The organism is Pelomonas sp. BJYL3, assembly GCF_027257975.1.
Lineage (GTDB): Bacteria > Pseudomonadota > Gammaproteobacteria > Burkholderiales > Burkholderiaceae_C > Roseateles_B > Roseateles_B flavus.
The window spans coordinates 55,608-161,994 of record NZ_JANZKX010000008.1 but is presented as its reverse complement, the minus strand read 5'-3'; the positions used below and the strand labels follow the sequence as shown (position 1 = coordinate 161,994).

The 106,387-nt window shown below is 68.7% G+C and carries 87 protein-coding genes and 1 tRNA gene (1 of these 88 running past the window's edge); 45 read left to right on the top strand and 43 right to left on the bottom strand.

Going from position 1 to position 106,387, the window contains the following annotated elements; genetic code table 11:
• Position 1: 1 nt before the first annotated feature.
• The 3 genes from O9Y01_RS21730 to O9Y01_RS21720 all read left to right on the top strand — a co-directional run bounded on the left by O9Y01_RS21730 (position 2) and on the right by O9Y01_RS21720 (position 2,715).
• A complete protein-coding gene (locus O9Y01_RS21730) occupies positions 2–1,069 on the top strand; it encodes an ABC transporter permease subunit (protein WP_269633748.1) in 1,068 nt (355 codons plus the stop codon).
• Positions 1,070–1,094: 25 nt separating this feature from the next.
• Positions 1,095–1,865, top strand: coding sequence for an ABC transporter ATP-binding protein (locus O9Y01_RS21725; protein WP_269633747.1), 771 nt, complete (start codon positions 1,095–1,097; stop codon positions 1,863–1,865).
• Positions 1,866–1,995: 130 nt separating this feature from the next.
• Complete coding sequence (locus O9Y01_RS21720; protein ID WP_269633746.1) at positions 1,996–2,715, top strand: ABC transporter ATP-binding protein; 720 nt, start codon at positions 1,996–1,998, stop codon at positions 2,713–2,715.
• A 284-nt stretch (positions 2,716–2,999) separates the two neighbouring features.
• Here the strand turns inward: O9Y01_RS21720 and O9Y01_RS21715 are convergent, their stop codons facing one another.
• The 3 genes from O9Y01_RS21715 to O9Y01_RS21705 form a co-directional block, all read right to left on the bottom strand.
• The gene (locus O9Y01_RS21715; protein ID WP_269633745.1) at positions 3,000–4,094 is read right to left on the bottom strand and encodes a Leu/Phe/Val dehydrogenase; all 1,095 of its coding nucleotides are present in this window, start codon (positions 4,092–4,094) and stop codon (positions 3,000–3,002) included.
• A 215-nt stretch (positions 4,095–4,309) separates the two neighbouring features.
• Positions 4,310–5,044: a 2OG-Fe dioxygenase family protein gene (locus tag O9Y01_RS21710; protein ID WP_269633744.1), complete on the bottom strand. Its 735-nt coding sequence runs from the start codon at positions 5,042–5,044 to the stop codon at positions 4,310–4,312.
• A 66-nt stretch (positions 5,045–5,110) separates the two neighbouring features.
• Complete coding sequence (locus O9Y01_RS21705; protein WP_269633743.1) at positions 5,111–6,148, bottom strand: CDP-6-deoxy-delta-3,4-glucoseen reductase; 1,038 nt, start codon at positions 6,146–6,148, stop codon at positions 5,111–5,113.
• A 144-nt stretch (positions 6,149–6,292) separates the two neighbouring features.
• Between O9Y01_RS21705 and O9Y01_RS21700 the strand changes: the two genes are divergently transcribed.
• Complete coding sequence (locus tag O9Y01_RS21700) at positions 6,293–7,237, top strand: SDR family oxidoreductase (RefSeq protein ID WP_269633742.1); 945 nt, start codon at positions 6,293–6,295, stop codon at positions 7,235–7,237.
• On the opposite strand, the gene O9Y01_RS21695 is transcribed toward O9Y01_RS21700, so the two are convergent.
• Positions 7,206–7,784: a rhomboid family intramembrane serine protease gene (locus O9Y01_RS21695; RefSeq protein ID WP_269633740.1), complete on the bottom strand. Its 579-nt coding sequence runs from the start codon at positions 7,782–7,784 to the stop codon at positions 7,206–7,208. The two genes, O9Y01_RS21700 and O9Y01_RS21695, sit on opposite strands and share 32 nt — an antisense overlap.
• A gap of 160 nt (positions 7,785–7,944) precedes the next feature.
• A tRNA-Leu gene (locus O9Y01_RS21690) sits at positions 7,945–8,029 on the bottom strand.
• A 161-nt stretch (positions 8,030–8,190) separates the two neighbouring features.
• Between O9Y01_RS21690 and cysM the strand changes: the two genes are divergently transcribed.
• Both cysM and O9Y01_RS21680 read left to right on the top strand, forming a co-directional pair.
• The gene (cysM, locus tag O9Y01_RS21685; protein ID WP_269633739.1) at positions 8,191–9,102 is read left to right on the top strand and encodes a cysteine synthase CysM; all 912 of its coding nucleotides are present in this window, start codon (positions 8,191–8,193) and stop codon (positions 9,100–9,102) included.
• A 77-nt stretch (positions 9,103–9,179) separates the two neighbouring features.
• Entirely contained in the window at positions 9,180–9,407 is a 228-nt protein-coding gene (locus tag O9Y01_RS21680) for a sulfurtransferase TusA family protein (RefSeq protein WP_183106294.1), read from the top strand.
• Between the two features lie 77 nt (positions 9,408–9,484).
• Here O9Y01_RS21680 and galU read toward each other — a convergent pair whose 3' ends face one another.
• Positions 9,485–10,360 carry a UTP--glucose-1-phosphate uridylyltransferase GalU gene (galU, locus tag O9Y01_RS21675; protein ID WP_269633738.1) on the bottom strand — a complete coding sequence of 292 codons (876 nt, stop codon included), beginning with the start codon at positions 10,358–10,360 and terminating at the stop codon, positions 9,485–9,487.
• Between the two features lie 83 nt (positions 10,361–10,443).
• Here galU and O9Y01_RS21670 point away from each other — a divergent pair, with 83 nt between their 5' ends.
• Positions 10,444–11,361: an NAD(P)-dependent oxidoreductase gene (locus O9Y01_RS21670; protein ID WP_269633737.1), complete on the top strand. Its 918-nt coding sequence runs from the start codon at positions 10,444–10,446 to the stop codon at positions 11,359–11,361.
• A 15-nt stretch (positions 11,362–11,376) separates the two neighbouring features.
• On the opposite strand, the gene O9Y01_RS21665 is transcribed toward O9Y01_RS21670, so the two are convergent.
• From O9Y01_RS21665 to O9Y01_RS21640, 6 genes are all read right to left on the bottom strand, one after another.
• Positions 11,377–12,912, bottom strand: coding sequence for a flavin monoamine oxidase family protein (locus tag O9Y01_RS21665; RefSeq protein ID WP_269633736.1), 1,536 nt, complete (start codon positions 12,910–12,912; stop codon positions 11,377–11,379).
• Between the two features lie 79 nt (positions 12,913–12,991).
• Positions 12,992–15,613 (bottom strand): aminotransferase class III-fold pyridoxal phosphate-dependent enzyme, encoded by a 2,622-nt coding sequence (locus O9Y01_RS21660; RefSeq protein WP_269633735.1) that lies wholly within the window; start codon positions 15,611–15,613, stop codon positions 12,992–12,994.
• 87 nt (positions 15,614–15,700) lie between these two features.
• On the bottom strand, positions 15,701–16,765 hold the full coding sequence (locus O9Y01_RS21655; protein WP_269633734.1) for a 3-oxoacyl-[acyl-carrier-protein] synthase III C-terminal domain-containing protein: 1,065 nt from the start codon (positions 16,763–16,765) through the stop codon (positions 15,701–15,703).
• A 21-nt stretch (positions 16,766–16,786) separates the two neighbouring features.
• Positions 16,787–18,841 carry a fatty acyl-AMP ligase gene (locus tag O9Y01_RS21650; protein ID WP_269633733.1) on the bottom strand — a complete coding sequence of 685 codons (2,055 nt, stop codon included), beginning with the start codon at positions 18,839–18,841 and terminating at the stop codon, positions 16,787–16,789.
• A gap of 49 nt (positions 18,842–18,890) precedes the next feature.
• Entirely contained in the window at positions 18,891–20,006 is a 1,116-nt protein-coding gene (locus O9Y01_RS21645) for an acyl-CoA dehydrogenase family protein (protein WP_269633732.1), read from the bottom strand.
• A gap of 29 nt (positions 20,007–20,035) precedes the next feature.
• On the bottom strand, positions 20,036–21,145 hold the full coding sequence (locus O9Y01_RS21640; protein ID WP_269633731.1) for a DUF3419 family protein: 1,110 nt from the start codon (positions 21,143–21,145) through the stop codon (positions 20,036–20,038).
• 255 nt (positions 21,146–21,400) lie between these two features.
• Between O9Y01_RS21640 and O9Y01_RS21635 the strand changes: the two genes are divergently transcribed.
• The gene (locus tag O9Y01_RS21635; protein WP_269633730.1) at positions 21,401–21,760 is read left to right on the top strand and encodes a DUF2834 domain-containing protein; all 360 of its coding nucleotides are present in this window, start codon (positions 21,401–21,403) and stop codon (positions 21,758–21,760) included.
• A 395-nt stretch (positions 21,761–22,155) separates the two neighbouring features.
• Entirely contained in the window at positions 22,156–22,998 is an 843-nt protein-coding gene (locus O9Y01_RS21630; protein ID WP_332108766.1) for a helix-turn-helix domain-containing protein, read from the top strand.
• Between the two features lie 69 nt (positions 22,999–23,067).
• Here O9Y01_RS21630 and O9Y01_RS21625 read toward each other — a convergent pair whose 3' ends face one another.
• The 4 genes from O9Y01_RS21625 to O9Y01_RS21610 all read right to left on the bottom strand — a co-directional run bounded on the left by O9Y01_RS21625 (position 23,068) and on the right by O9Y01_RS21610 (position 31,359).
• Complete coding sequence (locus tag O9Y01_RS21625; protein ID WP_269633728.1) at positions 23,068–25,878, bottom strand: valine--tRNA ligase; 2,811 nt, start codon at positions 25,876–25,878, stop codon at positions 23,068–23,070.
• Between the two features lie 141 nt (positions 25,879–26,019).
• Positions 26,020–27,792 carry a CocE/NonD family hydrolase gene (locus tag O9Y01_RS21620; protein ID WP_269633727.1) on the bottom strand — a complete coding sequence of 591 codons (1,773 nt, stop codon included), beginning with the start codon at positions 27,790–27,792 and terminating at the stop codon, positions 26,020–26,022.
• Positions 27,793–27,976: 184 nt separating this feature from the next.
• A complete protein-coding gene (locus tag O9Y01_RS21615; RefSeq protein WP_269633726.1) occupies positions 27,977–30,139 on the bottom strand; it encodes an acyltransferase family protein in 2,163 nt (720 codons plus the stop codon).
• Between the two features lie 242 nt (positions 30,140–30,381).
• On the bottom strand, positions 30,382–31,359 hold the full coding sequence (locus tag O9Y01_RS21610) for a GMP reductase (RefSeq protein ID WP_269633725.1): 978 nt from the start codon (positions 31,357–31,359) through the stop codon (positions 30,382–30,384).
• A 293-nt stretch (positions 31,360–31,652) separates the two neighbouring features.
• Between O9Y01_RS21610 and O9Y01_RS21605 the strand changes: the two genes are divergently transcribed.
• Entirely contained in the window at positions 31,653–32,774 is a 1,122-nt protein-coding gene (locus tag O9Y01_RS21605; RefSeq protein ID WP_269633723.1) for a beta-ketoacyl-ACP synthase III, read from the top strand.
• 209 nt (positions 32,775–32,983) lie between these two features.
• Positions 32,984–34,195: a S41 family peptidase gene (locus tag O9Y01_RS21600; RefSeq protein ID WP_269633722.1), complete on the top strand. Its 1,212-nt coding sequence runs from the start codon at positions 32,984–32,986 to the stop codon at positions 34,193–34,195.
• Between the two features lie 117 nt (positions 34,196–34,312).
• Here the strand turns inward: O9Y01_RS21600 and O9Y01_RS21595 are convergent, their stop codons facing one another.
• Positions 34,313–36,640 (bottom strand): penicillin-binding protein 1A, encoded by a 2,328-nt coding sequence (locus O9Y01_RS21595; protein ID WP_269633721.1) that lies wholly within the window; start codon positions 36,638–36,640, stop codon positions 34,313–34,315.
• Between the two features lie 188 nt (positions 36,641–36,828).
• Between O9Y01_RS21595 and O9Y01_RS21590 the strand changes: the two genes are divergently transcribed.
• The 5 genes from O9Y01_RS21590 to O9Y01_RS21570 all read left to right on the top strand — a co-directional run bounded on the left by O9Y01_RS21590 (position 36,829) and on the right by O9Y01_RS21570 (position 44,004).
• Entirely contained in the window at positions 36,829–37,977 is a 1,149-nt protein-coding gene (locus tag O9Y01_RS21590) for a hypothetical protein (RefSeq protein WP_269633720.1), read from the top strand.
• A 12-nt stretch (positions 37,978–37,989) separates the two neighbouring features.
• Positions 37,990–38,862: an alpha/beta hydrolase family protein gene (locus O9Y01_RS21585; RefSeq protein ID WP_269633719.1), complete on the top strand. Its 873-nt coding sequence runs from the start codon at positions 37,990–37,992 to the stop codon at positions 38,860–38,862.
• A gap of 79 nt (positions 38,863–38,941) precedes the next feature.
• Complete coding sequence (sbcB, locus tag O9Y01_RS21580) at positions 38,942–40,393, top strand: exodeoxyribonuclease I (protein ID WP_269633718.1); 1,452 nt, start codon at positions 38,942–38,944, stop codon at positions 40,391–40,393.
• A gap of 124 nt (positions 40,394–40,517) precedes the next feature.
• Positions 40,518–43,298 (top strand): XrtA/PEP-CTERM system TPR-repeat protein PrsT, encoded by a 2,781-nt coding sequence (gene prsT, locus O9Y01_RS21575; RefSeq protein WP_269633717.1) that lies wholly within the window; start codon positions 40,518–40,520, stop codon positions 43,296–43,298.
• A gap of 286 nt (positions 43,299–43,584) precedes the next feature.
• Complete coding sequence (locus O9Y01_RS21570) at positions 43,585–44,004, top strand: hypothetical protein (protein ID WP_269633715.1); 420 nt, start codon at positions 43,585–43,587, stop codon at positions 44,002–44,004.
• A gap of 318 nt (positions 44,005–44,322) precedes the next feature.
• Here the strand turns inward: O9Y01_RS21570 and feoB are convergent, their stop codons facing one another.
• Entirely contained in the window at positions 44,323–46,194 is a 1,872-nt protein-coding gene (gene feoB / locus O9Y01_RS21565; protein ID WP_269633714.1) for a ferrous iron transporter B, read from the bottom strand.
• A 70-nt stretch (positions 46,195–46,264) separates the two neighbouring features.
• On the bottom strand, positions 46,265–46,573 hold the full coding sequence (locus tag O9Y01_RS21560; protein WP_269633713.1) for a FeoA family protein: 309 nt from the start codon (positions 46,571–46,573) through the stop codon (positions 46,265–46,267).
• 513 nt (positions 46,574–47,086) lie between these two features.
• On the opposite strand from O9Y01_RS21560, the gene O9Y01_RS21555 reads away from it, so the two are divergent.
• The 18 genes from O9Y01_RS21555 to O9Y01_RS21470 all read left to right on the top strand — a co-directional run bounded on the left by O9Y01_RS21555 (position 47,087) and on the right by O9Y01_RS21470 (position 65,408).
• A complete protein-coding gene (locus O9Y01_RS21555) occupies positions 47,087–48,070 on the top strand; it encodes a BMP family lipoprotein (protein ID WP_269633712.1) in 984 nt (327 codons plus the stop codon).
• Positions 48,071–48,182: 112 nt separating this feature from the next.
• Positions 48,183–49,733, top strand: a complete 1,551-nt coding sequence (locus O9Y01_RS21550) for an ABC transporter ATP-binding protein (protein ID WP_269633711.1) — start codon at positions 48,183–48,185, stop codon at positions 49,731–49,733.
• Complete coding sequence (locus O9Y01_RS21545; RefSeq protein ID WP_269633710.1) at positions 49,730–50,848, top strand: ABC transporter permease; 1,119 nt, start codon at positions 49,730–49,732, stop codon at positions 50,846–50,848. The genes O9Y01_RS21550 and O9Y01_RS21545 overlap by 4 nt, the downstream gene beginning before the upstream one ends.
• Complete coding sequence (locus tag O9Y01_RS21540; RefSeq protein WP_269633709.1) at positions 50,841–51,806, top strand: ABC transporter permease; 966 nt, start codon at positions 50,841–50,843, stop codon at positions 51,804–51,806. Before O9Y01_RS21545 ends, O9Y01_RS21540 begins: the two co-directional genes overlap by 8 nt.
• A gap of 10 nt (positions 51,807–51,816) precedes the next feature.
• Positions 51,817–52,233 (top strand): cytidine deaminase, encoded by a 417-nt coding sequence (locus O9Y01_RS21535; protein WP_269633707.1) that lies wholly within the window; start codon positions 51,817–51,819, stop codon positions 52,231–52,233.
• Positions 52,234–52,265: 32 nt separating this feature from the next.
• Entirely contained in the window at positions 52,266–53,111 is an 846-nt protein-coding gene (locus O9Y01_RS21530) for a purine-nucleoside phosphorylase (RefSeq protein ID WP_269633706.1), read from the top strand.
• A 41-nt stretch (positions 53,112–53,152) separates the two neighbouring features.
• Positions 53,153–53,932, top strand: a complete 780-nt coding sequence (gene deoC / locus O9Y01_RS21525; RefSeq protein WP_269633705.1) for a deoxyribose-phosphate aldolase — start codon at positions 53,153–53,155, stop codon at positions 53,930–53,932.
• A gap of 4 nt (positions 53,933–53,936) precedes the next feature.
• The gene (gene deoA, locus O9Y01_RS21520; RefSeq protein ID WP_269633704.1) at positions 53,937–55,253 is read left to right on the top strand and encodes a thymidine phosphorylase; all 1,317 of its coding nucleotides are present in this window, start codon (positions 53,937–53,939) and stop codon (positions 55,251–55,253) included.
• 61 nt (positions 55,254–55,314) lie between these two features.
• Positions 55,315–56,049, top strand: coding sequence for a tRNA (guanosine(46)-N7)-methyltransferase TrmB (gene trmB, locus O9Y01_RS21515; RefSeq protein ID WP_269633703.1), 735 nt, complete (start codon positions 55,315–55,317; stop codon positions 56,047–56,049).
• Between the two features lie 36 nt (positions 56,050–56,085).
• The gene (gene coaBC, locus O9Y01_RS21510) at positions 56,086–57,294 is read left to right on the top strand and encodes a bifunctional phosphopantothenoylcysteine decarboxylase/phosphopantothenate--cysteine ligase CoaBC (RefSeq protein WP_269633702.1); all 1,209 of its coding nucleotides are present in this window, start codon (positions 56,086–56,088) and stop codon (positions 57,292–57,294) included.
• A 60-nt stretch (positions 57,295–57,354) separates the two neighbouring features.
• Entirely contained in the window at positions 57,355–57,804 is a 450-nt protein-coding gene (gene dut, locus O9Y01_RS21505) for a dUTP diphosphatase (protein ID WP_269633701.1), read from the top strand.
• 181 nt (positions 57,805–57,985) lie between these two features.
• The gene (locus O9Y01_RS21500; protein WP_269633700.1) at positions 57,986–58,408 is read left to right on the top strand and encodes a hypothetical protein; all 423 of its coding nucleotides are present in this window, start codon (positions 57,986–57,988) and stop codon (positions 58,406–58,408) included.
• Between the two features lie 112 nt (positions 58,409–58,520).
• On the top strand, positions 58,521–59,483 hold the full coding sequence (locus O9Y01_RS21495) for a hypothetical protein (protein ID WP_269633699.1): 963 nt from the start codon (positions 58,521–58,523) through the stop codon (positions 59,481–59,483).
• Positions 59,484–59,561: 78 nt separating this feature from the next.
• Positions 59,562–60,167, top strand: a complete 606-nt coding sequence (locus O9Y01_RS21490; RefSeq protein ID WP_269633753.1) for a TetR/AcrR family transcriptional regulator — start codon at positions 59,562–59,564, stop codon at positions 60,165–60,167.
• 120 nt (positions 60,168–60,287) lie between these two features.
• Positions 60,288–61,121 (top strand): oxidoreductase, encoded by an 834-nt coding sequence (locus O9Y01_RS21485; RefSeq protein ID WP_269633698.1) that lies wholly within the window; start codon positions 60,288–60,290, stop codon positions 61,119–61,121.
• Positions 61,122–61,123: 2 nt separating this feature from the next.
• Entirely contained in the window at positions 61,124–62,125 is a 1,002-nt protein-coding gene (locus O9Y01_RS21480; protein WP_269633697.1) for an NADP-dependent oxidoreductase, read from the top strand.
• Between the two features lie 530 nt (positions 62,126–62,655).
• Positions 62,656–63,738, top strand: coding sequence for an IS110 family transposase (locus O9Y01_RS21475; RefSeq protein ID WP_269633692.1), 1,083 nt, complete (start codon positions 62,656–62,658; stop codon positions 63,736–63,738).
• Between the two features lie 404 nt (positions 63,739–64,142).
• On the top strand, positions 64,143–65,408 hold the full coding sequence (locus O9Y01_RS21470) for an IS256 family transposase (RefSeq protein WP_269633696.1): 1,266 nt from the start codon (positions 64,143–64,145) through the stop codon (positions 65,406–65,408).
• 59 nt (positions 65,409–65,467) lie between these two features.
• On the opposite strand, the gene O9Y01_RS21465 is transcribed toward O9Y01_RS21470, so the two are convergent.
• Together O9Y01_RS21465 and O9Y01_RS21460 are read right to left on the bottom strand one after the other, a co-directional pair.
• On the bottom strand, positions 65,468–65,737 hold the full coding sequence (locus O9Y01_RS21465; protein ID WP_269633694.1) for a hypothetical protein: 270 nt from the start codon (positions 65,735–65,737) through the stop codon (positions 65,468–65,470).
• Positions 65,738–65,828: 91 nt separating this feature from the next.
• Complete coding sequence (locus O9Y01_RS21460; RefSeq protein WP_269633693.1) at positions 65,829–66,206, bottom strand: DUF7674 family protein; 378 nt, start codon at positions 66,204–66,206, stop codon at positions 65,829–65,831.
• 543 nt (positions 66,207–66,749) lie between these two features.
• On the opposite strand from O9Y01_RS21460, the gene O9Y01_RS21455 reads away from it, so the two are divergent.
• Entirely contained in the window at positions 66,750–67,832 is a 1,083-nt protein-coding gene (locus O9Y01_RS21455) for an IS110 family transposase (protein WP_269633692.1), read from the top strand.
• Positions 67,833–68,159: 327 nt separating this feature from the next.
• Here O9Y01_RS21455 and O9Y01_RS21450 read toward each other — a convergent pair whose 3' ends face one another.
• Together O9Y01_RS21450 and O9Y01_RS21445 are read right to left on the bottom strand one after the other, a co-directional pair.
• Positions 68,160–68,573 (bottom strand): hypothetical protein, encoded by a 414-nt coding sequence (locus O9Y01_RS21450; protein WP_269633691.1) that lies wholly within the window; start codon positions 68,571–68,573, stop codon positions 68,160–68,162.
• Positions 68,574–68,642: 69 nt separating this feature from the next.
• On the bottom strand, positions 68,643–68,990 hold the full coding sequence (locus O9Y01_RS21445; RefSeq protein ID WP_269633690.1) for a hypothetical protein: 348 nt from the start codon (positions 68,988–68,990) through the stop codon (positions 68,643–68,645).
• A 250-nt stretch (positions 68,991–69,240) separates the two neighbouring features.
• Between O9Y01_RS21445 and O9Y01_RS21440 the strand changes: the two genes are divergently transcribed.
• Positions 69,241–70,311 (top strand): integron integrase, encoded by a 1,071-nt coding sequence (locus tag O9Y01_RS21440; protein WP_269633689.1) that lies wholly within the window; start codon positions 69,241–69,243, stop codon positions 70,309–70,311.
• A 117-nt stretch (positions 70,312–70,428) separates the two neighbouring features.
• Here the strand turns inward: O9Y01_RS21440 and O9Y01_RS21435 are convergent, their stop codons facing one another.
• The 14 genes from O9Y01_RS21435 to O9Y01_RS21370 all read right to left on the bottom strand — a co-directional run bounded on the left by O9Y01_RS21435 (position 70,429) and on the right by O9Y01_RS21370 (position 88,730).
• A complete protein-coding gene (locus O9Y01_RS21435) occupies positions 70,429–71,895 on the bottom strand; it encodes a hypothetical protein (protein WP_269633688.1) in 1,467 nt (488 codons plus the stop codon).
• Positions 71,896–71,897: 2 nt separating this feature from the next.
• Positions 71,898–72,839 carry a hypothetical protein gene (locus O9Y01_RS21430; protein ID WP_269633687.1) on the bottom strand — a complete coding sequence of 314 codons (942 nt, stop codon included), beginning with the start codon at positions 72,837–72,839 and terminating at the stop codon, positions 71,898–71,900.
• A gap of 21 nt (positions 72,840–72,860) precedes the next feature.
• A complete protein-coding gene (locus O9Y01_RS21425) occupies positions 72,861–74,195 on the bottom strand; it encodes a hypothetical protein (RefSeq protein WP_269633686.1) in 1,335 nt (444 codons plus the stop codon).
• A gap of 10 nt (positions 74,196–74,205) precedes the next feature.
• Positions 74,206–75,594: a hypothetical protein gene (locus tag O9Y01_RS21420; protein WP_269633685.1), complete on the bottom strand. Its 1,389-nt coding sequence runs from the start codon at positions 75,592–75,594 to the stop codon at positions 74,206–74,208.
• A gap of 1 nt (position 75,595) precedes the next feature.
• Entirely contained in the window at positions 75,596–76,651 is a 1,056-nt protein-coding gene (locus O9Y01_RS21415; RefSeq protein WP_269633684.1) for a hypothetical protein, read from the bottom strand.
• Between the two features lie 16 nt (positions 76,652–76,667).
• Positions 76,668–78,407, bottom strand: a complete 1,740-nt coding sequence (locus tag O9Y01_RS21410; protein ID WP_269633683.1) for a hypothetical protein — start codon at positions 78,405–78,407, stop codon at positions 76,668–76,670.
• Between the two features lie 260 nt (positions 78,408–78,667).
• Complete coding sequence (locus O9Y01_RS21405; protein WP_269633682.1) at positions 78,668–80,101, bottom strand: S8 family peptidase; 1,434 nt, start codon at positions 80,099–80,101, stop codon at positions 78,668–78,670.
• Positions 80,098–80,928, bottom strand: coding sequence for a hypothetical protein (locus O9Y01_RS21400; protein WP_269633681.1), 831 nt, complete (start codon positions 80,926–80,928; stop codon positions 80,098–80,100). Before O9Y01_RS21400 ends, O9Y01_RS21405 begins: the two co-directional genes overlap by 4 nt.
• Positions 80,925–81,197: a hypothetical protein gene (locus tag O9Y01_RS21395; RefSeq protein ID WP_269633680.1), complete on the bottom strand. Its 273-nt coding sequence runs from the start codon at positions 81,195–81,197 to the stop codon at positions 80,925–80,927. The genes O9Y01_RS21400 and O9Y01_RS21395 overlap by 4 nt, the downstream gene beginning before the upstream one ends.
• Positions 81,197–82,255 carry a hypothetical protein gene (locus O9Y01_RS21390; RefSeq protein WP_269633679.1) on the bottom strand — a complete coding sequence of 353 codons (1,059 nt, stop codon included), beginning with the start codon at positions 82,253–82,255 and terminating at the stop codon, positions 81,197–81,199. The genes O9Y01_RS21395 and O9Y01_RS21390 overlap by 1 nt, the downstream gene beginning before the upstream one ends.
• 28 nt (positions 82,256–82,283) lie before the next feature.
• Positions 82,284–86,543, bottom strand: coding sequence for a trypsin-like peptidase domain-containing protein (locus O9Y01_RS21385; RefSeq protein ID WP_269633678.1), 4,260 nt, complete (start codon positions 86,541–86,543; stop codon positions 82,284–82,286).
• A gap of 3 nt (positions 86,544–86,546) precedes the next feature.
• Positions 86,547–86,852: a hypothetical protein gene (locus O9Y01_RS21380; protein ID WP_269633677.1), complete on the bottom strand. Its 306-nt coding sequence runs from the start codon at positions 86,850–86,852 to the stop codon at positions 86,547–86,549.
• A gap of 206 nt (positions 86,853–87,058) precedes the next feature.
• Complete coding sequence (locus O9Y01_RS21375; RefSeq protein ID WP_269633676.1) at positions 87,059–88,009, bottom strand: AfsR/SARP family transcriptional regulator; 951 nt, start codon at positions 88,007–88,009, stop codon at positions 87,059–87,061.
• A 199-nt stretch (positions 88,010–88,208) separates the two neighbouring features.
• Positions 88,209–88,730 (bottom strand): FKBP-type peptidyl-prolyl cis-trans isomerase, encoded by a 522-nt coding sequence (locus O9Y01_RS21370; RefSeq protein ID WP_269633675.1) that lies wholly within the window; start codon positions 88,728–88,730, stop codon positions 88,209–88,211.
• A gap of 55 nt (positions 88,731–88,785) precedes the next feature.
• Between O9Y01_RS21370 and O9Y01_RS21365 the strand changes: the two genes are divergently transcribed.
• Entirely contained in the window at positions 88,786–89,919 is a 1,134-nt protein-coding gene (locus tag O9Y01_RS21365) for a JmjC domain-containing protein (RefSeq protein ID WP_269633674.1), read from the top strand.
• Between the two features lie 42 nt (positions 89,920–89,961).
• Entirely contained in the window at positions 89,962–90,492 is a 531-nt protein-coding gene (locus O9Y01_RS21360) for a hypothetical protein (RefSeq protein WP_269633672.1), read from the top strand.
• Positions 90,493–91,357: 865 nt separating this feature from the next.
• Here O9Y01_RS21360 and bamC read toward each other — a convergent pair.
• From bamC to O9Y01_RS21330, 6 genes are all read right to left on the bottom strand, one after another.
• Complete coding sequence (gene bamC / locus O9Y01_RS21355; protein ID WP_442952785.1) at positions 91,358–92,512, bottom strand: outer membrane protein assembly factor BamC; 1,155 nt, start codon at positions 92,510–92,512, stop codon at positions 91,358–91,360.
• A 74-nt stretch (positions 92,513–92,586) separates the two neighbouring features.
• Positions 92,587–93,468: a 4-hydroxy-tetrahydrodipicolinate synthase gene (gene dapA / locus O9Y01_RS21350; RefSeq protein ID WP_269633670.1), complete on the bottom strand. Its 882-nt coding sequence runs from the start codon at positions 93,466–93,468 to the stop codon at positions 92,587–92,589.
• A gap of 61 nt (positions 93,469–93,529) precedes the next feature.
• Positions 93,530–94,090 (bottom strand): class I SAM-dependent methyltransferase, encoded by a 561-nt coding sequence (locus tag O9Y01_RS21345; RefSeq protein ID WP_442952786.1) that lies wholly within the window; start codon positions 94,088–94,090, stop codon positions 93,530–93,532.
• A 22-nt stretch (positions 94,091–94,112) separates the two neighbouring features.
• Positions 94,113–94,907: an SDR family oxidoreductase gene (locus O9Y01_RS21340; RefSeq protein WP_269633668.1), complete on the bottom strand. Its 795-nt coding sequence runs from the start codon at positions 94,905–94,907 to the stop codon at positions 94,113–94,115.
• A gap of 230 nt (positions 94,908–95,137) precedes the next feature.
• Positions 95,138–96,367 (bottom strand): MFS transporter, encoded by a 1,230-nt coding sequence (locus O9Y01_RS21335; protein WP_269633667.1) that lies wholly within the window; start codon positions 96,365–96,367, stop codon positions 95,138–95,140.
• Positions 96,368–96,386: 19 nt separating this feature from the next.
• On the bottom strand, positions 96,387–97,910 hold the full coding sequence (locus tag O9Y01_RS21330) for an amidohydrolase family protein (RefSeq protein ID WP_269633666.1): 1,524 nt from the start codon (positions 97,908–97,910) through the stop codon (positions 96,387–96,389).
• 133 nt (positions 97,911–98,043) lie between these two features.
• On the opposite strand from O9Y01_RS21330, the gene O9Y01_RS21325 reads away from it, so the two are divergent.
• The 7 genes in view from O9Y01_RS21325 to O9Y01_RS21295 are tightly spaced (at most 54 nt apart) and all read left to right on the top strand, a layout consistent with a single transcriptional unit that may run on beyond the window.
• Positions 98,044–100,038 carry a DNA topoisomerase IV subunit B gene (locus tag O9Y01_RS21325; protein ID WP_269633665.1) on the top strand — a complete coding sequence of 665 codons (1,995 nt, stop codon included), beginning with the start codon at positions 98,044–98,046 and terminating at the stop codon, positions 100,036–100,038.
• A 54-nt stretch (positions 100,039–100,092) separates the two neighbouring features.
• Positions 100,093–101,145, top strand: coding sequence for a histone deacetylase family protein (locus O9Y01_RS21320; RefSeq protein WP_269633664.1), 1,053 nt, complete (start codon positions 100,093–100,095; stop codon positions 101,143–101,145).
• A gap of 5 nt (positions 101,146–101,150) precedes the next feature.
• On the top strand, positions 101,151–101,699 hold the full coding sequence (locus O9Y01_RS21315; protein WP_269633663.1) for a GNAT family N-acetyltransferase: 549 nt from the start codon (positions 101,151–101,153) through the stop codon (positions 101,697–101,699).
• Positions 101,696–102,400, top strand: a complete 705-nt coding sequence (locus tag O9Y01_RS21310; protein ID WP_269633662.1) for a lytic transglycosylase domain-containing protein — start codon at positions 101,696–101,698, stop codon at positions 102,398–102,400. The genes O9Y01_RS21315 and O9Y01_RS21310 overlap by 4 nt, the downstream gene beginning before the upstream one ends.
• Positions 102,401–102,436: 36 nt before the next feature.
• Positions 102,437–104,803, top strand: coding sequence for a DNA topoisomerase IV subunit A (gene parC, locus O9Y01_RS21305; RefSeq protein WP_269633661.1), 2,367 nt, complete (start codon positions 102,437–102,439; stop codon positions 104,801–104,803).
• A gap of 31 nt (positions 104,804–104,834) precedes the next feature.
• Positions 104,835–106,262, top strand: a complete 1,428-nt coding sequence (locus O9Y01_RS21300) for a hypothetical protein (RefSeq protein ID WP_269633660.1) — start codon at positions 104,835–104,837, stop codon at positions 106,260–106,262.
• Positions 106,259–106,387, top strand: partial view of a hypothetical protein gene (locus O9Y01_RS21295; protein ID WP_269633659.1) — the 5' end (the start) only. Its footprint extends 645 nt past the window's final position; 129 of the gene's 774 nt are visible here — the first part of the coding sequence; it begins with the start codon at positions 106,259–106,261; the stop codon falls past the right edge of the window. The genes O9Y01_RS21300 and O9Y01_RS21295 overlap by 4 nt, the downstream gene beginning before the upstream one ends.

Here is a 106,387-nt window from a genome sequence, read left to right as displayed (position 1 = left end):
ACTGGTGGTGTTCGTGCTGGCGGCCCTGGGCCTGCTGGTGGTGCCGCTGATTGCGCAGCAGTTCGGCAACGGGCCGGTGCGGATCATTGACCTGGCGCTGCTGTACGTGATGCTGGCGCTGGGCCTGAACATCGTGGTGGGCTATGCGGGCCTGCTGGACCTGGGCTATGTGGCCTTCTATGCGGTGGGTTCCTACATGTTCGCGCTGCTGGCCAGCCCGCACCTGCTGGAGAACTTCGAGAACATCGCGGCGATGCTGCCCAATGGCATGCACTCGCCGCTGTGGGTGATCATTCCGCTGGGGGCAGGTCTTGCCGCGCTGGCGGGGGTGCTGCTGGGCTCGCCCACGCTGAAGCTGCGCGGTGACTACCTGGCCATCGTGACGCTGGGCTTCGGGGAGATCATCCGGGTGTTCCTGAACAACATGGAGTACCCGCTGAACATCACCAACGGCCCCCGCGGGATTGGCCAGATCGACGCCATCCACTTCTTCGGGCTGGACCTGGGCAAGAGCACGGAGCTGTTCGGCATCGCGCTGCCGTCGGTGACGCTGTACTACTACTTCTTCCTGGCGCTGGTGGTGGCCACGGTGATCCTGTGCTTCCGCCTGGAGCAGTCGCGCATCGGGCGTGCGTGGATGGCGATCCGCGAGGACGAGATCGCGGCCAAGGCCATGGGTCTGAACACGCGCAACCTGAAGCTGCTGGCCTTCGGCATGGGGGCGACCTTCGGTGGCGTGGCGGGCAGCATGTTCGCGGCCTTCCAGGGCTTTGTGAGCCCGGAGTCGTTCAGCCTGCAGGAGTCCGTGATGATCGTGGCGATGGTGGTGCTGGGCGGCATCGGGCACATCCCGGGCGTGATCCTCGGTGCACTGCTGCTGTCGGCGCTGCCGGAGGTGCTGCGCTATGTGGCCGGTCCGCTGCAGGACATGACGGGGGGGCGGCTGGATGCGGCCATCCTGCGTCAGCTGCTGGTGGCGCTGGCGATGATCAGCATCATGCTGCTGCGCCCGCGCGGTCTGTGGCCGAGCCCGGAGCACGGCAAGGCGGCGCCGCAGGCGGTGAAGTGAGCCAGGACAGCAGGAGCAAAGAACAATGAGCGAAGTCGTACTCAAGGTCGCCGGCGTGTCCAAGCGCTTTGGCGGTCTGCAGGCCCTCTCGGAAGTGGGCATCCAGATCAACAAGGGCCAGGTCTATGGCCTGATCGGTCCCAACGGGGCGGGCAAGACCACCTTCTTCAACGTGATCACGGGCTTGTACACGCCGGATGCGGGGACGTTCGAGCTGGGGGGCGCGCCCTACCAGCCCACGGCCGTGCACCTGGTGGCCAAGACGGGGATCGCCCGCACGTTCCAGAACATCCGCCTCTTCTCGGAGATGACGGCGCTGGAGAACGTGATGGTGGGGCGCCACGTGCGCACGCACTCGGGGCTGATCGGAGCGGTGTTCCGCACGCCGGCGTTCAAGGCCGAGGAGGCCGCGATCGCCAAGCGGGCGCAGGAGCTGCTGGACTATGTGGGCATCGGCAAGTACGCCGAATTCAAGGCACGCACGCTGTCCTACGGTGACCAGCGCCGGCTGGAGATCGCGCGCGCGCTGGCCACGGACCCCAAGCTGATCGCGCTGGACGAGCCGGCCGCGGGCATGAATGCCACCGAGAAGGTGGTGCTGCGCGAGCTGATCGACCGCATCCGCAAGGACGGCCGCACCATCCTCTTGATCGAGCACGACGTGAAGCTGGTGATGGGCCTGTGCGACCGCGTGACGGTGCTGGACTACGGCAAGCAGATCGCCGAGGGCACGCCCGCGGACGTCCAGAAGAACGAGAAGGTCATTGAAGCGTATCTGGGGACCGGCGGCCACTGACGGCCCCCAACCCCTACGCGCTACGCGCCCCCCAGGGGGCGAGCCCGGAGGCCCGGCAGAGCCCGACCCTGGAGCTCCACGCGGCAGGACCGCGTAGCGAAGCAGGCATGCAAAGAATCTGGAGTCAAAGATGACGAATGAAGTGCTGTTGAAGGTCAGCGGGCTGAAGGTGGCCTACGGCGGGATCCAGGCGGTGAAGGGTGCGGACTTTGAAGTGCGCCGCGGCGAGCTGGTGAGCCTGATCGGGGCCAATGGCGCCGGCAAGACCACCACGCTCAAGGCCATCACGGGTCTTCAGCCGGTGGCCGCGGGTGACATCGAATTCATGGGCAAGTCCATCAAGGGCCAGGGCGCCTGGGACCTGGTCAAGCAGGGCCTGGTGATGGTGCCGGAAGGCCGCGGGACCTTCACACGCATGACCATCGTGGAGAACCTCCAGATGGGCGCCTACATCCGCAACGACAAGGCACAGATCGAGGCCGACATCGACCGGATCTTCGGCATCTTCCCGCGCCTGAAGGAACGTGCCACGCAGCTGGCCGGCACCATGTCCGGCGGCGAGCAGCAGATGCTGGCCATGGGCCGCGCGCTGATGACGCAGCCCAAGGTCCTGCTGCTGGACGAGCCCAGCATGGGTCTGAGCCCCATCATGGTCGACAAGATCTTCGAGGTCGTGAACGACATCCACGGCCAGGGCGTGACCATCCTGCTCGTGGAGCAGAACGCCAGCCGCGCACTGGCCGCCGCCAACCGCGGCTACGTGATGGAGAGCGGCCTGATCACCATGACCGGCGCGGGCAAGGACCTGCTCAATGACCCGAAGGTGCGGGCGGCGTATCTCGGCGAATAAGGGCCCACCCCCTACCGCCTGCGGTGGCCCCCTCGAGGGGGCAAGCCCGTAGGCCCGGCAGAGCCGGATCCTCGGGCTTCGTGCGGGGGCCGAGTGGCTACGCCACCGGCCTTCTCGGCACGGCGGAGAGCTCTTCTTGCATGTACTAGTCGGCCAGTGGCGCAGCCATCAGGCCGCGTCGGGTCTTGCGCCCCGACTCTTCGCCAGGCTACGGAGGTTCACTGAACCTCCGCAGTCCGGGCTCAGCCCCTTGAGGGGCCCGCGATGCGGGTAGGGGTGGTCAATCAGACCGGCTTCACGAGCTTGGAGCGAGCCCAGGCATCGGCTTCGCGGCCGGGGGTGTTGCCCGAGACCTTGATGCGTTCCAGCAGCTCGGCCACGCGACCGCGGATCTCGCTGACCTCGGCCATGACCTTGGACTCTTCGCCCTCATTGCGGAACTCGCGGGCCACGCTGACGATGCCGCCGGCGTTGACCAGGTAGTCCGGCAGGTAGGTGATGCCGCGGGCCTGCAGGGCGTCGCCGTCGGCCACGGTGGCCAGCTGGTTGTTGGCGGCGCCGGCGATCAGCTTGGCCTGGATGGCGGGGATGCTCTGGGCATTCAGCACGGCACCCAGGGCGCAGGGCGCCAGCACGTCGGCCTGGACCGACAGGATCTCGTTGACGCTCACGGCGCGGGCCTTCAGCTCGGCCTGGGCGCGGGCGACCTTGTCGGCGTTGACGTCAGCCACGACCAGCTGCGCGCCGGCCTTGTGCAGGAACTCGGCCAGGTGCCAGCCCACGGCGCCCAGGCCCTGCAGGGCCACGGTCACGCCTTCCAGCGAGCTGCGGCCCAGCACGCGCTTGACGCCTTCATCGATGGAGACGAACACGCCCCAGGCGGTCTTGGGGCTGGGGTCGCCGCCGAAGGCACCTTCACGCGGGATGCCGCTCACGAACTGGGTGTGCTGCTGCACCACGCGCATGTCGGCCGTGGTGGTGCCCACGTCTTCTGCAGTGATGTAGGCGCCATTGAGCGAGGCCACGGCGCGGCCGAAGGCGGCGAAGAGGGCGGGGCGGTCGAAGTCACCGGCCGGCTTGATGATCACGGCCTTGCCGCCGCCGAAGGGCAGGTTGGCCAGGGCGTTCTTGAGGCTCATGCCTTGGGACAGGCGCAGCGCGTCGTTCAGGGCGGCCAGCTCGTTGTCGTAGGTCCAGAAGCGGCAGCCACCGAAGGCGGGGCCGCGGGCGGTGCTGTGCACGGCCAGGATGGTCTTCAGACCGGTCTGCTCGTCGGTGGCGAAGAGCACGCGCTCATGGGCGGGCTGCTCGGGCAGGCCGAAGAGGGACGAGGGGATGGAGGCCGGCGATTCGGTCAGGGCGCGGACGAGGTCAGACATGGCGTGCTTGCACTTGTGATGCGAGAGGAATGGAGCGCCACACCCGTCTGGATCAGCCCAGGCCAGGCCCTGTGGCGGCGAAGCAGCGCGGCTCGTGACCGCGCTGGGCCGAGAGTGTAGGGGGGATGGCGGCCTCGCGCCTTCGTCAAGGCACAAGCATTCGGCATGCCGTGATGCATGGCACGCATCCCTGGCAGGGCGCCAGGGCAGGGCGCTCAGACAGGGTCCTGGAAGCTGCCGCGGCGCAGGGTCACGACCAGGGTGTCGCGGTGGCCGTGCTCGGCAGCGGGCTGGATGGGCGTGGTCTCATGGATCACGCGCTCGTCGTCCAGCAGCAGCAGGGTCCAGGGCTCCTGCAGCGTGAAGCGCTCGCCGCGCGGGCCATTGGCCTCGAAGACGCGCGATTCGCCGCCCTTGATGCCCACGCGGCTCACCAGGAACACGGCCACCAGGTCCACGCCATCACGGTGCGCGCCCTCGGGCGTGGGGCGGCCGATGCCGTCGGTGGTGTCGATGCGGAACTGGTGGGTCTCGATGAACCAGGGCTGAGGGCCCTTGAGTGCATCGGCCGCGCGGGCCAGGCGCAGCAGCAGGGCCTGCCAGGCAGGCAGCGCTGCCAGGGCCGGCTGCACGGGCTCGAACCAGCGCTCCAGGCCGCCGTGCAGGGCGTTGTAGTCCAGCGGCTGCCAGTGAGCGCGGTGGGCCTGCTGGCGCAGCTGCCCGCCCTCGGCCACAAAGCTGCCATGGCGGCGGAAGCGGTAGCGGCCGCCATCGCGCAGATGGGTGTCGGGCGGGAGCTCGTCCCAGAAGGGCGTCAGGGACTGGAGGTCCTCGGCGCGCAGGCCCGCCCACAGGCAGAGGCTCTCGGGCGCAATGACGGCCGAGCCCAGCTCGCGCAGCCGGTCTTCGAACTGGGTGGCGCTGGCGTAGGGCGGCTGGAAGTGCTTCATGAGGGCAAGTATGAGGCTGCCATGCCGCCCGCCGCGGGCCGGGCGGGCGCACAGCGTGCGTGGCGCTCAGCCGCCGTGCTTGTCGGCTTCGGAGGTGAAGGCGTCGGCGTAGAACTCGTCCTTGGGCAGGCCGCCCTGGGCCGAGAAGTCGCGCTGGGCACTCTCCACCATGATGGGCGCGCCGCAGGCATAGACCTGGAAGCCGCTGAGGTCCGGCAGGTCGGCCAGCACGGCCTGGTGGACGAAGCCGGTGCGGCCGCTCCAGGCGTCCTCGGGCTTGGGCTCGGAGAGCACGGGGATATAGCGCAGCGTCGGCATGGCTGCCGCGGCCTGCTCGGCCCAGTCGTGCAGATAGAGGTCCGACTTGCTGCGGCAGCCCCAGTACAGGTGCACCGGCCGCGTCAGGCCCAGATGCTGGATGCGCTCCAGGATGGCCTTGATGGGCGCAAAGCCGGTGCCGCTGGCCAGCAGCACGATGGGCTTGTCACTGTCTTCCCGCAGGAAGAAGCTGCCGAAGGGGCCTTCCATGCGAAGGATGTCCTTCTCCTTCAGCGCGCCGAAGACGTGGTCGGTGAACTTGCCGCCGGGCATGTGGCGGATGTGCAGCTCGATGGCGGCCGGCGTACCCAGGTTGTGGGGCGCATTGGCCATGGAGTAGCTGCGGCGGGCGCCGTCGCGCAGGATGAACTCGACGTACTGGCCGGCATGGAACTGGAAGTTCTGGTTGGCGGCGAGCTGCATGCGGAGCACGGCCACGTCAGGCGCGGGCTTGTCGATGCTGATCACGCGGCTGGGCAGCTTGAGCACGGGGAACTCACCGGCGCCAGGCACCGTGCGGGCTTCCAGCACGCAGTCGGTCTGGGGCGTGGCGCAGCAGGTCAGGACCATGCCCTGCGCCTCTTCCTCGGCACTCAGGGCCTTGCTCTGGTGGGCGCCATGGATGACCCGGCCTTCCAGCAGCTTGCTCTTGCAGGACCCGCAGGCGCCGTCCTTGCAGCCATAGGGCAGGCCGACGCCCTGGCGGATGGCGGCGCCAAGCAGGGTTTCATCGCGTTCGACGGCAAATTCGCGGCCGCTGGGCTGGACGGTGATCTGGAAGTTCATGGTGGTGAGGTCCGGACGATAAAGCGGCCCGTGTCCTGCCGAGGAGTCGGCGGGGCGGGCCGTACACTGGGTCGACATTTTGCCTGAGCAGGGCCGGGCGCCGTCAGCCTGTCCTTTCGGGCCTGGCCATCCTGCACTTCGTCCATGTCCATGTCCTCCCGTTCCCAAGCTTCCGAGGCCCCGGTGCGCCTGCTGATCGTCGGCTGCGGCGACGTCGGGATGCGTGTGCTGCGCCGCCTGCCTGCCGGCTGGAAGGTCTGTGCGCTGACCTCCTCGCCGTCACGCCAGGAGGCCTTGCGGGCCGCCGGGGCGCATCCCTTGCTGGGCAATCTGGACGACGCCCGGACCCTGCGCCGCCTCGCCGGCCTGGCCACCCACGTGCTGCACCTGGCGCCGCCACAGGCCAGCGGCGCGCAGGACCTGCGGACCCGCCGCCTGCTGCAGGCGCTGCGCCGTGCGGAGCCGCCGCAGGTGCTGGTCTATGCCAGCACCACGGGCGTCTACGGCGATGCCCAGGGCGCGTGGCTCGACGAGACCGCCCCGCTGCAGCCGCGCTCCGATCGCGCACACCGCCGTGTCGATGCCGAGCAGGCCCTGCGCCGCTTCGGGCGCGAGACCGGGGCGCATGTGAGCGTGCTGCGCGTGCCGGGCATCTATGCCTGGGACCGCGAGGGCGGGCATCCGCGCGAGCGCCTGGCGCGCGGCACGCCGGTGCTGGAGGCGGCGGACGACGTCTACACCAACCACATCCACGCCGACGACCTGGCGCGGGTCTGCGTGCGCGCGCTGCTGCGGGCGCCGGCGGGGCGCTGCTTCAATGTCTGCGACGACACCCAGCTGCGCATGGGCGAGTACTTCGACCTGGCGGCCGATCTCTGCGGGCTGCCCAGGCCGCCACGCATCAGCCGGGCGCAGGCCCGGGAGCAGCTCTCGCCGATGCAGCTGAGCTTCATGGCCGAGTCGCGCCGCCTGCGCAACGACCGCCTGAAGCGCGAGCTGGGCCTGCGCCTGCGTTATGCGGAGGTACGCGAGGGCCTGCTCGCCGGCTCAGGGGAGCTCAGCGACGGCGGCCGCTGCGCCAGTTGTTGATCAGCAGCCAGGCGCCGATCATGCCGCCCAGGTGGGCGAAGTGGGCGACGCCGCTGGCGCCGCTGAGCCCCATCAGCAGTTCCAGCGCCCCGAAGAGGGCCACGAAGACTTTGGCCTTCATGGGGATGGGAGGGAACAGGGGCATGATGACCCGGTCCGGGAAGAGCATGCCAAAGCCCAGCAGCAGGCCGAACAGTGCGCCGGAGGCGCCGACGGTCGGCGCGAAAGAGCCGATGGCGAAGGTGAACAGCAGCTGCATGGCCGCCGCACTGAGCGTGGAGGCCACCAGCAGTTGCAGGTAGCGGCGTGGGCCGAAGACCAGCTCCAGCTCCGATCCGAACATCCACAGGCCCAGCATGTTGAAGAACAGGTGCATGGCGTCGCCATGCAGGAAGGCGTAGGTGACCATCTGCCAGGGCATGAAGTTGCCGCTGGAGATGGGCCACAACGCCAGCCAGGGCTTCCATTCCGGCACCAGGATGAACAGGCAGAAGAAGCCCACGCAAGCCAGCATGAAGGCCTTGGTGATGGGGGGCAGTTGGGGCATGGCGGTGTGTCAGGTCTTGCGCTGGGAGACAGAACGGCGGGCATCGGCCGTGAACGCAGCGAGTGTATGCGTCCGCGCGGCTTCCGGCCGGGGCGGCGCGGAAATGAAAAAACCACCGTGCGGTGGTTTTCTTCGCGTTCAGCAGCCATTGCGTATTTCGTGGTGCCCGGAGTCGGACTCGAACCGACACGCCTTGCGGCGGGGGATTTTGAGTCCCCTGCGTCTACCGATTTCGCCATCCGGGCCATCGGCGCTGTGCGCGAGGGGCGGATTATGACATGGCTTTGGCGGCGCCTCGGGCTTGCGCTGCCGGCGCCGGCGCGGGCAAGACCCGACCCCATCTGCCAGAGACGCCGCAATGCCCCGTGACCGCGCAGGGCGGGCGCCCTGGTGGACAATCGCCGCCATGAGCACAAAACAGTACCCGAGTCTGGAGGACGTGATCGGCAATACGCCGCTGGTGCGTCTGCAACGCATCCTGGGGCCGGAGCTGGCCGCCCGCGGCAACGTGCTGCTGGGCAAGCTGGAGGGCAACAACCCCGCCGGCTCGGTCAAGGACCGCCCGGCCATCAGCATGATCCGCCGGGCCGAGGAGCGCGGCGAGATCAAGCCAGGAGACACCCTCATCGAGGCCACCTCGGGCAACACCGGCATCGCCCTGGCCATGGCCGCCGCCATGCGCGGCTACCGCATGGTGCTGATCATGCCGGAGGACCTCTCCATCGAGCGGGCCCAGACCATGAAGGCCTTCGGCGCCGAGCTCATCCTCACGCCGCGCTCCGGCGGCATGGAATACGCCCGGGACCTGGCCGAGCAGATGCAGCGTGACGGCCGCGGCCGCGTGCTGGACCAGTTCGCCAACGAGGACAACTCGCGCATCCACTACGAGACCACCGGCCCCGAGATCTGGCGAGACACCGGCGGCGAGATCACCCACTTCGTCAGCGCCATGGGCACGACCGGCACCATCACCGGCACCTCGCGCTTCCTGAAGGAGAAGAACCCGGCGGTACGCATCGTGGGCGCCCAGCCGGCCGAAGGCTCGCGCATTCCCGGCATCCGCAAGTGGCCGGAGGCCTACATGCCCCGGATCTATCACCCCGAGCAGGTCGACGAGCTGGTGCAGGTCAGCCAGAGCGACGCCGAGGACATGGCCCGCCGCCTGGCCCGCGAGGAGGGGCTCTTCGCCGGCATCTCCGCGGCCGGTGCCTGCTGGGTGGCTCTGCAGCTGGCGCGCACGCTCAGCAACGCGACCCTGGTCTTCGTGGTCTGCGATCGGGGCGACCGCTACCTGTCCACCGGCGTCTTCCCTGCCTAGGGGCTGTGCACACAGTGAAGGCCCGGGTCTGCGCTGGGTGAACCGGCCCTAGAATCCAGTCCAGGAAAGAGACGCACATGGACATCCATAAGGAACTCGACACCCGCGGCCTTCACTGCCCCCTGCCCATCCTCAAGGCCAAGAAGGCCCTGGCGGAGATGCAGAGCGGCCAGCTGCTGAAGGTCGTGGCCACGGACCCGGGCTCCACCCGAGACTTCCAGGCCTTCGCCCGCCAGACCGGCAACGAGCTGGTGGCGCAGAGCCAGTCTGGCGAGGAGTTCGTTCACGTGCTGAAGCGGCGCTGAACCGCCCGCCTCTGCAAGAAGGCCTGCCGACTCTCGCCGAGTCCGCAGGCCTTTTGCTTGTGTCCGGCCGGGCTGGCTCAGACGTTGAGCGACTTCAGGTACTCGCGGAACCCGGGGCCCAGCTCGGGATGCGCCAGGGCCAGTTCCACATTGGCCTGCAGAAAGCCTTCCTTGGAGCCGCAGTCATAGCGCTTGCCCTCGTAACGGTAGGCAAAGACCTTCTCGCGACGCAGCAGACCGGCGATGCCGTCCGTCAGCTGGATCTCGCCACCCACGCCGCGCGGCTGGCTGGCGATCTCGAGAAAGACGCCCGGCGTGAGGATGTAGCGCCCCGCCACGCCCAGGCGCGAAGGCGCGGCCTCGGGCGCGGGCTTCTCGACGATGCGCTGGACGTCCACCAGCTTGTCGCTCACCGGGGCGCCGGCCACGATGCCGTAGCGCCGGGTGTGCTCGGCGGGGACTTCCTGCACGGCAAGGATGGAGGCGCGCCATTCGCTGAACTGCTCGACCATCTGCTTGAGCACGGGACGGCCTTCGTCGGGGCCGACCATCAGGTCGTCCGCCAGCAGCACGGCGAAGGGCTCGTTGCCCACCAGACGCTGCCCGCACAGCACCGCATGGCCGAGGCCCAGGGCCTGCGCCTGGCGGACATAGATGCACTCCATGTCATCGGGCTTGACGCTGCGCACGACGTCGAGCAGCTCCTGCTTGCCGGCCTGCTCCAGGCCGACCTCCAGCTCGAAGCTCATGTCAAAGTGATCCTCGATGGGGCGCTTGTGACGGCCGGTCACAAAGATCATCTCGCGGATGCCCGCGGCATAGGCTTCTTCGACCGCATACTGGATCAAAGGCTTGTCCACGACCGGCAGCATTTCCTTTGGCTGCGCTTTTGTTGCCGGGAGAAAACGCGTGCCGAGGCCCGCAACAGGGAAAATGGCTTTGTTGATTTGCATCTGGCGAGCTGCCTGGGACGAATGCGTGGGATTGTGGCACGGGGGGTCTGGCCCCGGCGCAATGCCATCTGGAACATGAAAAGATGAATCTGCTGGTGCTGGAACCTCTGGATGTCGAGGTGGTCGAATGGCTGGGCAAGCGGCATGCCGTGCGCGTGGCGCCGGAGCTGGCCCGGGACCCCGCCGCGCTGCGTGAAGGCCTGCAGCAGGTGCACGGTCTGATCCTGCCGCCCACCGTGGCGGTCGACCATTCCCTGCTGAAGGCCGCGCCGCGCCTGCGGGTGATCGGCCGCGTGAGCGCCGGCATCGAGACGGTGGACATCGAGGCCTGCCGCATGCACGAGGTCGAACTCGTGCGTTCCGGCGCGGCCACGGCGCAGGCCGAGGCCGAGTACATGCTGGGCGCGGCGCTGAACATGCTGCGCCGGGTGCCGGTCTACGGCGCCGATGGCCTGCTGGTAGGGCGCGAGCTGGGGCAGTCCACCGTGGGCCTGCTGGGCCTGACTCCGGCCTCGCGCGTGCTGGCCCAGATCCTGCCGGCCTTCGGCGCCAAGGTCCTGGGCTACGACCCCTCTCTGCACGAGAGCGAGGACCTCTGGAAGCAATGGAACATCCCGCCCGTGGCCCTGCGCGCCCTGATGGAGCAGAGCGACGTGCTCTGCGTGCAGCTGCCCTTCTACCCGCGCTACAAGGGCCTGCTGGGCCACCGCGTGCTGGGCCATGCCAAGGCCAACCAGGTGGTGGTGGCGCTCACCCACTGCGCCATGTTCGACGACGTGGCCCTGGCCGGCGCCATGCGCAGCGGCCGCATCCTCGCGGCCTGGATGGACAGCGTGGAGCCGGGCTGGCTGGAGCCCGACCGGCCCCTGCATGGCATGCCCAATCTGCAGATCACGCCGCGGGTGGCCAGCACCACGCGGGAGTCGCGCGTGCGGGCCGCCTGGGCGGTGGCGCGGCGCATGGACGAGTTGCTGACGGCGGAGTCCCGCGTGCAGGCCTGATGCCGGCCCCGGCGCTCAAAGCTGCGACAGCGCGCCATGCGCGGAGGCGATCGCGCCCTCCATCCAGCCCGACATATGCGACAGATAGTCCCCCGCGAAGAGGAAGGGGCCGTCCGGTTGCTGCAGCAGGCTCGAGGGCTCCGACATCGACCAGCCCCCCTCGAAGTAGGCCGCCCGGCTCCACGAGCGGCTGATGCCGGCGCTCACCATGCGGCGGTAGCCGGGGTGGATCTTCTCCCCCTGCTCCTGGGCCAGCCGGATGCGCTCCGCGGCGGGCAGGTCGCCGAAGCGGTCGCCGGGAAAGGCGCCGACATGGTAGGCCCCCACCAGGATGCCCTGGGCGCTGCCCACGGCATGCGAGGGGTACCACAGCATGGTGATGTCCTCGTCGGTGTAGGAGACGCCGCCGTAGATGCCGTCCCGTGTCTCCCAGAAGCGCTCCGACTGGAAGGCGACCTTGGCCGGGCGTGACATCTGGTGTGACAGCAGGGCGGTCCGCACGCCCGGGGAGAAGTCCCGGCCCCAGCGCGAGGCCAGCAGGGGCGAGGTGGCGACGATGACCCGGTCGAAGGGCATCGCCGCGGCCTGCCCGTTGCGCGTGAAGCGGACCAGCGCGCCCGTGCCTCGGCGTTCCAGGGCGGTGACGGGGCAGTTCAGAAGCACGCGGTCGGCGACCTGCTGGTACAGCGCCTGGCTGATGTGGTCCATGCCATGGCGCGGCTGCATCATGCTGGCCTGCTGGTCCAGGTATTCGCCCAGGTGCAGCTTGTACTGCGAGAAGAAGTCCATGCGGGCCAGCTCCCGCAGCTCCAGCGGCGACAGGGGCGTGGCCGGGTGCATGGGGTCGCTGCCCTCGCTCACGCCGCCGCGCGAGCTGCCCGTGAAGCGCAGGTCGCTGCCGAGGTCGCCGAACTGGGCCAGCAGGGCCAGCACGCCCGGGATTTCGGCCGGCGGAATCACGCCCTGGCTGCTGCCTGCGGCCAGGTTCTTGGCCAGCAGCTCGGCAATGCCGCCGCGCAGGCTGGCCTGGAACTGCCGCAGGCGCAGAGGGCCGCGCTGCGCCAGCGCCGCGACCCGGAAGTAGCCCGCCTTGTTCTCGTTGATGATCAGCTCGAGCTCCACCGACAGCTCGCGGCAGTAGTGCAGCACGCGCGAGTGCCCCTGCGAGATGCGCGCCGGGCCGCTGTTGAAGTAGAGGTCGCGGTCCCGCTGGAAGCGGCAGTACTGGCTCTCGCCCTGCTCCTGGATCCAGCTGTCGGCACGCAGGGTTTCGATGCGGCCGCCGGGGCGGCCCGTCGCTTCGAAGACGATGGGTTGCAGGCCCTGGCGGCGCAGCTCGTAGGCCGCCACGAGCCCCGCGATGCCCGCGCCGATGATGGCCACGGAGGGGGCGGCGGGGGCGCGGCGCAGGCGCGAGCGCCAGTGGCTCCGCAACTCGGTCAGCGAGTGGCGGCGGCTCTCGGCCTGCGCGAGGCTCTGGGCGGACAGCAGGGATCCGAAGGCCGCGGTGGCGCCTGCGGCCATCAGGAGACGGCGTCTTGTGTGGTTCATGGCTCGTGATGAAAGGGAAGGGAAGCCGGCGCAGCCCGAACGCCGCGGCGGGCGCTGACCGCGAGCGGCGGGGGCAGGCTCAGTGGACGAAGAATCCGTCGGCGCACATCTCCTGAAGGCTGCGCCGGAACGCCTTCACGACCTCCTCCAGGTCGGCCATGGTGTGTGCCGTGCTGATCATGAAGGAGTGCAGTTCGGGGATGTAGACGCCGTACTTGCGCATGTAATAGGCCAGCGCGATATTGGCCTTGAAGTTGCTGCCGGCCTGCTTCTTGCGGTAGAGCTTGGAGGTGCGGTGGCTGAAGGTCAGCGAGAAGATGCTGTGCCGGCCCTCGATGAAGAAGTCGATGTCGAGCTCCTTCGCGATGGCACGCATCTGGGCGGCCAGCCAGTCGGTGTGCGCGTTGAGGCGTTCGTAGAGGCTGCGGTTGCCGTTGAGCTGGTCCAGCGCCGCGATGCCGGCCTGGCAGGTGAGGGAGTTGCCGCTCATCGTCCCGCCGACGAAGGCCTTGTTGTCGTAGTCGAAGAAGGGGTCCTGCGAGCTGCGCGCCACGTCCACGATGTCCGCCCGTCCGACTACGGCGCCGCAGGGCAGCCCGCCGCCGATGATCTTGCCCAGCGTGGTGAGGTCCGGCCGGACGCCCGCCAGCGTCTGGGCGCCGCCGTAGGTCACGCGGAAGCCGGTGACGACCTCGTCAAAGATCAGCACGATGCCGAGCTCGGTGCACAGGCTGCGCAGGCGCCTGAGGAACTCGACGTCGCACTTGGCGATCGAGGAGGGCATGGGCTCGCAGATGCAGCAGGCCAGCTCATCGGCATGCTCGCGCAGGCGTTCCAGGCCGTCCGGGTCCCCGTACTGCAGGACCAGGGTCTGGTCGACGGTGCCGGCATCGGTGCCCTGCGAACCGCTGACCGGGTGGGGCTGGGTGGCGTCCCCGCGGAAGCGGAACCAGGAACTGACCATGCCCTGGTCGGACCAGCCGTGGTAGTGGCCTTCGAACTTGGCGACCCGCGTCTTGCGGCTGTAGGCGCGGGAGAGGCGGATCGCCTTCAGGCAGGCTTCGGTGCCGGAGTTGCACAGCACGGCCTTGCCGTCCGGATGGAAGGCCTCCACCAGGCGGCGGGCGAGGTCCAGCTCGGCGCGATTGCCGATGGCGTTCACCAAGCCGTCCTGCACGCCCTGCATCAGGGCCGCCTGCACGGCCGGATGCTTGTAGCCGAGGATGTGGGGCCCATAGCCTCCCGAGAGGTCCACGAAGCGGTTGCCGTCCACGTCAAAGAGGTGCCCGCCCTCGGCCTTGTCCACGAAGATCGGATAGGCGCTGGGGAAGAAGTAGCGATGGATATGGGTGGGCGCCACGAGGTACTGGTTGGCCTGGTCGCGCAGGGACAGCGAGCCGGGCAGCAGCTGCGAGAAGTGCTGGTCGAAGCAGGACTTCACGGCCTCGCTCATGTAGGGCGAGTAGCGGTCGGTGAAGACACGGGCATTGGCCCAGATGTCGATGGCGGGGTCGATCATCGACGCGAAGCCCTCCACGCTCAGGAACACCAGCTCGACCTTGGTGAAGGTGGTCGTGTACTTGGCGCCGAAGCGCTTCAGGACTTCATTGACGTCCTTGAAGTAGCTCACCGTTGACCACTGGTTGTGGCATTCGTCGAAGTGGTGTTGCAGCACGCGCGTGATCTGAGCCTCGTAGTCGGCCCAGCGTGCCTGGACCTCCTGCTTGTCCTCGACGAAGTGATGGGTGAAGCGCTGCGCGGCCAGCGCCCACTCCTTGCGGGTGCAGGCGTAGTAGAAGGAGGACAGGCCCCACTTCTCGTCCTCGCTGAGGGCCACGGTGATGCCGTAGTCCAGCAGGATCAGACGCCCCTCCTCGTCGAAGAAGACATTGCCGGGGTGCGGGTCGCCATGGCAGAAGCCGTGCATGTAGAGCATGGTGTAGATGCTGTCCTGCAGCCGGCGCGCGAGCTGTTTGCGGTCGATGGGCGCGCGCTCGACGGCACGGCCGGGGATGCCCCGCATGAACTGCATCACGAGCACCTCCGGACCGCTGAACTCCGGATAGACCTCCGGCACGACCACGAAGCGGTGCCCCTGGAAATTGCTGCGCACCAGCTCCTGGGCCTGCGCCTCCTGGCGCAGGTCGGCCTGCCGGAGCAGCAGCACCGACAGCTCGGTCATGCGGCGCTTCAGGCTCAGCTGCCGCGCGGCGGGACTGCAGCGCTGCAGCAGGGTGGCCAGGATCGTCATCAGGCGCAGGCTGCTCTCCAGCTGCCCCCGCACGCCGGCCCGGACCAGTTTCACCGCCACCTCGCGTCCGTCCTTCAGGCGCGCCTGGTGGACCTGCGCGATCGAGGCGCTGGCGACGGGCACGGGATCGAAGGCGGCGAAGACCTCCTCGACAGGCCTGTCCAGGGCCGCACGCAGCCGGTCCATGGAGGCCGCGGCGGGCATGGGGGGTACATCGTCCTGCAGCCTGCTGAGCTGCTCGACCCAGGCCGCGGGAATGAGGTCGGCCCGCGTGGCGAGCAGCTGGCCGAACTTGATGTAGATCGGGCCCATGCGGACCAGGAAGGCATGCAGGAGGCGGGCCTGGAGGAGCCGCCTGTCCTGCCCGGGGCGGGTGAGGCGCTGGAATCCATAGGCCACGAGGTACAGGCTGCCGACGAACAGCAGGTGCAGGGCATGAAGCAGAGGCATGGGTGAAGGCGTTGGACGTGTCAGGGGGCGATCGGCGGGGCCGATCGCGACATCGGGGACGTGCCGGCCCACGGCCGGCTCGGCGCGCTACATCACGAAGCTGAAGGCGCCATAGGACATGCCGGCGCTTCCCACCCAGCCGATGAGCCGATCGCCCGGCTCGATGCGGCCTTCCGCGGCAGCCAGGGCGATGGCCCCGGGCACCGAGGCCGAGACGATGTTCCCGGTGCGCGGGAAGATGGAATACAGCAGCGGGCCCAGCCCGGCCGCATCGGCGAAGTTCTGCCAGTCGCGGTGGGAGGAGGCGTGCGTGAACAGGGCCTTGGCGCTGTCCAGCGGGACGCTGCGACCCAGGCGCTGCATGACGTTCAGGATGTGCGGTCGTCCGTGCTCGACCAGCTGGGCGCCGTAGGACGTGAAGCGGCCGCAGCCGTTCTTCGCGATGCGCTCCGAGGGCAGGGCGTACTGATCGTAGGCGTGGAGGGGGATGTTGCAGAGGTCCGCCAGGTCCGGGCGCGATTCGAACTCGAACTGCCAGGGCGATTCGCTGCGGCCGTGCAGGCCGTCCTCGCAGACGATGGTGGCGCTGGCCGCCTCGCCCAGCGTGAAGGCGGGGAAGGTCCACTCGACGGACTCCGGCGAGCGCAGGTCGAAGAGCGCCGGATGGATGGCCCCGCCCTTGACCATGTTGAACTCGGCGTTCACCACCATGATGCGGCGGTAGCTGCCGGCGCGCAGCAGGGTCTGGCTGAGGTGCATGGCCCGCGTCCAGCTCATGCAGGCGTCGATCAGGTCGAAGCACTCGACGCCGTCCATGCCCAGCGCATTGGCCGCGTGGTAGGCGCCGCCGGGCTCGATGAAGCCGCGGCCGATGCCGACGTAGATCAGCAGGTCGATGTCCTGCGGGCGCAGCCCGGCTGAGTCCAGCGCCTGCTGGCCGGCCTGGCGCAGCAGGGCGATCGGGGTCTCGCCTTCGGCCAGCCAGCGGCGTTCCTTCGAGCCGGCGAAGCTCAGGAAGAACTCGACGGCCTTGAGCGCCTGCTCGAGCCGGCCCTCGTTGTCGCGGGCGCTGTAGTCGCGGATGAGGGAGAGGATGTCGCTGTTGCTCACCACCTGGCCGGGCAGGGCGAGCGCGATGGATTCAAGTTTCATGGGGTGTCTCGGGTGAGGGGGTCAGGCGGCCGGGGCGCCGCAGAGGCTGTGCTGGGCCAGCTGAGAGGCCAGCGCATCCAGGCTCGGGGCCTCCCAGGTCCATTCGGAGGGCACCGGCTTCTGCACGAAGGTCTCCAGGTCGCCATGCAGGCGGAACATGTCCATCGAGCTCAGGCCCAGGCTGGACAGCGGGCTTTCTCCGGCCGCCGCGTCCGGCGTGCGCTTCAGCTCGCGCGCAACCCAGTCCTTGATGAAATTGACGATGGAGCACTGGATGACGTGCTGCATGGTCGGCGCCGCCAGTGCCCCGGCGGCAGGGGCCGGCGCGGGTGCTGTGGGCGCGGTGGGCGGCTCGGCAGGCGCCAGGCGCTGGCGGGCCACGGTGCGCAGGCTGCCCTCGAGGTACTCGGCGCGGCAGCGGCTGCGCTGGATCTTGCCGCTGGTCGTCTTGGCGATGACCCCCGGCTTCAGGAGCAGGATCTCCGTGGCGGGAATGCCGTGGCGCGACACCACGGCCGCCTGGATCGCGCGCATCACCTCGTCATAGTCGATGTCATCGGCGAAATAGCGCTTTCGTTCAGCGGCAATGATGAGCTGATCGAAGCCGTTCTCCTGCACGCTGAAGCAGGCGGTATAGCCCTCGCGGACCAGGGGATGGGCCCGCTCCACGGTCAGCTCGATGTCCTGCGGATAGTGGTTGGATCCCCGCACGATGATCACGTCCTTTGAGCGACCCGCGATGAAGAGCTCGCCCTCGTGCAGGAAGCCGAGGTCGCCCGTGCGCAGGTAGCGGCGTTGCGCCTCGCCGTCGATGGCGGCCTGGAACACCTCGCTGCTGTCCTGCGGCCGGGCCCAGTAGCCCAGGCCCACCGCCGGTCCGCTGACCCAGATCTCGCCCAGCGTGTTCTCGCCCTGACGGGCCCGGGTGACTGGGTCGACGATGGCCACCTCCACGCCGTCGGCGCAGCGGCCATTGCTGACGAGCGCCAGCGCCTTGGGGTCGGTGTCCAGACAGGGCAGGATCTCGTTGCGGCTGAAGGCCTCGCTGTTGAACCACATGATGCGCGGCCCCCAGGGGCTCTTGTGGGCCGTGACCACCAGCGTCGCTTCGGCCAGGCCGTAGGAGGGCCGGTGCATCTCCAGCGTTGCGCCACGGACGGCGAAGCGGTCGTCAAAGGCCAGGATGGAGTCGGCGCGCACGGGCTCCGCACCATTGACCGCCACGCGCCAGGAGGACAGGTCCAGCGAGGCCAGGTCAGCCTCGGTGACATGCCGGGCGCAGTGCATGTAGGCGAAGTCCGGCGCTGCGCTGTGGCTGGCCTTGAAGTCGCTGATGGCCTGCAGCCAGCGCTGGGGCCGCTGCATGAATACCGCCGGCGCCATCAGCACGCTGCGCATGCCCAGGTAGACGGGATGGAGGATGGAGAACACCTGGCCCAGGTCATGGAAGTGCGGCAGCCAGGACACGAGCACGCTGTCCGGCGTGGTGTCCCACAGCTGCTGCAGTTCCCGCGAATGGGCCAGCGTGAGGCGGTGGCTGAGCATCACGCCCTTGGGGGTGGAGGTGGAGCCGGAGGTGTATTGCAGATAGGCCAGGTCGTCGGGGCCGACGGCGGGCGGGCTCCAGGGGGCCGCGGGCGGCTCGCGCAGGCAGTCCGTGGCCAGCCAGGGCAGCTGCTTCACGCCGGCGGGCCGCGTGGCGGCGCGCTCGGCCATGCGTTCGCAGTAGAGCTGGGTACTCAGGGCCAGGGCGGCCTGGCAGTCGGCGGCGATGGCATCGATCAGCTCCAGCTTGCGTTCGTTCTGCGGCGAGTAGAGCGGCACGGCCACGACGCCCGCCAACATGCAGGCGTAGAAGGCCTCCACGTAGTCGAGGCCGGGTGCATACAGCAGCAGCACGCGGTCCTGCGGCCGGGTGTGCTGCTGCAGATGGCGGGCCAGCAGCTCGGCCCGCTCCAGCAGGGCCGCGAAGGTGAGCTGCTGATCGACCTCGCCGGCCTCGTCGAGATTGGCGAAGGCCAGCTTGTCCGGGAAGTTCCGGGCCTTGTCCAGTAGTGCATCGATCCAGGTGTTCATGGGAGTTCCTCGGGGCAGGAAATGGGGAAATGCGAAAGGCGTCCGGGACTCAGGGAATGTGGAGTTCCTGGCCCTTGAAGTAGCTGTCCAGCGGCTCGTCCATGACCCAGCGCCCGGGCGGATGGAAGGCCAGGGCACGGCAGACCCGCAGCAGGTACTGGACGTCGGGGCTGACCAGGTACTGCATGCCGCCGAGCTGCTCGGCCGCGTCCGCCGCGACCTGCGCAATCACCCGCTGGGCCTCGTAGCGGGCGGCCAGGGCGCTGACGACGGCATGGGCGTCGCGCTCGCCGGTGTCGATGCGCCAGGCGACGGCCTCCAGCGACAGCATGGTGGCCTGGAGCTGTCCGGCCAGCTGGGCGCGCACCGCGGCAGAGCCGCGCTGGTGCAGGTACAGCCGCTCGACCAGCGCCGAGGCCGCGCCCAGGTAGGAGGCCGAGACGAAGATCTCGAACCACAGGAAGGCGGCGGACAGCTCCTGGGTGAGGGTCAGCTCCTCGCCGAAGTAGGACACGTACTCATGCGGGACGCTCACCTCGCGCAGCCGCACCTCCTGGTTCTCTGCCGCATCCAGGAAGCCGGGCTCTGCGAAGGGCAGGCGTTCGATGCCGTCCAGATGCGCCGGCACGGTGACGAGGGCGAAGCGCCGCCGGCCGTCCTCCTGCGGCACCAGCACGCTCGCGGTGAAGAGGTCCATGGAGCGGGCCAGGCTGCAGGGCTTCTTGCTGCCGTTGAGGACCAGCCCGTCCGCCTTCACCCGCACCTCGATGCCGGGCGACTGGATGCTGGTGGCCGGCCGCCCTTCAGCGAAGCCCGAGGCGACCAGCAGGCGGTCCCGGGCGATCATCTGGAGCAGGTCCTGCGTGGCTTCGCAGGGCGGAATCGCGGCCACGGTGCAGGTGTGCATATTGGTGGCCAGCGCCAGGGACGGCGAGCGGCTGCCCAGGGCGCGCTGGACGCGCAGCACCTCCAGGGCCCGCAGCTCGTGGCCACCCAGCGCACGGGGGATCAGCATGCCGGCGCCCCCGGCGGCCTTGAACCAGGCCAGCACCGGCGACTCGGCCCCTTCCAGCTGCTGCAGCGGGCAGGCCGCCAGCCGGGCATCCAGCCCCGGCATGACCCGCTCCAGGACCTCGCGTTCCTTGCTCAGAATATGTGTGTGCATCTGTCCCTCTCCTGTACGGACGGTTTTTTTCAATCCAGACCTTGTACGGTGGCAATTTCAAATTGATACGAAAAAGCCCGGTCATCCCGATTGAGCTTGTTGCAAAGTTCGTTGTCACGGGCCAGCAGGCCCTGCAGGGGCTGGGGTATCTTGTGGCGTGCGATGAAATTCCGGTAGCACAGCCGGCCCTGGCTTCGCCCGATGCGCGGAATATGCGAGAGCAGTTCCATGAAGCGGGTTTTCGAGATGCAGCTGCTGATATCTGACAGCGAGAACTTGCTGAAGGCGGATTCCGGTGCCTGTTTGACGAATTCGACAATATCCTGGTGGATGATCTGGATTTTCGTGTCCGCAGCCTTGATTTGCCGGACCACGTCTTCCTGCAGAAAGTGGGGCAGCGCGCGCCGGCTCAGGTAGCGGCCGTTCAGCATGAGGCTCAGCCAGTCGCTGTCCCTGGCCAGATGCGTGCTGAAGGTATGGTCCAGGGTTTCGAGCATGTAGTCGCCCAGATTCCCGATTTCCACCTCGACCTCGTAGTCCGGGTTGTTGAGCACGGTGGTCAGCAGGGCCTTGTTGAATCCCTTTCTGACCAGGAAGGTGAAGAAGGGGCCGCGGATCTTCTCGAAGTAGATGCGTCGCTGATGCTCCAGGGACTCCGTGGCGAAGATCTCCCGCAGCGCACGTCCGTAGAGCAGGTGCAGGAAGGGCGACAGGATGCGGATGTAGAACTTCTCATGCCGGCCGCGAAAGAGCACGCCGGCTTCCACGTCCCGCGCATAATGCGAAAAATAGCGGCGCGCGGCCGGGCTGAGGTGTTTCTCCAGGCTCCGGTAGTCCGCCATGCGGGCATTGAGCGCTGGCTCAACGCCCAGGAATCCCAGCAGCCGCTCATAGTCAAGATGGCGGATGGCGGCGAGTTTCAGTTCAAGCAGATAGTTCTGCCCCGCGGCATAGTCGATGGACGTGATGCTGCGGGGATTCCTGGAAATGAGGCTCAAGGTCCGGCAGGCACTGCCTGTGACACAAAGAACATCGTCCCCTGAATGGACGGCCAATGCCGAGAGTTCGGATTCCGCGTCTTCGTCGCAGGTGCTGTAGAGGATCCAGTCCTCGACGTCTTGCTGTTTTTCAATACTCATGAGATCCCTTTGTCCTGGATTTCCTGGAGCCGGTTGAATATCTGGCGCGGGTAGGCTGGAAATTTGCAAATTCCGTCTGCGGCAGATTGGCTTGAATACTAGTGAGCGATGTGCGGGCGCAGCAATTCCCTCCCAGGGAATTGGCGGTCCCTCACTTTTCCTGGATAAACGGGAGCCATCCGGCCGGGCCTTCCCGGACCTGCGAATCACGCAGCCGGACATGTGAATATTTCTTGAACAAACCTTGATGGGAATATGAAAAAGAGCAGCCTCTATCTCCTCCTTCTGGTCTTGGGAGCCGCCCTCCCGCTGGCCTTCTTCATTCCGTTCGTCGCCGAGCAGGGCCTCGATGTGCCGCTGTTCCTGGCGCAGCTGTTCGCCAACCGGATCAGCGGCTTCTTCGCCATGGACGTGCTGGTGTCCGGCGTGGTGACCATCGTCTTCATCCTGATGGAGTCGCGGCGCCTGGCGCTGGCGTCGGGGCCCTGGTGCCTGCTGGGGCTGGTCGTCGGTGTCTCGCTCGCCCTGCCGCTGTTCCTGTGGGTCAGGCAGCGGCATCTGGAGGCGGCGCCGGGCCGGGAGGGCCCCGCCCGGGCCCTGCGCGTGGGCGCCTGAAGTCCTGCTGGCCAGCTGTCCCTTGAGGCAGGCCGTCCGGCCCATGTCTGCCGGGCCCAAAGCCCGCCTGCTGCCCGTCAGAAAGGCGCCAAGATGATGTGTTATGTTCGCGGCCTTATGAGGGATTCCTGGAATCTGACGTCGATTCCCGGGCGCGCTGCATAAGCGGGGCTCTTCAGCCTCCGACCGGCCCGACAGAGGCTGTGCGGCACAGCGCGTCCATCGGGTGGCTGCGGGCTGTGCCGCGAACGCTGCCAGACGTCTTCAGCCACGCCCGGCACCGCCGCGGCGGGCTCGGGGCGCTGCTGGCGTGGCGTCGGGCGCGTCAGCCTGTGGTGCGCGCTACCGGGTGCCCGGTGGCGCAAGACAGCAGCGTTCCTTCACACGAAGTACGCATGGATAGGGAGGGCAGGATGGACAACTTCGGAGATCAGCTGCGGTTCTGGCGGACCTTGCGGGGCTACAGCCAGATGAGACTGGCCCATGAGCTGGGGATGTCGTCCCGCAACCTGTCATTCCTGGAGACGGGCCGCTCGAGGCCCACGCGCCCGACGGTCATGCAGCTGGTGCGCTTTCTCAACATCCCTTGCCGGGCCCGCGACCAGCTGATGGCCCTGGCAGGCCTGAAGCCCGAGGTGGCCCGCAGCGCGGACAGCAGCAATCTGGAGCCCTTCTACAGCGCGGTCAAGGTCATGCTGTCCAAGCACAACCCCTATCCGGCGCTGGTGTTGAACCGCTGGTGGGACCTGGTGGACGCGAATGCCGTGGCCCGGCGCCTGCTGGGCAGCGTCTCACCGGGAGACAACCTCGTGCAGCAATGCCTGCTCAACGCGGACTGGATGCGTGCCGTGCTGAATCCGGAGGAGGTCCAGTGGAGCGTCTACCGCGAGCTGCATCACGACCTCATGAGCTTCCATGACGAGCGCTTCATGCAGATCTACGCCGACGTGGAGCGGCTGGTGGCCGGCAAGCAGGAGCAGGGGCCCGACAGCAATCCCGCCGTTCGCTTCTGCCTGATGCTGGAGGGGCAGCCGCGCAGCTTCACCAGCATGGTGACCCGTTTCCGGGCCCCCAGTGACACGCGCATCGCCGAGCTGAAGGTCGAGCTGTTCTTCCCGACCGATGCCGCGACGGAGGACTATCTCCAGCGGCTCTATGCGGAGCTGGTGGCCTCGGACCCGGCGCCCGGCCTGGAGCTCTCGCAGGGCAGCGCTGCCTGGGCGCTGGCGGCGGCCTGAGGGCCTGACGGGCCGGTGAGCCCGCCGAGGAGGGCTGCCCGGGTCCCATCCCGGGCGCAGCCCGCTCGCTCAGCCGAGGCGGGCCGCCTGTGCCTTCAGCCGCTCCAGCGTGGCGCTGAACTCGGCCACGCGCTGGCGCTCCTGCGCCACCACGGCCTCAGGGGCGCGGGCGACGAAGCTCTCGTTGGACAGCTTGGCGTTGGCCTTGGTGATCTCGCCGTCCAGGCGGGCGATCTCCTTGCCCAGGCGGGCGCGTTCGGCCTCGACGTCGATCTCCACCTTCAGCGCCAGGCGGGCCTCGCCATGCACCAGCACGGGCAGCGCGGCGGCGGCCTGCTCGAAGGTGGCGTCATCCACCAGCTGCACCTCGGCCAGCTTGGCCAGGGTCCTGATCAGCGGGGCGGCTTCGGCGATGAAGCCCTGGCCGCCAGCTACCAGCAGGGGCACGCGCTCGGCGGGCGAGAGGCCCATCTCGCTGCGCAGGCTGCGGCAGGTGCCCACCACGGCCTTGAGCTGATCCACCCAGGCGATGGCCGCCGGGTCGATCTTCTCGGGCTGGGCCACGGGGTAGGCGGCGTTGACGATGTACTCGGTGCTCTTGCGGCCGGCCACCGGCGCGACCGTCTGCCACAGGGCCTCGGTGATGAAGGGGGCCACCGGGTGCAACAGGCGCAGCGTGGTCTCCAGCGTGCGGATCAGGGTGCGGCGCGTGGCGCGCGCTTCAGCCTCGTTGCCAACCTGGATCTGCACCTTGGCGATCTCCAGGTACCAGTCGCAGTACTCGTTCCAGACGAAGTCGTAGATGGCGTTGGCGACGTTGTCCAGGCGGTAGTCTGCAAAGCCCTGGGCCACGGCGGCCTCGACCTTCTGCAGCTCGCTCGTGATCCAGCGGTCCGAGGGGCTGAAGCTCAGGTAGCCGCCCTCGCAGTCCGCCGCAGTGTGCTCCTTCAGGCCGCAGTCCTGGCCTTCGGTGTTCATCAGCACGAAGCGCGTGGCGTTCCAGAGCTTGTTGCAGAAGTTGCGATAGCCCTCGCAGCGCTTGGAGTCGAAGTTGACCGAGCGGCCCAGCGTGGCCATGGCTGCGAAGGTGAAGCGCAGGGCGTCGGCGCCGTAACCAGGGATGCCCTCGGGGAACTCCTTCTCGGTGGCCTTGCGGACCTTGGGCGCCGTCTCGGGCTTGCGCAGGCCTTGCGTGCGCTTGTCCAGCAGGGGCGCGAGCTCGATGCCGTCGATCAGGTCCACCGGGTCCAGCACATTGCCCTCGGACTTGGACATCTTCTTGCCCTGCGCATCCAGCACCAGGCCGTGGATGTACACGTGCTTGAAAGGCACCTTGCCCGTGAAGTGCTTGGTCATCATGATCATCCGGGCGACCCAGAAGAAGATGATGTCGTAGCCCGTCACCAGCACGGAGGAAGGCAGGAAGAGGTCCTGCTCCACGGTGGACTCGGGCCAGCCCAGGGTGGAGAAGGGCACCAGGGCGGAGGAGTACCAGGTGTCCAGCACGTCCTCGTCGCGCTTCAGCGTCTTGCCGGGCGCCTTGGCCTGCGCCTCGGCCTCGCTGCGGGCGACATAAACGTTGCCGTCCTCGTCATACCAGGCCGGGATCTGGTGGCCCCACCACAGCTGGCGGGAGATGCACCAGTCCTGGATGTTCTTCATCCACTGGTTGTAGGTGTTGACCCAGTTCTCGGGCACGAACTTCACGTCGCCCGAGCTGACGGCCTCGATGGCCTCCTCGGCGATGGACTTGCCGTTGGCGCCGGCCTTGCTCATGGCCACGAACCACTGGTCCGTCAGCATGGGCTCGATGACCTGGCCCGTGCGGGCGCAGCGCGGCACCATCAGCTTGTGCTTCTTGACCTCGACCAGCAGGCCTTGCGCCTCCAGCTCGGCCACGATCTTCTTGCGCGCGACGAAGCGGTCCAGACCGATGTACTCGGCCGGGATCTCGCTGGCCTCATGGGCGCTGACCTTGGCCTCGAGATCGAAGATGGTCAGCATGGGCAGCTTGTGGCGCAGGCCCACCTGGTAGTCGTTGGTGTCATGCGCCGGGGTCACCTTGACCACGCCGGTGCCGAACTCCTTGTCCACGTAGTCGTCGGCGATCACCGGGACCAGGCGGCCGGTGATGGGCAGCTTCACTTGCTGGCCGATCAGGTGCTTGTAGCGCTCGTCCTCGGGGTGGACCATCACGGCGGTGTCCCCCAGCATGGTCTCGGGGCGGGTGGTGGCGACGACCAGGGACTCACTGCCTTCGGCCATCGGATAGCGGATGTGCCACAGCGAGCCGTCTTCCTCCTCGCTCTCCACCTCCAGGTCGGAGACGGCGGACTTCAGGATGGGGTCCCAGGACACCAGGCGCTTGCCGCGGTAGATCAGGCCTTCCTCGAAGAGGCGCACGAAGGTGTCGGTGACCACCCTGGAGAGCTTGTCGTCCATGGTGAAGTACTCGTGCTCCCAGCTCACCGAGTCACCCATGCGGCGCATCTGGCGGGTGATGGTGCTGCCGGACTGCTCCTTCCACTCCCAGACCTGGGCGACGAAGTTCTTGCGGCCCAGGTCATGGCGGCTCTGGCCCTTCTCCTGCAGCTGGCGCTCCACCACGATCTGGGTCGCGATGCCGGCGTGGTCGGTGCCAGGCACCCACAGGGTGTTGTGGCCGCGCATGCGGTGGTAGCGCGTCAACGAGTCCATGATGGTCTGGTTGAAGGCGTGACCCATGTGCAGGGTGCCGGTCACATTCGGCGGCGGCAGCTGGATGCAGAAGGAGTCGCGGCTCTTGTCCAAGGTGGGACGGTAGAGGCCTTGGGACTCCCACAGAGGGCCCCAATGGGCTTCCAGGGCGGCGGGCTCGAAGGACTTGGCAAGTTCGGTCATGACGCGCTTTGCTGCTTGAAATGGCCGCGGGGCGTCTCCTCGCGGAGGCGCCCCGTCGGCGGGAATCAGGGGTTGCCCGATTGTAGGGGCCACCTTGGCGCCCCCAGGCGCTGAATCCTGGGGGCGGTGCTCCATGGCCTGTCAGCGCGACTGCAGGGTCAGGCCTTGCGTCTGCCCCGGGGCGAACTCCAGGCTGTACTCGAAGGACTCGCCGGCGCGCACCGGGTTGCCGTACAGCGGGTCCCGAGTGTCCAGCACCAGGGCCAGGTAGTGGCCGGCGGGCGCGTCATAGGCCGTGGCCACCAGGTCCAGGCCGAGGTTCATGGCCTGCCCGGGCTGGGCCTGGTGCCAGGCGCGGGCGCCATGGGTGATCAGCGTGCCGAAGCCGGCGGCGTCCACGTCATAGAGATAGGCCACGACCATGCCGCGCGCCTGTGAGGGCTTGATGCGCAGCTGCAGGCGGGGGATGCCGCGCAGCTTCAGCGGGCTGCGCAGCCAGTCGCCCTCGTAGCGGATGCCATTGCCCCACAGGATGGTGGCCTGGTGGTTGATCACGGGCAGGCCCACGCTCTCCATCAGGGGCGAGAGCACGGGCAGGGGGCCGCTGCTGGCCGTCGTGTCCGAGCTGTTGCCGATGCGGTCGCTGACCGTGTCGCCGCTGGGCGCGCCGCCCAGGCCGCCAGTCCAGCCGCGGGTGCACACGCAGCGCCAGTCCCAGCGTATGGCGCCGCGGGGCTGCAGGTACAGGGTCTGCGTCTTCAGCTCGGGCGCCGGCCAGTTGGACAGCAGCTCGCGGTAGCCCTGGAACTTGGGCTGCAGGTCGACCTTGGGCTCGGTGTCGATGCCGTTGGCCTCGTTCTTCAGCCAGCGCGCCAGCCAGCGCTGGGCCTGGGTCCAGATGTGCTGGTCCACGCCCAGCACGGCGCCGGGCAGCTCGGCCGAGGCGTGGATGCCGCTTTGCAGCAGCAGCTTCTTGGGCCCGCTCAAGGCGGTGAACAGGGTCATGCTGGAGTTGGGCGAGAACATGTCGTCCTGCCAGTTCTTGACCAGCATGACGGGCACCTGGCGGCTGTTGAGCTGCGGGACCGCACTGCTGGGCGAACGGGCCCAGGCCCAGCTGGCGATCTCGCCGATCTTGGCGGCGGGGGTGTCAGGGTTCTGCAGCAGGCTGTTGTAGCTGGCGACCAGCGGGTCCAGCCGGCCGGTCAGCTGGCCGGAGAGCTGCAGGATGTCCAGCCAGATGGGGTTGGGCACCTCGTTGCGGTACATCTGCTCGATCAGCGAGGCCCAGCCGGACATGGCCACCACGGCCTTGATGCGGCTGTCCCGGGCGGCGGCCAGCAGCGAGAGCCCGGCGCCGTAGGAGATGCCGGCCGAGGCCAGGCGTTGCGGGTCGGCCGGGGTGTTGGCGCTGAGCCAGTCCAGCATGCTGGAGGCGTCCGCCACATCGGCCGGACCGGCCACGCCCACCGTGCCCTCGGAACCCCAGAAGCCCCGCGCGGTGTAGGCAAAGGCCACATAGCCCTGCTGGGCCAGGCGCTGTTGCTGGCCGACGTACTCGAAGAAGTCGGCCGCCGCCCAGCTGCTGATGAACATCACGCCGGGCGCCTTGGCGCCCGAGGGATCCGCCTTGGGCAGGAAGACATTGGCGCTGAGCAGGGTGCCGTCGCTGCCCGGGATCTTGAGTCCGCCGATGAAGCAGGTGCCGTCCCGGGGCGAGGTGACGCCCGGCATCAGCTGGGGCAGGGTGTAGACCGCTGCCTCGGCCGGGGTGGCGCTGCGGCAGCCCAGGGCCTGGGCGCCCAGGGCCAGCAGGCCGAGGCTCACCCCCAGCAGGGCGCCGGCGAGGCGCCGGACCCCCGGCTGGGGGCGTGAAGGAGGTTGGCCGCTCTCGCGGGCGGTGTCGTTTCGCATGGCTTGTCTCCTGTTTGTCGTGACGGCCTTGATGCTGAAATAGCACGACCGTTCGTTTTATTGTTGAAGTGCGCCCAGAAACTGGATAGCAGTGAAATCCCAGCAGAAGCTGCAAAAAGACGACGCCGGCCTGCATCAAGATGACGCAAGCCGGCGTGATTGAAAGAACTGACAGGAGACAGGATCAGGGTGATGTGCTGGGCTGCACGGTCGCCGGCCCCTGCGGCGCGGCTGGGCGGGGTGCCGCGAGGCCGGCCGCCGGTGGGGGCAGCCCCGTGGGCCAGGCATGAGGCAGGGCGTCGGACAGACCGGCGGGCAGCTCGCCCGGCAATACGGCCGAGGCGGCATTGGCAGCTTCCAGCATGGGCTGCCCGGCCTGCAGGGCCTGGCGGAACACCGGCACGAGCCGGGCACTGCCGTACGCGCTGAGGTGGTTGTCATCCATGTACAAGGGCTGTCCTTGATGGCTGGTGGCGCAGCGGCGGGTGTCGCACAGCAGGCTCGTGGGGTCCACGATGCGCACGCCGCATTGCCGGCGAGCGGCATCCTGCGCCTTCCAGATCCAGCCGTTGCGCTCCTGGTAGTCAGCCCAGGCCAGGCCCAGCTCGGGGTCCTGGCCCATGGCCAGTCGGCGGGAGATCAGATGCGGGACGTGGCGCCCGATCTCGGGGATGGGGCGCACCAGCCAGACTGGGCGCTGCGCCGCCAGCTCGCAGCTGTCCCGGATGATCTGGGCCGCGAAATGCCCCAGGCGGTCGGGATCGATGGGACCGCTGGCGGGGAAGTCGATCGCCGGCCTGCGCTCCTCCGGAGGGTCCTCGTTGGCCCCAAGGGCCCGCGAGGCGTAGCGCGACACGAGGATCACGCCCACGTCTGGCGGCAGGGCTCTGATGGTGTCGCGGGCCCACTGGTTGAAGCCGGCGCAGTCGTAGTGGGCGGAGGTCCAGGGCGTGTCGAAGCGGGCGTCGAGCACATAAGGGCAGCCCGAATAGCTCAGCTGCAGCATGGACCTCCCGGCCGGCAGCGCATCCTTGACGGCGCTGACCAGCACCGAGGCATGGCTGTCCCCGAGCAGGACGAAGGCCGGCGGGCCATCCCCGTACTTGCACATGGGCGAGTGCCGGCCCTCGCTGACATGGCAGGCCTTGTTGGCCGAGGAGGGCCGGGCGGCCGCGGCGGCGATGGCCTCCGCAGCGGCCGGCAGGCGCCCAGGCCAGCCCTGGGCCACCCACAAGCCCAGGGCCAGCAGGGCCGGCAGTGCGGTCCAGCTGCCCAGCTGGATCCAGGCCTGCCGTGCCGGCTGGCGGTTGAGGCTGCGCCCGGCGCCTTGCTCCGCCAGTCGCCAGGACAGCTCGGCGAGCCCCAGCATGGCAAGCAGCGCCAGCATCTGGGGCAAGGCCTGCTGGTTGAGACCCAGATAGCTCAGCAGCACGCAGGCCGGCCAGTGCCAGAGGTAGAGGGAGTAGGAGCGGCTGCCCAGGTACTGCAGAGGGGCTGACGCCGTGAGCGGCGAATCCTGCCGGGCTGCCAGCATCATGGCGGCAGTCCCCAGGGTGGGCAGCAGGGCCGGCAGGCCCGGCCAGGGCCAGCGGCCGTCGATGAAGAAGACGCTGCCCACCAGAAGGGCAAAGCCCGCGGCCTCCAGCAGCCTGCGCTGCCGCTCCTGACCCGGGCGCCAGGCCGGCGCCAGGTGCAGCAGGCCGCCCAGCAACATCTCCCAGGCGCGGCTTTGAAGGCCATAGTAGGCGGCCGTCGGGTCCGAGAAGCTCTGCCAGATCGACAGCGCCAGGCTCAGCAGGCCCAGGCCCGCCAGCATCGACCACAGGGCTTTGCGCCCCCATTGCAGGCGCCAGAGGGCCCAGAAGAGGCAGGGCAGGAGCAGGTAGAACTGCCACTCGACCGACAGCGACCACGTGTGCAGCAGCCACTTCTCATGGGAGCTGGCGTCGAAGTAGCCGGCCTCGCCCCAGTACTTGAAGTTGGAGAGGAAGGTCAGGCTTGCCAGGCTGTGCGAGGCCAGCTGCTTGTAGTCCAGCGGCAGGAGCACGCGGGCCCCCAGCAGGAGCAGGCCCAGGCACAGCAGCAGCAGGGCCGGCAGGATGCGCCGGGCCCGGGCCAGCAGGAAGTCGCCGATGGAGACCTTGCCGGCATCGAGGCCCTTCAGCAGGATGCCCGTCATCAGGAAGCCCGAGATCACGAAGAAGGCATCCACCCCCACAAAGCCTCCCCGGAGGCCGGGCACCCCCAGGTGAAACAGTACGACCGACATGACGGCCCACGCGCGCAGGCCGTTGATGTCCCGGCGAAAGCTGGTGGGGGTCGGTGCAGGGGGCGTGCGACGCGTCATGCAGGGAGCGGGTGGCGGATTGGAGACCCCCTGCATTGTGGCGAGCATGCAGCGCCTGTCAGCCCCCTACATGCATTGAAAGGGCGATTTTGACGGCGGTAGGAAACGTCTTGATGCAAGAAGACGGGTTATCAACACATACTGTTTCATCATGACGCGCTTTGCGCGAGGTCGAAACGGTGAGGGGCCCGACTCTGCAGCCGGGCCGATGATCGAGCGGGCGAGCACAGGCCGCCCGCGCCTCACATGAACAGGTGCTCGCCGGCGTTCTCGCCGCCGAGGATCACGTAGTTCACCTTGCGCAGGTCCGCCAGCTGGCGGCCGCCGGCGTAGGAGATGGAGCTCTGGAGGTCTTCGCGCATCTCGCGCACGGTATCGGCGAAGCGGCCCTTGACGGGTTCGAGGATGCGCTTGCCTTCGACGTGCTTGTACTCGCCCTTGTTGAAGTCCGAGGCCGAGCCGTAGTACTCCTTGTAGAGCTTGCCGTCCACCTCCACCGTATTGCCGGGCGATTCCTCATGGCCGGCGAACAGCGAGCCCACCATCACCATCGAGGCGCCGAAACGCACACTCTTGGCGATGTCGCCATGGTGGCGGATGCCGCCGTCCGCAATGATGGGCTTGGTGGCCACGCGCGCACACCACTTCAGCGCCGAGAGCTGCCAGCCGCCCGTGCCGAAGCCGGTCTTGAGCCGGGTGATGCAGACCTTGCCCGGGCCGATGCCCACCTTGGTGGCGTCAGCCCCCCAGTTCTCGAGGTCGATCACGCCCTCGGGCGTGCCCACGTTGCCGGCAATGACGAAGGTGTCCGGCAGCTTCTGCTTGATGTGGGCGATCATGCGCTGAACGCTGTCGGCATGGCCATGGGCGATGTCGATGGTGATGTAGTCGGCGCCCACGCCTTCGGCGGCCAGGCAGTCGATCAGGGCGTAGTCCGCCTCCTTGACGCCGGAGCTGATCGAGACGAAGAGGCCCTTGTCGCGCATGCTGCGGGCATAGGCCACGGCGTCCAGGTCGAAGCGGTGCATCACGTAGAAGTAGCCGTTGGTGGCCAGCCATTCGGTGATGCGCTCATCCACCACCGTCTTCATATTGGCCGGCACCACCGGCAGCTTGAAGCGGCGCGGGCCGAACTCGATCGAGGTGTCGCATTCGGCGCGGCTCTCCACGCGGCACTTGCGCGGCAGGAGGAGGATGTTGTCGTAGTCGAAGATTTCCATGGTTCAAGGGAGTCGCATTGCGGCGTGCGTTGGTGCAGTGCACGGCCTCGGCTGCGAGCGCTTGACTTGGAGTCCCGGTCAGATGCTTGTGGATCCGCGAGGCCTTGCAGCGGGGCAAGGTGCGGGCACAAAAAACCGGGCGCCAAAATTTGGGCCCGGTGATTGATTCTACGCGGAATGCCTGTCCGCAGTGCAAGCGGATTTGGGGGAAGCCGCCAATGGAGCGTGCAGGGCTGCTCGCTACACTTGCCCGCTTCAGCAGGCGCCTCAGGCGCCGCCCACAGGATTTGTCCATGCACGCAGTCGTCATCAGCGGTACCGGCCTCTACCAGCCGCCTCACACCATCAGCAACGCCGAGCTGGTCCAGGCCTTCAACGCCTATGTGGACCGCCACAATGCCGAGCAGGCCGAGGCCATCGCGGCCGGCACGGTGCAGCCGCTGTGCCACTCGAGCGTCGAGTTCATCGAGAAGGCCTCGGGCATCAAGCAGCGCTATGTGCTGGAGAAGGAGGGCGTGCTGGACCCGGCGCGCATGTACCCCCGCTTCGCCGAGCGGCCGGACGAGGCGCTCTCCCTGATGGCCGAGATCGCCGTCGACGCCGCGCGCCAGGCCCTGGCCGCCGCCGGCCGCGAGGGCAAGGACGTGGACATGGTCATCTGCGCCGCCGCCAACATGCAGCGCGCCTACCCGGCCATGGCCATCGAGATCCAGCAGGCCCTGGGCGCCGGCGGCTATGGCTTCGACATGAACGTGGCCTGCTCCTCGGCCACCTTCGCGCTGGAGCAGGCCTGGAACGCCGTGCGCAGCGGCGCCTCGCGCTGCGTGCTGGTGGTGAACCCCGAGATCACCTCGGCCCACCTGGAGTGGAAGGACCGCGACTGCCATTTCATCTTCGGCGACGTCTGCACGGCGTTGCTCGTGGAGCGTGCCGACGAGGCCGTGGCGGCCGAGCAGTGGGAGGTGCTGGGCAGCAAGCTGGCCACGCAGTTCTCCAACAACATCCGCAACAACTTCGGCTTCATGAACCGCAGCGAGGACAGCGACCCCCTGGCCCGCGACAAGACCTTCCGCCAGGAGGGGCGCAAGGTCTTCAAGGAGGTGGTGCCGGTGGCGGCCGCCCATATCGAGGCGCATGTCGCCGCACTGGGCCTGGAGACCACGGCCGTGCGCCGCTACTGGCTGCACCAGGCGAACCTGGGCATGAACCAGCTGATCGTCAAGAAGCTGGTGGGTGGCGAGGCCGGCTCGGACGTCGCGCCGCTGATCCTTGACGAGTTCGCCAACACCGCCTCGGCGGGCTCCATCATCGCCTTCCACCGCCACCGCGCCGATCTGAAGCCGGGTGACACGGGGGTGATCTGCTCCTTCGGTGCCGGCTACTCGGTGGGCAGCCTGGTGGTCCGCCGGCGCTGAGACCCTGGCCCGCCACGGCCGGGAGCGAGGAGGCAGCCCGGACCCGGACGCAGGCATGAAGCGTGCCTGTGCAGCACAAGAATGCAGGAGGAGGCACGACCATGAAGCAGTCGTCAGCATCGCAAGCAGCAGGGCGCAGCGCCCAGTCCGGCGGGGCGCCGGTCCCGGCAGGGCCCGCGACCCGGAGGCAGGCCCGCGGGCATGCCTGGGTGCAAGCCCGGACGACGGGCTGGCTGATGGCCGCGTGCCTGGCTGCCGCGAGCCCGGCCTGGGCCCAGGGCGTGCAGGCGACCGAGCATGCGCTGGGCGCCGGCGATGCCTGTGCCAAGGACCTCGAGGCCATGCCTGCCTTCCTGATGGAGAACGATGCCGGCGCACGCGAGCTGCTGCCTCAGCGCGGCGAGCAGTCCATGGCGGCGGCCTTGCTCAAGGCCCGCAGCGAGGCCGCCCAGATCGCCGATGACAAGGCCTGCCTGGCCCTGCTCAACAACTACCTGAAGCTCTGGCGCAAGGGCCATCTGTGGGTGAGCAGCAGCCCCGGTGCGGAGGCGCTGGCGGCCGCCACGCCGGGTGCCGCGCCTGCCAGCGCCGCGACCACGACCGCGCCCCCCGCTCCCGAGCCGGCGTCCGGCGCTCGCCAGCCCACGCTGCGCCTGCTGACGCCTCGCACGCTGGTCATCCACCTGCCCAGCTTCTCCCCGCAGCACCGTGCGGCCCTGGAGACCCTGCTGCGCAAGCAGCGGGCCGCCTTGCTGAGCCGGCCCAACTGGATCATCGACGTGCGCGACAACGACGGCGGCGCCGACAGCAGCTATGCGCCCCTGCTGCCCTGGCTGCTCGCCGAGCAGCCGGTGAGCGTGGGCGTGGAGTGGCTGTCCACGCCGGCCAACCAGCGTGCCCACGAGCAGATCTGCGCACGCTATGCCCCGGGCGACGCCGCCTGCGTGCTGTTCGCGCAATCGGTGCTGGCCGCGCTGCGGGCGGTGCCCTCGGGCGCCTGGGCGCGCGTGCAGGCCGACCGCTTCGTCTACGAGCGCGGCGTGGTGCCCGAGAAGCGCCGGCCGCAGAAGGTCGCCGTGCTGATGGACCGGGACTGCGGCAGCTCCTGCGAGCAGTTCCTGCTGACGGTGCGCCAGGGCCTGGGCGTCAAGCTCCTGGGGCGGCCCAGCTTCGGCGCGCTGGACTACAGCAATATGCGGCCCTTCACCCTGCCGTCCGGCCGCCGCGACCTCTGGTACGCCACCTCGCGCAGCCTGCGCCTGCCGCAGCTGCCCGTCGATGCCTTCGGCGTCCTGCCCGACATCCTGCTGCCCGAGCTGCAGGGGCCGGGCGATGCCGCCGCGGAGCTGCAGGCCGTGCAGCGCTGGCTGGAAGGCGGCTCGCTGCAGCGCCTGCCTGGCACGGGCGGTGGCAAGCCCTGAGGTCACTGCGGTTCCACTGGCGACCGGATTGGTGGAGCGGTGCTGCGCGGATGGGCCAGGTCACCCGGGCCTGCTCACCCGGGCCTGATCGCCCCAGCCTTGGTCCATCCCGCCGTGTCAGGGTGCCGAGCTGGCCGCGCTGGAGGCCGCTGAAGCTGCGCCGGGCGGCGCGGCCGTGAGGCCGATCTGCTGCAGGCCCGCCGGGCCGGCGAACTCCTCGAAGACCCATTCCTGACCTTCGCGCACCAGGCCTTCGCTGGGCGGCTGGAGCTCGGAGGGCGGCACGCCGCGCAGGGCCACTTCCATGAAGCTGATCCAGGCGGGCAGGGCCAGGCCGCCGCCGCTTTCGCGGTCACCCAGGCTGCGCGGGTTGTCATAGCCGATCCACACCACGGCGGCCATGCGCGGGTGGAAGCCGGCGAACCAGGCGTCCACGGAATCATTGGTGGTGCCGGTCTTGCCGTAGATGTCGGTCCGCTTGAGCTGGCCCGCGGCACGCGCCGCCGTGCCCCGTGTCGTCACTTCCTGCAGCAGGCTGCTGATGGTGAACGCGTTGCGCGCCGAGATGGCAGGCTCGCCCTCGGCCAGCGCCGGGGCCTGGAACAAGACCTGACCCTTGGCGTCGAGCATGCGCTGGATGATCACCGGCTTGCGCAGCTGGCCGCCATTGGCGAACACGGCATAGGCGCCCGCCATCTGCATGGGCGTCACCGAGCCCGAGCCCAGGGCCAGGGTGAGGTTGTCGGGCTGCCGGTCCACGTCCAGGCCGAAGCGCCCCGCCCATTGCCGTGCCCGCGGCGGGCTGACCTGTTCCAGCAGACGGATCGTCACCATGTTCTTGGACTTGGCCAGGGCCGTGCGCATGGGCATGGGGCCGTCGTAGCTGCCGTCGTAGTTGCGCGGCTCCCAGTTGTCATAGACCAGGGGCGCATCGTTGATCTGGGTGTTGGGCGTGACGCCCAGCTCCAGCGCGGCCGAGTAGACGATGGGCTTGAAGCTGGACCCCGGCTGGCGGAAGGCCTGGGTGGCGTGGTTGAACTTGTTGCGGTTGAAATCGAAGCCGCCCACCAGGGCGCGCACCTCGCCGCTGTCAGGCGCCATGGCCACCAGCGCGCCCTCGGCCTCGGGCGATTGCGTCACCGCCCAGGCGCCTTGCGGGTACTCCCTGGTGGGCGAGCCCTTCAGCACCCGCAGGATGGAGCCACGGCGGACCTGCAGCTCGTGCCGTGCCTTGTCCGACAGCGCATTGCCCAGGGCGCGCAGCCCGTCGCCGCTGATCTGGAGCTCGTCCCCGCTCTGCAGCGAGGCATAGAGCTTGCCGCCCGCGACCTTGGTCACGACGGCGGCGCGCAGCTCGTCGTTGTCCGGGTGCTCGGCGAGGGCCTGCGTGATGGCGGCGTCCTCCTCGGCGGGCTCGTCGGGCAGCTCCACAAAGCCTTCCGGGCCGCGCCACGGACGGCGGCGCTCGTACTCCAGCAGGGTCTTGCGCAGGCCGCGGTAGGCCGCCTGCTGCTGGTCGGCGACGAGGGTGGTGTAGACCTTGAGGCCCAGCGTGTAGGCCTCCTCGCCGTACTGGGCGAAGACCTGCTGGCGCACGAGCTCGGCCACGTACTCGCCGTGCAGGCGTTCGTCCTGGCTGCTGCGGATGTGCAGCTTTTCCTCACGGGCGCGGTCGTGCTCCTCGGGGGTGATCACGCCGGTGTCCTTGAGGCGCTCCAGCACCAGCAGCTGGCGGCGCTTGGCGCGCTGGAAGTTGGCGACCGGGTTGGCGTAGGCCGGGTTCTGCGGCAGGCCGGCCAGCATGGCGGTCTCGGCCACATCCAGGTCCTTGAGCGACTTGCCGAAGTAGGTCTGCGCCGCGGCCTCGAAGCCATAGGCCTTCTGCCCCAGGTAGATCTGGTTCATGTAGACCTCGAGGATCTTCTCCTTGGGGAGCTGGCTCTCGATCTTCAGGGCCAGCAGCATCTCGATGAACTTGCGGCTGTAGAGCTGGCGCTTGGTCAGGTAGAGGTCGCGCGCCAGCTGCTGGGTGATGGTGGACGCGCCCTGTTTGCGGCTGCTGACGGTGTTGCTGAGCATCGCCCGCAGGATGCCCGTGTAGCTGATGCCGCCATGATCGTAGAAGGCCGAATCCTCGACGGCCAGCAGCGCATCCTGCATGCGCTTGGGGATGTCCTTCAGCGGCAGGTAGCTGCGGCGCTCGGCGCCGAACTCGCCGATCAGCACATCGTCGGAGGTGTAGATGCGCAGGGGCTGCTTCGGTTGGTAGTCCGTCAGCTTGTCCAGCGAGGGCAGGGAGGGGTAGATGAAGGCGGCAGCCACGCCCAGCAGCAGCAGGAGGGCCAGTGGCAGGCCGAGTCCGATCCAGAGCAGCAGCTTGCGGGACGCCCATCCCCCTTGTCGTGAAGAGAACTTGGAGGCAGGCCGTGTGATGAAGCGATGCATGGGGTACGGAAGGCTCAAGATTGCGCATGATTATGGGCTTTGGAAAAGCCATCCCCCCCAGCGGGGGTGGCTCTGTTCGTTGCATGTGGGGAGAAAACTCTCAAAGTCCGCGGCCTGGATTGCCCCCTCGACATGCAAAATGCCCGGTACTCAAAAATCAAGCTGGAGGTTGAGGCATGGACTCGGCCATGAGGAGAAGGGCGCTGCTCAAGCGCACTGCACAATGGGCGGCATTGGCGCTGCCGTCGATGCACCTGGCCATTGCTCAGGGGACGCATGAGGGCGATGAGGAGCCTGGTGAAACGGAGATGCGGGGGCCGGCGCGCGCGCCCCTGCCGCTGAAGAGCTTCAGCCGCCGCCCGCTGATGGAGCGGCTGGCCCTTGCTCCGGACGGCAAGCGTTTCGCAGCACTGGTCAACGCTGAAGCGGGGACGATGCTCATCGTCCGCAGCACCACCGGTGGCACGCCACAGGCACTGATGTCCACGGATAACCTGGAGTTCATGTTCAGCTGGATCCGCTGGGTCAACAACGATCGGCTGGTCCTGGGGCTGCGCTATCCGTCCCGGCGCGAAGAGCGTTTTCTCGGATCCTGGGCCACCATGGAGACCCGCCTGGTGGCCATCAATGCGGATGGCAGCAACCCCATCAACCTGGTCAAGCCCCGTGGGGCCGCCGCCAAGGACCTGCGATGGGCGCAGGTGCAGGACGAGGTGCTGGACTTTCTGCCGGATGGCAAACATGTGCTCCTGCAGCTGCCGTCCAATGATCGCAATGTCGACACGGCTGTCTTCAAGGTCCATGTGGACACCGCCGAGCGGTCCACCTATTTCACGGCGCGGGATCGCATCTATGACTGGGTGACCGACGCTTCCCACCAGATCCGCGTCGGCCTGGGACGCACCGAGCAAGGCAGCACCACCATCTGGGTATGCGATGCCGACGGCTCGAACTGGCGCAAGATCAGCGAGTACGGGGCATTCGACCGCGCACGCCTGTCGCCCATGGGTTTCGGCCTGGATCCCAACCAGCTGTACGTCCAGGCCCTGCATGAAGGCTTGACGGCAGTCTTCACGCTGGACATCAGCAAGGCCGACAGTCAGCCGGTGCTGAAGCTGGCCCATCCGCGCTATTCGCTGGACGGCGCCCTGATCCACGACGAACGGGGCGAGGCTGTAGGGGTTCGCAACGCCGTGCTGGGTGAGACCGCCAGCTTCTATTGGGATGCTAGGTACAAGGCCTGGCAGAAGGAGATCGATGAAGCCCTGCCCAAGCGCTTCAATCAGCTCTACGCCGGTGCACGCAATGGGCAGGATTTCGTTGTCACCTCTGAGTAGGTGAGCCGGCCCGTGGCCTTCTACCTGGCGAACCTGGGCCCTTCGCCCAGTCTCACGCTGCTCTCGGAGACCTATCCCGAACTGCAGGACAAGGCCTTGGGCAGGAAGCGGCATTTCATGTTCAAGGCACGGGACGGCATGGAGCTGCATGCCATCGGCACGGCGCCCCCCGGGGTAAGGAAGCCGGCGATGCTGCCCACGGTGGTGTTTCCCCATGGCGGGCCTCAGTCCTCCGATGGTCTGGAATTCGACAGCTGGGCCATGTTCATGGCGGATCGCGGCTACTTCGTGATTCAACCCAACTTCAGGGGCTCGACCGGCTATGGGCAAGCCTATTTGGAAGCAGGCCTGCGCCGCTGGGGACTGGCCATGCAGGAGGACTTGGAGGATGTCCTGCAGCACTGTGTCGGCAAAGGCTGGTGCGACCCTCAGCGCGTGGCGATCGCCGGGGCCAGCTACGGCGGCTATGCCGCCTTGATGGGGGTCGTGAAGACACCGGATCTCTACCGCGGGGCCTTCGCCTTTGCTCCGGTCACGGATCTGGTCGACATGGCCAGCGAGGCGGGGCAGGGCAGCCGTCGAGAGGCTGTCCGGCGCCAGGTGGGCGATGCGCGCGACGACGCCGAGCGCCTGCGTGCCACCTCACCCTGCCTGCATGCCGATCGCATCCAGGTGCCCGTCGTTCTCTGCCATGGCACCCATGACCGGCAGGCGGCTTACCAGCACTCGGTCAAGATGGCCGAGGCCCTGAAGAAGGCCGGCAAGCCGCACAGCTTCCATACCTTCGAGAAGGGGGATCATCAGCTGAGCCACCAGGCCTACCGCGACCAGCTCTTCGGCCACCTGGAGAAGTTCCTGGCCCAGGTCCTGGCGCCCAGGGGCTGAGCCCTGGGGCCGGCCTCGTCCGCCTTGCTGCGGATGGGGCCGGCGTCGCGCCCTCCCGGATGGGGTATCGTGCGGGCCCATGCAGACCCTCAGCTTTCTCTGGCACGACTACGAGACCTTCGGCCGCGTGCCTCGCCATGACCGCCCCGCCCAGTTCGCCGGCATCCGCACCGACGCCGAGCTCAACGAGATCGGCGAGCCCCTGGCCCTCTACTGCCAGCCCTCGCCGGACTACCTGCCCGACCCCGAGTCCTGCCTGCTGACCGGCATCCTGCCCCAGCAATGCCAGCTCGAGGGCGTGCCGGAGCGCGAGTTCGCCGCTCGCATCGAGGCTGCACTGGCCCAGCCCGGCACGGTCGGCGTGGGCTACAACACCCTGCGCTTCGACGATGAGGTCACCCGCTTCCTCTTCTGGCGCAACCTCATCGACCCCTACGCCCGCGAGTGGCAGAACGACTGCGGCCGCTGGGACCTGCTGGACGTGCTGCGCTGCACTTTCGCCCTGCGCCCCGAGGGCATCGAGTGGCCGCGCCATGAGGACGGCCGCGTGTCCTTCAAGCTGGAGGACCTCAGCCGCGCCAACGGCCTGGCCCACGAGCAGGCCCATGACGCGGTGTCCGACGTCCGGGCCACCATCGCCCTGGCCCGCCTGGTACGCCAGAAGCAGCCCCGTCTTTTCGACTTCTGCCTCAAGCTGCGCAAGAAGGAGGCGGTCTGGGCGGAGATCGGGGTGAACCGCCCCTTCTGGCACATCTCCGGCATGTATGGCGTGGAGCGGGGCTGCCTGGCCCTGGTCTGGCCCCTGGCGCCCCACCCGAGCAACAAGAACGAGCTGATCGTCTGGGACCTGTCCCATGACCCGTCCGAGCTCTTCACCCTGGACGCCGAGGCCGTGCGCGCACGGCTCTTCACCCGTCAGTCCGAGCTGCCCGAGGGGCAGGTGCGCCTGCCCATCAAGTCCATCCACGTCAACAAGTCACCTGTGGTGATCGGCAACCTGGCCACCGTCAACGACGCCCTGGCCCAGCACTGGGGCCTGGACAAGGCGCAGGCCCTGGCCCATGCCCAGCTGCTGGCCGAGAAGGGCGGGGCGCTGGCGGGGCTGTGGTCGCGGGTCTACCAGCGCGAAGCCCTGCCGCCCCTGGACGTGGACGAAGACCTCTACGGCGGCTTCGTCGGCAATGAGGACCGCCGCCAGCTGCAGCGCCTGCGCACCCTGGACGGCGCCGCCCTGGCCGAGCGCGTGGCCGCCGGCCGCATTGCCTTCGAGGACGGCCGCCTGGAGGAGCTGCTGTTCCGCTACCGCGCCCGCAACTTCCCCGGCTCCCTCACGGAAGCCGAACAGGCGCGCTGGCAGCAGCACTGCGTGGCACGCCTGCACGGCGGCGAGGGCGGCGCCCTGAGCCTCAGCGCCTTCTTCGAGCGCATCGACGCCCTGGGCGAGCAAGCCGACCACGCCGAGGACGAGCGCAGCCAGGAGATCCTCGGCGCCCTGTATGACTACGCCGAGTCCATCGCACCCCCGCTGTGAGCTCGGCCGTCACCCGGCATGACATCGCTCACGAGGCCCCGCCCCTGCGAGTGTGGGGGTGTCCCTGCTGCAATCTTCGGCGCTTGAGGGCATGATCCCGCCGCAAACCTTCGGAGACATTGACTTGAAACTGCGCGCCCGACGTCTGAGCCTTCCCCTGGTCCTGAGTGTGAGCCTGCTGGCTGCCTGCGGTGGCAAGAGTGAAGAGGAGTTGATGGCCTCCGCCAAGACGGCCCTGCAGCAGCAGGATGCCAAGACGGCCACCATCGAGCTCAAGAACCTCCTGCAGAAGAATCCGTCCAGCCCGGAAGGCCGCTTCCTGCTGGGCAAGGCCCTGCTGGACGGCGGTGACCTCGCCAGCGCCGAGATCGAGCTGCGGCGCGCCCTGGAATACAAGCACCCCCAGGAGCAGGTGCTGCCGCTGCTGGTGCAGGTGATGCTGAGCCAGGGCCAGCTGAAGAAGGTGCTCAGCGACTACGGCAGCACGCGCCTGGCCGACAAGTCCGCCCAGGCCGCCCTGGACGCCCAGCTCAGCGCCGCCGCCCTGGGCACCGGCGACAAGGACCGCGCCCGCCAGCTGGCCGATGCCGCCGTGGCCGGCGACCCGGGCTCCGAGCAGGCCAGCCTGGCCCAGGCGCGCATCCTGTCCAGCCAGCAGGCCTTCGACGAGGCCGTGCAGCGCCTGGACGAACTGCTCAAGACCCACCCCAAGTCCGTCAATGCCCTGCTGTTCAAGGCCCAGCTGCAGCTGCGCGCCCTGAACCAGCCCGCGGAGGCCACCAAGACCTTCCAGCAGCTGCTGGCGGTGCGGCCGGACCAGTTCGATGCCCATGACGCCCTGCTGAGCCTGGCCCTGGCCCGCAATGACGTGGACGCCGCCCGCCAGCAGCTGGCCGCCATGAAGAAGGCCGGCGTGCCGGGTGGCCGTTCGGCCCTGCTGGAGGCCAAGGTCGAGATGGCCGCCGGCAACTACAGCCGCGCCAAGGAGCTGGTGCAGGCCCTGCGCCGTGGTGCGCCCGAGCACCTGGGCCTGCTGAGCATGGCCGCCATGGCCGAGGCGCGGCTGGGCAATTACAGCGAGGCCGAGGCCCTGTCGGCCAAGGCCGTCCAGCTGGCACCGCAGTCATCCCAGCTGCGCTACCAGCACGCCCAGGCCCTGATCAAGCTGCGCCAGCCGGCCAAGGCCCTGGCGGCCCTGAAGCCGCTGCTGGACAGCAGCAGCAAGGACAGCGAGGCCCTGGCCCTGGCCGGCCAGGCCAGCATGCTGCTGGGCGAGCAGAAGCAGGCCGAGGACTTCTTCAAGAGGGCCTCGGCCCTGCGCCCCGAGGACCAGCGCTACCGCGCGGCCCTGGCCATCGGCCAGCTGGGCCGGGGCGGCTCCGGAGAGGCGGCGCTGAGCGAGCTCAGCAGCATCGCCGCCACCGAGAAGGGCACGGGCGTGGACCTGGCCCTGATCAGCGCCCTGGCCGGCCGCCGCGACTACGCCGGCGCGCTCAAGGCCATCGAGGGCCTGGAACGCAAGCAGCCCGACTCAGTGGACGTGCCGCTGCTGCGCGGCCGCGTGCAACTGGCCCAGGGCAATCTGACCGAGGCCCGCAAGTCCTTCGACACCGTGCTCAAGAAGGACCCCAAGATGCTGCTGGCGGTGGGCGGCCTGGTGACCATTGACGTCAACGAGAAGAAGCCCGACCAGGCCCGCACGCGCCTGGAGGCCTACATCAAGGACAACCCCAAGAACTCGCAGGCCCTGCGCGCCCTGGCCGAACTGGATGCGCAGCTGGGCAAGCCGCACGAGCAGATCCTCAAGACGCTCAATGAGGCCGTGCGCGTCGACCCCAACGACGCCATGGCCCGCGAGATGCTTCTCGACGTGCTGCTCGCCGGCCGCGACGCCAAGCTCACGCTCAGCACCGCGCAGGCGGCTGTGGCGGCCATCCCGAACAATGTCGAGCTGCTGGAACGCCTGGCGCGCGCCCAGCTGGCGGCGGGCGAGAACGGCCAGGCCCTGAGTACCTTCGGCAAGATCACCTCGCTGATGCCGGAATCCGGCGTGGGCCAGCTGGGCACGGCCGGCGTGCAGATCATCAACAAGGACTACCAGGCGGCGCAGCGCGAGCTGAAGAAGCTGCTGGACGTGAAGCCGGACGACCTCCAGGGCCGCGCCATGGCCATCCAAGTGGAGCTGCAGCTGAAGCGCCCGCAGGAGGCCCTGGCCCTGGCCAAGGATCTCCAGACCCGCCACCCCAAGGCCGCGGCCGGCTACCTGGCCGAGGGCGTCGTCCAGCAGGAGCTCGGCGCGACCGAGCCGGCGCTGGCCGCCATGCGCAAAGCCCTGTCTCTGGAGCAACCGGGTGAGGCGCCGTTGCGCCTGCATGCCCTGCTGCGCAAGGCCCGCCGCGCCGCCGAGGCCGACAGCTTTGCCGAGGGCTGGCTCAAGTCCCACCCCGAGGACACCACCTTCGGCCTCTACCTCGCAGACCTTGCCCTGGCCAGCGGCGACTATCCCGGTGCCGAGAAGCACTACCGCGCCCTGCTGGCCAAGCGCCAGGACCTGGTCGGTGCCCTGAACAACATGGCCTGGCTGCTGAGCGTGCAGAAGAAGCCCGGCGCCCTGGACTACGCCCAGAAGGCCCTGGCCCTGGCGCCCGAGCAGCCCGCGATCATGGACACCTATGCCAGCGCCCTGGCCGCCGAAGGGCAGTCCAAGAAGGCCCTGGAGGTGCAGCGCCAGGTGGTCCAGCTCTCGCCCGAGGTGCCCACCTACCGCCTGGCCCTGGCCCGTTACCTGCTCGCCGCCGGCGAGAAGGCACCGGCGCGCCAGGAACTGCAGCAGCTGAGCAAGCTGGGCAAGGGCTTCCCGCAGCAGGACGAGGTCAACAAGCTGCTGGCGGAGGCCAATCGCTGAAGGGCTGAAGGCGCCCCTTGCAGGCCGGGCTCCAAGCGTCCCGGCTTTGCTCTCTTGTCACTGCGGCCCCGTGTCGCCTGACATCGATGCGGGCGCGCCGGTGCGAGCCTGCCCGTTCAAGGTCTCGCTGGCGGCCGCATGGGGATGGGCCACCCGGGCGTCCTGAGGGGCAGGTCTTGACGGCGCCCTCGCGATCGATCCCCCAAAGGTCGGCGTTGAGGCCTGGGCTCCGAGACGCCAACATCCGCCTCTTTCCCTGAACCCAAGCACACCCTGAAGAGCACCCATGAAAGTCGCCAGCCTTGCCTTGAGCCTCAGCCTGCTGTCCCTGCCGGCCCTTGCCGGTGAAGTCCCGGATGCCACGGTGGCCAAGATACTCGGCCTGCCGGCCGTGAAGCACACCGTGCGGCCCATCTCCGCCTATGGGATCAAGGCGACGGACGTGATCTACCAGGACACCCAGGGGACGACCGTACTGACCTTGCGCCTGGCGTCCGCCGATCAGTTCGCCATGTGGAAGTCCGTGACCGGCATCAAGATCCGCCCGTTTCCCGCCCTCGGCGGCGATGCCTTCCAGTACGAGGACATCCGGACCGTCTGCGCCAAGTCCGGCGGCAGCGCCGTGTGCGTGACCCCCGACATCCTGAACAAGGCCAAGCCCGCCAGTGATGCGCAGCTGGCCGAGCTCGTCAAGGCGGCCTTCTAAGCCCCGTACCGCTGCCGCGGGCCGGCAGTGGGCGCGCCGCACGCCTGAACGCAGGCGGACTCGGGCACCAGGCTGCCAGACCGGCCAAAGGCTGCGGAGACGCGGCAGCCCATGACCGCTTGGCTCACGCAAGACCTGACCCCCTTGCGCGCCTTGCCCCCGCGGACGGCCACTCACCTCCCGCAAGCCCGATCCAGTGGACGTTGACGCGTGCACTCGGCGCAGCCGGAGACCGCCCCGCACGACGCCCGATGACCGGGCTCCGCGAGTCCTACGGGCGCGCCCTCCTGAGGGGGCGGCCGCAGGCCGTAGGGGGGGTCAACCCAGAATCCAGCGGCTGACGTGGAAGGTGATGTAGGACGCCAGATACGCCAGCCCGAACAGATAGCCCACCATGATCAGCGGGATCTTCATGCCGCCGGTCTCCCGCCGCACGGCGGCCAGCGTGGCCACGCACTGCGGGGCGAAGACGAACCAGGCCAGCAGTGAGAAGGCGGTGGGCAGCCCCCAGCTCTGGGCGATCAACGGGGCCAGGGCCTGCGCGGTGTCCTCGCCGGTGGCGGCCAGGGCGTAGACGGTGCCCAGGGCGCTGATGGCGATCTCGCGGGCGGCCAGGCCAGGCACCAGGGCCAGGCTGATCTGCCAGTTGAAGCCGATGGGCTCGAAGATCACCGCCAGGCCACGGCCCAGCATGCCGGCAAAGCTGTACTGGATGGCCGGACCCGTGGCGCCTTCCGGCGGGCCGGGGAAGCTGGCCAGCAGCCACAGCAGCAGGGTCAGGACCAGGATGATGCCGCCCACGCGGCGCAGGAAGATCACCGCCCGCTGCCACAGGCCGATGGCAATGTTGCGCGGATGCGGCCAGTGGTAGCTGGGCAGCTCCATCATCAGCGGCCGGGTCTGCTGGCCGCTGGTGAAGCGCTTGAGCACCCAGGCCACGGCCATGGCGCCCGCGATGCCGGCCAGATACAGCGCGAAGAGCACCAGGCCCTGCAGCTGGATGCCACCCCACAGCTGGCGCTGCGGCACGAAGGCGCCGATCAGCAGGGCGTAGACCGGCAGGCGCGCCGAGCAGGTCATCATCGGGGCGATCAGGATGGTCACCAGGCGGTCGCGCGGATTGGCGATGGAGCGCGTGGCCATGATGCCCGGGATCGCGCAGGCGAAGCTGGACAGCAGCGGGATGAAGCTGCGCCCCGACAGGCCCACGCTGCCCATGATGCGGTCCAGCAGGAAGGCGGCCCGCGGCAGGTAGCCGGACTCCTCCAGCACCAGGATGAAGAAGAACAGGATCAGGATCTGGGGCAGGAAGACCAGCACGCCGCCCACGCCGGCGATCAGGCCGTCGACCACGAGGCTGCGCAGCCAGCCCTCGGGCATCAGCGAACCCACCTCGGTGCCCAGCCAGGCGATGGCGGCCTCGATCAGGTCCTTGGGCGGTTCGGCCCAGCTGAACACGGCCTGGAAGAGGAAGAACAGCAGCACCGCCAGCAGCGCCGGGCCCAGGACCGGGTGCAGCACGAAGCGGTCCAGCTGGTCGCTGGGCAGTTCGGGCGTCTGCTGGTCCAGCCCCAGCTCATGCAGCAGGGCGTTGACGCGCGCCTGGTCCTGCGGGTCGGTGCTCGGCTCGCCCTGGGCCGGCACGGCCGGCCAGTCCTCGCGCTGGCCCAGCAGGGCGCGCAGCGCGTCCAGGCCTTCGCCCTTGGTGGCCACTGTCCGGACCACGGGCACGCCCAGGGCGCGGGACATCTTCTCGGTGTCGATGTGCAGGCCACGCTTGGCCGCCAGGTCCGCCATGTTGAGGGCGACGACGCAAGGCAGGCCCATGCGCTGCACGGCCAGCACCAGGCGCAGGTTGCGGCGCAGATTGGTGGCGTCCAGCACGCAGACGACGAGGTCCGGCCGTTTCTCGCCGATGGCGCGGCCGGCCAGCACGTCGCAGGTGACGCGTTCGTCCGGCGAGCGCGGATAGAGGCTGTAGGTGCCGGGCAGGTCCAGCAGGCGCAGGCTCTTGCCCTGGGGCGTCTGCACGCGGCCTTCCTTGCGCTCGACGGTCACGCCCGCGTAGTTGGCCACCTTCTGGCGGCTGCCGGTCAGGCGGTTGAAGAGGGCGGTCTTGCCACAGTTCGGATTGCCGACCAGGGCCAGCAGCGGGCCGGCCGGATGCAGATGGATGACGGCTTCGTTCATGGGAGCAACTGTTGCACTGCGTGCGATCCCGCAGCGCGGGAAGGAGCCCCTCGGGGCGGCCAGGCCTGGCTCATGCCAGCGCTTGCTGGCTCAGGACTGGCGCGTTCGTCAGTTCGGGGGCCTCGTGGGGCAGGGCGAGCTCGATGCAGTCGGCCTCGGCGCGGCGCAGGGCGAAGGTCGACTGGCCGATGCGCACGACGAGCGGGTCGGCACCCGGCAGGCCCTTCGCGATCACCGAGACATGCTCGCCGCTGACGAAGCCGATCTCCTCCAGCCATTGCGGCCATTCCGGCGCATGGGCCGGGGCGTGCAGGGACTTGACCCGGTGGGCCTGGCCGATGCCGGCCTGGGCCAGCGTGAAGGACGGGGCTGCAATCATGGTGTCTGCCGGGAGCGAGGCTCTGGAAGAGGATGATGGCATTCTAAATGAGAAAGAATCGCATTTAGTGATCAAGGCTTGAGCCAGCGCAAGACTGGCGCGTGAATTTTTGTAGAGGGCTGGCTCCAGACCGGGGGAGGGCGCCCCGGGAAGCGCTCCGGCGCTCCCGTGCCCCGGCGGTTCGACACCCGCCGCCGCAGGGCCCGTGGTCGTGACGGCAGCGGTAGCCAGGGCGGTGCGCAGGGCGGTTCCGCCGCGGCCGCGGGGGTGCCCCGGCGTGTGGCTCAAGCCCCAGAGGAAACGGGCGCGCAAACGTTTAGCGTTTTCCTCATTCGCCGATACACTCCCGCTTTCTAGAATGCGCTGGCGTTGCCGCAGTGGTGGCGCCGGGCGGGTTCGTCAGGCGATCTTCCGGGAGAGTCCCGTCGGATCTGCGGGTGGATCTGCCGGCGGGTCGTCCGCCACATCCCTTGTTCGTCCGTTGTCTGTTCTGTCGAGATGGAATTGCCCACCATGAAGACCTTGCACACTCTTGCCGCGACGGCCCTTGCCGCGCTGACCCTGGCCGCCACCACCGCGCAGGCCCAGCAGCCGGCCGTCATCTTTGACATGGGGGGCAAGTTCGACAAGAGCTTCAACGAGGCTGCCTACCGCGGCGTCGAGCGCTGGAAGGCCGAGACCGGCAAGAACTACCTCGAGTTCGAGATCAGCAACGACACCCAGCGCGCCCAGGCCATCCGCCGCATGGCCGAGCGCGGTGCCAGCCCCATCATCTCGGTGGGCTTTGCCCAGGCCTCGGCCCTGCAGCAGGTGGCCAAGGACTTCCCCAAGACCAAGTTCGTCATCATCGACGAGAAGGTCAACATGCCCAATGTGCAGGCCGTCGTCTTCAAGGAGCACGAGGGCAGCTTCCTGATCGGCGCGCTGGCCGCGCTGACCAGCAAGTCCGGCAAGGTGGGCTTCGTGGGCGGCATGGACATCCCCCTGATCCGCAAGTTCCAGTGCGGCTACGAGCAGGGCGCCAAGGCGGCCAATCCCAAGATCGACGTGCAGGCCAACATGACGGGCACCACGGCCACCGCCTGGAACGACCCGACCCGCGGCGGTGAGCTGGCCAAGGCGCAGTTCGCCAAGGGCGTGGACGTGGTCTTCGCGGCCGCCGGCGGTACCGGCGTGGGCGTCTATCAGGCCGCCAAGGACGCCGGCAAGCTGGCCATCGGCGTGGACAGCAACCAGAACCACCTGCAGCCCGGTACCATGCTCAGCTCCATGGTCAAGCGCGTGGACGTGGCCGTCTACAACGTGCTGAAGGAATGGCAGCCCGGCATCAAGATCCTGGGTCTGGCCGAGAACGGTGTCGAGTACGCCGTCGACCAGCACAATGCCAAGCTGATCAGCCCGCAAGTCAAGGCCAAGGTCGAGGCCTACAAGGCCGACATCATCGCCGGCAAGATCAAGGTCGCCGACTACATGGCGGACAACGCCTGCAAATACTGACGAGCCCCCGCGGCAAGACCTGACCCCGGTCGGGCCTGCCGTCCGGAAATCGCGGGGCGTCCGGTGTGGCGCCCTCCCAGCGCCCCATCCCCATCCACCCATGACAGCTCCGATGAGCACCGCCCAGCCGGCGGTCCGCCTCTGCGAGATCTCCAAGCGCTTCGGCGCCGTGCAGGCCAACCGCGGCGTGAGCATCAGCGTTGCCGCGGGCACGGTCCACGGCATCGTCGGCGAGAACGGCGCCGGCAAGTCCACGCTGATGGCCATCCTCTACGGCTACTACCAGGCTGATGAGGGGCACATCGAGATCCAGGGCCAGCGCGTCCAGATCCCCGATTCGCAGGTCGCCATCGCCCAGGGCATCGGCATGGTCCACCAGCACTTCATGCTGGTCGAGACCCTCAGCTGCCTGGACAACGTCATGCTGGGCGCCGAGGGCGGCTTCTTCCTCGGTGGCGCCAAGAAGGCGGCCCGCGCGAAGCTGGAAGCGCTGATGCGCGAGACCGGCCTGCAGGTGCGCCTGGACGCCCTCGTGGGCGACCTGCCCGTGGGCGAGTTGCAGCGCCTGGAGATCCTCAAGGCCCTGTACCGCGGCGCCCGCCTCCTGATCCTGGACGAGCCCACCGCGGTGCTGACGCCCCAGGAGACCGAGCAGCTTTTCGTGACCCTGCGCCAGCTCCGCGCCATGGGCACGACCATCCTGCTGATCACCCACAAGCTCAAGGAGGTGATGGCCCTGTGCGATGCCGTCACCGTGATGCGCGCCGGCCAGGTGGTCAAGACCGTGGCCATCGCCGAGACGAATCCCGAGGACCTGGCCGAGTCCATGGTGGGCCGCAAGGTCAGCCTAGGCCGCAAGGAAGGCGAGGGCGCCAGGGCCGGCGAGCTGCGCCTGCAGGCCCGCGGTCTCGCGCTGCGCAACGAGCAGGGCGTGCAGACGCTCAAGGGCGTGGACCTGGACCTGAAGGCGGGCGAGATCGTCGGCGTGGCCGGCGTGTCGGGCAATGGCCAGAGCGAGCTGCTGGCCCTGCTGTCGGGCATGCAGGCGCCCTCGGCCGGGCAGCTGACGGTGGCCGGCCAGACCTTCGAGCCTGGCGCCTGGATGACGCCCTCGCAGGCCCGCACGCTGCGCCTCGCGCACGTGCCCGAGGACCGGCACCTGTGCGGCATGGTGATGAGCTTCCCGGCCTGGGAAACCGCGGCCCTGGGCTACCACGAGCAGGCCCAGTACCGCGCCGGGCCCCTGGGCCTCTCGATGGACCAGGCCCACATGAAGACGCAGGCCGCGGAGTTCATGGAGCGTTTTGACGTGCGCCCCCGCGACCCGCTGCTGGGGTCGAGCAAGTTCTCCGGTGGCAATCAGCAGAAGCTGATCCTGGCCCGCGAGATCGCCCAGAAGCCCGCAGTGCTGCTGGTGGGGCAGCCCACGCGTGGCGTGGACATCGGCGCCATCGAGTTCATCCATGGCCAGCTGCGCCGGCTGCGTGACGAGGGTTGCGCGGTGCTGCTGGTCTCCAGCGAGCTGGACGAGATCCTGGCCCTGGCCGACCGCGTGGTGGTGATGAACGCCGGCCGCGTGACCGGCGAGCTGGCCATCGCCGACTGCAATGAAAAGACCCTGGGCCTGCTGATGACGGCCCAGCCCGAGGAGGCGCAGGCATGAGCGCGCAATCGTTGACCCTGCCGCGCTGGATGGACCTGGTGCTGCTGCCCCTGTGGAACCTCGTGGTCGCGCTGGGCGTGGCCGCCCTCGTGGTGCTGGCCATCCACCAGAGCCCGGTGCAGACCTTCTCCGTGCTGGTCGAGGGTGCCCTGGGCAGCGGCCGCGGCCTGGGCTACACGCTGTACTACACCACCACCTTCATCTTCACCGGCCTGGCCGTGGCCGTGGCCTTCCACGGCGGGCTCTTCAACATCGGCGGGGAAGGGCAGGCCACCTTCGGCGGCCTGGGCGTCGCGCTGCTGGCGCTGTGGCTCTCGCCCAAGCTGCCGGCCGTGGTGATGCTGCCCCTGCTGGTGCTGGCGGCGGCGCTGTTCGGTGCGGCCTGGGCGGCGGTGCCGGCCTATTTGCAGGCCTGGCGCGGCAGCCACATCGTGATCACGACCATCATGTTCAACTTCCTGGCGGCCAGCCTGAACGTGTACCTGCTGGTCAACTGGCTGCGCCCGGCGGGCTCCATGTCGCCCGAGAGCCAGGAGTTCGCCGAGAGCGCCCGCATGCCCGCCCTGCATGCCCTGGCCGAGAAGCTGGGCCTGGAGTGGCCGTCCTCGCCGCTGAACCTGAGCCTGCTGCTGGCCCTGCTGGCCTGCGTCTTCGTCTGGTGGTTCCTGTGGAAGAGCCGCGCCGGCTACCGCCTGCGCGCCGTGGGTTCGGCGCCCGAGGCCGCGCACTACGCCGGCATCCGCCCGCGCCTGCAGGTGCTGGTGGCCATGGGTGTCTCCGGCGCGCTGGCCGGGCTGATGGCGGTCAACGAGATCTCCGGCGTGCAGGGCAAGCTGACCCTGGACTTCGTGGCCGGTGCCGGCTTCACCGGCATCGCCGTGTCTCTGATGGGGCGCAACCACCCGGTGGGCATCGTGATGGCCTCGCTGCTGTTCGGCGTGCTGTACCAGGGCGGCGTCGAGGTGTCCTTCGAGGTGCCCGGCTTCTCCCGCGAGATGGTGGTGACGGTGCAGGGCCTGATCGTGCTCTTCGCTGGGGCGATGGCCATGGTGTCGGCGCCGATGTTCGCGAAGCTGTACGCCGCCTTCAAGCGCAAGGAGGTCAAGAATGGATGAGGTGCTGATCGGATCGGTGATCGCCTCCACCCTGCGTGTCACCACGCCGCTGCTGCTGGGCGCGCTGGCGGGCCTGCTGTCCGAGCGCTCCGGCGTGGTGGACCTGGGCCTGGAGGGCAAGATGCTGTCGGCTGCCTTTGCCGCGGCCGCGGTGGGCGCCCTGAGCGGTTCCACGACGCTGGCCATCGCCGCGGCGTTGCTGGTGGCCTGCGTCTGGTCCCTGGTGCACGGCTTCGCCTGTGTCAGCCACCGGGGTGACCAGGTGGTGTCGGGCGTGGCCATCAACATGGTCTCGGCCGGCCTGACCGTGGTGCTGGGCATCGCCTGGTTCGCGCAGGGCGGGCAGACACCGCCGGTCTCGCCCGAGGTGCGCCTGCACGGCCTGGTGCCAGGTCTTGCCGAGCCGGTGGAAGGGCAGTGGTTCGCCTCGGTCCTGGGCCATGGCCTGCTGAGCCACAACGGCCTGGTCTACACGGCCTTCGCGCTGGTCTTCGCCGTCTGGTATTTCCTCGAGCGCACCCGCCCGGGCCTGCGCCTGCGCGCGGTGGGCGAGAACCCTGCCATGGTGGAGGCCGCTGGCGTCTCGGTGAAGAGCCTGCGCTACGGCGCCCTGGTGCTCAACGGTCTGCTGTGCGGCCTGGCGGGCGCCTACCTGACCCTGGCCCAGAACGCCTCCTTCGCCCCCAACATGACCGCCGGCCGCGGCTACATCGCCCTGGCCGCGATGATCTTCGGCAAGTGGAAGCCCCTGCCCACCGCGGCAGCTTGCCTGCTGTTCGGTTTCCTCGATGCTGTCGCCATCCGCCTGCAGGGCGTGAAGCTGCCGGGCATCGGCGAGGTGCCGGTGCAGGCCATCCAGGCCTTGCCCTATCTGCTGACCGTCATCCTGCTGGCCGGCTTCATCGGCCAGGCCCTGGCGCCCAAGGCCCTGGGCCGGCCCTATGTCAAAGAACGCTGAGGGACCTGCCATGCCGCCCCTGAATGACGCGTTGCTGCAGCAGCTGCTGGCCGCCGCGGCCAGCGCCCGCAGCCATTCGCACGCGCCCTACTCGAGGTACGCGGTAGGCGCCGCGGTGCTCGACGAGCAGGGCCGCGTGCACGCCGGCTGCAACATCGAGAACGCTGCCTACCCGCAAGGCTGGTGCGCCGAGACCACCGCCCTGGGCGCCATGGTCATGGCCGGTGGCCGCCAGGCCCGCGCGGTGCTGGTGATGGGCCCCGGCCCCGAGGTCATCACGCCCTGCGGCGGCTGCCGACAGAAGCTGCGCGAATTCAACAGCGGCGATCTGCTCGTGATCGCCGCGGACCCGGCGGGCATTCAAGCCCACTGGACGCTGGAGCAGCTGCTGCCGGCGAGTTTCGGACCAGGCCACCTGCGCTTCTGAACGTCCGACCCAAGAGAACACGGAGAACGAACATGATCGACCGCAACACCCTCAATCCCAAGATCGACGCCAGCGTGGCCAGGCTGCAGGCGCAATTCGGTGCCGCGCCCGCCGTGGCCGTGGTGCTGGGCTCCGGCTGGGCCGGCGCCGTGGACCAGGTGCAGGGCGCCCAGCACCTGTCCTATGCCGAGCTGCCGGCCTTCCCGCAGCCCAAGGTCGAGGGGCATGTGAACGAGGTCGTCGTCGGCACCATGGGCGAGCAGCGCGTGGTCATGCTGCGCGGCCGCGCCCACACCTATGAGAGCGACGACTGCACCGGCATGGCCGGCGCGCTGCGCAGCCTCAAGGCCTGGGGCGTCAAGGTGCTGGTGCAGACCAATGCCTCGGGCTCGCTGCGCCCTCACATGCAGCCGGGCAGCCTGATGCTGATCTCGGACCACATCAACGCCCCGCAGCGCTCGCCCATCGTCGGCGAGCCCGGCAGCGAGCGCTTCGTGGACATGAGTGCTGCCTATGACGCCGAGCTGCGCCAGCACGCCAAGGCCGTGGCCAAGGCCGAGAACCTCATCGTGGGCGAAGGCGTCTACTGCTGGGCCCTGGGCCCGCAGTTCGAGACCCCGGCCGAGATCCGCATGTTCGCCGCCTGGGGCGCCGACGCCGTGGGCATGAGCACCGTGCCCGAGACCATCCTGGCCCGCCACGCCGGCCTGCGCGTCATGGGCCTGGCCCTGATGACCAATATGGCCGCCGGCCTGTCCGACGAGGCCCTGACCCACGCCCTGACCCTGCAGCAGGCCCAGGCCTCCGGCGCGCGCGCCGCAGCCTACCTGGCCCAGGTCATCGCCGGCATGGCCGACCTTGACTCGCTCAAGGGCTGAGCCACACAAAGGGCGGCCTGGCGTCGCCCAGGGAGAACCGCATGACAACAAACACTGACCGCCTGGACCTGCTCCAGGCCGCACGCCTGGCCCTGCAGTGCCTGGATCTGACCAGCCTCAACGACGCCGACACCGCCGCTGACGTCACCGCGCTGTGCGAGCGCGCGCAGACCGCCTTCGGCCCCGTGGCCGCGGTGTGCGTGTGGCCGCGCTTCGTGTCGCAGGCGCGCTCGATGCTGCCGCCCGAGATCAAGGTCGCCGCCGTGGCCGACTTCCCCGAAGGCGCGCTGGATGTGGCCCGCGCCATTGCCGACATCGAGACCATCGCGCAAGCCGGTGGCGACGAGGTCGACGTGGTGCTGCCCTGGCGGGCCCTGCAGGCCGGCCAGCGCAGCGAGGTCGAGGAGTTCCTGGCCGAAGTGCGCCATGCCAGCCGGCCGCTGACACTCAAGGTCATCATCGAGTCCGGCGAGCTGGCCGAGCCCGAGCTGATTGCCGAGGCCACGCGCCTCTCGCTCGCCGCGGGGGCCGACTTCGTCAAGACCAGCACGGGCAAGACGCCCGTCTCCGCCACGCCCGAAGCCGCCCGCGTGATGCTGCGCGAGATCGCCGCCTCGGGCATGGCCTCGGCCGGGTTCAAGGCCTCGGGCGGCATCCGCTCCGTGGCCGATGCCCAGGGCTATCTGCAACTGGCCGCCGACGTGCTGGGTGCTGAGTCCCTGCAGGCGCGCCGCTTCCGCTTCGGCGCCAGCGGTCTGCTGAAGGACATCGAGTCCGTGCTGTCCGGCCAGGCCTCGCAGGCCGTCACCTCCGTCTACTGAAGCCATGCTCGCCCAAGAAATCATCCGCGCCAAGCGCGACGGCCAGGCCCTCTCCGAGGCCCAGATCCAGTCCTTCGTGAAGGGCCTCACCGATGGCAGCTGGAGCGAGGGCCAGGTGGCCGCGCTGGGCATGGCCGTGTTCCTGCGCGGCATGGGCCGCGAGGAGGCCGTGCACCTGACCCGCGCCATGATGCATTCCGGCCGCGTGATGCAGTGGCCCGACATGCCGGGCCCCGTGCTGGACAAGCACTCCAGCGGCGGTGTGGGTGACAAGGTCAGCCTCATGCTCGCCCCCATGGTCGCGGCCTGCGGCGGCTATGTGCCCATGATCGCCGGCCGCGGCCTGGGCCACACCGGCGGCACGGTGGACAAGCTGGAGGCCATCCCCGGCTACACGACCACGCCGGACCCGGCCCGCTTCGACCGCATCGTGCGCGAGCTGGGCTGTGCCATCATCGGCCAGACGGGCGACCTGGCCCCCGCCGACAAGCGCTTCTACGCCACGCGGGACGTCACCGCGACCGTGGAGAGCGTGCCCCTGATCACCGCCTCCATCCTGTCCAAGAAGCTGGCGGCGGGCCTGCAGGGCCTGTCCATGGACATCAAGTGCGGCAACGGCGCCTTCGCCAGCACGCCCGAATTTGCCCGTGAGCTGGCCGAGAGCATCGTGGCCGTGGCCGGCGGCGCCGGCCTCAAGACCCGCGCCCTGATCACCGACATGAACGAGGTCCTGGGTGACGAGGTGGGCAATGCGCTGGAGATCGCCGAGACCATCGCCTACCTGAAGGGCGATCGCCGTGAGTCGCGCCTGCATGAGGTGACCCTGGCGCTGGCGGCCGAGATGCTGGTGCTGGGCGGCATCGCCGCTGACACCGCGGATGGCCGCCGCCGCCTGCAGCAGGCCCTGGACAGCGGCGCCGCCGCCGAGAAGTTCGCGCAGATGGTCGTGGCCCTGGGCGGCCCGGCCGACCTGATGGAGCGCCCGCAGGCCTACCTGCCGGCCGCTCCCGTGATCCAGGCCATTGCGGCACCGCGGGCCGGCGTCATCTCGGCGATGAAGACCCGTGACATCGGCCTGCTGATCGTCGAGATGGGCGGCGGCCGCCGCGTGGCCAGCGATGCCATCGACTTCCGCGTGGGCCTCTCCGCGGTCCGCCACGTGGGCGATGCGGTGGCCGCGGGCGAGCCCCTGGCCCTCGTGCATGCGGCCGACCAGGCCCAGGCCGATCGCGTGATCGCGGCCTACCAGGCGGCGGTGAGCCTGGCCGATCCGGGCACCGCGATCACGGCCGCTCCCATCGTGATGGACGTCATCGGCTGAGCAGGCTGCGGCGAACGGGCAGGGCGCCGGTAAAATCCCGGCCCTTCGCCCGGAATTTCCCATGACCACGCCGCCTGACCTCACGCCTCCCGACACCCAAGACGCCACGCCCGCCGACGGCGAGGCGCCGCGCCGCGCCATCAAGAGCTTCGTCGTGCGCGCCGGCCGCATGGGCACGGGCCAGATCAAGGCCCTGGCCGAGCTGGGCCCGCGCTATGTGCTGCCCTTCCAGGCCGCCACGCCGCTGAACTACGAGGCCGTCTTTGGCCGCAAGGCGCCGGTGGTGCTGGAGATCGGCTTCGGCATGGGCGGCGCCACCGCACAGATCGCCCAGACTCTGGCCGACCACGACTTCATCGGCTGCGAGGTGCACGAGCCCGGCGTGGGCGCGCTGCTGAAGCTGATCGGCGAGCAGGACATCCCCAACATCCGCATCTTCCAGCACGACGCCGTCGAGGTGCTGGAGCAGATGGTGCCCAAGTCCAGCCTGGCCGGCATCCACATCTTCTTCCCCGACCCCTGGCACAAGAAGCGCCACAACAAGCGCCGCCTGATCCAGACGCCTTTCGTGGCCAAGCTCATCGAGCATCTCGCCCCTGGTGGCTACCTGCACTGCGCCACCGACTGGCAGCCCTATGCCGAGCAGATGCTGGAGGTGCTCAGCGCCGAGCCGCAGCTGCAGAACACGGCCCAGGGCTATGCCGAGAAGCCGGCCTACCGCCCCCTCACCAAGTTCGAGAACCGCGGCCTGAAGCTGGGCCACGGGGTCTGGGACCTGGTCTTCAGGAAACGCTGAAGCGCGCACGCGCCCCGGCTGATAGAGTCCCCGCTCATGTCTGACGCACTCCAACTGGCCGGCAAGCAGGTGCTGCTGGCGCTATCCGGCGGCGTAGCCTGCTACAAGGTCGCCGAGCTGACCCGCCTGCTCGTGAAGGCCGGCGCCACCGTGCAGGTGATGATGAGCGAGGCCGCCGAGGCCTTCATCACGCCCGTCACGATGCAGGCGCTCTCGAACCGGCCGGTTTACACCAGCCAGTGGGACGCCCGCGAGCCCAACAACATGGCGCACATCAACCTCAGCCGCGAGGCCGATGTGATGCTCATCGCCCCCGCCAGCGCCGACATGATCGCCCGCCTGGTCCAGGGCCGCGCCGACGAGCTGGTCTCCCTGACCGCCCTGGCGCGCCCGCGCGAGCGCTGCGGCCTGCTCGTCGCCCCGGCCATGAACCGCGAGATGTGGACCCATCCGGCCACCCAGCGCAACATCGCCCAGCTGCAGGCGGACGGCGCCCAGGTACTGGGCCCCGGCCATGGCGACCAGGCCTGCGGCGAGGTCGGTGACGGCCGCATGCTGGAGCCCCAGCAGCTGCTGGACGCCGTGATCGCGCACTTCCAGCCCAAGCTGTTGCAGGGCCGCCGCCTGCTGATCACCGCGGGCCCGACCTTCGAGGCCATCGACCCGGTGCGCGGCATCACCAATCTCTCCAGCGGCAAGATGGGCTTTGCCATCGCGCGCGCCGCCGCCGAGGCCGGCGCCGAGGTCACGCTGATCGCCGGCCCCGTGCACCTGCCCACGCCGGTGGGCGTGCGCCGCATCGACGTCACCAGCGCCCGGCAGATGCTGGAAGCCGTGCTGCCGCGCGCCCCGCAGCACGAGGTTTTCGTGGCCACGGCCGCCGTGGCCGACTGGCGTCCCGCCCAGCTCAACGAGCACAAGATCAAGAAGGACGGCAAGAAGAGCGCCCCGACCTTCGAGCTCACCGAGAACGCCGACATCCTGGCCACCGTGGCCGCGCTGCCCGATGCGCCCTACTGCGTGGGCTTCGCCGCCGAGAGCCAGGACCTCGTCAAGCATGCCCGCGAGAAGCTGCTGCGCAAGAAGCTGCCCCTGGTGGTGGGCAACCTCGGCCCGGCCACCTTCGGCAAGGACGACAACAGCCTCGTGCTGGTCGAGGCCGATCGCGAGACCGAACTGCCCCGCGCCGACAAGCTCACGCTCGCCCGCCAGCTGGTGGCCGAGATCGCCCGGCGCGTCGGTTGAATGCCGACTTCATCCGGTCAGGTAGCAAGACCTGACCCCACAGTTTCCCGAGCCCCTCCCATGAGCACCATCGACCTCAAGATCCTCGACGCCCGCATGGCCGAGCAGCTGCCCGCCTACGCCACGCCCGGCTCCGCCGGCCTGGACCTGCGCGCCTGCCTGGACGCCGCCGTGACCCTGGAGCCCGGCCAGACCCATCTGGTGCCCACCGGCCTGGCCATCCACATCGCCGACCCCGGCCTGGCCGCGGTGATCCTGCCGCGCTCGGGCCTGGGCCACAAGCATGGCGTGGTGCTGGGCAACCTCGTGGGCCTGATCGACTCCGACTACCAGGGCCAGCTGATGGTCAGCGTCTGGAACCGCAGCCAGACGGCTTTCGTGATCCAGCCCATGGAGCGCATCGCCCAGCTGGTGATCGTGCCGGTGGTGCAGGCGCAGTTCCGGGTGGTGGACGAATTCGGCGCGAGTGATCGCGGCGAGGGTGGGTTTGGGTCGACGGGGAAGCATTGAGGTGGCTGGCTTGACTGTGGCCGGTGGCGGCAGAGTTGATCCTCAGTGATCCCCGGCGGCGACTGCTTGCGGCCAGGAGCGGAAGGCCGCGAGTGACCGCTTTCGGATGGGATCCAAGCCCCACTGTCCGAAGCCACGCTATGGCGTTCGTCCACGACCCTCAGCCATATGAAGAGTGACCATGTTTGTCATCGAAGCGAGCAACAGTCGAGGCTGGCAGTGGATTTCGGCGATATGCCGAGATCAGCAGCGCGCGATTGAATTCCTGGCGGCTGTCCCGCCAGAGCTTCAACCAGCGCAACACATGATTGAGGTCCCGGCTTCGGACTACCCCCTCTTCATCGTGGAAGACGACGGCTTCGAGTACGGGAGCGCGGAGCTGGTTCGGAGACGGTTGTCTCAGTTGAGGCCTTGTGGCGATGAAGATGCCGTTCTGCTGAATGTCTACATCGTGCGCGAAGATTTCTTGCCTGATCACCCTGGAAGGGACTGCATGGGACATCTTTACCACTGGCACATTACGGACGATGCGCTACGCCCTCCGCGGATCGGCCGGCTGCTGGAAGAGCTTGATGGTGCTAGTCGGCAGCAGCCGAGCGCTTGACTCCGGGTGGTGGCCAAGCCTCGGTCTTCCTGAGGCTGTTGTCGGCCAGTAGCGGTCGGCCGCGGACGGCTGCTTTCGGGCAGGCTCGGCACGCATGCCCCTGCAGGATGAGATGAAAAAACTCCTTTGGATACCGAGCGCCGGTGTCGACCAGGCTGCGCTTGAGCGCCTATGTGGGCACTTCCACAAGCCGTCAGAGCCAATGGGCGAAGCTTGGTTCATGGGCGATGAGCGCCAGATGTTTCCCGAACTTCTGGGCGATCTTGATGCGGTTTCGGCCTACGACCTTCAGAAGCCGCTCATCGAAATTGCGAGCGGAACCAGTTCGTTCGGGCCCATGAGGGAATGGCACATCTGGTACCACTACCTGCTCGGGCGGCTTGTCCCGCGCAGCCATGAAGCACACGTTTCCTACCTGCTGGAATCCCTGCTCACCGGGTTCATGGCGATCTATCCCAACGGCGTGTACCACGAGCCGTACAGCGGCTTTCGGGAGGATGTGCTGCTGACACTGGGTCGATCCATCATGGACAGTGAATGCTGGAATGGCTCTGACATCGCCATTGGCAACGTGTTACGCCGGTCGAACAACAATCCGAGACAGGTTTGGATCTGGTGGGATGCCAGCGGCGACCTCTCGGCCTCGCTGTTCTTCTGCCTGAAGTACTTGCCGGAGTCCGCGATCGAGGCGTGGCTGCGGTCAGTCCTTGACATCCAGTCGCCGCATTGGCGAGCCCAAGTTCTGGTCTGGCTTCTCGGAGCGCACGAAATCTTGAATGGCACCGTGCGATGGCCCTCAGAGTTCTCGATGGAAGCTCGCCCCTACATTGGCTGGGAGTGGTCGCATTGCCTGAGGCCCGAACTTGCAGGCACTGACGACAGTGGCTCGCCGCCCACTGAGGCCTTCATTGCTGCAGAGAATCGAGCGGCGGCACTTGGGATGCTGCGAGCCTACTTCACCGAGGATCGATTCCTGGAATGGATGGACGGCATCTCATCTGTTTACTACCTTGAGGCAGAGCTACAGGAACTCCCGTCGGCGTTCGAGTCGATCTACGTGCGTGGAATGACCTGACCGGCCCTATCGGCCTGACGTACTCCTGCACGCTTCCGCCAAAGCCGCATTGACTTGCGGATGTTGCTGGATATTCGTATGATGTGCATAATGCGAAAGTCAAATTTGAATGCCAGAGCCGCGGCCAAGGACGCCACTCACGAGCGCATCGTGTCCGTGGCCGCCCGAGCTATCCGGCGCAGTGGCTACGACGGCACCGGCGTCGCCGACATCATGAAGGAGGCCGGCCTGACGCATGGTGCCTTCTATTCGCACTTCGCCTCACGCGAGGCCATGTTGGCCGAGGCGGCAAGCAAGGCCTGCGCTGAGTCCGCATCAGCCGTGGCTGACGTCGTCGCCAACGAAGCTCCCGGCGCCGCCCTGGCCGCCATGTTGAGCGCTTACCTCTCTAAAGCTCATGTCGAGAATGTCGAGCAGGGGTGCCCTCTGGCAGCGCTGGGTTCCGAGACCACGCGACAGGCGCCCGAAGTGCGTCGCGTGGCGACCCGCCACATCAAGGAAATGATTGATCTTGTCGCCCGTCAGTCGCCCGACTGGGGGCAGTCCAGCGCCCACGAACGGGCGCTCGTGACGCTGTCCACGATGGTCGGCACCCTGCTCTTGGCGCGTGCCGTTGACGACCCTGCGTTGTCAGACAGCCTGCGCGACGCGGCGCTCAAGCATCTGCTGCCCCCCGCTCGCTGAAGCCATTGACGAACAGGGGCGTTTCGTTCGTGAAAATACATGATGATCATCATGCGAGATAGATTTGAAGCCCTTGCCTGACACCTGGCTTCCGAACCTGCAGCCCAGACGGAGATATTCATGAACATGAAGCATTGCAAGATTGCCCTCGTGACCGGCGCCTCGTCGGGCATCGGCCAAGCCACCGCGGAGCGGCTTGCCAAGGCGGGCTACAAGGTCTACGGCACCAGCCGGCGAGGCGCCGAGGCAAGCGGAGGGGCTTTCGAGATGCTGCCGCTTGATGTGACCAGTGATGCGTCGGTTGATGCGGCTGTCGGACGGCTGATGCAGTCGGAAGGCCGAATCGACCTGCTGGTCAACAACGCAGGCTTCGGGGTCGCCCCTGCCGGCGCCGAGGAAAGCTCGATGGAGCAGGCTCGGGCCATCTTCGACACCAACTTCTTCGGGCTCATCCGGATGACGCGCGCGGTGTTGCCGCACATGCGCCAGCAGGGCTCGGGCCGCATCATCAACATCGGTTCGGTGCTGGGCTTCCTTCCCATGCCCTACGGGGCCCTGTATGCCGCGACCAAGCATGCTGTCGAAGGCTATTCCGAATCGCTGGACCATGAGCTGCGCACACGAGGTATCCGGGTCTCGGTCATCGAGCCCGCATACACGAAGACGCCGTTCGATGCGAACCTCCTGGAGCCCGACGCCAAGCTGGAGGAGTACCGTGAGATTCGCACCGCAGTGAACCAGCGCGTGAAGGAGGTGATGGCCACGGCAGACTTGCCCGACGTCGTGGCCGAGGTGGTGCTGAAAGCTGCCAACGCCGCGCAGCCCAAGCTTCGCTACACCGCCGGCGGGCTTGCCGGCCGCCTGCGTCTGCTGCGTAGATATGCGCCGGCCGGTCTGGTGGATGCCGGCATTCGCAAGGACCTGCGGCTCGACGCGGCACAAGGGGTGAAGTGATCATGAAGGCATTTGTTGCTGATCGCTATGAAAAGAAGAGCGCCTTGCGCCTGGCGGACATGCCGGTGCCTGCGCTGCGCGACGACGAGGTCCTGATCGAGGTCCACGCCGCCGGTGTGAACCAGCTGGACTTCAAGCTCAGGGACGGCGAGTTCAAGCTCATCCTGCCGTACCGCCTGCCCCTCATCCTGGGCCACGATGTGGCGGGTGTCGTCGTCAAGGCGGGCCCGCAGGCACGCAAGTTCAAGTTGGGCGACGAGGTCTACGCGCGGCTCGATGACTTCCGGATCGGCAGCTTCGCCGAGTTTGTTCCCGTCAGAGAATCATCGCTGGCGCTCAAGCCCCGAGGCCTCACGATGGAAGAGGCTGCCTCCATTCCGCTGGTCGGTTTGACAGCCTGGCAGGCGCTCATCGAACGGGCCCAGCTCAAGAGCGGGCAGAAGGTCTTCATCCAGGCCGGCTCCGGCGGCGTGGGCACTTTCGCCATCCAGCTGGCAAAGCACCTGGGCGCGAGTGTCGCCACGACGACGAGCACGGCCAATGTGGCGCTCGTGAAGCGCCTTGGCGCCGATGTGGTCGTCGACTACAAGACCCAGGACTTTGGAGAGGTCCTGCGCGACTACGACGTAGTGCTCAATAGCCAAGATGGCAAGACGCTGGACAAGTCACTTCGGGTGCTCAAGCGCGGCGGCAAGCTGATTTCAATCTCCGGGCCGCCTGACCCCGCGTTCGGAGAGCGGATCGGCGCACCGGGGCTCGTGCGCCTGGTCATGCGCTTGCTGAGCGCTGGCGTCAGGCGAAAGGCACGCCGTCGCGGTCTGGGCTATGCCTTCCTTTTCATGCAGGCGAACGGTGCCCAGCTGCACGAGATTTCCCGTCTCATCGAGGACGGCGCGATCCGCCCCGTCATCGACCAGGTGTTCCCGTTCGCATCCACCAATGAGGCACTGAACTATGTCGAGTCCGGGCGCGCGAAGGGCAAAGTCGTCATCAAGGTCAAGTGAGGGCGAGCCCTGTCGGCCGGCCATGGAGGGCGGGCAGTGGAGAACGCAGGCTTCCTTGATGGCCGCAATGGCCCGGCAGCGCTAGCTGGTGCGACTGACCTGGCCGGTTCCGTTCACGACAGTCGTGTCGGCCTGACAGCGGCCGCCCAACTACTGATGATTCGCCCTTGGGGCATTCAAGAAGCTAGATTCCAACTGAGTACCGCTGGAAGTCGGGCGAGGTGAACAGGGGGCGGGCAGCCCCTTATGCATTGATCAGTGTTCAGGCGCCGCAAGGCCGGCGTTGGCGAGCTTCCGTTTACAGCCGGAAGCAGAGGGCGGCACTGCAGCGGGGGCGGTCCCTCGATTGGCTGAACGCGAGACCCGGAAGCAGTCGTTCAACGTTGAAGCTAACCGGCCAGCCGTGGCATGCCGTTGCGGGTCCGGTTGAGCGAATACGAAGGGACGTCCCACCTTCTGGCCCACGGCGTCGAGACGCCAAGATTGATGGTGCGAATCGTCAATCTGCAAGCCTGTGAAAGGGGAAGCCCATGAACGAGATTACCCGAGTTGGGGTCGATCTGGCCAAGCGCGTGATCCAGGTCCACGCCGTCAATGCCACCGGCCGCGTCGTCGCCGCCAAGGCCCTGCCTGCCGACAAGTTCGCCGCCTGGTGCGTGCAACTGCCCGCCGGCTGCCTGGTCGCCATGGAGGCCTGCGGCGGCGCCCACCACTGGGCGCGCAAGCTGCGCGGCTTCGGGCTGGACGCGCGCCTCGTCGCCGGCCACTTCGTCACCCCCTACCGCATGTCCGGCAAGGGCAGCAAGAACGACGCCAACGATGCCGCCGCGATCTGCGAGGCCGCTGGCCGACCGCACATGCGCTTCGTGCCCGTGAAGACGCCCGCGCAGCAAGCGCTGCTCGCCATCCACCGCCTGCGCGAGGGCTACAAGGAAGACCGCACCGCCTGCATCAACCGCATCCGCGGCCTGCTGACCGAGTTCGGCATCGTCTTCGCGCAAAGCCCCGAAGCGCTGCGCCTCGGGCTCGCCGACGTGCTTGAAGATGCCAGCAATGAGTTGCCCGGCATCGCGCGGCTGGCGCTGCAGGAGGCGCGGCTGCACTGGATCGAGCTGGAATGCCACATCGCCAGCTGCGACGAGCGCATCACTGCGCATGTGCGCTCGGACCAGCAAGCTAAGGCGGCGGCACAGCTCAGCGGAATCGGCCCGGTGACCGCCTCGGCGCTGGTCACCACCGTAGGCGACTTCAGGCAGTTCAAGAACGGCGCGCAGTTCGGCTCGTGGCTGGGCCTGGTGCCCCGGCAGAACTCCAGCGGCGGCAAGGTGGTGCTGGGGCGCATCACCAAACGCGGCGACGACTACCTGCGCACGCTGCTGATCCAGGGCGCCAAATCGGCCGTGATGACCGCGCACAAACGCACCGACAAGATCTCGCAGTGGCTGGTGCAGTTGCTCGCTCGCGTGGGCTGGCAAAAGGCCGTGGTGGCGCTGGCCAACAAGAATGCGCGCATCGTCTGGGCGCTGCTGGCCAAGGGGCGCGAGTTCGATCCGAACTACGTGTCGGTCAAGCCAGGTGCAGCGCTCGCAACACCTGGCACCGCCACGGTTTGAAACGCCCACCCTCAACTCACAAGTTCTTCCCGTAGACATGCGTTCGAAGATGCATCACACAGGTCAGACCGGCAGCAGGCAAGCTCGACTAACCCTGTGCCGCGCCCATGGTGGCGACGGCGGCGAGTGAATGGAGCCCTGCTGAGCGGTTGGTATCTGGGCCCGCACCGAAACCCGAGTGCAACAAGGCCGCCTGTAGATGTGCAGTCTGTTCTCTGTGACGCTGCATCGAACCCGAACTCAGGTCTTGAGGAAAACGGCAAAGGCGCCTACCGAAAGCAGCCAATACCGAACCGGTTGATTCAGCGGGAAGTCCCTGTAGACTGGTTAGGCCTCATTTTCTGTGCCGCCGGGCCTGTCAGGATTTTTGTGTGCGAGGCATAGCATGACGGCCAGGAGCATCTATGCCAAGCAAGAAGAAGCCGGCGGGAGCCGGCATGACGGCGCTGCCGTCGATCCCCAAGGAACTCATTGAGCAACTGAGCGGCGGCACCACGCCGATGACAGCCGAGCAGATCAATGCCGCGACCATGGCGCTGAAGAAGGCGTTGATCGAGCGCGCGCTGGGCGCGGAGCTGTCGCACCACCTGGGCTATCCGGCCGGCGCTGCCCGGCCCGAGGAAGCCGGCAACCAGCGCAATGGCAAGTCCGCCAAGACCGTGCTGACCGAGGACGGCCCGCTGCGCATCGAGGTGCCGCGCGACCGCGCCGGCTCCTTCGAACCGATCTTGATCCCCAAGCATGAGCGGCGCTTCACCGGCTTCGACGACAAGATCGTGGCCATGTACGCGCGTGGCATGACGGTGCGCGAGATCCAGGGTTTTCTGGCCGAGCAGTACGGCACCGAGGTGAGTCCGGAGTTCATCAGCTCCGTCACCGACGCCGTGATGGCCGAGGTCACGGCCTGGCAGAGCCGGCCGCTGGAGCCGATGTACCCGGTGGTGTTCTTCGACGCGCTGCGCGTGAAGATCCGCGAGGATGCGGTGGTGCGCAACAAGGCCATCTACCTGGCGCTGGGCGTGCTGCCCGACGGCACGCGCGACATCCTGGGCCTGTGGATCGAGAACACCGAGGGGGCCAAGTTCTGGATGAAGGTCTTCAACGATCTCAAGACCCGCGGCGTGGCGGACATCCTGATCGCCGTCACTGACGGGCTCAAGGGCATCCCCGAGGCGCTTGCGGCGGTGTTCCCGGCTACGACGCTGCAGACCTGCATCGTGCACCTGATCCGCAACAGCCTGGACTTCGCGAGCTGGAAGGATCGCAAGGCGCTGGCAGCGGCCTTGAAGCCCGTCTACACGGCCGCCAGCGCCGAAGTGGCACAGGCCGAACTCGATGCCTTCGAGACCGGGCCCTGGGGCCAGAAGTTCCCGACCGTGACAGCCACTTGGCGCCGGGCCTGGGACCGGGTCATTCCGTTCTTCGCCTTCAGCCCGGCGGTGCGGCGCGTGATCTACACGACCAACGCCATCGAAAGCATCCACAGCCGGCTGCGCAAGATCATCAAGACGCGAGGGCACTTCCCCAGCGATGACGCAGCGACCAAGCTGCTGTGGCTGGCGCTGCGCAACATCACAGCCGATTGGGGCCGCGCGGCCAAGGAATGGAAGGAGGCCATGAACCAGTTCGCCATTGCCTACGGCGAGCGCTTCACACGGCCTGCCGCGTAATATGCGGCGCGGGTCCGTCTGAATTGATGGGCCCTAGATGGAGCCTCGAACACAGAAATTCAGACAGGCCCGTGCCGCCGCAAGAGCAGGTTGAGAACACTGCCGCAATAGATCACAAGAACCGCAACCATGCTGGCGAGTTGCCAGGGTCGATTTGCAAGAGCGCAGGCCCAACCCAGCGGAACAACAGCACCAAGCCAGAGGCTGAAGTTGAAAGGGCTGATCGAACCTCTGGACTTGTAGTCCTGGCGCGCCGAAAGGAACATGACGGCGCAAATCGGGGCGACAAAGAGGACGGGGTAGTTCTCCAGGAATGACTCGATCGGCATGGCGGTCTTCTTGAGGCCTAACGTTCTAGCGCAGCAGACCAAGCCAGCGTAGCTGGCGCGGGTCGGCTGCAGCGAAGGGTTTGGCAGTACTTCATGCCAAGGGGCTTCTACCGTGAAATGCCACGTGAAATTCTCTAAGCCGCTTTGGCGTGATCTCCCAGTATGGTCGCGCCTTAACGCTGGCAATTTGCCAAAAAAGATTCTCCATAAACCCAGCATCCAAACAGTCGCGAAGCTCAGTGGATCCGCCAGCGAGCGCCCCATCCAAGTAATTCAGAAGAGATTTATAGGTGGCCGGATCGACTTCAGCTGCCATTTCGAGATTAATGGCGATCGCAAGACTCTCGAACCAAACGTATGCGAAATCAGGTTCTGGAGGACCCCACAACCTAGTGTGCAATCCATCGGCCTTTTGGCTGATGCCTGGATACCGTTCTCGCAAGGAGTTGTACAACTCAATCAGAGTCATCTTGTGCTGCCGAACGTTGTAATTCAGCCGACCAGCCAGCGAAGCTGGCGCAGGTCAGCTGCAATGACGGGTTGGGCAGCGAGCTCTCGCTCATACGTGCCATCCAGAAATCCTGCCAACTGAATTTGCTCCGATGAGGCGCTTTCAAATTCTGAAATACGTTTCGCCGAACACCTTGGGCACCTGCAATTCGGATCATCGAGCGCGCCGTAAACCGCAGCCTCTAGGTCGGTCGGGTCTAGATATGCGGTACCGACTTCATCGCATACCAGCACCACAGCCTTGCAATTGGGACACGCCAAAAAGCAAAGTGCGCCCTGCCCGGCGCAGCACTGGCATCGGATTCCACGAACTGCCCAAGAAGGTCGATCATGCTGCATCTAGTGCTGCCCAACGTTGAAGATGAGCCGCGAGCGGCGGTCTGCCGACGCGATTCGGCTCGAGCGAATACGAAGGGACGTCCCACCTTCTGGCCCACGGCGTCGAGACGCCAAGATTGATGGTGCGAATCGTCAATCTGCAAGCCTGTGAAAGGGGAAGCCCATGAACGAGATTACCCGAGTTGGGGTCGATCTGGCCAAGCGCGTGATCCAGGTCCACGCCGTCAATGCCACCGGCCGCGTCGTCGCCGCCAAGGCCCTGCCTGCCGACAAGTTCGCCGCCTGGTGCGTGCAACTGCCCGCCGGCTGCCTGGTCGCCATGGAGGCCTGCGGCGGCGCCCACCACTGGGCGCGCAAGCTGCGCGGCTTCGGGCTGGACGCGCGCCTCGTCGCCGGCCACTTCGTCACCCCCTACCGCATGTCCGGCAAGGGCAGCAAGAACGACGCCAACGATGCCGCCGCGATCTGCGAGGCCGCTGGCCGACCGCACATGCGCTTCGTGCCCGTGAAGACGCCCGCGCAGCAAGCGCTGCTCGCCATCCACCGCCTGCGCGAGGGCTACAAGGAAGACCGCACCGCCTGCATCAACCGCATCCGCGGCCTGCTGACCGAGTTCGGCATCGTCTTCGCGCAAAGCCCCGAAGCGCTGCGCCTCGGGCTCGCCGACGTGCTTGAAGATGCCAGCAATGAGTTGCCCGGCATCGCGCGGCTGGCGCTGCAGGAGGCGCGGCTGCACTGGATCGAGCTGGAATGCCACATCGCCAGCTGCGACGAGCGCATCACTGCGCATGTGCGCTCGGACCAGCAAGCTAAGGCGGCGGCACAGCTCAGCGGAATCGGCCCGGTGACCGCCTCGGCGCTGGTCACCACCGTAGGCGACTTCAGGCAGTTCAAGAACGGCGCGCAGTTCGGCTCGTGGCTGGGCCTGGTGCCCCGGCAGAACTCCAGCGGCGGCAAGGTGGTGCTGGGGCGCATCACCAAACGCGGCGACGACTACCTGCGCACGCTGCTGATCCAGGGCGCCAAATCGGCCGTGATGACCGCGCACAAACGCACCGACAAGATCTCGCAGTGGCTGGTGCAGTTGCTCGCTCGCGTGGGCTGGCAAAAGGCCGTGGTGGCGCTGGCCAACAAGAATGCGCGCATCGTCTGGGCGCTGCTGGCCAAGGGGCGCGAGTTCGATCCGAACTACGTGTCGGTCAAGCCAGGTGCAGCGCTCGCAACACCTGGCACCGCCACGGTTTGAAACGCCCACCCTCAACTCACAAGTTCTTCCCGTAGACATGCGTTCGAAGATGCATCACACAGGTCAGACCGGCAGCAGGCAAGCTCGACTAACCCTGTGCCGCGCCCATGGTGGCGACGGCGGCGAGTGAATGGAGCCCTGCTGAGCGGTTGGTATCTGGGCCCGCACCGAAACCCGAGTGCAACAAGGCCGCCTGTAGATGTGCAGTCTGTTCTCTGTGACGCTGCATCGAACCCGAACTCAGGTCTTGAGGAAAACGGCAAAGGCGCCTACCGAAAGCAGCCAATACCGAACCGGTTGATTCAGCGGGAAGTCCCTGTAGAGGGGTTAGGCACCGGACGATTGCGCCTTGAGGGACTTGTATTGTTCATTCCACCACGTGACGAGTTCCGCATGCTGCTCATGCGTGACCCACGCCAGATTGGAATTGTCTTGGGCGCTACCGCCGAAGACAAGCGGCTTCAGGTACCACTTGATCTTGCCGGCGAGGCGAGCGTCGGGTTCCAGCGCCAGCGACTCGGGAAGGCTGAACGGCTCAGCGTATGAGGCTTCAAGTGGAACGGCTGGCAGAGTGAATGCATTGCCTGCTTGGTTTCGAACGATGAAGTCGTCCCAGCCCCGCAGGCCAACCAGGCTGTACCCGGGAAGGAACTGCTCGAACTTGTATCGTCTAGCAGCCTCGGCACTCTCGCCCTGGGAGAGGATCACCAAGTATTGGCCGTTGTGCCAACCTTCGATCATGACTTGATGCCTAACGTGAAAACTCAGCGGGCGGCGAAGCCGTCCGCTGCAGTGAAAGGTTGAACCGCTTCATCGAACGTTGAGCCGGGAAATGCTGAATTCAACAGCGCCGTCGCATGGGACTTCGCCGACTTCGATGCGAAATCCGAGCACTTCGATGAGTCCAAGGGATTGGTCGACGACGCGAGCCACACCCTTGTATGACCACTCGCCAACCTTCTCCAGCCGCTCGACTGAGCGCTGCGCTCGAACGTCGTCCGGCCAGTCGGCCAAGTACGCAGCTTGAACCTCCGCGTTATCCCCAGACAAAGCGTCACAGACATAGGTACCGCAGGCCAAATCGCATGGCCAGCAGAACGCGTCGATAACGCCCTGCGCGCTCCGCAACGTCACCGTCGCGCTCTCGTCACCAGGCACAAATGGCTCGACTCGTTCAACTAGCAGCCTATACATAGCGGTTCAACGTGTTGTAGACCGCAGGGCGGCGCGGCCTATCACGGCAGGCCGCGCAGTAACGGGTCGCCCCGCGCGCGATCCAAGTGCTTGTCGAGACTGGACTTTCATCCCATTTGACTGTTTATTCATACAGTACTAAATTTCAGACAAAAAGCCGCATCCGTTACAAACTTGCTTGGCCGGTTCGCGGCACCGCCAAGTGGAGGCTGCCATGCTGCCTGCCGTCGTGCGTCCAGCCATCCCTCGCGCGGCTTTGCGCCCGACCGCCCCTGTCAATCTACCACCGCTGCGTGCCGTTAGGCTGCTCGACCAGTTGCGTGAGCGCATTCGGATGTTGCACTACAGCCGGCGGACCGAGCAGGCGTACTTGTACTGGTCTCGAGCCTTCATCAGGTTCCACGGCCTGCGCCATCCGGCGCAGATGGGAGGCTCCGAGGTCGAGGCCTTCCTGACCTATCTGGCATCCGACCGCGGGCTGTCTCCGTCTAGCCATCGCCAAGCCTTGTCTGCACTCCTGTTCCTTTACGGCAAGGTGCTGGGGCTGCAGTTGCCCTGGATGCAGGAGATCGGCCGCCCGGTGCCCAAGCGGCGCTTGCCGGTGGTGCTCAGCGTCGAAGAGGTGTTGGCGGTGCTTGCCAGACTGCAGGGCGAGCGTCAATTGCTGGCGCGACTGCTGTACGGCACGGGGTTGCGCATCACCGAGGCCTTGTGCCTGCGGGTCAAGGACATCGACTTCGCGCAACGCGCGATCTACGTGCGTCAGGGCAAGGGCGGCAAGGATCGGGTGGTGATGCTGCCCCAATCCTTGGTCTTGCCGTTGCGAGAGCAATTGGGCCGGGTTCGCCAGGTTTGGGCGGCCGATGTGGAGTCAGGGCATGCGGGGGTGGAGTTGCCGCATGCTCTTGAGCGCAAATACCCCCGGGCCGGTGCCAGCTGGGGATGGTTCTGGGTCTTCCCTCAAGACCATCACTCCACCGATCCCCGCAGCGGCGTCGTTCGCCGGCACCATCTCTACGACGAGACCTTTCAGCGAGCGTTCAAGCGCGCGGTTCAGGCCGCAGGCATCAACAAGCCCGCCACGCCTCACACGCTGCGGCACTGTTTTGCGACCCATCTGCTTCAAGCGGGTAGCGACATCCGCACCGTGCAGGAGTTGCTCGGGCACGCCGATGTGGCGACGACCATGATCTATACCCATGTGCTCAGGATGGGCGGCAGTGCCGTGCGCAGCCCCCTGGACTCGCTGCCTGGCGCTGAGAAGCCGCAAAGCAGTCGTTGGTGAGCGACAGCAATCAGCCTGAACCAGTCATGCCATCCAGCATGACCACCTTGCCCAAGTGCTGACGCGCTGCAACGGAAAGGCCCTGCATGTGGGGCCAGACAAACGCCCTCCGTGATGTCAGGGCGGCGTGGCAGCACCGCCGCCGCTCGCGCCAGAGGCCCCAGATGCCCCCGATGCGCCCGACGCGCCAGATGCACCCGACGCCCCGCCCGTACCCCCACTCTCCCCGCCACCACCACCACCGCTGGCACCTCCCGTCCCACCCGTGCTCCCCGGCGCCGGCACCGGCAGCGGCGCATCCCGCATGCTGGGCTGGCTCACGCCGCCCACAGCGCTGTTCGTGCTCGTGCGGCGCGCCTCGTCGCCCGTGCGCTGGCCCTCGCGGCGCTGCTGGCGGGCATTGAGGTGGGCGGTCTCCAGCTCGGCGCTGGGGTTGATGCTGGCATTGCGGATGCGGTCCGCCTGCGCCTGCGCGGCCAGGCGGTTCAGCGGCACCGCATCGGTATGGAAATGCAGTTCCACCGAGGAGTTCAGCTCGGCCTCGGTGTTGATCTCCTCGGTGCGCTGGCTGCGCTCGGTGTTGACGTAGGAGATGGTGTTCTCCACCTCGGCGCTGGCGCCCCAGGCGCCGATGCCGAAGCTGCCGCCGGCCTTCACGCGGTTCTGCATGCCGAACTGGCTGCCGCGGTCCTGGGAGGCGGCGCTGCGGGTGTCGATGTGGAAGCGCATGGCGGCGTTGATCTTGCCGGCGTCGATCACGATGCGGTTCATGCCCATCATCACCATGGTCGCGAGCATCTGCTGGCGCTGGCGCGCGAGCTGGCGCCGGGCGAAGGGCACGAGGGCTTCCGGGTTCGACGCCTCCACGGGCTCGTTGGGGCCGAGCCCGAAAGCCGCGCGGAGCGTGTCCGGCTCGGGCATGTGCGCATTGGGGCGCAGGCGCAGGCGGGGCACCTCGGGGGCGTCGTCGGGGTCGGGCGTCTCGCCGGGCGCGGGGCGGTCCTCGGGGTCCGGGGCCTCGGGGGCGTCCATCTCGAGCTGGTCCGGGAAATGGTCGACCAGCCATTGGCGCGCCTGGGTCTCGTGCGTGGCCAGCTGCTCGAAGCCCTGGGCCGAGCCGGAGACCGCATTGAGCAGCTGCAGGTACTGCTGCAGCTGGGTCTGGTTGGAGTCGTTCATGGCGCGGAAGACGCCGTTGAGCAGGTCGGTCACGAAGCGCGGGAAGCTGATGGCATTGAGCGTGTCCCGCGTGGTCTGGCCGATCTGGCGCGTGGCGGTGCCGAAGTCGGGCTGGGCCTCGAGGCTCTGCACCGCGGCCTGCTGCGCGCGGGGCTGGCGCCGGCGTATGGCCTGCTCGGCCTCATGCTCCTCCTGCAGGCTCAGGGCCACCAGGTGGGAGACCCTGACCATGGCCTGCGCCAGGTCCCGGCGCTGCTCGGGTGGCAGCTCGGCATAGGCCTGGGTGTGGGCCAGCTGCTGGCGCACGGCGGCGCGCAGCCAGGGCGGCGGGGTGTCGGCCTCCAGGCCCAGCGCGGCCGCCGCGTGCACGGCCTGCGTGGGGCGGGCGGGGCTGAGGGCCTCCATGCTCAGAAGGCCTCCAGCACGGCGAGGTTGACCACCTCGGGGCGCTCTCCACGGGCCGAAAGCCGCCAGCGCTCGGCCGCCGCGATGAGGGTCTGCAGCGCCGGGTCCGCGGGCGCGATGGCAAAGCCCTGGCTCGCCGCCTGAGCCAGCCACATCAGCACCTGGCTGCCCGCGCGGGCGCGGTCGAAGCGCTGGCGCAGGTCGCCCAGCACGTCTCGCTCATGGACCAGGGCGGCGCGTACGAGGCCATGCAGGTCGCGCACACCGAAGGCCGTCTGCAGCTGGCGATCGCCCAGCAGCTGCAGGGCGCTTCGCAGCTGGCCCAGCAGCTCGTCGGCCGCCTGCAGCAGCATGCCTTCGAGGCGGCTGGCAGCGATCTCCAGCAGGCCCTGGGCCGCATGCTGCAGGCCGACTTCCTCGCGCACATCGTGCTGGCCGGCGTTGTCGGCCAGGGGCACGATGGCATCGCAGAGGCGGGCCAGGGCGGGCTCGAAGTCCTGCGGGTCGAAGGCCTGGGCCAGCAGGGCGCGGCGCTCGTCGCCCGAGAGCCGCTGGCGGCGTTCCTTCCACAGCTTCTTCAGCAGGGGCTCCAGCTTGGGCAGGGCCACGCTGATGGCGCCGCTGCTCCACAGCGCGGCAATGCGCTCGCTGGCGCGGATCATGGGCTCCAGCTCTTGCACAAGGTAGAGGCTGGCCAGCACGCCCAGCTGGGCCGGTGCACGCGTGGGGCGGGCGGGCTCGGGCAGGTCGATGGCGCCGAGGTCCAGGCCTTGGGCCAGCAGACGCAGACCCGGCAGGTGCGCGGCCTGCAGGGCCTCGGCCTGGTCCAGCAGGGCCGACAGCGCCAGCACCGCCGGCTCGGGGGCGGGCGCTGCGGCCTCGGTGCCCGCGAGGGCCTCGGCGGCGGCATGGTGGGCGGGATGGGGGGCGGTCTCGCAGCTCACGGCGATGCTCCGGGGCGGCACTCAGGCGGCCATGCGCGGGGGCGTCTGGCCGGCCGGGGTGGCGGCATTGCCGGCCGGCGCGGGCGTCGTCCCCGGTGCAGCCGGGGCGGCAGGCCGCGGCGGGTTCGGGTCGAAGGGCGTGGCATTGCCTTGGATGGAGGCCAGCATGCCCGGCGTGGCGAGCTTCTCCATGGGGAAGTAGTCGCTCTTGAAGTTGACGCGCACCTCGCCGGTCAGCTTGGCCTTCAGCGAGGCCTTGGACTCGCTGCTCTCATCCACCGAGGACTGGACCGTGGTCATGTGGTCGTAGTCGTTGCGGTTCATGGTGGCAGCGCCCCAGCCGAAGAAGCCGCCCGCCGCGCCGGAGATGTTGGTGTTGTGCATGTGCTCGCGGTCCGAGAGCCCGGCCTTGGCCTTGCGCAGGGCCTGGTCGCTGGCGCGGAAGTCGAACACCACCTTGGCGTTGATGGCGCCGTCGGTGATCACGATGCGGTTGATGCCCAGCAGCGTCATCGAGGCCAGCAGCTGCTGGCGCGAGCGCGCCATCTGCACGCGGGCGGCGGCCACGAGCCGGGCCTCCTGCTCCTCGTCCGAGAGGTCGGTGACGGGCTTGAGCAGCTGCAGCTCCTGGTTGATGCGGGCCAGCGCCCCTTCGTTGTCCTCGTTGCGCAGCTGCAGTCGCTGGCCGGTGCCGCCGTCCTCCTGCTCGCCTCGCCCGACGCGCAGCGCGTCGGGGAACTTGTCGCTGAGCCAGCCGCGCGCCTGGTCCAGGCTGATGTTGTCCTGGGCGAACTGGTCCACGGTCTGCGCCACGGACTTGAGCAGCTCGCCATAGGCCTGCATCTGCTGGATGCTGGCGTTGACGATGGCCTGGAACACGTTCTGGATCAGGCCGCCGACGAAGGCGGGGAAGTCCACCGAATTGATCAGGTTCTTGAACTGCTCGGTGCCCTGCTGGAGGGCGCCGGCCTTGAAGTCGGCGCCGGCGAAGGTGCCCACCTTCTCGGAGGCCTTGTTCTTCGCCGCATCGACGCCGCCGGCCAGGGCCTCGGCGGAGGCCGCCTCGCTGCGGGGCAGCCGCGCTGGCTCATCGACTGAGCCACCGTCCTTGCGCACCACGGGGTTCTCGAACTCCTCGCGCGCCAGGCCCTGGGGATTGGCCATGAAGGAGGCCACGCGCACCATGGTCTGGGCGATCTCGCGCTGCTGCTCGGGCGGCAGGGCCCGGAAGCCCTCGCTCTGGGCCAGCAGGGCGCGCACCTGGGGGCGCACGGTGGCCAGGGTGGCATCGTCCAGCCAGTCGTGCGGGGCCGCCGAAGTGCCCGAGGCGGCGGACGTGAGCGCGGTGCTTGGCATGGCGGCGTCCTCAGGCGGCGGGTGCGGGGGCAGGGGCCGGCGTGCCGGCGGCCGGCGCTGCAGCGGGTGCCGCCGCGCCCGGCGTGGTGGTGACCGGCCGCGCAGCCATCGTCTTGACCATGCCGGGCTGCGAGTTCATCTGGATGGCGGCGATGGCGGCCGGGTCGGCCATCTTCTCCAGCGGCAGATAGTCGCTCTTGAAGTTGACCTCCACATGGCCGGCCAGGCTGGCCTTGGTCTGCAGCGAGGAGTCGTCACGCAGCTGGCTGGTGCTCATGAGCGTGACGACGGGCGCCTCGTTGTATTTGTAGGAGCCGTTCGAGTAGGTGCTGGCGTCCGTCTTGCCAGTCAGCACGCCGGTGTCGCTGCGGGTCTCGCTGCCGCCTTCCTTCTTGTAGTCCCACTGGCCTTCGCCGCTGTGGGTCTTCTGGACGTTGCCGTACATGTCCGTCGCGTAGTCGTACTTGACGGCGCTCTTCTGGAAGCGGCGGTTGTCGCGGGCCTGGAAGTCGAAGAGCACCTTGGCGGAGATCTTGCCGTCCGTCACCACGATGCGCTGCATGCCCATCATGACCATGGTGGCCAGCAGCTGCTGGCGGCCGGTGGCGATGGTGGTGCGCGCGGCGGGCACGAGCAGGGCCTCGATGAGGTTGTCGTCGATGCGCTGCAGGGGCTGGGCCAGGGGCAGGCCGCTGCCGTTGATGCGGGCGATGGCGTCCTTCTCCTCCACGCCTTCGCGCAGGGTCACGCGCGGGCCGGTGGCGGGCGCATCGCCGAAGCTGAAGTCGCCCTGGCCGGGCTCCTGCAGCTGGAAGAGGTCGGGGAAGCGCTCGATGAGGTTGTCGCGGCCCTGGTTGGCCGTGGTGTTCTCGTCGCGGAACTGGTTGAGGCTCTTGGAGACGTCGGCCACCAGCTTGGCGTAGGCCTCCATCTGCTCGATGCTGCTCGTGACGATGCTGTGGAAGACGCCGTTGATCAGGCCGCTGACGAAGCCGGGGAAGTTCACCCCCTTGATCATGGCCACGGCCTGCTCCACGCCCGTGCGCACGGCGGCGCCGAAGGCCGGGGCATCGTCCGCCTCCACGTCCTTGACGCCGCTGGTGCTGCCGCGCGCATTGGCCTGGTTGTTCAGCGCACCGAAGCCCAGCAGGCCGCCCGCGGCCAGGGACTGCACCTCGGGCGCGGCCTGCTGAGGGTCGACCTTGATGCCCGGCTCGGCCAGGAAGGCGCCCACCTGGACCAGGTCATGCGCCAGCTGGCGCTGGGTGTCCGGCGCCAGGCGGGTGTAGGCCGGGCTCTGCTCCAGCAGGGCGCGGACGGAGCTGCGCGTCGCCTGCAGGGTCTCGCGGCTGACGGGCGGCGTGGCGGGCGAAGGGCTGGGGGCGGGCAGTGCACTCATCTCACACCTCGGGGCTCAGGACGTGACCGGCGGATGCGCGCTCGTTCATCTGGTCGCGCAGCTCGAACTCGATGGGGCGCACATAGAGGCTGATGCGGGCGTCGCTGCGCGGCGTGACCCGCACGGACAGCACCGAGAAATGGCCCTGCTCGCGCGCATCGTCCACGCCGAAGGCCTGCAGCCAGCGCTCCAGGGCCACCAGCTGGCGCGGGCGCTCGGCCAGGCCCAGGCGCACCAGGTCGACGAAGCCTGTGGGGAGGTCGGGCAGGGCGGAGAGCAGGATCTCCAGCTTGAGCTCTACGCCCTCGGGCGTCTCGCGCAGGCCCAGCAGGGCCGAGCCGTGCGGCAGCTCGAAGCGCCCGCCCAGGGCCACGCCCACGGCGCGCATCAGCGAGGGCAGGCGCTGGGCCAGGCCCAGCTCGCTCATCAGCGATCCCAGCTCGGACAGCACCAGCGGCCCGCGGTGCATGAAGGTCACGCGCTGCGAGCCCGCATCGCGCTTGCAGCCGATGCTGGTGAAGATGGGCATGAGCCGCGGGTACAGCGCCATCACCCGCCGCGTGAGGCGCGAGAGGCCGGGGCTCAGGGCCTCGATCTGCTGCGGGTTGAGCTCGTAGTAGATCTTGGCGGCGTAGAGGCCGTCCTCGTCGAAGGCGCTGCCGAACCAGGCGCCGAAGTTCATCCACGAGAGACCCGACATGCCCCGCCAGGCCTCGCTGCGCTCGTCGAACCAGCGCAGGGCATCGCGGCCGAAGATGGGGTAGACCAGGCGGCGCAGCTCGCGCGTGGCTTCGTCCCGCCGGGCCATGGGGCTGGCCTCGGGCTCCAGCGGCGAGATGGTGAAGCGCAGCATGCGCGGCTCGCTCTCCGAGAAGGAGGGCTCGTAGGGCACGGCGCCGGGCGTCAGCGCGTTGTTGGCATAGGCCAGGTCGTTCTCGGGTCGGGCGAAGCTGCGCTGCAGCATGGGGCCCACGTAGTCCATGGGATCGCTGACGCCGAGGCGGCGCGAGGCCACCGCCAGCGACTGCGCCACGTGCTTGAACATCGGTTGCGTCATGACAAGCCTCCTGGGCTCAGACCGGCAGGTTCACGCCCACGGAGGCCAGCACATCGCGCGCGGCCTGGGGCATGTCGATGGGCCGGCTGGTCATCGCCGGGGCCTCGATGGACTGCGAGTAGTGCTCCACGCTCTGCTCCTGCACACCCATCACCGCCAGCCATTGCTCGCAGGCATTGACCAGGTCCCAGTCCGTGGGCTTGAGCGTGGGGTTGGCGCCGCTGGAGATGCGCATCTGCGGGTTGGAGATCTCGTCGATGGAGAGCACCGGGCCCGAGATATTGGCCAGGCGCTGGATGTTCTCCGAGATCCAGCGAATGATGATGGCCCCGGCGCGCGACTGCGTGCGGAAGCGGTGCGTGTTCTTGGCGCCGCCCAGGTAGTTGACGTTGACCATGTCGATCACCTGCCACATGTCGCGGGCGCCGAAGGCCGAGCGCAGGTCGGGGTCCTGCAGGATGTCGCGGAAGTTGATGATGGTGTTCTGCAGCTCGGTCGCGGCGAAGTAGGCGATGCCGTAGCCGTTGCGCGAGAGGTTGGCGCCCAGGTCGCGCGCGGCCTTGCGCACCTGCTCCTGGCTGACGGCCATGGGCACGTTGTTGCGCAGCAGCCGCTCCACCGAGATCTGGCGGGCGAAGCTGGACACGGCCGAGACGAAGCGCAGCCACAGCTCGTTGAAGTCGCGGTTGGGGTCGCCGGCATTGGGGTTGCCGCCGGGCGCGCCGAACATGCGGTAGTAGAGCTCGCGGCGCTCGGCCTCGGTGATGCGCTCGGTGCTGGTCTTGAAGTACTTGAAGAGCTTGTCGCCCACCGTGCCCTTGCCCAGGGGCAGCAGGCCGCCGCGGAAGAGGTCCACGATCTTGTCCACCACCTGGAACATGCGCATCTCCTCCAGCTGGTAGGCGAAGTAGATGGCCTGCGAGGCCTGGAGGTTCTCCTTCTGGATCTCCACGTCCACGGCCTCTTCCAGGTCGGGCAGCATGATCTCCAGGGCCGAGGGCGGCGCGCCTTCCACCATGCCGGTCAGCAGGTTGAAGGCGTTGTCCATGCGGCTGGTGAGCCAGGGATCGTTGGGGGAGATGCCCTCGTCGCGGATGCGGCGCACGATGGAGGCCAGGCTGTTGGCGGAGACGGCGTACACGGTGTCGTCCGGGTCCGGCACCAGGTAGCTGCTGCCCTTCGTGCTGCTGGTGCTGCTGCGGCCGCTGATGAAGCCGGGCGCCTCCGGGTCCACGTAGCCCTTCTCGATCTGCGACTTGAGCGTCACCTCATGGCGCGTGGTGAAGCGGTTGAAGGCGGCCATGAACAGGGCGCGGTTCTGCTCGAACTCGCCGCGTGCGATGGTGACCTTGGAGACGAAGTTCAGGTTGTCCGGACCCTGGATGCCGTCCAGCAGCAGCAAGCCGCAGACGGCCAGGATCTCCTTCTCCTCCACGCCCAGGTCATTGGGCTGCACGCCGTACTGGCTGCCCATGAAGCCGTAGCGCATCACGTAGTCGGTCTGCCCGGTCTGCGACAGCACCGCCCAGGGCTTGCCCGAGACCTGCTCGGCCACGCCGCGGTAGAGCTCGTCGGTGGTGTCGCGGTCGGCGAGCTGGGCACGCAGGTCGTCGAGTTCCTTCTTCAGGTCCGGGCCCAGGCCGCCGGAGCGGGCCTTGGTGTTCTCGATGCGCTCCAGGTTGGCGATGCGCACGCGGATCTCGGCGCGGCGGTTGCGGTCACGTTCGGCCAGGTCGATGAAGAGGATGCGGTTCATTTGGGTGGCTCCTGTTTGGGTGTTGGCTGCCGCAGCGGGGGCGGTGGCTTTGGGTGCGGCGAGGCCCGCACGGGAGGGACGGGCCCGCGCCGGGGCGCTGGCCTTGCGGGTGGGGGGTGGCGGCGCTGCAGCGGCGGCGCTCGTCTTCTTGCGCGGGGCGCGAGGCGCCGCAGCGACCGGTGGGGCCGCCTTGCGCTGCGCTGTCTTCTTGGGGTTTTGGCTGGCCATGGGGGCTCCTTGTCACTCGGTCATGCACAGGGTCAGTCGTCGGCCTGCAGGCCGTCGTGGCGGTCCAGCCAGTCGTCCAGGGCGCGCAGGGCGGCCAGGGCGTCGAGCACGCCGCGGCCCATGCCGGACTCGCCGGCCTGGGCATGGGGCCGGCTGCTCTGCACGAGCAGCTGGCGGGTCATCTCGGGGTCGATGGGGCAGGCCCGGGCCTCGGCCCGCGCCGCCATCAGCGCGCAGACGGCCGACACGAAGGGCGCCGCGAAGCTGGTGCCGTTGGCGCGCTGCCAGCCGTTCAGGCCGCAGGTCCAGATGCCCTGGCCGGGCGCGCTGAGCGCCACGTGATCGCCGCGGGTGGAGAAGCGGGCGGGCTTGCCCTGCAGGTCCACCGCGCCCACGGCGATCACGCCGGGCAGGGCGGCGGGGTAGAAGGGCTCGGTGAGGCCGGAGTTGCCGCTGGCCGCCACCAGGATCACGCCGCGCGCCAGGGCATAGCGCACCACCTCGCTGTGGGGCGGCGGCTCGTCCGGGCTCAGCTGGGAGGAGGCGGTGCCGAAGCTCATGTTGATGACCTTCACGCCCAGGTCGATCAGGCGCTTCATGCCCGCATCGATATTGGCCACGGAGCCGATGCCCACGCGCCGCTGGCCCTTCAGCGCGGCGCCCAGCACCCGGGCAGGCAAGACCTGGCACCGGCCCGCCGCGCCCGGGGGCAGGTCGGGGCTGTCGGCGCAGACGATGCCGGCGCAGCCGGTGCCGTGGCCGACTTCGTCCTGCGGGTCGGCGTCCGCGCCGGCGTCGTCGCCCACCAGCTCGGGGCCGCCGGCGCTGGCCTGCAGGTCCACGGTGTCGAAGCCGGGGCGCAGGGCGCGGTGCAGGGCGGGGTGGTCCATCACCACGCCGGTGTCGGCCAGGCCCATGATCACGGTCGGGTCGCCCGGTGCATAGGCCAGGGCCTCAGTCAGGCGGATCAGGTCGCGCGCGGCCCAGGCCTCCTGCATGTCGACGCTGGCCGCCTGCGGCACGGCGGCGGGCAGCGGGGAGGGATGCACGGCGCTGCCGTCCAGCCCCATGTCGACGAGGCGCTCGGGCCGCGCATGCTCCACCGTGGGCAGCTGGGCCAGGGCCGTCATCAACTCGGGCAGGCGATCGCCCTGCTGCAGCTCGATGCGCAGCACGCGGGCCACGCCGCTGAGCTGCTCGATGTCATCGAAGCGCCGGGCGCCCACGCGCGAGGGCGCCTGCTCGCGGCCGGTGCGCGCGCTGTGCACGCGAGCCAGGCGCATGCCGCCGCCGAAGTGGGACAGCAGGCGGTCGATGGGACCGCCGTCCAGGTGCTCGCCGAAGGGCACGCCGTGGCGCTGGCAGGCGCGCCAGGCGGGCACATGCTCGGGCATCTCGCCCAGGCGCAGGGTCAGCAGCAGGCGGCGCGGCAGCTGGTTGGGCCAGTCGGAGGGCAGGGCCATCATGGCTGCTCCTTGGCGGTGGCTTCGGCCTCGTGCCAGCTGCCCATGGCACCGGCGCTGAGGCGCAGGCGGGCGGTCTCGCCGTCGCCGAAGTCGATCTCGGCTTCCTGACCCATGTGCTCGGGGTCGACGCTCAGCTCCAGGGCCATGGCCTCGGCCTGGCGCACCGGCAGCCGCTGGCCATTGACCCGCACCTGGGGCAGCCGCCCGCTCTTGAGTGAAGGCGTGCTGAGGGTGACGCGCGAGCGCGAGCCGCCCTCGTCGCCGACGGCGGGCGCGCTGTCCACCCGCTGCACCCGCGGCGCGGTGGCGGCCATCATGGCCTGCTGCAGGCGGTTCACCGGCATGCGGGCCAGGCGCGCGACCACATCGGCCCCGGCGGACTTCTTGAGCTCCTGCAGCTGCTGGATGGTGTGCACGCCGATGCGTTCCAGCTGCCGCTGTTCCTCGGTGCTGATGCGCTCGCCCAGCGCTTCCTTCAGATCCAGCTTGGCATCGTGGGCCTCGTAGCTGACGGCGTTCTCGTCGATCATGGGCTTGGTGACCGTGGTCAGCGCCAGCTTGATGCTGCTGGCCTCGGCCTCGCCCGGGCCGGCAGGGCGCACCCAGACGTCGTCCTCGACCATGCGCACGAAGGCGCGCAGGTCCAGCTGCACGTCCTTCACGGCAAAGGTCAGCGGCAGCTTGCCCACGCGGGCCTTGAGGGCCATGGCGGCCTGGGCCTTGTCCAGCTGCAGAGTCAGCGCCTGGATGAAGACGTCGAAGGGCACGCCCAGGTCGCCCACGCCGGAGAGCTGGCTGACCTGCGGGGCCTCGTCCCTGCCGCTCATGGCGACACCTCCTCTTCCAGCTCGGCGCGCAGCACGAAGCGCAGGCGCGATCGGTCGACATGCCAGTGGCCGTCGCTGCTGGAACGCGGCAGCTCGGCCAGCAGGCAGGGGCCACCGTCGGCAAAGACCAGGGCCAGGTCCAGGGGCAGGTCGAACTGCGCCTCGGCCAGCCGGATGCGGGCCACGCCGGCGGGCGCCAGCGCCTCATGCAGCAGCGGTGCCATGGCGGTCTGCAGCTCGTCGATCACGGTGGAGAGGGCCCGCAGCATCAGGACCTCCCGGGTTCAGTCGGGGCGGCCGGTACAGCGGGCGCGACGGGCGTGGCAGCGGGCAGGGGCGCCGCGGCGCGCGGGCCCAGGGCCGCATGGCGCTGGACCATGGCCAGCTTCATCGCATCGGCCATCTTGTCCAGCGGCAGGGTCTCGGAGACGAAGTTCAGCTTGACCTCGCCGAACATGGTCGCGCTGAGGCTGGTGTCGCTCTGGGCGTTGAGGTTGAGCGTGCTGACCATGGTCGACACGCCCGAGGACGCCGCCAGCGAGCCTCGGCTGCCCCAGCTGCTCCCGGTGGCGCTGCCGGGGTCGGCGCCCTGCGCGTACTGCACCGTGGCCTTGTCGTTGGCCACGGCGCGGAACATGACCTTGGCGCTGATGGAGCCGTCCTTCACCGCCACGCGGTTGAGGCCCATCATCACCAGCGTGGCCAGCAGCTGCTGGCGCTCGCGGCCCAGCTGGGCGCGGGCCTGGGGCAGGACCACGCTCTCCAGCAGCTCGCTGCTGAGCTCCTGGTCGCCCACGCCGTAGTTTGCGAGCCAGGCCGGGCTGTGGCCCTCGCCGCGCGGCACCAGCATGGGTTGGCGCAGCTGGTCGTCGCTGCCGCGGGGCAGGAGCACGGCCACGTCGGCACCGTACTGCTGGGCCACCCAGTCGCGCGCCTGGTTGGCGCTGACGTTCTCCTCGGTGAACTGCTCCGTGGTCTTGGCCACCGCGGCCACCAGCTCGGCATAGCTCTCCATCTGGCGGATGGAGGCGTCGACGATGGCGTCGAAGGTGCCGTTGACCAGCTGGGCCACGAAGCCGGGAAAGTCGACCTCGTTGATCAGGTTGCCGGTGCGCTGGGCCAGGGTCTCGGTGGCGGGCGGCTTGGGCGGGGGCGAGGGCGAGGCGGGCGCCGGGCTGGGGGTCAGGGCTTGCCTCGGGGCAGGCACGGCGTTGCCGCTGAGCCCGGGCAGCATGCCCGGCAGGCCGCCCAGGGCCTGTACCCCCTCGTCGAAGCCGACGGTGGGCGCCGGGGCGCTGGCGAACTGCGGATGCGGGTCCATGGCCATGGGCGGGATGGGTCTCGTGGTCGGGGCTTCAGCTCAGCACGCCGAAGCCGGCGATGGCGGCGCGCTGCTGGCCGTGGCTGGGCCGGATGGTGCGTTCCATGACGCCTGACTGCGCCGGCCCGCCCGCGCCCCAGGTGTTGCCCTCGATGGTGTGCAGGGTGCCGTTGTCCTCCACGGCCACCACGATGCCCACATGCGTCTCGTGGCCGTGGGCGCCCTTGAAGTAGAGGTCGCCGGGCTGCGCGCGGTAGTCGCGGGCGGGGTCGTAGGGCCGGCTGGCGTCCAGCAGCTGGAACTTGCCGGCGCTCTCGAACTGCTGGCGCAGCCGCGAGGCGCTGGCGCTGCCGTTGACGCCGCGGTAGCCGGCCTGACGCAGCATGGTGGTGGCGAAGGCGGCGCAGTAGGCCGGGTTGGCCTGGCCTTGCGCGGCGCCCACCCCGCATTCCTGCAGGTACATCACGATGCGGCCTTCGCTGTCGGAATTGATGGTGGGGTCCTGGCCCGATTCGCCGGCGCGGGGGTTGGCTTCCTCGCGCACGCCCAGCTCGCGGGCCGCCACCTCCAGCAGGGCCTTGCGCATGCCGCTGGTCGCGCCCAGGGCGTTGCGCAGGGTCTGCGAGGGGGCCGTGGGGGTGGCGGTGCGGGCCGTGAAGGCCAGGGCGCCGCTGAGCTCCTGGGCCGGCATCTGCGCCTGCAGCAGGCGCGGATCCTCTTCCTCCACGGCCAGGCTGAAGGTGCTGGCCTGCGTCCATTCACCGCTGATGTTGTGGCGGCCATTGCCGAAGAGGTGGACCTCCTGGTGGGCCAGCACGTCGGAACCGACGGCGCGGGTGAAGCGGTAGTCGAAGCGCACGCGGATGGCCGCGAAGCTGGGCGACTGGCGCGGGTAGACGATGGCGTCGTCCATGATGCGGGCGTGCACCTGCAGGCCCCAGCCCACGGCGTCGTTGCTGCGCGACAGCGCGATCTGCACATTGCCCAGCGAACGGCCGTTGAACTGCCAGCGGATCTCGAAGCCGGCGGAGATCTCGTCGCCCAGGTAGTTGCTGACCTTGGGCCAGCCGGTCAGGCGGATCACGGGCGCGTCCTGGAAGGGCGCGGGGTTCGCGGGCGCCTGGTCATTGGGATGCTTGAGGCCGCGCAGCTGGTCCAGCTCGACGTTGATGTCGCCCTGGTTGCTGCTGAGGCGCTCCATGGCGGCTCCGGCGATGGCGCTGGCGATCTCGACGGCCGCGGCCGGTGCGGCCTGCGCCTCGTCCCAGCCCAGGGGCTGCTGCATCTGCGGGGCCGGGGGCGGGGCCAGGTGCAGCTCGCGCTGGGGCTGAGCCGCGGCCACAGGTTCCTGGGCCGCCAGGCTCTGGGCCTCGATCACCTCCTGAGCCAGGATGGCCGCCACCCGCGGGTGGAAGCGCTCGCTGAAGTGAGGCAGGATGCTGGCCGCGCCGCCATGGCTGTTGACGTAGTCCGTGACCTTGCGCTGCAGGCTCTGCCACAGGTGGTTGGCGCCGGCCCAGACCACGGTCTCGGCGATGCCGTCGGTGGCGCGGTCCGCGGCGCGGGTGAAGAAGATGAAGCCGTCGCCGTCCGGCCGGATGCCGAATTCACGGTGCCCGCTGACCGGATGGTCGCCGGACCACGGCGCATGGATGGTGGTGAAGCGCCAGCGGCGGGCCTCGGCCAGGCTGCAGACCACGCTGGCGTTGTCGGGGCCCAGGATGTCGATCTTCAGCACCGCGCCGAAGGGGCTGTTGGAGCTCCACAGCGTGGCGTCGCTGGCGTCGTAGGGGATGAATTCCGAGTTGCGGGTGTCGACGTACTGGTTGATGTTCTTGCGGATCTCCGCCACCAGCGATTCCGGCGTCGCCCCGCTGGGCAGGCGGCTGATGCGTACCTCGTAGCGGTCCAGGTTCAGCGCGCCGTGGGCGTCGGCAAAGCGCTGGATGCGCATGTTGCGGGCCGCCAGCGGCGCCGTGAGGCTGCCGGGCGCGGTCCAGGTGTAGAGGTCGCGCCAGGCGGGCAGATGGCGCTGCAGGCGGGTGACGTCGTCGCTGTCGATGATCAGCGCCTCGGCGGACTGGGCCTCGCTGACGTGGTTGGGCTCCTCGCCGCCTTCCGCCTCAAAGCTCACGCTGACTCCCATGTCGCGGGCGCGGTCGCGGATCCACTGCACCTTGGCGCGGGTGAGTCGCACGCCGGAGTTGGTGGTGCCGTCACGCGGGCCGGCGTTGACGCCCACCACATGCACCCGCGGGAAGGCGCCGCCCTCGATCCAGTAGACCGGCGAGCCGCTGGAGCCGGCGAGCTCCTGCACGTCGTAGTGCATGACCTCGTCGGTGATCTCGCGCACATAGCCGCGGTGCACGTGCTGCTTGTCGGGGTTGAGCACGGCGTTGACGATGGTGCCGACCGGGTCGTCGCGCCGCGAGCGGGCCGAGTAGCCGCAGACGGCCACGCCCTCGGGCCGGCTCTGGGTCAGCTCCTCGACGGGCGAGAGGAAGCCGCCGGGCGCATTGCGCGGGGCCAGGACCACGGCGAAGTCGAAGTCGCGGCTGCCGCGGCTGTAGCTGGGGTGGGCGCGCCAGGTCGTGGTCTCGAAACGGCCGAAGGGCTCGCTGCCCGCGCCATCGCCCACCTTGCCGGGGATGATGACGAGCTTGGTGCAGCCGTTCACCACGTGCGCATTGGTCAGCAGCAGGCGCTGCGCGATGAAGAAGGCCGTGGCCTTGCCGATCATGCGCTCGCCGTTGTAGCAGAGCACCTGGCAGATGGCGCTGTGGGGCAGTGCGTGGGTGTCGTCCACGCCGGCGATCCAGCGCACGGTGTCGGCGAAGAGGCGGATCTGGTCGCCCAGGGTGCCGTTGTAGGCCTTGAGCAGCACCTCCTGGGGCTCGACCCAGCTCTGGGGCTGGACGGCCTGCTCCGTTCGCTGCTCTGGCTTCTGTGCGGCATAGGGCGCGCCGGCCTCAGGGCTGTCCTCGTCCAGCGCGAACTGGATGCCCAGGGGCACATCCTCGGCCTTGAGATGGCCCACATAGCCCAGGCGGCCCTGCGCGAAGCGGGCGACGGCCTCGGGCGTGCTCTGCGAGGCCGGGCTGCTCAGCAGGGTGATGCCGGCACGCTGGTAGGCCTCCAGCACCAGCTGCGAGCAGTAGACGGCATGCGCCTGCTGGCGCGGCACGCTCAGCAGGCGGCTGATGGCATCGACCACCGCGCCCGTCACCGGCGCCACGATGGCCACGCCGCGTTGCACGATGCCAGGGTAGTTGTAGGGCTGGTCCTTGAACTGGCGGGCCTCGCGCAGCACGCGGTCGCGCTGGGCGGCCGAGAGATTGGGCACGCGGTAGGCCACGGCCAGGATGGCGTCGGCGATGGCCGCTTCAAGCTGCACCTCGCGCACGCCCGAGCCCACGGCCTCGATGACTCGGCCGCCGCCCAGGTACAGCATCACATGGCTGACCGGCGACAGCGTGCCCAGCCGGATGGCCCGCGAGACCCAGGCCCGCGTCGTGCTGACGATGATGTCGCCGGCCTGCAGCGCATCCAGGCCGATGGAGCGGCCGCCGGCGCCCGGGTCCAGGGGGATGTCCATGGCCTGGGTGTCGGGGGACTGGCTGGCGGGCTGCTCGCCGGTGTCCTTCTGGCGGTAGGCCTGCACGCCTTCGTCCGACTGCGCGGCGGGGAAGGGGCCGAAGCCGTCGTCATAGTCCAGGCCGGCGGCGACCGGGGTGGCGGTGCCGGCAGGGGCGGCCGCGCCATTCGCTGCAGCGGGGCGTGCGGCGCTCGGGGCCGCGGCCGGCGCAGGCGCGGTGGCCGGGCGAGCGGCCGTGCTGTCCCCGCCCCATTCGAGGCTGGGGTCGCGGCCCGTGGCGGCCTGGCCGTAGGAGCTGCCGTTGAAGGCCCCGACGGACCGGCGCAGGCCGCGCTCGCTCAGGCCGCTGAGGGAGACGTACATGTTCCCGCTCTGCGGCAGCTGCACAAAGTCCGGCTGCTGCGGCGTGCCGTCCTTGTAGGTGGCCAGGCCGAAGTAGAGCTTGGGCTGGCCCACGAAGTTGGCCAGCACGTCCTGGGGCAGGAGGTAGACGGCCTCGCCGCGGCGCGCGCGCAGCACGCCCTGGGCCCGGCTGGAGTAGAAGTTGCGCCGGCCGCGCCGGCCGCGGGCGTCCGCGCGGAACAGGGCGGGGTCGGTGGCCACGGCCACTTCGAACAAGGGACTCTCCGTGCGGATGGTGAAGCCCAGCACGCTGAAGCGGTCATCCACCTGGTCTCGATTGGCCTGAATGCGTGGCATCGCTCACTCCTTGGGTCGCTGCTCGGGGGGCTCGTCCTCGTCGAAGACTTGCTCCCAGAATCGGTTGGGGGCCTCGATGCCGAGGGTTCGCAGGTGCCGGTCCATGAAGCTGGGCACTGCGTTCAGCTCACGGAAGAAGGCCCGCTCGCCGCTCTCGACATGCTCGATGGACCCCCGCCAGTCACGCACGCCACGCGCCGGTTGATCGCCGTGCTCGCACCACACCCTCACGATGAAGGCGGCGCTGCGGTCGTTGATCAAGGCCATGGCGTTGGGGCGCTGGTAGGGGCGCAATGTGGGCGAGCTCATCTTGCGACCCGGCTCATCACCGCCGCATCACGGCGCCATCACACGGCCATCACAAGGCAGGGTGAGGGCTGTGATGGGCCAGTGATCGGCGCGATGAGGCTGGCGGGCGCGGCCACGCGCTGCGGCCCCGGGCTGGGGCTGCAGGCTCAGGCGGTGAGCCAGGGGGGTGCGGGGGAGGAGGGAAGCGGGGGAGGAGGGAGGCGGGCTCAGTGGCCGAAGTCCAGCTGCGTCTGCAGGTGGGCGTCGGCCTGGGCCAGGTGCCAGCGGGCCTGCACCAGGGCTTCGGTCCAGGGCAGCATGGGCTGGAGGTTCATGGCGCGCTCGCTCGGCGGGAAGACCGTGGTGGGCGGAGGCAGGGCGGCATCGGCGCTCGCGGGCCGGGTGGCCTCGCGGGCGATCTCCTGGTAAAGCGCCAGGGTCTCGACCATGGGGGCGATGGCCAGCTCGCGCTTCAGCGCGGCACGGCAGCGCTCGAACTGGGTCAGGGCCAGGGCGCGCTGGCCGGCGGCCAGGTGGCAGCGCATGAGCTCGCGGTGGATGTCCTCGCGCAGGGCGTCCATGTCCAGCATGGCCTCGCCGTGCTGGATGGCGTCCTGCCACTGGCCCTGCAGGCTGCTGAGGTGCATCAGCCGTGCCAGGGCGCCCAGCTGCATGCGCCGGTGACGCTCGCGCAGGCGCAGCGCCCAGTCGTCCTGGTAGCCGGCCAGCACGTCCCCACGGTAGAGCTGCACGGCCTCGCGCAGGGCGCACACGTCCCCCGCCTCCAGCTGCTCCACCGGCTTGGCCAGGGGCTTCTCGACCAAGGCCAGATAGCGTTCCAGATCGGACTGCACCTGCACATGGCGGGCGATGCGCACGCCGCCCTGGCGGTCGGTCTCGATGATGGCGCCGCTGGCCAGGGGCGGCTGCTCCAGGGCCCGGCGCAGGCGCCACAGCAGGGTGTTGAAGCAGGCGGGGCTGGCCGATTCCGGCCCGGCGCCCCACAGCTCGCGGCACAGCTCGCCGCGGTTCAGGGCCTGGCCCCGGCCCAGGGCGAGCAGGGCCAGCAGGCCGCCCAGGCGCCCGCTGAGGGCGAGGCTTCGCTGCGGGGCCCAGTGGCCGGTGTGCAGGCTGACGCTGTAGGCGCCGAACAGTTCCAGGCGTAGCTGAACGTCCATATCGCTCCGGTGGCGCCTGCCTGCGCTGGCGCGCGTGAGAACCGCTGGGCTGGCGATCTTTGCACAACTGCTCAGTTGAGCAGCTCCCTACTGTCAGAACTTGCAGGGTCGAAGTTAGGGATTTTCAAGACGGTCCGACTGCCGCCCTGAAAGCAAAAAGGGCTGCACAAGGCAGCCCGGCTTGGCGAGGCGGTGGGCCTCAGTGCAGCGCTTCCCCGGGAGGCGCGCCGTTGACGATGCTGAAGACCGCTTCGCCGACGGAGCCGGCCTCGATCTCTTCCTCGGTGGCCTCACGGACGTCGCGCACACGCAGGTGCATGCGCAAGCCCACGCCGGCCAGGGGGTGATTGCCGTCCAGCACCACGTGCTCCGGGTAGACCTCGGTGACGGTGTAGATCAGCTCCTGCGGCATGTCCTCGGTGGCGGCGCCTTCAGGCATGCCTTCGAACTGCATGCCGACGTCGACGTTCTCGGGCATCACGCTGCGGGCCTCGAAGCAGACGAGCTTGGCGTCGTAGTCGCCGAAGGCATGTTCCGGATCCAGAGCCACGCTGGCCTCGAAGCCGGCTTCCTGGCCGGCAATGGCTTCCTCGACCTTGGCAAAGAGGTCGTCGCCGCCGAAGAAGAACTCCAGCGGTTCGGCCAGTTCATCGATCAGCTGGCCTTGGGCATCTTCCAGTCTCCAGCTCAGGGAGACGACGCAGGGGGCGGTGATTTGCATGGCACGATTGTCCCACGGCAATAGACCCGGTCCGCCGCGCGGCGACAATGGCCGGATGAACACAAGCCTCAAGACCCCGCTGCTGGGCGACCAGAGCCCGGACCAATTCATGCGCAAATACTGGCAGCGCAAGCCCCTGCTGGTGCGCCAGGCCCTGCCGGGCATCCAGCCGCCTGCCACTCGCAGCGAGCTCGCCGCGCTGGCCGCCAGCGAGGACGTGGAGTCCCGCCTGGTCTCGCAGTTCCAGGGCAAGTGGGCCCTCAAGCAGGGCCCCGTGGCCAAGCTGCCGCCCTGGAGCAAGCCGGGCTGGACGCTGCTGGTGCAAGGCCTGGACCTGCATGTGCAGGCCGCGCACGAGCTGCTGGCGAAGTTCCGCTTCGTGCCCGAGGCGCGCCTGGACGACCTGATGATCTCCTACGCCACCGACGGCGGCGGCGTGGGCCCGCATTTCGATTCCTATGACGTCTTCCTGATCCAGGTCCATGGCAAGCGCCACTGGCGCATCGGCCGCCAGGGCCATGCGACGACGGGCGCGCTGCGTCCGGACGTGCCGGTCAAGTTGCTGGCGGACTTCGAGCCCGAGCAGGAGTTCACCCTCGAGCCCGGGGACATGCTCTACCTGCCGCCAGGCTGGGCGCACGACGGCATTGCCATCGGCGAATGCATGACCTGCTCGGTGGGCTTCCGCACTCCCTGGCGCGCCGAGCTGGCCCGCGAGCTGCTGCAGCGCCTGATGGACGACGAGTCCCAGGCCTATGCCAACAAGATGTACGCGGATCCGAAGCAGCCGGCCACCGAAAGCCCGGGCGCCATCCCCCAGCAGCTGCTGGACTTCTCCCGCGATGCCTGCGAACGCGCCCTGCGCGAGCCGCTGGCCCTGGAGCGCGCGCTGGGCGAGGCCCTCACCGAGCCCAAGCCCAAGGTCTTCTTCGAGATGGGCGACGCCCTGCCCGAGGGCGCCGCGGCGCTGCTGGACCGGCGCAGCCGCATGATGTATGACGCGGCCCATGTCTTCATCAACGGCGAGTCCTACCGCGCTGGTGGCCGTGATGCCAAACTGATGCGCCGGCTGGCCGACCAGCGCGCGCTCAGCGCCCGCGAGGTGGCCCAGCTGTCGGCGGGCGCGCGTGAGCTGCTGGACCAATGGGCCGAGGACGGCTGGGTGCAGCCCGCGAGCGACCCGGCCTGAGCCCCAGGAACCGCCCGGCCCAATGACCTGAAGGAGCAGCCCATGGACGACGCCTCAAAGGACCGCCCCGATCCCGGCACGGCAGCGCCGTCCGTGCTGATCGAGGGGCAGGCCGCCGTCGAGGCGGCCCTGCTGGAGCAGCTGCTGCAGGCCTGCCGCGACGGCGCGCCCCAGATCTGCTGCTTCGATGCGGACTTCCAGCACTGGCCGCTCTCGAACCCCCAGCTGCTGGAGGCCCTGCGCCAGTGGGTGGGGCCGCGGCGGCGCCTGCGCCTGCTGGCGCGCGACTACCAGGCCATGGCCCGCCGCCATCCGCGTTTCGTGCAATGGCGCCAGATCTACGGCCATGTGGTGGAGGCTCGCCAGCTCAGCGACGAAGGCCCGGTTGACCATCGCCGCCCGGTGGCTCTGCTGCTGGGACGGGTGCCGCAGATGTGGCGGCTGATCGATGCACGGCAGGGGCGGGCGGTGCTTGAAAGCGATGCCAGTGCGCATGGCGCCGCGCTCGAATGGTTTGATGCGGTCTCGCAACGTTCAGAAGAATCCTTTGCCGCCAGTACTTTGGGACTTTAACTAGCGCCGAAAGCTGACGCTATAATTTCTGGCTAGGCGAGGGAAGCGCTCGAGGTTTCCACGTCTTGTTCTGCCGAGTTGCTCATGGGCGGAGTCGTTTCGGACGTTGGTGTCCTGGACGCAATCGTTTTGTGGCCGGCTCGAAGAATTACCGGTAATTGAATCTTCGTCTAATAGATCTTGAGGACAAGTATGAATAAGTCGATCCTGTTGGCTTCCCTGCTGGCTGCTGCTGCCCTGACCGCTTGCGGCAAGAAGGCTGAAGAAGCTGCTCCCGCTGCTGCCCCGGCTCCTGCCGCTGCCCCGGCTCCTGCTGCTTCGGAAGCTGCTTCGGCTCCCGCCGCTGACGCTTCGGCTCCTGCCGCTGCTGACGCCGCTTCGGCTGCCGCCAGCAAGTAATCGGATCCCCGGTTCAGGAAAAACCGCCGTGCCGCAAGGCCGGCGGTTTTTTCTTGCCTGGACGTTTTCTCCGGGCTTCGGGCGCAAGGCCTGACCCCCCGCAGCGCAGCCACGCGCAATGTCGCTGCTTCGCCTTGCATGGGCATGCTGAGCCACTTCTCAGGGTGTTGCCGTCCACTCTCAGGGCCATGACTCCGTGCTGGCCTAGCAGGATTGCGGGTGTGCGCCTTTGCGCAGGTCAAGGAGGAGGACCGCGGAGCGGGCCGGGGGACACGGAGCAAAGGCGTACGCCCGCAGTCCTGCGCCGCCTGCTCTGTGCAGGTGGAGATTCCGAGATTCACGACGGTCTCGCCGCTGCTGTCGCGGCGTGCAGTCTTCTTCGAACAAAGAAAAAGCCCCTGGGGCCGCGGCACCCAGAGGCTTTGTCCTCAGTCCGGTCAACAGATGGGGCGCCAGCCCCACCTCCTCAACGCAGGTCTTCCTGGAGGAGGGAGAGGATGCGCTTGGCGTTGTCGTCGGTCTGCTGCACGCCCTGGCTGTCGGTCACGCTCACCACGGTCTTGCCGCCGTCGCTCTTCACGAGCACGCGGTAGCGGTTGGCGGTGACGGTCTTGCCGAAGCCGAACAGTCGCGAGAAGAAGTTGGGCTCTTCCTTGCCGACCAGGTTGGGATCGGCGTAGCGCAGGAAGAACAGGCCCAGCTTGCGGTCGCGGTCCTCGACCGTGAAGCCATGGCGGTCCAGCGACTGCCCGACACGGCGCCAGGCGCGGTCGAAGTCCTCGTTGATGCTCAGGCTGGTCGGCACTTCCGACAGATTGCGGGCCGTCGGCTCCACGGCCAGCTTGGTCGTGCTGGCGCTGCCGGCATTGGCCTGCAGGGCTTCCTTGGCGTCCGCCTCGCGGCCGCCGAGCTTGAGCATCAGGCGGGAGAGCATCTCGCCTTCCAGCGAAGGATCGGCCGCACGGGGCTGCCACACCGTCTGGTCGCGCTGCTGGCTGGTGTAGACCTCCTGCATGCCGCGGTGATAGATGGTGATCTCGGTGCCGCCGTTGACGCGCTCGACACGGGTGCGGTATTTGTCCCGCTCGCCGGTGGAGTAGAGGTTGTCCAGGGCCTGGCCGATGGTGCGGCGGATGAAGTCCAGCGGCAGCTTGGCGCGGTTCTCGGCCCAGCTGGTTTCCATCACGCCGACTTCGGCCTGCTCGCTGGCAATCTCGAAGCCCATGCCCATCCAGAAGCCGCGGATCTGCGGCCACAGCTGCTCGGGGGCGAGGCTGCTGCGCAGCACGCGCTGGCCGTTGACGCGCTCCAGCTTGATGTCGCCCACGGCGTTGAGCGCCACGTTGGCGGCTGCCGCGGTGCCCGCGTTGCGGGGGGCGGCCTTCTGGCTGGCCATCTCGGAGGCCGTCACCACGCCGCCGCTGTTGCGGCGTTCCTGGTTCAGCTGGGTCAGGTCCGGAGGCACGTCCAGGCCACTCGTCTGCATGGCGCCGGTGCGGTAGTCGACCTTGTCGGTGCCGATCATGCCTTCGATGGAACTGCAGGCCGTCAGCGAGGTCAACGAGGCCAGGACAAGACCGGAGGCCAGGCCCTTGGCCGGGGCAGAAAGAGAACGAGTCACGCTAGACATCTCCAAGAGAACACGGGCGGTGTTGTACCGCAGATTTGACACAAATCCGCGGCTCACACCTCAAATCACAGCAGGCCGCCTTCGCGCAGGGCCTGTTCGACGCTGGCCTGGCCCGCCGCGGTCAGCGGGGTGATGGGCAGGCGCAGCGCGGCCTTGCAGCGGCCCAGGCGTTCCAGCGCCCACTTGGTGGGAGCCGGGCTGGGTTCGCAGAACAGCTGCTTGTGCAGGCTCAGCAGCTGGAAGTGGATGCGGGTGGCTTCCTTGACGTCGCCCGCCAGGGCGGCCTTGCACAGCTGGTGCATGGCGCGCGGCGCGACGTTGGCCGTCACGCTCACATTGCCATGGCCGCCCAGCAGCATCAGGGCGATGGCCGTGCCGTCGTCGCCCGAATAGATGTGGAAGCCCCTGGGGGCGTTCTTCACCAGGTAGGCGGCGCGCTCGATGTTGCCGCTGGCTTCCTTGACGCCGAAGACGCCGGGCAGGCTGGCGCAGCGCAGAGCGGTCTCCGGGCTCATGTCTGCCACGGTCCGGCCGGGCACGTTGTAGAGCATCATGGGGATGTCCACGGCCTCGGCGATCGCCTTGTAGTGCTGGTAGATGCCTTCCTGCGAGGGCTTGTTGTAGTAGGGCACGACCGACAGCGTGCAGTCGGCGCCCACCGATTTGGCGTAGCGGCTGAGGTTGATCGCCTCGGCCGTGCTGTTGGCGCCGGTGCCGGCCATGATGGGCACGCGGCGGGCGGCGTGCTCGACGGCCACGCGGATGATCTCGCAGTGCTCGTCGACCGTCACCGTGGGCGATTCGCCCGTGGTGCCGACCACGCCGATGCAGTCAGTGCCTTCGGCGATGTGCCAGTCAATCAGGCGACGCAGGGCGTCGTAGTCGACGCTGCCGTCGTCCTGCATCGGGGTCACCAGCGCCACGATGCTGCCAAGAATCGGTTTCATGAGGGTTCCTCGTAATCAGCGGATTCTACTGAAGCGCAGGATGGGTCTGGCCGGTCCGGCTTCAGGGTAAGTGATAGCGGGCCTGCGGGTCGCCCGGCGTTCGCTCGCGAACGGCGGCAACGCGCTGGATCTGGCGCGGGTTGACGCCGGCGCCATCGCCATCGGCGAAGCCGTCTTCGTAGGCCACGATGCGCAGCCCCCGGGCCGCTTCGAGCAGCTCGCCATGGCGCAGCAGGAAGTCCGGGCGCGAGGGCCGGCCCAGCAGCTGATGGCCGTCCGCAAAGGTCTCGTAGACCAGCCAGCCGCCCGGCGCCACCGCCTCGACGAGGCGCGGCAGCAGGGGGCGCCACAGGTAGTTCGTCACCAGCACGAGGTCGAAGCGGCGGTCGGTCAGGGGCCAGGGCGCGCCTTCGAGGTCGGCCACGAGCAGCTCGGCGCCGCTGTCCTGCAGGGTGGCCAGGGCCTGGGCGTCACGGTCCACGGCGCAGACCTGGAGGCCGCGCCCGCGCAGCCAGCGCACATGCCGGCCGCTGCCACAGGCCAGGTCCAGCGCGGTCTGGCCGGCGCCGAAATGGCGCTGCCAGCGCAGGAGCCAGGGGGAGGGCGCGGCCGTGGGGGTCAGGTCTTGCATGGCAGGGCGCAGCTCAGTGCTGCCGGTTGAGGGCCTTGAGCGCCAGGCGGTCGACCACGCCGGGCGCGATCAGCTTGAGCCAGCGGCCCAGACGGCCCTTGGCGCTCATGACGATGTCGCGCTCGCGCTGCAGCGTGCCGTCCAGGATGAGCCGGGCGCAGGTGTCCACGCCCATCGCTCCGCGCTCGTCCAGGCCGCTGCGGCCCGCGGGCTGGCCGTTGGCGCCGAAGCCCCGGTAGCGGATCTCGGTGGCGACCACGCCCGGATAGGCGATGGTCACGGACACGCCGGCCGGCGCCATCTCCACCCGCAGGGCCTCGAAGAAGCCGGTCATCGCGAACTTGGTGGCACTGTAGGCGGTGCGGCCCGGCACACCCACCAGGCCGGCGAGGCTGGACACCGCCACCAGCCGGCCCTGGCTGGCCTTGAGCCAGGGCAGGGCTGCATGGCTGCACCAGACGGCACTCCAGTGGTTGACGCGCATCAGCTGCTCGTACCAGGCCAGGTCCTGGACCTCCTCCAGCAGCGCATGGGCCGACATGCCCGCGTTGTTGACCAGCACATCGATGCCGCCGAAGGCTTCGGTGGCGGCGCGGATGAGCCCCTGACAGGCAGCCTGCTCCGCGAGATCGGCGGCATGCACGCGCACGGTGGCGCCGAGCGCCTCGCAGTGCGCCGCCACGGCCTGCAGCTTGGGCAGCTGGCGGCCGCTGAGCACCAGCTTCAGTCCCTGGCCCTGGCGTGCGGCCCATTGCCGGGCCAGTTCGGCGCCGATGCCATCGGAAGCGCCGGTGATGATGACGATCATGAAGGGTCCTGCAGAGGTGGGAGCTGCCCGGAAATGGGTGGCACCGGGCGCATGCCCGGCCTCAGAAGCAGCTCAGCAGCTGGTTGCCCAGCTGCAGCATCAGGGTCGGGTCCTGGTAGGCCGCAAAGGCCAGCAGCAGCGCGAGCGCGATCATGCCTCGCGTCAGCCAAATGCGCCAGAGACGCCCGTTGCGCCAGGGCGGCCGGGGCAAGACCTGTCCCCTCATGGCGTCACGCCGGCAGCGGCTGGCGCGCGATGGCCTGCTCGCGCACCGGCAGGTTGACCAGGGCCGCCATCACGCCCAGGGCGATGGCGAGCAGCCAGACGACGTCGTAGCTGCCCGTGGCGTCATAGAGCTTGCCACCCAGCCAGACGCCCATGAAGCTGCCGATCTGGTGGCTGAAGAAGACGAAGCCGCCCAGCATGGACAGGTGCTGCGGCCCGAAGATCTGCAGCACCACGGCATTGGTGGGCGGCACGGTGGACAGCCACAGGAAGCCCATCACCGCCGAGAAGACCCACACGCTGGGCGCGCTCAGCGGCACCAGCAGGAAGACCGTGATGGTCACCGCCCGCAGCGCGTAGATGGCCGAGAGCAGGTAGCGCTTGGGATAGCGCTGGCCCATCAGGCCGGCGGTGTAGGTGCCGAAGATGTTGAAGAGCCCGATCAGGGCCAGCGAGGTCGTGGCCAGGCCCGGCTCCAGGCCGTGGTCCTTCAGGTAGCTGGGCATGTGGACCGCGATGAACACCACCTGGAAGCCGCAGACGAAGTAGCCCAGCATCAGCAGCTGGAAGCTGCGATAGCCGAAGGCCTCGCGCAAGGCCTGGCCGATGCTCTGGTGGGGCCCGGCATGCGCGGGCCGCGGGCCCTTCTCGCGCAGGCCCAGGGCCAGGGGGATGATCAGCAGGGCCGCGCCGGCCAGCACCCACAGGGCCTGCTGCCAGCCCAGGCCGGCGATCAGGTGGCTCTCCAGCGGGATCATGCAGAACTGGCCGAAGGAACCGGCCGCTGCGGCCACGCCAAAGGCCCAGGAGCGCTTCTCCGGGCTCACCGCCCGGCCCAGCACGCCGTAGATCACCGCGTACGTGGTGGCTGACTGCGCCATGCCGATCAGCAGCCCGGCGCTGCCGGTGAAGGCCAGGCCCGACTGCGAGACCGACATCAGCACCAGGCCCAGGGCGTACAGCAGGGCGCCGATCACCAGGGCCTTCCAGGCCCCGAAGCGGTCGGCCAGCATGCCGGCGATGGGGCCGGCGGCACCCCAGGCGAGGTTCTGCACGGCCAGGGCGAAGGCGAAGGTCTCGCGCGGCCAGCCCCGCTCCACGGTGATGGGCTGCAGCCAGAGGCCGAAGCCGTGGCGTATGCCCATCGAAAGGGTCACGATGAGGGCCCCGCACAGCAGGACCTGCTGCACGGAGGGGGAACGCGAGGGGAGACCGGGGTGGGGCGGGTACTGCATCCGCCGCACTGTAGCGGGCTCAGCGGCGCTTCGCTGTCCCCTGGCGGACTGCCGCAGCGCCGCGTGGGGACTTGCCGGCGGCGCTGCCGGCGCTGGTCTTGCGAGCGGTGGCGGCGGTCTTGCTGCCACCCTTGCCGCCGGCCTTGGCCGAGCCTGCCTTCTTGCCCTTGGCGGGCTTGGCGGCCTTGGCTGCCACGGCGGTGGCCTCCGTGCTGGCGTCGCTGGCCTCGGCCACGCTGTCCAGCTGGGTCAGGAGCCGGCCCTGCTTGATGCGCATGAGCGGCTTGTCCAGCGTGTGCAGGTCGTCCAGGGGATTGCTCACCAGCACCAGGAAGCTGGCCTCGCAGCCCTCGTCGAAGCAGGCCAGGCGGCGCTTGGGGAAGAGGGCGCGCGGCGTGCTGATGCTGGCCATCTTCAGCAGCTCGGCCGGGCTGAAGACCTCCAGGCCGGCCAGGTGGTGGACCTCGGCCAGCGAGGTGCCGGGGAAGTTGTCCGAGCCCAGCAGCAGCTGCGCGCCGGCGGCCTTGAGCAGGCGCAGGTTCTCGGCCAGCACGGCGCGCTGGGCCTGGCGTTGCTCCTCGCTCATGGGGAAGAGGGTGTTGGCCACCGTGGCCGTCAGCACCTGGGTCTTCTGGCTGGCGGCGCGGGCGGCGGTGGCTTCGTCCAGGCGGAAACGCTCGGGGCCGTCGCCAAAGTTCGCGAAATAGCCGGGCACGTGGCCGATCTGGTCAACGCCAGCCTCGAGCGCGGCACGGAAGTCGGCGGCGGTCTCCACATGGGCGCTGACCGGCAGCTTGTCCTTGTGCGCCAATCGCACGAGGGCGGCGGCGGTCTCGGGGCTGAGCCCCAGGCGGCCCAGGGCGGCCGGGTCGCCGCGCAGCTCGGGCCGGTCGCTGTAGGCCAGGATGATCTTGAGCCAGTCGGTCTTGCGTGGTGCCACCAGGGGCCACTTCTGCTGGGCCTGCTCGGGGGAGTCGACGAGCAGCAGCTGCTTGTCGGCGAAGTCACCGACCTGGCGCGGCGCCTGGCCCTCGGCCACGGGCTGGGCCAGCAGCGGGGCCAGCGGGTGACCGTCGGAGCTCGTGACGCAGGCGGTGGTGAAGCTCACGTCCACGCTGTCCGGCTGGTTCAGCAGGGGGCGGGCGCTGGCGGTGCTGTCCGGGTCACCGCACTGCATGGCGGCATAGAAGACGCCATCCTGCAGATAGCGCTGGCCGAAGGTCTGCACCCCCCAGCCGCTCTGCAGATTGTGGTTGTTGGCCTCGGCCAGGGGCGGGATCAGGTACTGGTCCCGCAGCTCCAGGCGGCGGTGGATGCGCTTGGGGCGTGCCTTGGTGAACTTGCCGTCGACGACGTAGAGCGTGCCCTTCTGGAAGCCCTGGCCGTCGAACCAGCGGGCGTTGTGCAGCTCCATGGCCAGCGGGGCGCTGGCCTTGAAAGGCTGGGCCTGGCCGACCGTGGGCGCGGCGGCGGTCTGGGCCTGGGCGGCGGTGCCCAGGGCCAGGGAGGTCAGCAGGACGGAAATTCGCAGGACGTACAACAAGAGAGAAGGCCCCAGGCTTCAGCAAAGTGGCGGATGCTACGCCGGAAATAAGCCGCTCGACTCAAGTCAGGCTTGGGGATTCCCCCGCCCGCCGTCGCCGGAGCCGGGCCGGCGCCTCCCTACAATCGCCGCCATGGCAAGCAAAGCAGTCTCCTCCGCGTCCGCCGCGCCCTCGGGCTATGGCGAGGCCTCGATCCGCGTTCTCAAGGGCCTGGAGCCCGTCAAGCAGCGCCCGGGCATGTACACCCGGACGGACAACCCCCTGCACATCATCCAGGAGGTGATCGACAACGCCGCCGACGAGGCCCTGGCCGGCCACGGCCGCCGCATCGACCTCACCCAGCACACCGACGGCTCCATCACCATCGAGGACGACGGCCGCGGCATCCCCTTCGGCCTGCACCCGGAAGAGGGCGTGCCCGTGGTCGAGATCGTCTTCACCCGCCTGCATGCCGGCGGCAAGTTCGACAAGGGCTCGGGCGGCGCCTACAGCTTCTCCGGCGGCCTGCACGGCGTGGGCGTCAGCGTGACCAATGCCCTGGCCAAGCGCCTGGAGGTGACGGTCTGGCGCGAGAAGCAGGTGGCGCGCCTGGCCTTCGAGGCGGGCGATGTGGTGGAGCCGGTGGCCGTGCGCCCCGCGGCCAGCGGCGACCGCAAGCAGGGCACGACGGTGCGTGTCTGGCCCGACGCCAAGTACTTCGAGAGCCCCGACCTGCCCAAGGCGGAGCTGGTGCACCTGCTGCGCTCCAAGGCCGTGCTGATGCCCGGCGTCACCGTGACGCTCAAGCAGGAAAAGACCGGCGAAGTGCAGACCTGGGCCTACAAGGGCGGCCTGCGTGACTACCTCATGCAGACGCTCAACAGCGATCCGCTGATCCCCCTGTTCGAAGGCGAGCAGTACGCCAGCAAGGCCGAGACCGAGAACTTCGCCGAGGGCGAGGGCGCCGCCTGGTGCGTGGCCTTCACGGAAGAGGGCGCGCCGATGCGCGAGAGCTACGTCAACCTCATCCCCACGGTGGCCGGTGGCACGCACGAGTCCGGCCTGAAGGATGGCCTCTTCGGCGCCATCAAGAGCTTCATCGAGATGCACAGCCTGCTGCCCAAGGGCGTCAAGCTGATGCCGGACGACGTCTTCTCGCGCGCCAGCTTCGTGCTCTCGGCCAAGGTGCTGGACCCGCAGTTCCAGGGCCAGACCAAGGAGCGCCTGAACTCGCGTGACGCCCTGCGCCTGGTCTCGGCCTTCGTCAAGCCGCAGCTGGAGCTGTGGCTCAATCAGCATGTGGAGCACGGCAAGAAGCTGGCCGAGCTGGTCATCAAGCAGGCCCAGACCCGCCAGCGCGCCAGCCAGAAGGTCGAGAAGCGCAAGGGCTCCGGCGTGGCCGTGCTGCCCGGCAAGCTGACCGACTGCGAAAGCCGCGACCTCCTGCACAACGAGCTCTTCCTGGTGGAGGGCGACTCCGCCGGTGGCTCCGCCAAGATGGGCCGCAACAAGGAGACGCAGGCCATCCTGCCCCTGCGCGGCAAGGTGCTCAATGCCTGGGAGGTCGAGCGCGACCTGCTCTTCAAGAACAACGAGATCCACGACATCTCGGTGGCCATCGGCGTGGACCCGCACGGCCCCAACGACACGCCGGACCTCAGCAACCTGCGCTACGGCAAGATCTGCATCCTGTCCGACGCCGACGTCGACGGCTCCCACATCCAGGTCCTGTTGCTGACGCTGTTCTTCCGCCACTTCCCCAAGCTGGTCGAGGCCGGGAACATCTACGTGGCGCGCCCGCCGCTGTTCCGCGTGGACGCGCCGGCCCGCGGCAAGAAGCCCGCCGCCAAGATCTATGCACTGGACGAAGGCGAGCTGACCGCCACGCTGGACAAGCTCCGCAAGGAAGGCGCCCGCGAGAACAGCTGGACCATCAGCCGCTTCAAGGGCCTGGGCGAGATGAGCGCCGAGCAGCTCTGGGACACCACGCTGAACCCCGAGACGCGCCGCCTGATGCAGGTGGCCTACGGCATGTTCGACTTCGCCGCCACCGAGGGCGCCATCAACAAGCTGATGGGCAAGGGCGAGGCCGCCTCGCGCCGCGAGCTCATGGAGCTGCATGGCGACTCGGTCGAGGTCGACATCTGAGCCTGCGCTGAGCAAGACCTGACCCTCCAGCCCCAGCCATCGTCGGGAATCCCCATGAAGATCGTCTACAACGAGCGCCACGCCGAGCATGCCGCGCAGAAGGAATTCTTCCGCGGCCAGCTGGTGGATGCCTTCGAGATCCCGGCCCGTGCCGATTACGTGCTGCAGGCCCTGCAGGCCAGCGATCTCGGGCCCTTCGTGCCTGTGGTCGACCACGGCCGCGCACCGCTGGAGCGGGTGCATGCGCCGCGCTATCTGCGCTTCATCGAGGGCGCCTACGCCGAGTGGCAGGCGCTGGGCGGGCAGGGCGAGGCCTTCCCGGCGGTGTGGCCCATCCGCAGCCTGCGCAGCGATGTGGAGCCGCGGAGCTTCGCGGCCCGCATGGGGCTCTACTCGATGGACAGCGGCTCTCCGCTGACCGCGGGCACCTGGTCCGCTGCCTACTGGGGCGCGCAGGCCAGCCTCACGGCGCTGGACCTGGTGCTGGCCGGCGAACGCTCGGCCTACTGCCTGACCCGCCCGCCCGGCCACCATGCGGGTGCCGACTTCTTTGGCGGCTACTGCTTCATCAACAACGCCGCCGTCACGGCCCAGGCCGCGCGCGATGCGGGCAGGCAGCGCGTGGCCATCCTCGACGTGGACTACCACCACGGCAACGGCACGCAGGCCATCTTCTACGAGCGCGCCGACGTCTTCTTCCTCAGCATCCACGGCGATCCGCAGACCGAATACCCCTTCTTCCTGGGCCATGCCGACGAGCGCGGCGCGGGCGCGGGCGAGGGCTTCAACGCCAACTGGCCGCTGCCCGCCGGCGCCAGCAACGAGCAGTGGTTCGAGGCCTTCGAGAAGGCCCTCGTGCAGCTCAATGCCTATGCGCCGGAGCTGCTGATCGTCTCGCTGGGCGTGGACACCTACGGCGGCGACCCCATCTCGCATTTCCAGCTGGACGAGCCCGAGTTCCGCCGCATGGGCCAGAGCCTGGCCTCGCTGCAGCTGCCCACGCTGTTCCTGCAAGAGGGCGGCTATGCCACCGCCGCCATCGGTCGCAATGTGCAGGCCGTGCTGGCGGGCTTCGAATCAACGGCCCAGGGCCAGCCCGGGGTCTGAACGCCATGAACGGCCTGCCGCGCGTGCACCTGCGCCCCACCATGCTCTCGGACCTGGACTACGTCGTCTCGGTCGAGCAGGACGGGGCCAACCTGCCCTTCATCACGCCCTGGGAGCGCACCCAGCACGAGGGCGCGATCCGCTTCCCGGACTCGCGCCACTTCATCGTGGAATGGGGTCAGGACCTGCAAACCCAGGCCCAGCCGGCCGGCTACGTGATCCTGCAGGGCTGCCGCAACCCCAACCGTTCGGTGGAACTCAAGCGCCTGGTGCTGCAGCCCAAGGGCCAGGGCGTGGGCCGCGCCTGCGTGCGCCTGCTGAAGCAGCTGGCCTTCCAGCAGCTGCATGCCCACCGCTTCTGGCTGGACGTCAAAGGCCTCAACACGCGCGCCCAGGCGCTCTATCTCAGCGAGGGCTTTGTCGAGGAGGGCCGGCTGCGCGAAAGCGTGCGGGTGAGCATCGAGGGCGCGGACGGCTATGACAGCCTGATCGTGATGTCCATGCTGGACCGCGAGTACCAGGCCCGCCGCGCCATGAACGAGGAATCCGCGTGAAGTGGCGCGTGAAATGGCTGCCGGCCTTCGTGTTCCTGATGCTGGCCACGGCTGCGCAGGCGGAGCTGTGGGCCTATGTGGACAAGGCGGGCGTCGCCCACTTCGCGGCCCAGCGCCTGGACGATCGCTACCAGCCCGTGATGAGCCTGGGCGCGCGCCCGCAGCGCGTGCCGGGCAAGACCGACCACGGCCGCTCCCTGCTGACCTGGCTGGAGTTCGCGCCCGAGGTCAAGGCCGTGCAGCCCTATCTGCGCGAGGCCTCGCAGCAGACCGGCGTGGACACGGAGCTGCTCAAGGCCATGATCGCGGTGGAGAGCGGCTTCAAGGCCGATGTGGTGTCCCCGCGCGGCGCCACCGGCCTCATGCAGATCACCGCCCTTGCCGCCGAACAGTACGCCACCGCGGCAGAATCCCGCCAGCCCGTCGAGCAGCGCCTGCGCGAGCCGCGCAGCAATGTGCTGATCGGCGCCCGCATGCTGGCCGACCTGATCAAGCGCTACGGCCGCATCGACGCGGCCCTGGCCGCCTGGAACGCCGGCGAGTCGGCGGTCCGCAAGGCCGGGGGGCGCATGCCTCCCATCGACGAAACCCAGGCCCATGTGCAGATGGTGCTGGAGCTCTACTGGGCGCTGCTGCAGCGCAGCCAGAGCCAGCAGCTGCAGGGCATGCAATTCCACAGCGCGCCGGTCTCTCAGCAGTAGGCCCGCATCAGGCCAGCAGGCAAGGCGCCATTCCCCATGACGATGAACCAGAACTCCTTCGATTTCGACGACCCGCAATCGGCTCCCCAGCCCGCCCCCGGCGGCGGGGGCAGCGACGACGGCAACAGCCTGACCCTGGCCCACTATGCCGAGCGCGCCTACCTCGAGTACGCGCTCTCCGTGGTCAAGGGCCGCGCGCTGCCGGACGTATGCGACGGCCAGAAGCCGGTGCAGCGCCGCATCCTGTACTCGATGGAGCGCATGGGGCTGTCCTTCACCACGGCCAGCGGCCCCAAGGCGGTCAAGAGCGCCCGCGTGGTCGGTGACGTGCTGGGCCGCTTCCACCCGCACGGTGACCAGGCCGCCTACGACGCCCTGGTGCGCATGGCCCAGGACTTCAGCCAGCGCTACCCGCTGATCGACGGCCAGGGCAACTTCGGCAGCCGTGACGGCGACGGCGCGGCGGCCATGCGCTACACGGAAGCCCGCCTGGCGCCCATCACCCGGCTGCTGCTGGACGAGATCGACGAGGGCACGGTGGACTTCGTGCCCAACTACGACGGCTCCACCCAGGAGCCCCGCCAGCTGCCCGCGCGCCTGCCCTTCGTGCTGCTCAATGGCGCGTCCGGCATCGCGGTGGGCCTGGCCACCGAGGTGCCGAGCCACAACCTGCGCGAGGTGGCGGCCGCAGCGGTCGCCCTGCTGAAGAACGAGAAGCTCAGCGACGAAGAGCTGTTCAGCCACCTGCCGGGCCCCGACTATCCCGGCGGCGGCCAGCTGATCTCCTCGCCCGAGGACATCCAGGCCGCCTACCGCAGCGGCCGCGGCTCGCTGAAGCTGCGCGCCCGCTGGAAGATCGAGGACCTGGCCCGCGGCCAGTGGCAGCTGGTGGTCACCGAGCTGCCGCATGGCACCTCCTCGCAGAAGGTGCTGGAGGAGATCGAGGAGCTGACCAACCCCAAGATCAAGGCCGGCAAGAAGGCCCTGACGGCGGACCAGCAGCAGCTCAAGGCCTCCATCCTGGCCGTGCTGGACGGCGTGCGCGACGAGTCCAGCAAGGATGCCCCGGTGCGCCTGGTGTTCGAGCCCAAGAGCCGCACGGTGGAACAGCAGGAGCTCATCACCCAGCTGCTGGCCCACACCAGCCTGGAGAGCAGCGCCTCGATCAACATGACCATGATCGGCGCCGATGGCCGGCCCACGCAGAAGAGCCTGCGCCAGATCCTGACCGAATGGCTGGGCTACCGCATGGCCACGGTCCAGCGCCGCACCCAGCACCGCCTGGACAAGGTCCTGGACCGCATCCACGTGCTGGAAGGCCGCCAGCTGGTGCTGCTGAACATCGACGAGGTGATCCGCATCATCCGCAACAGCGACGAGCCCAAGGCCGCGCTGATCGAGCGCTTCAAGCTCTCGGACCGCCAGGCCGAGGACATCCTCGAGATCCGGCTGCGCCAGCTGGCGCGGCTCGAGGCCATCAAGATCGAGCAGGAGCTCAAGGCCCTGCGCGAGGAGCAGAACAAGCTGCAGGACATCCTGGACAACCCCAGCGTGCTCAAGCGCACCGTGGTCAAGGAGATCGAGGGCGACGCCAAGACCTATGGCGACGAGCGCCGCACGCTGATCCAGGAAGAGAAGAAGGCCGTGGCCGAGATCAAGGTGGTGGACGAGCCGGTCACGGTGGTCGTCTCCATGAAGGGCTGGGTGCGGGCGCTGAAGGGGCATGAGGTCGACCCGGCCGCGCTGTCCTTCAAGTCGGGCGACCAGCTCTATGGCACCTTCCCCTGCCGCAGCGTCGATCCCCTGATCGTCTTCGGCAGCAATGGCCGCGTGTACTCGGTGCCCGTTTCGGCCCTGCCGGGCGGGCGCGGCGACGGCCAGCCCATCACCACGCTGATCGAGCTGGAGAGCGGCACGCAGATCGTCCACTACTGGGCCGCTGCCAGCGCGCAGCGCCTGGTGCTGGCCAACACGGGCGGCTTCGGCCTCATCGCGCAAGTGGGTGACCTGATCAGCCGCCAGAAGGCCGGCAAGACCTTCCTGAGCCTGGAAGGCGAGGAAAAGCCGCTGCCGCCCAGCCCCGTGCCGGGTGGCGAGGTGCTGGGCGTGCAGCTGGCCTGCCTCTCGCTGGGCGGCCGTCTGCTGACCTACGCGCTCGACGAACTCAAGCACCAGCCCAAGGGCGGCCGCGGCCTGACCCTCATGGAACTGGAGGGCAAGGACCTGCTGCTGAGCGTGGCCGCCTTCACCCAGACCCTGCAGGTGCTGGGCTCGGGCCGCGGCGGCAAGCCCAAGGAGGAGCTGCTCAAGGGCGCCGGCCTGGCGGGCTACGCCGGCAAGCGCGCGCGCAAGGGCAAGCCGGTCGAGGGCCTGCAGAAGGTCGCCCGCGTGCTGGCGGGCTGATCCCAGGGGCTGGACAGGGATAATCCGCGCGATGACCGATTCCCAGACCCGCGCCGCGGCCCTGCCCGAGCAGGACGCCGCGGCCGAGCGCTTTGATGACGCCACCGAGGCGCCCCGCTTCGAGGACTACTTCCGCGAGGGCGCCGTGCCCGGCGAGGCCCTGCTGTGGTGGCAGCTGGAGCGCAACGAGCCCCTGATCCAGGCCATGCGGGCCCTGTTCCACGGGCCTGCAGCCCTGGTGCGCCTGCGCCTGTGGGTCTTCATGGAGCTGATGGCGCTCCCCGAATCCCGCCTGCCGCGCGACACCCTCAACCGCCACTTCCATGCCCTGCGCGACGAGGCGCTGGAACTGGTGCTCAAGCGCCTGCGCGAGGCCCAGCTGCTGGCCTGGGACGGCTCCAACCAGCAGTACACCATCACCCCGCTGGCCCAGCAGCTGGTGGGCCTGCTCTCGCCGCTGACTGTGGCGGGCGAGCAGGACGCCGACCTCGCCGCGCTGCTGGCCAATGTGGCCGGCGCCCACCAGCTGGGCACGCTGGACCCCGCTCAGCTGCATCACCTGCAGGCCCAGCTGGCACGGCTGTACGACGAGTTCGCCGACGCCATCGCCAGCGGCTCCGAGTTCCATCTGCGGCGCGCCCGCCAGCGTTTCGAGCGGGCGCTCGGGCTGGTGGAGCGGGCCAGCGAGGCGCTCTCGGCCATCATCGAGCAGGCCCAGGCGGACGGCAACGCGCGCCTGGAGCGCCTGGCCCGCGAGCTGGGCCTGGCCCAGGCCCGCCTGCTGGCCATGGCCAGCCAGTTCAACCGCGCGCTGCAGCAGGTGGACCGCCAGCGCGTGACCCTGGGCTCCACCGGCATCACCACGACCGACGTGCGGCGCTGGCTGCAGAACGTGCCCTTCCTGGAGAACCTCAGCCTGGGTGCGCTCTCCCGCCCCGTGCTGCCGGTGATGGTGGCCCAGCACGAGCTGCTGGACACCTGCGAGGCCGAATTCGAGCGCGACCGCCCCAAGCCGCCCACCCCCGAGCCGCTGCCGGCCGGCCTGGTCGCCCCCGAAGGCCAGCTGGCCGTGATGAGCCTGCCCGAAGACCTCGCCGGCATGCAGACCCTGCTGGGCCGGTGGCAGTCCGAGGGCCGTGGCGCGCAAGACCTGACCCCCGCCGTGCTGGGCGGCAGCTATGCCCGCGCGGCCTACCGCGCCCAGCTGCTGCCTTTGCTCGGTGACCCCCAGGCCCAGCATCTGCAGGGCGCGACCGGCGACATGGCCCGCCAGCCCTGGCGCGTGCGCTGGTCCGTCGAGCAGGGTGAGGTCGAGGACGAATTCGTCAAGTGGATGAGCCGCGGCCATCTGCTGCCGGTCGACGAGGAGGGGCAGGTGATGCTGCCCCCTGAACTGGCTGCCAACACCGCCGCGCCCACCGAACCCACTGCCGCCCCCGGCCCCGCATCCGAATCATGAGCAATACCCTGGACGACGCGGCCCACCTGGCTGCGCAACTGATCGCCCGCCGCTGGCTGCCCCGCAGCCACCCGCTGGTGCGCCGCGCCCTGATCGACACCGAGCTCTGGGCCGCCCTCAACGAC

What these genes read in the sequence shown, in the direction of transcription:
- O9Y01_RS21595 (WP_269633721.1), bottom strand. Translation starts at nt 36,640, where the DNA reads ATGCATCGCTTCATCACACGGCCTGCCTCCAAGTTCTCTTCACGACAA.
- O9Y01_RS21560 (WP_269633713.1), bottom strand. Translation starts at nt 46,573, where the DNA reads ATGATTGCAGCCCCGTCCTTCACGCTGGCCCAGGCCGGCATCGGCCAG.
- O9Y01_RS21710 (WP_269633744.1), bottom strand. Translation starts at nt 5,044, where the DNA reads ATGAAGCACTTCCAGCCGCCCTACGCCAGCGCCACCCAGTTCGAAGAC.
- deoC (WP_269633705.1), top strand. Translation starts at nt 53,153, where the DNA reads ATGACAACAAACACTGACCGCCTGGACCTGCTCCAGGCCGCACGCCTG.
- O9Y01_RS21670 (WP_269633737.1), top strand. Translation starts at nt 10,444, where the DNA reads ATGAATCTGCTGGTGCTGGAACCTCTGGATGTCGAGGTGGTCGAATGG.
- O9Y01_RS21550 (WP_269633711.1), top strand. Translation starts at nt 48,183, where the DNA reads ATGAGCACCGCCCAGCCGGCGGTCCGCCTCTGCGAGATCTCCAAGCGC.
- O9Y01_RS21315 (WP_269633663.1), top strand. Translation starts at nt 101,151, where the DNA reads ATGAACGGCCTGCCGCGCGTGCACCTGCGCCCCACCATGCTCTCGGAC.
- deoA (WP_269633704.1), top strand. Translation starts at nt 53,937, where the DNA reads ATGCTCGCCCAAGAAATCATCCGCGCCAAGCGCGACGGCCAGGCCCTC.
- O9Y01_RS21680 (WP_183106294.1), top strand. Translation starts at nt 9,180, where the DNA reads ATGGACATCCATAAGGAACTCGACACCCGCGGCCTTCACTGCCCCCTG.
- O9Y01_RS21650 (WP_269633733.1), bottom strand. Translation starts at nt 18,841, where the DNA reads ATGAACACCTGGATCGATGCACTACTGGACAAGGCCCGGAACTTCCCG.
- O9Y01_RS21610 (WP_269633725.1), bottom strand. Translation starts at nt 31,359, where the DNA reads ATGGAAATCTTCGACTACGACAACATCCTCCTCCTGCCGCGCAAGTGC.
- O9Y01_RS21665 (WP_269633736.1), bottom strand. Translation starts at nt 12,912, where the DNA reads ATGAACCACACAAGACGCCGTCTCCTGATGGCCGCAGGCGCCACCGCG.
- O9Y01_RS21625 (WP_269633728.1), bottom strand. Translation starts at nt 25,878, where the DNA reads ATGACCGAACTTGCCAAGTCCTTCGAGCCCGCCGCCCTGGAAGCCCAT.
- O9Y01_RS21335 (WP_269633667.1), bottom strand. Translation starts at nt 96,367, where the DNA reads ATGCAGTACCCGCCCCACCCCGGTCTCCCCTCGCGTTCCCCCTCCGTG.
- O9Y01_RS21720 (WP_269633746.1), top strand. Translation starts at nt 1,996, where the DNA reads ATGACGAATGAAGTGCTGTTGAAGGTCAGCGGGCTGAAGGTGGCCTAC.
- O9Y01_RS21390 (WP_269633679.1), bottom strand. Translation starts at nt 82,255, where the DNA reads ATGGCCATGGACCCGCATCCGCAGTTCGCCAGCGCCCCGGCGCCCACC.
- O9Y01_RS21485 (WP_269633698.1), top strand. Translation starts at nt 60,288, where the DNA reads ATGAACATGAAGCATTGCAAGATTGCCCTCGTGACCGGCGCCTCGTCG.
- O9Y01_RS21475 (WP_269633692.1), top strand. Translation starts at nt 62,656, where the DNA reads ATGAACGAGATTACCCGAGTTGGGGTCGATCTGGCCAAGCGCGTGATC.
- parC (WP_269633661.1), top strand. Translation starts at nt 102,437, where the DNA reads ATGACGATGAACCAGAACTCCTTCGATTTCGACGACCCGCAATCGGCT.
- O9Y01_RS21630 (WP_332108766.1), top strand. Translation starts at nt 22,156, where the DNA reads ATGGATAGGGAGGGCAGGATGGACAACTTCGGAGATCAGCTGCGGTTC.
- O9Y01_RS21435 (WP_269633688.1), bottom strand. Translation starts at nt 71,895, where the DNA reads ATGGAGGCCCTCAGCCCCGCCCGCCCCACGCAGGCCGTGCACGCGGCG.
- O9Y01_RS21660 (WP_269633735.1), bottom strand. Translation starts at nt 15,613, where the DNA reads ATGCCTCTGCTTCATGCCCTGCACCTGCTGTTCGTCGGCAGCCTGTAC.
- O9Y01_RS21705 (WP_269633743.1), bottom strand. Translation starts at nt 6,148, where the DNA reads ATGAACTTCCAGATCACCGTCCAGCCCAGCGGCCGCGAATTTGCCGTC.
- O9Y01_RS21415 (WP_269633684.1), bottom strand. Translation starts at nt 76,651, where the DNA reads ATGACGCAACCGATGTTCAAGCACGTGGCGCAGTCGCTGGCGGTGGCC.
- O9Y01_RS21640 (WP_269633731.1), bottom strand. Translation starts at nt 21,145, where the DNA reads ATGAGTATTGAAAAACAGCAAGACGTCGAGGACTGGATCCTCTACAGC.
- O9Y01_RS21535 (WP_269633707.1), top strand. Translation starts at nt 51,817, where the DNA reads ATGCCGCCCCTGAATGACGCGTTGCTGCAGCAGCTGCTGGCCGCCGCG.
- O9Y01_RS21455 (WP_269633692.1), top strand. Translation starts at nt 66,750, where the DNA reads ATGAACGAGATTACCCGAGTTGGGGTCGATCTGGCCAAGCGCGTGATC.
- O9Y01_RS21615 (WP_269633726.1), bottom strand. Translation starts at nt 30,139, where the DNA reads ATGACGCGTCGCACGCCCCCTGCACCGACCCCCACCAGCTTTCGCCGG.
- O9Y01_RS21365 (WP_269633674.1), top strand. Translation starts at nt 88,786, where the DNA reads ATGAACACAAGCCTCAAGACCCCGCTGCTGGGCGACCAGAGCCCGGAC.
- O9Y01_RS21530 (WP_269633706.1), top strand. Translation starts at nt 52,266, where the DNA reads ATGATCGACCGCAACACCCTCAATCCCAAGATCGACGCCAGCGTGGCC.
- cysM (WP_269633739.1), top strand. Translation starts at nt 8,191, where the DNA reads ATGAGCACAAAACAGTACCCGAGTCTGGAGGACGTGATCGGCAATACG.
- O9Y01_RS21715 (WP_269633745.1), bottom strand. Translation starts at nt 4,094, where the DNA reads ATGTCTGACCTCGTCCGCGCCCTGACCGAATCGCCGGCCTCCATCCCC.
- O9Y01_RS21340 (WP_269633668.1), bottom strand. Translation starts at nt 94,907, where the DNA reads ATGATCGTCATCATCACCGGCGCTTCCGATGGCATCGGCGCCGAACTG.
- O9Y01_RS21360 (WP_269633672.1), top strand. Translation starts at nt 89,962, where the DNA reads ATGGACGACGCCTCAAAGGACCGCCCCGATCCCGGCACGGCAGCGCCG.
- O9Y01_RS21325 (WP_269633665.1), top strand. Translation starts at nt 98,044, where the DNA reads ATGGCAAGCAAAGCAGTCTCCTCCGCGTCCGCCGCGCCCTCGGGCTAT.
- coaBC (WP_269633702.1), top strand. Translation starts at nt 56,086, where the DNA reads ATGTCTGACGCACTCCAACTGGCCGGCAAGCAGGTGCTGCTGGCGCTA.
- O9Y01_RS21590 (WP_269633720.1), top strand. Translation starts at nt 36,829, where the DNA reads ATGAGGAGAAGGGCGCTGCTCAAGCGCACTGCACAATGGGCGGCATTG.
- O9Y01_RS21555 (WP_269633712.1), top strand. Translation starts at nt 47,087, where the DNA reads ATGAAGACCTTGCACACTCTTGCCGCGACGGCCCTTGCCGCGCTGACC.
- O9Y01_RS21395 (WP_269633680.1), bottom strand. Translation starts at nt 81,197, where the DNA reads ATGCTGCGGGCCCTCTCCACCGTGATCGACGAGCTGCAGACCGCCATG.
- trmB (WP_269633703.1), top strand. Translation starts at nt 55,315, where the DNA reads ATGACCACGCCGCCTGACCTCACGCCTCCCGACACCCAAGACGCCACG.
- O9Y01_RS21480 (WP_269633697.1), top strand. Translation starts at nt 61,124, where the DNA reads ATGAAGGCATTTGTTGCTGATCGCTATGAAAAGAAGAGCGCCTTGCGC.
- O9Y01_RS21540 (WP_269633709.1), top strand. Translation starts at nt 50,841, where the DNA reads ATGGATGAGGTGCTGATCGGATCGGTGATCGCCTCCACCCTGCGTGTC.
- O9Y01_RS21695 (WP_269633740.1), bottom strand. Translation starts at nt 7,784, where the DNA reads ATGCCCCAACTGCCCCCCATCACCAAGGCCTTCATGCTGGCTTGCGTG.
- O9Y01_RS21450 (WP_269633691.1), bottom strand. Translation starts at nt 68,573, where the DNA reads ATGATCGAAGGTTGGCACAACGGCCAATACTTGGTGATCCTCTCCCAG.
- dapA (WP_269633670.1), bottom strand. Translation starts at nt 93,468, where the DNA reads ATGAAACCGATTCTTGGCAGCATCGTGGCGCTGGTGACCCCGATGCAG.
- O9Y01_RS21300 (WP_269633660.1), top strand. Translation starts at nt 104,835, where the DNA reads ATGACCGATTCCCAGACCCGCGCCGCGGCCCTGCCCGAGCAGGACGCC.
- O9Y01_RS21380 (WP_269633677.1), bottom strand. Translation starts at nt 86,852, where the DNA reads ATGAGCTCGCCCACATTGCGCCCCTACCAGCGCCCCAACGCCATGGCC.
- O9Y01_RS21605 (WP_269633723.1), top strand. Translation starts at nt 31,653, where the DNA reads ATGCACGCAGTCGTCATCAGCGGTACCGGCCTCTACCAGCCGCCTCAC.
- O9Y01_RS21410 (WP_269633683.1), bottom strand. Translation starts at nt 78,407, where the DNA reads ATGAACCGCATCCTCTTCATCGACCTGGCCGAACGTGACCGCAACCGC.
- O9Y01_RS21725 (WP_269633747.1), top strand. Translation starts at nt 1,095, where the DNA reads ATGAGCGAAGTCGTACTCAAGGTCGCCGGCGTGTCCAAGCGCTTTGGC.
- O9Y01_RS21490 (WP_269633753.1), top strand. Translation starts at nt 59,562, where the DNA reads ATGATGTGCATAATGCGAAAGTCAAATTTGAATGCCAGAGCCGCGGCC.
- O9Y01_RS21645 (WP_269633732.1), bottom strand. Translation starts at nt 20,006, where the DNA reads ATGCACACACATATTCTGAGCAAGGAACGCGAGGTCCTGGAGCGGGTC.
- O9Y01_RS21385 (WP_269633678.1), bottom strand. Translation starts at nt 86,543, where the DNA reads ATGCCACGCATTCAGGCCAATCGAGACCAGGTGGATGACCGCTTCAGC.
- O9Y01_RS21420 (WP_269633685.1), bottom strand. Translation starts at nt 75,594, where the DNA reads ATGAGTGCACTGCCCGCCCCCAGCCCTTCGCCCGCCACGCCGCCCGTC.
- dut (WP_269633701.1), top strand. Translation starts at nt 57,355, where the DNA reads ATGAGCACCATCGACCTCAAGATCCTCGACGCCCGCATGGCCGAGCAG.
- O9Y01_RS21545 (WP_269633710.1), top strand. Translation starts at nt 49,730, where the DNA reads ATGAGCGCGCAATCGTTGACCCTGCCGCGCTGGATGGACCTGGTGCTG.
- O9Y01_RS21400 (WP_269633681.1), bottom strand. Translation starts at nt 80,928, where the DNA reads ATGAGCGGCAGGGACGAGGCCCCGCAGGTCAGCCAGCTCTCCGGCGTG.
- sbcB (WP_269633718.1), top strand. Translation starts at nt 38,942, where the DNA reads ATGCAGACCCTCAGCTTTCTCTGGCACGACTACGAGACCTTCGGCCGC.
- O9Y01_RS21620 (WP_269633727.1), bottom strand. Translation starts at nt 27,792, where the DNA reads ATGCGAAACGACACCGCCCGCGAGAGCGGCCAACCTCCTTCACGCCCC.
- O9Y01_RS21495 (WP_269633699.1), top strand. Translation starts at nt 58,521, where the DNA reads ATGAAAAAACTCCTTTGGATACCGAGCGCCGGTGTCGACCAGGCTGCG.
- O9Y01_RS21635 (WP_269633730.1), top strand. Translation starts at nt 21,401, where the DNA reads ATGAAAAAGAGCAGCCTCTATCTCCTCCTTCTGGTCTTGGGAGCCGCC.
- O9Y01_RS21370 (WP_269633675.1), bottom strand. Translation starts at nt 88,730, where the DNA reads ATGCAAATCACCGCCCCCTGCGTCGTCTCCCTGAGCTGGAGACTGGAA.
- O9Y01_RS21470 (WP_269633696.1), top strand. Translation starts at nt 64,143, where the DNA reads ATGCCAAGCAAGAAGAAGCCGGCGGGAGCCGGCATGACGGCGCTGCCG.
- O9Y01_RS21460 (WP_269633693.1), bottom strand. Translation starts at nt 66,206, where the DNA reads ATGACTCTGATTGAGTTGTACAACTCCTTGCGAGAACGGTATCCAGGC.
- O9Y01_RS21570 (WP_269633715.1), top strand. Translation starts at nt 43,585, where the DNA reads ATGAAAGTCGCCAGCCTTGCCTTGAGCCTCAGCCTGCTGTCCCTGCCG.
- O9Y01_RS21440 (WP_269633689.1), top strand. Translation starts at nt 69,241, where the DNA reads ATGCTGCCTGCCGTCGTGCGTCCAGCCATCCCTCGCGCGGCTTTGCGC.
- O9Y01_RS21375 (WP_269633676.1), bottom strand. Translation starts at nt 88,009, where the DNA reads ATGGACGTTCAGCTACGCCTGGAACTGTTCGGCGCCTACAGCGTCAGC.
- feoB (WP_269633714.1), bottom strand. Translation starts at nt 46,194, where the DNA reads ATGAACGAAGCCGTCATCCATCTGCATCCGGCCGGCCCGCTGCTGGCC.
- O9Y01_RS21425 (WP_269633686.1), bottom strand. Translation starts at nt 74,195, where the DNA reads ATGCCAAGCACCGCGCTCACGTCCGCCGCCTCGGGCACTTCGGCGGCC.
- O9Y01_RS21465 (WP_269633694.1), bottom strand. Translation starts at nt 65,737, where the DNA reads ATGCCGATCGAGTCATTCCTGGAGAACTACCCCGTCCTCTTTGTCGCC.
- O9Y01_RS21700 (WP_269633742.1), top strand. Translation starts at nt 6,293, where the DNA reads ATGTCCATGTCCTCCCGTTCCCAAGCTTCCGAGGCCCCGGTGCGCCTG.
- O9Y01_RS21405 (WP_269633682.1), bottom strand. Translation starts at nt 80,101, where the DNA reads ATGATGGCCCTGCCCTCCGACTGGCCCAACCAGCTGCCGCGCCGCCTG.
- galU (WP_269633738.1), bottom strand. Translation starts at nt 10,360, where the DNA reads ATGCAAATCAACAAAGCCATTTTCCCTGTTGCGGGCCTCGGCACGCGT.
- O9Y01_RS21500 (WP_269633700.1), top strand. Translation starts at nt 57,986, where the DNA reads ATGTTTGTCATCGAAGCGAGCAACAGTCGAGGCTGGCAGTGGATTTCG.
- O9Y01_RS21655 (WP_269633734.1), bottom strand. Translation starts at nt 16,765, where the DNA reads ATGAAACTTGAATCCATCGCGCTCGCCCTGCCCGGCCAGGTGGTGAGC.
- O9Y01_RS21320 (WP_269633664.1), top strand. Translation starts at nt 100,093, where the DNA reads ATGAAGATCGTCTACAACGAGCGCCACGCCGAGCATGCCGCGCAGAAG.